The organism is Legionella nautarum (assembly GCF_001467895.1).
Classification (GTDB): Bacteria; Pseudomonadota; Gammaproteobacteria; order Legionellales; family Legionellaceae; genus Tatlockia; species Tatlockia nautarum.
In genome coordinates, this window is record NZ_LNYO01000013.1 from 892,477 (window position 1) to 1,007,819 (window position 115,343).

Below are 115,343 nucleotides of genomic sequence, written 5' to 3' on the forward strand. Positions count from 1 at the left end.
ACTTCGAGACAGCGCTGCGCGCTTCCTCAGTGCGAACGGGATAAACAAAAAGATCAATCAACTAAACAGTATAGTTAATTTCGTGGGAATACCTCAGTTCGAGCTGAGATCTCCCCACGAGATGAAGATTTAAGGAATTTGTATTTATTTTATTCCGTTCAGCCTGAGGAGCACGCATGGCGTGCGTCTCGAAGGCTTGGCTCTCGAAGGCCAGTCCTGAGGCTCTCAATGAGATTTTTTGCGACACTTCGAGACAGCGCTGCGCGCTTCCTGAGTGCTAACGGGATAAACAAAAAGATCAGACAAAAACTAAATAGGATAGTTAATTTCGTGAGTATACCTCTGATCCCTCGTTACGCTCGTTATGATGGAGGGAGTTACTCTTATAGCTTATTAAAAATATAGCAACTAAATATTGGCTAAAAACTAAATAACAAACCCTATCACCATATATAAAAGTGATTAGCAAGGACTGTCTACTGGCCGGTTGGTATAAGTCTTCGAAGCACAGGAAGTGCTTCGAGAGCGTCATGGATGGTAATGTCTGCTTACAACAGCCGGCCAGTAGATAGATAGGCCTGCGACTGCATCAATTTAGAAGGGCAAAAGAAACTACCATGAAATGCAACCAATCCCAACCACCAGAGCCAGAATAGTTTTAATTGACAGGTCTCTATCTCAGCGATTAGAATGGCCTGATTTTTGACAATATCACGGTGGTTTAATGGGAACTGGCTCAATAAATATTGCCTTATCAGATATTGCCGCTGCCACAAAGCGTTATTCACTTTTAGGAATATTGGGATGGCAGGATATCCGTCAGCGCTACAGGCGTTCGGCCTTAGGACCTTTCTGGTTAACTATCAGTATGGGTATCATGATCGGCACCATTGGTGTCGTATTTGGTCAAATTTTTAATTCCTCTCTCAAAGAGTTTTTACCTTTTTTATCGATTGGTATTATCCTTTGGGGATTTTTTTCTTCGATTATTACCGAAGGCTGTACTGGATTTATTACAGCAGAAGGAATTATTAAACAACTTCCGCTTCCCTTATTTGTCCATATCCTCCGTATGATTTGGCGAAACGTGCTGATTTTAGGACATAATATCCTTATTTTTCCCTTAGTCCTTTTAGTCGTAGGAAAACCCTTACACTTAGTTGCACTATTAAGTATTCCCGGATTTTTGTTGGCTCTGACAAATCTTATTTGGGTAGCTCTTCTTTTAGCGACCATTTGCACTAGGTACCGTGATTTTTCCCAAATAATTTCGAGTATGCTACAAGTCATATTCTATTTAACACCAATTATGTGGATGCCAAATCTTTTGCCTCCAGGTAAGAGTTATTATTTTTTAGAATTTAACCCTGTATATCATTTATTTGAAATTATTCGTGCTCCTTTACTCGGTCAGGCTCCTGCCCTAACGAACTGGATCGTATCAATAATTTTAGCGTTAGTCGGATGGTCTGTGACTCTAGTCATCTATAGTCGATATAAGCGCCGCATCGCCTACTGGTTATAAGAAAGAAAAGCTATGGCTTCTATTGAATTTAATAATGTTTCTGTTGATTTCCCTATCTACAATACCAATAGCCGATCGCTGAAAAAGCGATTGATGCAGGTTGCAACGGGCGGACAATTGGGTGCAACTGAACAAGGTGTCGTTGTTGTTCGTGCCTTAGAAGGTTTAAATTTTACTTTAAATGATGGCGATCGAGTTGGACTAATGGGACATAACGGTGCTGGAAAAAGCACTTTACTCCGCCTGCTTGGCGGGGTTTATGAACCCTCGAGTGGAAGTATTAAGACTAAAGGTGAAATTGGTTCTCTAATTGATATTTCTCTGGGCATAGATCATGAGTCAACTGGAAGAGAAAATATCTACGTTCGCGGCGGCCTTCTGGGAATGACTAGAGCGCAGATAAATAATCATCTTAATGATATAATTGAATTTTCCGAGTTAGGCAATTTCATCGATGTGCCAGTGCGTACCTATTCTACTGGGATGCATCTTCGCTTAGCTTTTGCGGTATCAACAATCCTTCGTCCAGAAATTTTGGTGATGGATGAATGGCTTTCAGTCGGAGATGAAAATTTTAAACGCAAAGCAGAAAAAAGAATGGCAGAAGTTGTTCAAGCCACAAATATTCTTGTAATTGCAAGCCACTCCCGTGAGCTGATATTAAATTTATGCAATAGAGTAATTTGGCTTGAACATGGAAAAGTTAAAATGGATACTGATCCTCAATCAGCTGTGGAAGCTTATTTTGGCGCATAATCGTAATAATTTTTACATGGATAATAATGAACAAAGCATACAGAAAAAGGACTGCTATTAGCGTTGCGTTTTCATCAGGTCTAAACTGCTTACATAGCGACTTGATAGCTATTAACCAAGAGCAACTAAATCCAATATTTGATGACTCGCATAGAGGGTTGAAAAAATTACTGCGACCAATCGCTCGGTTAGTATACCAAAACCTGAAGCAAATCCTTGGACCTCTTTTATTTAGAATACGTTCTTATTTTACAGCAGAATTAAGTCAAAAAAGTAAGAATCTAGAGAGTATGACAATTACCCTCCAGGAGTCGCTCGAGCTGATGCAGCGGGAACTCCATCAGCTATCAACTTTAATCTATAGACAAGATAAGCAAATAAAAGGAAAGAATGAGCCGAGGTCACTAAATTGTACAATTGAAACAGAGATAGAAAGTTTTAGGGCTATTCTCAGCAATAATCCCAATGTTTCACTCATTATTGAGTTTGATCAATCAAAGCTTAAGCGCATTAATCATAGTACTAAACAGTGGCTTAAAGCATTTGAAGATTTGAATTTATGTTATAAAGTCATTAACGAAGAAACAAAGGCCCTTGAGGATTGCTCAATTGAGCAATTAGAAAATATGGAGTTAGCAAATCTTTTCTTTGCCCGTAAAAATTCAACTGCTTGGGAGAAACTAGCAGTATGAAAAAAGGTATTATTATCATCGGCGCTGGTGGGCATGCTAAAGTGTGCATTGAGTTACTGCGTGCGATGGGGGAAGAGGTTAGTTTTTGCATTGGGAGTGAGGGGGCAGCCGATTTATGTTTAGATATAACTGTTTTACAGGGGGACAGACATCTAAGCATGCTACGCCAAGAAGGCTATTCACGAATATTTATTGCAATTGGTTCAAACTCTTTAAGAGAACGGTTGGCAACGATGGCAATAAATGAAGGATATGCACTAGTTAATGCCATTAGTCCTCAAGCTATTATTTCACCCAGTGCTCGTCTTGGCTCAGGTATAGCCATCATGGCTGGCGTGGTGATAAACGCAGAAGCGACCATTGCAGATTTAGCAATTATTAATACAGGGGCAACGGTTGATCATGATTGCCAAATCGCTAGGGCGGTACATCTAGCTCCGCAGTGTGCTTTGGCAGGCAATGTCAAAGTGGGAAGCCAAAGTTTTCTCGGGATAGGCTCTAAGGTAATTCCCGATATTGAAATCGGCGAAAAAGTTATTCTTGGGGCTGGGACTGTAGTTATTTCAAATATAATAAGTGACGCGACGGTTGTTGGAGTCCCTGCGCGTATTCTTAATAAATCAGTAGTAGGAAAGGAATGTCATGCAACGAATATCTGTCGCACAGCCTAAATTAGCGGGGAATGAACGTAAGTACGTACTTGATTGTTTAGATTCAAATTGGATTTCATCGAATGGAAAATACATTACTGCTTTTGAAGAGTCGTTTGCTAAGTTTTGTAATGTAAAACATGCGATAGCTACCAACAATGGTACAACAGCCTTACATCTAGCTTTAGTCGCACTCAATTTGCAACCTGGCGATGAGGTGATTATCCCAACAGTTACCTACATCGCTACAGCAAATGCTGTTCGCTACTGTGGGGCTACTCCCGTCTTGGTTGATGTTTGTGAAGACACAATGAATATCAAACCAGATGAAGTCGAGAAAAAAATTACTGCAAAAACCCGGGGTATCATTCCAGTCCATCTCTATGGCCACCCTGCTGATATGGAAGCAATTAATAAACTGGCAGATCAATATGGTTTATGGGTTGTTGAAGATGCAGCAGAAGCTCATGGTGCCGAAATATTGGGTAACAAAGTCGGTGGATTAGCGACTTGTGCAACCTTCAGTTTTTTTGGTAATAAAATTATTACAACCGGCGAAGGGGGCATGGTTACCACTAATGACGACGAACTTGCTGATAAACTGAGGCTATTTCGTGGACAAGGAATGGATCCTAATCGCCGTTATTGGTTTCCGGTTGTTGGTTACAATTACCGTATGACCAACATACAAGCCGCACTCGGTTTAGCACAAATGGAAACCATTGAGCAGGCTCTATCGGGTAGAGCTATTCTTGCTGATTGGTATAATGACGCGTTGCAGAAGCTTAGCGACCAACTTGTGTTACCAATAGAACTACCTTGGGCTAAGCATGTTTTTTGGATGTATACCATTTTCTTGAAAAAGGGCGGAGAGTACGAACGGGAGCGATTAAGGCAACATATGGATGAAATGGGCATTGAAACGAGGCCGGTGTTTTATCCCATGCATATGCTTCCTCCTTATGCAGAAGATACAGCATATCCAGTAGCTGACCTTTGGTCACTTCGAGGTCTTAACTTACCAATGCATTTAGATTTAACGGAAAAGGATGTACAGCGTATTGTTAATACCCTTGAAACTGCATTGAGATAAAATAATGAAAATTGCATTGTGTTCTTCATTTGTTCCTTTTATTCATGGAGGAGCGCGGAATATTGTTGATTGGCTTGAACCCGTGCTTAGAGAGGCAGGGCATCAAGTCGAACGCATTTACCTTCCTCAAGTTGATGCACCTGACCTACTCTTCCAACAAAAAATGGCTTACCGCTGGCTAGATCTAAGTTCTGCCGATCGAATTATTTGTTTTCGACCTCCTGCTCATTTTATTCCACATCCCAACAAAATATTATGGTTCATCCATCATATTCGCGCTTTCTATGATTTATGGGACAGTCCCTACCGAGGCTGCCCCAATAATAGTAAGTACAGAGGGGTACGAGACGCATTACATCAGGTGGATACTACCGTACTTAAAGAGGCAAATAAAATTTTCACTAACTCGAAAGTGGTTTCCAATCGATTAAAAGCTTTCAATCAAATGGACAGCGAAGTGTTATACCCGCCAATATTCCAGCCAGAACGATTTTATTGCAAAGACTATAATTCAGAAATTGTTTATTTTAGCCGCTTAGAACATCACAAACGACAGCATTTACTCATAGAGGCAATGCAATATACTGAAACCGCTGCTCGTTTGCGTTTATGCGGTGTTAGCTCGAATCCTGATTACCTGGAGAAGTTAATTGAATTAATTGAGGATCTGGACTTGCAAGATCGTGTCATAATGGAAAATCGTTGGATTTCAGAAGAAGAAAAAATAAAAATTTTGTCAACCTGCTTGGCAACAGCTTATTTACCTGTCGATGAAGATTCCTACGGTTATCCAAGTTTGGAGTCTAGTCTCGCTTCAAAACCAATTCTTACGACCTCCGATTCAGGGGGGGTACTCGAACTTATAAAAGATGGGTTTAATGGTTATATTACAGAACCCTCACCTAAAGCTATAGCTGAGGCTATAGATAAATTCTATTTAGATCGGGATCATTCTAAGAAACTAGGAAATAATGCGCGAATTCGCTTAGATGAACTTAATATTTCTTGGTCTCATGTAGTAGAAAGGTTGCTAGCATGAAAGTACTTATTGTCAATAATATGGCTCCCTTCATCTGGGGAGGAGCTGAAGAATTAGCAGTTCATTTACAAAAAAATTTAATTATAGCTGGGCATGAAGCAGAAATATTACGAATTCCTTTTCAATGGGAGCCGGCAGAACGAATTCCATCACAAATGCTGATGACTAGAGCATTTGAGTTATGGAATGTGGATCATGTGATTGCTTTAAAGTTTCCTGCCTACTTTATTCGTCATCCTCAAAAAACGATCTGGTTATTGCACCAATATCGCCAAGCTTATGATCTTTATGATGCAGGGCAAAGCAATATTCCAGCCAACAAGGCAGGGAATGAATTAAGAGCATTAATTAAAGCAGCTGATGAAGAAACTTTCGCCGAAAGCAGAAATATTTTCACCAACTCCGAAGTAACAAGGGAGCGCCTATTCCATTACAATGGTTTTAATGCAAAAGTACTCCATCCCCCGGTTAATGATCCAGAGATATTTACCAACAATGAAATGGGTGACTATATCTTTGCTGGAGGAAGAGTCAATAACATGAAGCGACAACATTTACTAGTTGAGGCTATGAGTCACACGGATAAAGCGGTGAAATTACTGGTTGCTGGTCCACCTGATTCACCTACAGACGCGGAACGACTTAAAGAAATGGTTGCCAGGCTAGGTTTAGAGGATAGGGTAAAGCTTGATTTGCGTTTTTTACCTCGGGAAACTTATGCAAAATATGTTAATGAGTCGATGGCTGTCGCTTATTTACCGTTCGATGAAGATTCTTTGGGATATGTTGCTATGGAAGCTGCAATTGCGGGTAAGGCTTTGATCACTACTACAGATAGTGGTGGTGTTTTAGGTTTGGCTAAGCATGAGGAAACAGGATGGGTCACAGAGGCAAAGCCAACGTCTTTAGCCGAAGCCATGAGTACCGTAGGGAAAAATATTCAACGTACTCGACGACTTGGTATGACAGCGAAAGAACTATGGTTGAGTCTTGGAATTAATTGGCCTCAAACAGTGGAGGCTCTGTTGCAATGAAATTAATACTCTTTACACCAGTCCTTAAATCTTCGGCGATTGGACGCATGGCTAGTTTAATTTCACGTAAATTAATTTCCTTTGGTCACCAAGTCATTGTAGTTCGCACAGAAGATCTAAGTTTTTATAATCATCCGATACATGATTTTGGTTCAGAACCCATTTCTTGGTGTGATAATCATCAAATCAATTTAATGTATAAATCCGCTGATGCCGTTATTTATCAGATAGGAGATAACTATGCTTTCCATCAAGGTTGTTTGACTTGGCTGCCGTATTTACCTGGAGTTGTCTGTCTTCATGATTTCTTTCTAGGAAATCTATTTAATGCCTGGGCTCAGCACCATCGAGCAGAGGCAAAAAATATACTTAAAATTTGGTATGGGTCGGCTGCTAGTGATGAGTATTTCCGACATAAGGATATTAATTCATTTATCGAGGGAACAAGAAATAGCTATCCTATGACAGAATGGCTCTGCTCAATGGCGCGAGCTGTGATTACGCATAGCAGTTGGCAAATTGGTCGTGTCTTAGATTCTTGTCCTGGGCCAGTTCACGTCGTGCCTCTCGCCTATGATGCCCCTAACCTGAGCATTGAACAGATTGAAGCTGCTGAAGAAAAAAGCAAAAAATTTTCTATATTAACTGTTGGAAATGTCAATAAGAATAAACGAGCGGCGAGTATAATTCAGGCAATAGGTGCAAATCGGGTGCTTCGAAAAAAAATAATTTATCAACTCGTGGGTGATATATCCTCGGCAACAAAAAGGGAACTAACGCGTTTAGCCAAAAAACAAAAGGTTGAGCTTGTTATTTCAGGTGAAGTTGATGACGCGGCCTTAGCCCAAGCTATCTACAAAGCGGATCTCGTCACTTGTTTACGCTGGCCTGCACTAGAAGCGGCTTCAGCTTCTACAATTGAAGCTTTGTTGTATGGTAAAGCAACGATTGTAACCGACACCGGTTTTTATAGAGAAATCCCTAAAGACTGCACTATAAAAATTAACCCCAACAATGAAATTGCTGAAATCGCGGCTGTATTAGAGAAACTTGAAAAAAATCCAGAGCTTTTGAAAGAATTAGGCTTGCAAGCAAAAAAATGGGCAATGAAAACCTTTACAGCTGATAATTATGCACTGAAACTAATCGAAACAATAGTTACCACATCGAGAACTAATGTAGTGACTAATGCAGTCAATTATTTTACCAAAGTAATGTACGATTGGGGTGCAAAAAATGAATTATTAGGCAAAGAATACATATTGCCGCCGCTAGCAATTTTTGATGAAATCACGTGAATCCCTACTATTTGTAACCCGATGAATCATGTAAAAAAAGCCTGATTAGTGGTATACTGTTTTATTTGGTTAGCCACTAGGCAAAGAGGACTCTCATGAGCGTAGACGCTAGTTATGATTCGTCGAATATCAAAGTTTTAAAAGGCTTAGATGCAGTTAGAAAGCGTCCTGGAATGTATATTGGTGATACGGATGACGGCACCGGTTTGCATCATATGGTCTTTGAAGTAGTAGATAACTCTATTGATGAAGCGCTTGCTGGATACTGCCATGAAATTAAAGTCATTATTCATAGCGATGAATCCATAACGGTCAAAGATGATGGTCGGGGGATACCTGTCGACATTCATAAAGAAGAAGGCCGCTCGGCTGCAGAAGTCATTATGACTATTTTACATGCAGGGGGGAAATTTGATGACAATTCTTATAAGGTTTCCGGCGGTTTACATGGTGTAGGTGTGTCAGTGGTGAATGCCCTCTCTGAAGAGTTGCATTTATCCATCCGTCGTAATGGCAAAATTCACGAGCAACATTACCGCAATGGTGTTCCTGATGCGCCCTTGACGATCACCGGTGATGCAACTAGCACCGGAACTCAGGTTTGGTTTAAGCCAAGTGCCAATACTTTTACTAACATTGAATTTCACTATGACATTCTTGCAAAACGGTTACGCGAGCTTTCTTTCTTAAACTCAGGCGTTTGCATTCATTTATATGATGAGCGTAGCCAAAAACAAGATACTTTCCGCTATGAGGGAGGTATACAGGCCTTTGTTGAGCATTTAAATCGCAACAAAACACCCATCATGCCCATTGTTTTTTCATTGAATGGTGAAAAAGATAATATTACGGTGGATTTGTCTATGCAATGGAATGATTCGTTTCAAGAGACGATCTTTTGTTTCACCAATAATATTCCTCAACGAGATGGAGGTACCCACTTAGCTGGTTTTAGAGCTGCATTAACGCGTACGCTTAATACTTACATCGAAAACGAAGGCTATGCGAAAAAGGCTAAAATTACCACGACGGGTGACGACGCTCGAGAAGGTTTAACCGCGGTATTATCTGTTAAAGTACCGGATCCAAAATTCTCTTCTCAAACGAAAGATAAACTTGTTTCTTCCGAAGTGAAAGCGGCTGTTGAATCGTTAGTTGCTGAAAAATTAAATGATTTCTTATTGGAGAATCCCTCGATTGCTAAATCAATTGTAGGGAAAATTATTGATGCCGCGCGTGCGAGAGAAGCAGCTCGCAAAGCGAGGGAAATGACGCGACGGAAGGGCGCGCTAGATATAGCGGGTTTACCCGGAAAGTTGGCTGACTGCCAAGAGAAAGATCCGGCGCTTTCTGAACTCTATATCGTAGAGGGTGATTCTGCGGGGGGTTCGGCAAAACAAGGCCGCGATCGAAAATTCCAGGCTATTTTGCCCTTAAAAGGTAAAATTCTGAATGTGGAAAAAGCACGGTTTGATAAGATGCTTTCTTCACAAGAAGTCGCTACCTTAATTACTGCTTTGGGTTGCGGAATTGGGCCTGATGAATACGATCCGGATAAAATACGTTATCACCGTATCATCATCATGACCGATGCGGATGTGGATGGTTCGCATATTCGCACCCTATTACTTACTTTTTTCTATCGACAAACGCCGGAATTGATTGAGCGTGGTTATATCTATATTGCTCAGCCGCCACTTTATAAAGTTAAACGTGGCAAACAAGAGCAGTACGTTAAAGATGATGAAGCCCTTTATGAGTATTTAACCCAAAGTGCAATGGAAGGTGCCGAATTTTTCCCAACGAAAGATGCACCAGCAATTTCTGCTGTCGCTTTGGAAGAGTTAGTACTACATTATCGACGTGTTGAGAAGATAATTAAGCGTCATGCTAGACGTTATAATAGTGAAGTTCTTCGACGCATCAGCTACTTACCTCAATTGCAAGGCGAAGATTTTAAAAGCCAAGACCTCGTGCACAACTGGGCGAAGCAGTTGCATCAGAGTCTTCAGCAATTAAGCGGTAAAAATCTATATTACCAAGTAGATGTTACTTATAATGATGAAAATGAGAGTTATCAGCCACGCGTATTGATAAGACAACATGGTTCTGAGCATTCAATTTTGCTCAATATGGAATTTTTCCTTTCTAAAGATTACAGAGAGCTAATCAATTTAGGCAGCAAATTATCGGCTCTTCTGGATGAAGGGGCGGTGGTTAAGCGAGGCGAGAAAACTCAGGCTGTTGAGTCTTTTGAGCAAGCCCTTGAATGGCTGATGGACGAGGCAAAACGTGGCCAAACTATTCAACGGTATAAAGGTCTTGGAGAGATGAATCCAGAGCAATTGTGGGAAACTACAATGGATCCAGAAGTTAGAAGGATGCTACAAGTGAGTATTGAGGATGCAGTAGCTGCGGATGAAATATTTACTACTCTCATGGGCGATAATGTTGAACCACGAAGAGACTTTATTGAGAGCAATGCTTTGGAAGCCGAAAATATTGATGTTTAACTAAAGTATGTTGAGCTCTACCTCATTGCCGTCAGACTATAAGCATTTTATCTGCTCTGATCAGGCTCTGAGGTATCCCCACAAAATGAGTATCTAAGCAATTTGTATTCATTTTATCCCGTTCAACTTCAGGAGCACGCATGGCGTGCGTCCCGAAGGCTTGTATTTCGATGGAGCCTTTTGCGACACTTCGAGACAGCGCTATGCGCTTCCTCAGTGCGAACGGTACAACAAAAAATAAGTATCTAATGAATTTTGGATTAATTTTATTCCGTTCAGCCTGAGGAGCACGCATGGCGTGCGTCTCGAAGGCTTGTCTCTCGATGGAGCCTTTTGCGATACTTCGAGACAGCGCTGCGCGCTTTCTCAGTGCGAACGGGATAAACAAAACGATCAATGAACTAAACAGTCTATTTAATGTCGTGGGAATATCTCAGTTCCGGCTGGGTCCTTCGAGAGCCTCATACACGGAGCCGTTAGGTTGTGTCGAAGCCTTGCTAGTCCTGATGGGAGGCTTCGGAGACGACGCAAGCAGCTCCTCTGCCCGAAGCGATTGTTGTTAGCCTAAAAGATAGTTTTGAGAATGAGCAACAGAATTCAATTTCAAAAAGAAAAAACCTCAAGACAGCTGTTCCTGTCTATAGGTTTCGTTTCTGAGTATGATGACCAAATGGGCCGCGTCCTTGCGGCGGAGCACATCCTTTGTGCTTGTCCCTTAGTATGACGTCCTGTCAGACAATCCTTGTCATCCTTTATGTTATAAGTATATCTGGTTTCTGCTAATTGTCATTGCAGGATCAGATGTGCAATATGTAAGAGATTTCTCAAATAAATAGAGGTATTGTCTCTATATTAGGCATATTTTGCTTGGCAAGCTTAGCTTAGCCTTGGTGAGGCTTGCTGACATAACTTCCATAAAGTTCTTTTGCGCTTTCAACTGGATTATCAAAAAAACGACGAATTGAAGATTGATAAGGGGCCGTGGCCGAATTTGGTCTCGGCGCATCATGGGTCTCCTGATGAATTTGATGTGCAGGTATGGGTATATAAGTAATTTCGCTGTCCGTTCTGTTGTTACTCTCTTCGCCTGCAAAGAAGGAAATCACTTGCTTAGCTCCTACATAAGAGAAAAAACCAGCCAAGAGAACAAATAATAATGGGGCAATAACTGCCACAATCAGTCCTACAACAATCAAAGAAAGAGGCAACAAAGGAATGCTGACGAGGGCACAAATTGCAATCCGTTTAATTGCATCTAGAGTAAAGGCTGTAAATCCTTCAAATTTTAATGAGGGCTTTTGAAACGTCTCTGCAAGTTTGTTGACCGCAAGTGATGCAACATAGAAAGCAAGCCAAACAACAAGAATGGGAGAGACTATTGTAAAGGCAGTGAGCAGGAAACCCATAGTGACTGCGCTAGTGATAGTTCCCAAAGGTAAGAATGCAATAGTTAACGCACCAGTTACTAATTTTCTAGACATAGTCGACAAAGTTGTTCACAGGGTTTGCGCGACATGGTATCACAATGTTATGCGTTTGTTGATAATTAAAGGAAAGATTAAAGATAATTTGCAATCCGTTGATATTTTTGAATTATTAATACACAAATAGACTTTAAAATTAAATTTTTGTTTAAATATTTTATCTAAAGTGTAAAGTTTTTCATTTTACAGACGATTACATTAATGAAGCAGTTGCCTGAATAAAATAATAATAAGGAGTAGGCAATGACTAAAAATCATTTATTGCAAGATCCCTTTCTGAACGAATTGCGCAAAGAAAAAATTCCCGTCTCAGTGTTTTTGGTTAATGGAATCAAATTACACGGCGTGGTCGATTCTTTCGATCAATACGTAGTGATGCTAAAAAACTCTGTCACACAAATGGTTTATAAGCATGCTATCTCCACCGTAGTTCCTTCACGCATGGTTAAGTTGCCTACTGGTGAGGAGGAGGGAAATGTGGCAGACTAGCTACATTTCTGGTTGAGGGAAACGTCGTCTTGTTTGAACGTCCACAAAGTGGCGAGCGCGCTATTCTAGTACAATTGGCGCTTCCGGGTGTCGATGCTGAAAAAGCATTAGCTGAGTTTAAGGAGTTAGCCCTTTCCGCACAAGCAGAAGTTCTTGCTTGTGTAGTGGGTGCTCGTGCCACTCCAGAGGCGAAATATTATGTGGGTCTAGGCAAAGCCGAAGAAATTCAGCAGCTTGTTGAAGAGCATGATGCGGAACTTGTTTTAGTCAATCACGAGTTATCCCCTTCCCAAGAACGAAATTTAGAACGGTTACTTCAATGTCGTGTCATCGATCGCAGCGGGCTGATTCTTGATATTTTTGCGCAGAGAGCAAGAACTTTTGAGGGAAAATTACAAGTTGAATTAGCGCAATTACAACATATATCAACTCGATTAATTCGCGGATGGACCCATTTAGAGCGTCAAAAAGGGGGAATTGGTCTCAGAGGTCCTGGTGAAACGCAGCTTGAGACCGATCGTCGTTTACTCCGGGAACGCATTAAATCGATTAACAAACGCTTAGAAAAAGTAAGACGAAGCCGTGATCAAAACCGTCGTGCTAGACAAAAAGCAGCAATGCCTACTGTATCACTGGTGGGGTATACCAACGCAGGCAAATCAACTTTATTTAACGCCTTAACAGGTGAGCATATTTATGTGGCGGATCAATTATTTGCTACCTTAGACCCGACAATGCGTAAAGTAGAGCTACCCGGTGCCGGTGCCATTATTTTAGCTGATACTGTTGGCTTTATTCGCGACTTGCCCCATCAATTAGTCGAGGCATTTCGAGCCACGCTTGAAGAAACGGCAGAAGCTGATTTATTACTGCAGGTTATTGATATTTCTGATCCTAATTGGCGGGAAATGGTTTTTTCGGTGCAACAGGTGTTAGCCGAAATTGGTGTGTCTGAGATTCCTACCATTCAAGTTTTTAACAAGATAGATGCGCAGGAAAATTGGCTCCCAAAAATGGATCAACAAGAAGATGGAGCTAAGGTGTGGTTATCAGCTAAAAGCGGTGCTGGCCTTGACTTACTTAGTGAAGCAATTGCTACTCAATTACATGGAAAAATTAGCGAAGAAACCCTGTCCCTTAAACCGTCGGAAGCTAAATTGCGCGCAAAACTTTATCAATTAGATGCCGTCCTTCAAGAAGTGCCCTCCGATGAAGGCGGCTGGCATCTAAAAGTTAAATTGACACAAGCCCAAAAAAAGCGACTATTTCCTTTAGAAAATAAGAGCGCTGAATAGAGACGGTTAAAAGAAATAATTCACTGCAAGGGTAGAAGTTACAAATTTAGCAGCATGGGGCCCAGTGACCGAAAACCAAACCCCACCAATAATTCCTAAATTGGGGTTAAAGTTAAATTCAAGCGCGGGTGCTAATGAGGCTGAATCAGAACCTGGCCCACCGATACTTAAGATGGCTCCCCCAGGGGTAAATCCTGGATTCCCTGAAAATGCTGTTCCATCGCTGTGTGCGTATAAAACTTCAAAAACAGGCACCCAATTCTGAGTGAGTTGGTATTCACAGGCTAGGTCGACTGCATAACTGTTTCCAATATGCACCGATCCTTCTGTTACTTCACTGCCACCAAAGGCATTAACACCATTAACACTGGAGCTTCCTGGAAATGCACCAACTACGCTTAAACGTGAGCGCAAATAATGACCATTGTGAAATTGCCACAGCTTTTGGAAATTTAAACTCAATGCAGTGATATAGGCGCCTAATCCTGTTTGATCGGTTCCTAATTTTCTAGGATCTAAATTTTCAAAGCGTCCTGTAGGAAAAACTTCTTGAACAACTAGGCGTAGATCCGGAAGCCATCCATCCTCTTTTTGCTTAAGTACTTGGATTCCAACACCTAAACTATAGTCGGCAATATCTGTTGAATGTCGGCTTTGGCTGATCCAGCTGTAATCGTAAGGTAAGGCCATTTGCAAGTCTAAAAAATCAGTGATACCTGCGGTTAAGATGGGGGTAATTTCAATATTCTTAAAATTCTGGGGATAAGTCGTATAAAAGGCGTAAGGTTCAAAATTAAAATGACCAGAGGGAATAGTCTTGCCCGCTGGGGCGAGTAATGGGCCTGTCCACCATGGGCCTGCTATTGCCACCTTAGCAAAGAATAACAAAAAGAAGACTCGCCAATACATAAATGAAGCCATTTAAAATTGAAAAATAGCATTTTAAACTTTTTTTATATTTATGGAATCGATTTTGCAGCAATTTGCATTAAATTTTTCCCAAGCTAATATTTATTGTTACCGGCTTGATTTTTTGAGGAATATTTTCTATCAACCCGGCCAAAATATTAATTATTTAAGGGTCTTAACCTGTGGTTGCCTTATTCAAGCTCTTTAGCGTTTGCTCCCCATATAAGGTCCCTTTATATTGGCCATTTGGATTAAAAACAAAGGTTGCAGGTACCCCGCGGATATCTCCTAATTTTAGGTCGCGGGCAGGACTAGATCGCAGGCTAGGGTAGCTAATATTATGTTTTCTAATAAGGGCGATTTGATGCGCTAGGGGAAGTGAATCATAGTTCACCGCAAATAAAGCGACCCTATCCTTGTTCTTTTTATAAAAGCGGTTCAATTCCCCAATTTCATCGAGACAAGGTTGGCACCAGCTAGCCCAATAGTTGATAAGTACCCATTTGCCTTTTAAGCTATCGAAGGGAATACTTTGTCCTCTTATATCTTTTAAAACAGCATTTGCACTATAACCATTCGTTGTTATTAGTAAGCAAACTAATATAGAAAAAATTAATTTTAAGCGCTGCATAGCACCTCCTGTTGAACAAGTTGCAGGCATTCTAGCATAGTTTTGGTCTGTCCTTTTAATGTAGTTAGGCAAAATGCCTATTTTAATCTATCCTTGGATTATTCTTTCCTAATAGGTTCATCTCTGATGAAAGAAATTCATGTTGAAAAACAAGTCATTGGCACTTTAGTTCGTGAGGGTGCGGGAGTAAGAATTCAACGATACATAGGGGCAGAAAAGAACAATCCCTTTGAGCCCATTTTGTTATTCGACTTTTTTGATAGTAAAAATGAGCTGGATTATATTGCTGGTTTTCCTAACCATCCTCACCGTGGTTTTGAGACTATCACTTATCTTTTAGCAGGAGAGATTGCTCACCAAGATAATCAGGGACATCAAGGGATAATCGGTCCTGGTGATGTACAATGGATGACTGCCGGGCGAGGAATTGTTCATTCAGAAATGCCACAAAAAAGGGATGAAGGCATAACCGGTCTGCAGTTATGGCTAAATTTGCCTGCAGTCAAGAAGATGACTGCCCCTCATTATCAAGAATATACGGCTAAAGAATTACCTATTGAACAGCAAGCTTCTGGGGTGCAGATAAAAGTAATTGCTGGGAAAACGGACAAAGGAACTCAATCGCCTATAACGGGTATAGCAACTAACCCGCTTTTCTTCGATATCCGCTTGCCCGAGCAGCAAATAATGCAACAGCAGCTTCCTTGCGGTCATCAAGCACTCGTTTTTGTTCTCTCTGGTGAGCTAAAGATTCAAGAAGAAACTGTTAAACGGCATCATTTAGCTATTTTAAGTTCGGGCGAACTGCTGACTTTGCAAGCGCTCACTGAAAAAACCCATTGCTTATTAATTGCTGCCAAGAAACTCAGGGAGCCTATTGCACGTTTAGGGCCTTTTGTGATGAATTCTGAAGAAGAAATAAAACAAGCTTTAGATGATTTTCGTAATAATCGTTTTTAATTTCAGGAGAACTCGATGATCAAGGTGTTAGTACTGTACTATTCCAGTTATGGGCATGTAGAAATAATGGCGGAAGAAGTTGTTAAAGGCGCTTCTGAAGTAGAGGGTGTGGCAGTAACCTTAAAACGTGTACCTGAAACGATGCCAGAAGAGATTGCCAAGAAGGCCGGAGTGAAATTAAATCAAAAAGCAGAAATTGCGACGCCGAAGGAACTTAGCGACTACGATGCCATTATTTTTGGAACACCGACCCGCTTTGGTAATATGGCAGCCCAAATGCGTAATTTCCTCGACCAAACAGGCGGTATGTGGGTAAATGGCGAGTTAATTGGTAAAGTGGCGAGTGTATTTGTTTCTACAGGGACTGGAGGCGGTAATGAATCCACTATTTTATCGTTTTGGAATACGCTGATACACCATGGAATGATTTTGGTTGGCGTGCCTTATTCAGAAAAGGGATTAACCAACCTTACTGAGTTACATGGCGGCTCCCCTTATGGTGCTGGCACCATTGCTGGTGCAGATGGTAGTCGTATGCCGAGCGCTCTTGAACGTCAAATAGCGCGCTTCCAGGGAAAGCATGTGGCAGAAATAACAAAACGCTGTTGTAAGTGATTTTCGTAAGGTTTTGTAGATGAGCTTTGAAGAGTTTTTAGTTTTTTAACCGTTCGGTTCTGTTTTATCCCCACGACATTAAATAGACTGTTTAGTTCATTAATGTTTTTGTTTATACCGTTCGCACTGAGGAAGCGCGCAGCGCTGTCTCGAAGTGTTGCAAAAGGCTCCCCTCTCAGAGCCTCAGGACAAGCCTTCGAGACGCACGCCATGCGTGCACCTCAGACTGAACGGAATAAAATTAATACAAATTCCTTAGATACGCATTTCATGGCGATACCTCAAAGCACGAACGGGAAATGCGAGTCGATATGACATTTTTTTATCTAAACTCGCGAAATTTCGTCTACGCAGTAACGTCGGATAAATCATAGGAATTCATCAGTTGTATCAGCGATCATCGTTTTGTGTCAAATTAAAACACACTGTTGTTTGCTGGGCAAAGCAAATGCTGTATAATCGATAAGACCTTTTTTTACCCTAAGTCAAATGGAATAGATTAGCGTTGGTCTCAAGGATAAAAAATATGTTACTCAAGCTACTTCGCAAGGCTTAGCGGCGCCCACATGATGAGAATCTAATGACAATTAATTTAATCATTTCTGGAATAGTAATTCTGAGTTTAATTTGTGTTGCTGCTATGGTTTATCGATTGAGGCAACAGCCGTCTGTGCCCTTATCTCCTTTAGATTATCTAAAACTCGGTGTGAGCGGTATTCTGGCTTTTATTGCTGATACGCTTGGAGTAGGAAGTTTTGCCGTGAATATTGCTTTGGCAAAGCTGCTTGGCACTTTTCCTGATGATGAACTCCCTGCAGTAAACAATGGCGCACAAGTTATTCCGGGTGTTTTTGAATCCTTTTTTTTCATGCAGTTAATTGATGTTGACTTAATCACTTTAATTACCTTGGTGGCTGGAACCTGCGTGGGTGGGTTAATGGGTGGCGCTGTAGTCAGCCGCTTAAGTAAACAAGCCATTCGTTTAGCAATGATCTGCTGTTTTGCGGCAATTATTGTCTTATTAATCTGTCATCAATTGCACGTAGTACCTATTGGTGGCGATCTCGTCGAATTGCATTCGTGGAAATTAGTTATTGGCTTTTTCGCCATGATAGTTTGTGGTGGCTTAACTTCCGTCGGTATTGGTTTGTTCGTCATGGTGCAGGCCGTATTATTTTTAATGAATGTGTCACCCTTGGTGGCTTTTCCTATCATGACCACAGCCGGTGCGATGCAGCAACCGCTGACTACTTTAGTTTTTGTGCAACAAAATAAAATTCCTCTGAAAAAAACCTTAATTCTAAGTCTCTTCGGCTGTGTCGGTGTTTTTATTACTGTACAATTATTTACACAAATCACGGTAACTTGGTTGCATTCTTTATTGCTCCTTATTTTAATCTACAATTTTATCGCGATTAGCCGTGCTTATTTTCGTACGAAAGCCAAGGCCAAGGACTATGCGCTTCCTCCAATAGCTGCTGTTGATTAATATGATCTGGTGAAATGCTAGAATTAAAAGTACTGTGTTTTTTTATGGATTGCGGTTAAGGTAGCAATCTTTTTGAAAGGCTAATTCGATGGAAGAGATGGAAGAGTTAAAAAGTAAATCACAAAAAAAACGCGATGCAGAGGCTCTAAAGAAAATAGGCGTTGAGTTGATTGCATTGAGCGAAACAAAGCTGGATACCTTACCTCTGTCCCCACCTTTGCGACAAGCCATTATTGATGCAAAATCGATCAAAAGCCATGGCGCGACTAGGCGTCAAGCTCAACTCATTGGAAAATTGATGCGCTCAGCAGATACAGAGGCTATTTTGCAGGCTTATGATGCACTTTTGGCAGAAGATAGTGCAAAAACGGTGGTCTTTCATGAGTTAGAACAATGGCGTGAAAAGTTAATTCAGGGGGGGAAAGACGCGCTGACTGAATTTATTGCTGAATATCAACCTGAAGAGGTACAGCAGCTGCGGCAATTAGTCAAAAAAGCGATAGAGGAACGGAACAGCGGAAAAAACTTAGGCGCTAGTAAAGCACTTTTTCGCTTTTTGCGGAGTTGTGTATCATGAATCACTCTCTTCATTCCCTCTTCATTAGCTGCCCCAAAGGGCTTGAATACCTTTTAGAAGAAGAGGTGAAAGCCATCGGTTTACAGGTGACTCGAGTAAGCCCACAAGGGGTCTATGGCGAGGCTGATTTGGTCGTGATTTATAATCTTTGCTTATGGACCCGTTTAGCCAATCGCATTCAACTTATCTTGTTTAGCGGGAATGCTCATAATGAGCAAACTCTTTATCAATTATGTAATCAATTTCCTTGGCAAACCGTTTTTACGGCTGAGAAAACACTTGCTATCGAATTTCATGGTTCTTCAACTCATATTCGCAACTCAATGTTTGGTGCTCAGGTTGTCAAAGATGGAATTGTGGATCATTTTCGCCAATTTAAAGGAACGCGCCCCACCGTCGATCGTGGAAAACCGGATATTCGCTTACATGCTCATCTAAAAGATGAGGTTGTTACAGTGAGTCTTGATTTGACTGGCTATAGTCTACATCAACGAGGCTACCGTACTCAGGCCGGTGAGGCACCCTTAAAAGAAAACATAGCTGCCGCCATGTTATTGCGGGCTAAATGGCCACAACTGGCGGCAGCCGATTATGCCTTTCATGATCCTTTTTGTGGGGCAGGGACTTTAGTGATCGAAGCGGCAATGATGGCAGGGCATATTGCTCCGGGATTATTGCGCCATGATCAAGCACTTGTTCATTGGACGCAACATCAGCCTTCTTTATGGGAAAAAGTGAGAGCCCATGCTCTCCAGCAAGTGAAACCTACTTCGGTAAAACTGCGTGGGACAGATAGTAATCCAAAGCTCATTAATATTGCGCGAGAGAATGCTGAGCGCGCAGGGGTCTTACCTTTAGTGGAGTTTTCTGCCTTGCCAGTCAAAGACTGCAGACCGAATCACAATAAAGGATTAGTCGTATCTAACCCGCCCTATGGTGAGCGTTTAGGCGATGCAACTCAACTTGTTCCTCTTTATCAGCAATTAGGAGCAACACTACATAGTTATTATCAAGGTTGGCAGGCAGCCGTTTTAACCTCTAATCCAATGCTCGCAAAAGCTTTGGGTTTACGAGCGAGTAAACAATACACCCTATTCAATGGTGCTATAGAATGTAAATTATATTGCATGACCCTGAGTGCGGAGAATCAGTTGAAGGGCCAGGAGTTAGGGACTTTATCTCCCGGTGCAGAAATGCTCGTTAATCGCTTGCATAAAAATTTTGCTCATCTACAAAAATGGGCAAAACGAAATCAGATTCATTGTTATCGAGTTTATGATGCCGACTTGCCTGAATATGCTTATGCTGTCGATATTTATAATGATTATGCGGTCCTTCAAGAATATGTAGCGCCGGCGGATATTCCCCTCCATAAAACGCAAAAACGTAGTTTAGAAGTGATTCAAGCCGTGCCAAAAGCCTTAGGCATTGCACCAGAAAAATTAGTAGTTAAGCAGCGCAAGCAGCAAAAAGGCTCTAATCAATATCAAAAAATGAATCAAACCAAACATACGATGACAGTGGTTGAAGGCCGAGCAAAATTTAAAGTTAATTTGTATGACTATCTTGATACTGGCTTGTTTTTAGATCATCGGCCGCTAAGAATGCGTTTTGAGCAACTAGCAGCAGGTACTCGCTTTCTCAATTGCTTTTGTTACACGGCCACTGCCAGCGTGCATGCGGCTCTGGCAGGTGCGATAACAACCAGCGTTGATTTATCAAGGACCTATTTAGATTGGGCCGAAGATAATTTCAGATTGAATCATCTGGATTTATCGAAACATCAATTCGTGCAATTTGATTGCCTCGAGTGGTTGAAAATTACCCGTGATCGCTTTGATGTCATTTTTCTTGACCCGCCAAGTTTTTCAAACTCAAAACGAATGACCCAAACTCTCGATATTCAGCGTGATCATGAGACCTTAATTGAGCTCGCGATGCGCATTTTGAATCCAAAAGGCATTCTATACTTTTCAACTAATTTTAGACAATTCAAATTATCGCCGCAGGTTAATGAGCAATATCAGGTCAAAGATATAAGTGCGGAAACAGTTGATTTGGATTTCAAACGTAATCAACGGATTCATCATTGTTATATGATTGTTTGTAAATAACTGAGAAAGAGATGCCTCAAAGCAAAGCTTCTGATTAACAAGGCTCCCTCAAAAAATGAATATTTCGCCTATTAATATTGCCTTAATTAATCATCTTTAAAATACAGATCGCTTATTTACATTTCAAAAGGTGATTTAATGACAATTTATTATTATTCAGTGGATGTTGACGGTCTTGTATTTAATAAGAAATACAACGCGGGGCCCCAATCACCAACAAAACATTCCAGTGAGCTTGTCATTACTGCCAATCAAGGTTACTACGATTCAATAAGAGCGGAAGCTGAAAGCATGGGAGCCACAAAAAGGGTTTTGATGATTGGAACAAATCGGCAAGACCAGCAGCATGATGCAGAAAACGCCCTAATGCGTGATGGCTGTTCTTCAGCCTTTCCCGCATTGAAAAAGGTAAGTGAGTATCTGGGTTTTGAACTGGATACTTTTCTAATGGCCGATGCAAAAGCGGGACTTGAAAGTGGTGCTTCTTACGACCAAATAATGAAAGAATTGGAAATTAATCCCGACGCTGACGATTGGCAATTTCCTAAGCTCAAACACGAAACATATATCTTTGATCCAGTAAAAAGACCACTCCTTATTGCTCAGCTACAGAAGGCAGTGCTAGATAACCCAGGAGACGAAAAGATAGTCTTTACTTTTGCTGATGATTCAGTGGAAATTTTAGAGTCGTTAAAGAGGTTTTTTACAAAATATGAGTATTTGATTTCCGAGAGAATTAGCTTTCGTCTACATTTTTATGATAAAGGAGAAATCAAAGAATACGCAGTGTTTACAGGTAAGGGCAAGTCTTATGAAAATTACCGGGATATAGCTAAAACACCTATGGGTCCTTTCCTTGATAGGGATATGGATCATTATCTCCATACTCTCTTCCCCCCTGAACAACCTGAAGTTAATGAAAATAAAGCAGTAGAAAAAGAAAAATCTGAAGTAGAGATCGTTGAAATTGAAGAGCAGGAAAAGACTATTCTTAATAACGCAGCGAATGAGGGTGAAAAAGAAGAGCCTATTGTACAAACTACATCCGCGAAGGCGGCTAGCAATCCCCTTGATCTCGAGTATGAGAAAGTGGGCGGGTACTCTGTTGCAAAATTATATCTGAGAATTAATAAAAATAACTTGAGTGAAGAGGAAGTTCGGAGCTGGTTTAAAGGCTATCTACCGCCAGCTATTAGCCTTGAAGGTGAGCAATATGTTCTTGAAATGAATGCTAGCAATGTTATGGAGAATATCTTCCATGGCCGCCAGCTTCAAGAAGAACCTAGTCTCAAGCAAGCTATCGAGATTCTATACAGACAGGGTTTTCGAATGACTGATGCCTCGATAGAGAGATTAAAATCAGATTTAGCAACAGCTAAGTGCGTATTTGAGGAAGCCCAAGTGCTGGCTACTACAATGGATGAAGGAATAAATCCTCTAGAATTACTTGAGTCTGTGCAGATGGCTTTTATTGATATGTTGGATGATAGCTACCCGGATCTACTTGCGGCGCGCCGTATAGCTGAACAAGATCTGCCTCAGGAAGCGGTGGTACCCGTTGGGCGCAATCCATACCACAGCTTTGCAAATCGGCAAAATAGAGATGCTCAAAGAGGACAGGAGCATCAGCCAGAGCGTTGTACTATCTCTTAACTCTAATTAAAACCTGCTGTATTTACAGCAGGTTTTAATTATTCCAACTTAGATTTATCAATCTCATTATCTAAGGAACTTTCTTCATGGATAGGCTCTTCTTTCTCCTCGATACCCTGAATTTGCTCTTGTAAATTTTGCATCCGCCCGCCTAAGAAAAAGAGTTCAGCAGTTAAAAACATTGGCGCAATGAGGGCTTGCCAAATATTATCGAGGAAAGCTGGACGATTGCCTTCAAAAAAATGACCAATCAATTGCAGTGCCCAGCCCAAGATAAAAGTAATTAAAAAAATCCATAGCGCTGAGCGAGTCGGGCCATAGTAGCTTACAAGATTTGCAAGCCAAAGTAAGATAATAAAGACGGCAGTGAGGACTAGGGCTAAGCGCCAATTAAGAAAATAGTAGTAAATAAGTAAAGCAAAGGTGGCGATGCTTGCCAGAGTAATATCCATGACACCGGGAATAACCAAATGAAGAAAACCAAAAAGGACCATTAATGAGAAAATAATTAATGGAACACCCGCAAAATGGGTGTAGCGAGTGATTGGTTTTCGGTGATAAGCCCCATACATTCGCGCTTGTTCAATAAAAGATTTCATCATAATCATCCCCAAAAGGTTCAATTAAAAAGTAGCATAATTTTCTTGAAACTAGCAATTTAGGCCTATTTAAGGAGGTGTTGCAACCCGAACCAAGTTGCCATGCCTGCTATTGTCATTAACATTGAACCCATTAAATGAGAAACAATTTCTCCCAAAAACATCCCGTATTGCTCTTCCTGTAATAAGGCGACTATCTCTGCCGAAAAGGTGGAAAACGTCGTTAATCCCCCGCAAAAACCAGTAATGATAAATAAACGCCATTCCGAAGCAATGCTCGGCATAGAACTAAAATATGCAATCGCTAAGCCAATGATATAAGCACCGATAAGATTTGCGACCAGCGTTCCTGGCGGTATCGAGGGAAAGAGGTGGTTGAGTTTAAGACTAAGCAACCAACGAAGAATGGCACCTATAGCTGCGCCTAGGGCAATAGAAATAAGGGATTTCCACATAGTGATCCTTGATTGGAATAAGGAATAGCTTATTGAGAATATAAACAATATTAAGAAGAATTACTAAGAGAAAAATAACCTCCTCCTACCGCTTCATGCCTTTAGCTCGGTATGATGCTCTTTCAGATCTCGAAGTACATTATTGATTCTTTTTGTATAAATTGTTATCATATGCAGTCCTTTGTTAGTAGGATGAGCTATGAAGTTTTTTAAATTGTTAATTTTAACTGGCGCTCTATTGACCATGGGGCAAACCCTGGCGACAGAATCTCTAAGCCTAAGAGATAAAATTGGTCAAATGCTTATTATAGGCTTTGATGGTAAGCAAGTAGATAATAATTCCCCTATTATCAAAGCAATTAATCACGACAATATCGGTGGCGTTATTTTATTTGATTATAACTATCGTACAGATAGCTTCGATAAAAATATTGAAAGTCCAGCCCAGGTTAAAAAGCTGAATGACCAATTGCAACAGGCCAATGAACGTGCCAATCAAAAATACCATCGCCCTCAATTGCCTTTATTAATTTCGGTTGATTACGAAGGCGGTGCTGTTAATCGCTTAGGCAAGGAATATGGATTTCCTGAGACTCTTCCCGCTGCAGAGGTTGCCAAAATGAAAAAGGAAGAGGTTGCTGGTTTAGCCGATAGTATGGGCAGAACCTTGCAAGATGGTGGGTTTAATTTAAATTTTGCGCCTGATATCGATGTCAATGTGAATCCAGAAAATCCCATCATCGGTCAGTTAGGTCGTAGTTTTTCTGCTGATCCTGCAGAAGTAGCCAGCTTCGCAACCATTTTTTCGCGTTATTTTTTACAGCATAAATCCCAATGTGCTTATAAACATTTTCCAGGCCATGGGAGTTCTAATTCGGATTCACATTTAGGTTTTGTGGATGTGAGTGAGAGTTGGCAAGAATCTGAATTACAGCCGTATAAACAGCTTTTGGGCGGAAATGAGGGCTGTAATATGGTGATGACTGCGCATATTGTTAATCGAAAACTCGATGAATCCGGCTTGCCTGCTACTTTATCACGTAAGATCTTGACCGGCATTTTGCGTGAGCAATTACAATTTAATGGAGTGATTGTTACCGACGACATGCAAATGAAAGCGATTAGCGATCATTATGGTTTAGAAAAAGCAGTGACCTTGGCCGTGAATGCAGGCGCTGATATGTTTATTTTTGGCAACCAATTATCTAAGACTCCTCAGGATCCCAAAGAAGTTATTGATATTATCGAAGCAAAAGTAAAATCAGGCGAGATTAGCCAAGCTCGCATTGAAGATGCTTATCGTCATATTCGCTCGTTTAAGGATAGTCTTCAGGCTTGATCTGTACAGGCTGTGGAAGGCCTGTCCTGAGGCTCTCGAAAGGGGGCTATTTGCGACACTTCGAGACAGCGCTGCGCGCTTCCTCAGTGCGAACGGGATATACAAAACGATCAATGAACTAAACAGTCTATTTAATGTCGTGGGGATATCTCAGAGCCCGAACGGGACAACGCCGCAATTTTCAAACTCAAAACTCCACCACAAAATACCGCGGATCATAACGATAGCAGTACCATAAAAATTTTTTATTGTTTTGCGCGATAGTAATCCGTAATAAATCGAGGGATTTAAGTGACGGTTGTGCATTAATAAAACAAACTCGATTATCCCCGCTGACATTAACAAAATGATAATTATGGCTAGATACATAAGCGCTAGGAAAACTATAATAATTCATCGTGGGAAATAAGACGACAGGTCTTCCGGTTAGGAGAATTTTATCTGCGAAAACTGAAGGACTAAAAACGATTAAAATAAACAAGCTAAGCCTAGCAATCATTCTTTGCATCAGACGCTCCAATCGTATTAATGTCTAAATTATAGACATTAACTCAATTGCTGGTGACGAAAACAGGAAATAAGATGATCATTAACAATTCCTATCGATTGCATAAAAGCGTAGCAAGTAGTTGGCCCCATAAAACTAAAGCCATCTTTTTTTAATTGCTTAGCCATGGCAGTGGATTCGGGGGTGACCGCAGGAATTTGCTGTAATGATTCAAGCTGAGGTTGCAGGGTTTTTCCGCCAGTAAACTGCCAGAAATAATCGATAATATTTTCGCGCTCAGCGACAGCTAAAAAACGTTGCGCATTGGTTTTTACCGATTTTATTTTTAAACGATTACGAATAATCGCGCTGTTGGTCAACAAATTTTCTATCTTTTCGTCAGAGAGCTGAGCTAATCTTTCCGGAGAAAAATCTAAAAAAGCCTCGCGCATGGCTTCTCGTTTTTTTAAAACAGTGAACCAACTTAACCCCGCTTGCATGCTTTCTAACACAATCATCTCGAATATTTTTTGAGGGTTTTTAACCGGAACCCCCCATTCTTCATCGTGATAGGCCACATAAAGAGGATCTTGAGTACACCATGCGCATCGTTGCATCTTTGTTATTCCCAATTCTATCAATTTTTCAATTAAGGTAATTTTTGAAAAAACTGTTTTATGATAGGCAAAGGATTTTTTAGATCAGCATAAATTGCCACTGCGGCAAGGTTGTCGCCTATGTCGTAATCGCAAAGCCAATAACCTTCTTCGTTAAGTAACGGTTTTGGGTTACCTGTTAAACTAGAGAGAGACTTCTTTCCTTCAGTAATGGCGTCAGCCTCTTTTTCTTGCTTAAAAAACCCGACAGCAAAGAACCAGTTATGGGGCGTGCCATAATCGCTAAATTGGTAAGTAAGAAACATTCTAGGAAATAACTCAAGAGCCATTGATACCCCTTCCGCTTGGATTGCGCTAACATTGGGGCAGGCTTTGGGTGATAGGTTTCCAAAAGAAGCGAAAGCGGAGCTTGTCATAACCAGAGCGCCTATTAAAGAGAGTAGTTTTGCGTTTAACTTCATGTAACAATTTCCTTTTATCACTTTTTCCGAGAGGCATACTAACATGGACTTGTTGCGCAAAAAAGCGGTAAATGATCCTCTTGAACCAGAAACTCGATTGGCGCAGTGTTTGTCTGCTTTTGATTTGACCCTTCTCGGTGTGGGTGCCATTGTCGGAGCAGGAATTTTTGTGCTAACAGGCATTGTTGCAGCAACACAATCAGGTCCCGCCATTATCTTGTCTTATATAATTGCTGGCTTTGCCTGCGCATTTGCTGCCTTGTCTTATGCAGAATTAGCATCCAGCGTCGGTGGTTGTGGGAGTGCTTATGGCTATGCCTATGCAGGTTTTGGCGAGTTAATTGCCTGGATTGTCGGCTGGGATCTGCTGCTTGAATATTCGATTTCTGTTTCTGCGGTGGCTGTGGGTTGGAGTGGTTACTTCAATGATTTTTTACAAGCGCTCAAATTGAAACTACATCCTGGTTGGCGTCATGGCTTGGGAGATGGAGGGATCTTTAATTTTTCAGCCTTTGCAATCATTATTTTTTTAGCCATCTTGCTAATCTATGGCGTGAAATCGAGCTCGCGGTTTAATAACTTTATAGTGCTGGTGAAGCTCATTGTTATTTTTATTTTTATTGGCATCGCAGTCACTGAAGTGCAGGAACAATATTGGTTTCCTTTTATGCCTTTTGGCTGGAAGGGAGTTATTGAGGGGGCTTCGTTAATCTTTTTTTCTTATATTGGCTTTGATGCGGTTTCAACCGCTGCTGAAGAAGCAATAAAACCTTCGCGTGATGTGCCAATAGGGATTATCGGTTCTTTGCTTATTTGTACTACTTTATACATCATTGTGGCTGGCTTACTGACTGGAATAGTTCCTTACTACAGCTTAAATGTTGCGTCTCCGATTTCTCATGTTTTACTCCATTTGGGATATAAACTAGCGGCGGCCTTAGTCGGTGTGGGGGCAATCGCAGGCTTAACGACAGTGATGCTTGTCCTCTTTTATGGTTTAAGTCGAGTTTTTCTAGCCATGGCGCGTGATGGTTTATTACCTGGGTATTTTGCTGTAGTTAACTTGCGAACACGGACACCGATTCGAATTATTGTCATCAGCGGTTTAATCATAGGTTTGCTAGCGGCCTTAATACCCATGCATGACTTGGCTGAGCTTGTTAATATAGGGACTCTTTTCGCTTTTATTATGGTTTGTGGCGGAGTCATTATCTTGCGTTATCTGCAGCCGGATTTACCCCGTCCTTTTAAAACACCATTCATGCCGGCCATTCCGATTTTAGGTATTCTGAGTTGTGCTTATCTTATTTTTCACCTCCCATGGATTACGATGCTGCGCTTTATCATTTGGATGATAACAGGTATAGTTATTTACTGGTTTTATGGTCGCTTTAATAGCGAGTTGAATAGAAAAGAACAAAAAGTTGACTAAACATACTGGAATTGCAGCTTTATTTAAGCAGTTGCTAAAAAAACATGAACAAGACGCTTCTATCACTTATGAGGAGTTAGTCCGTTCAATTGGACCTCAAGCTTATGGTTTAATTATTATTCTGTTTGCCTTACCTAGTGCTTTACCTATTTCGGTAGTGCCGGGCATCTCCTTTATCTTTGGCTTACCCATCGTTTTTATCGCTCTTCATATTATAATTGCCAAACCCAATTTATGGTTACCCACCCGATTGGCAAATCGTAAAATCGAGACTAAGAAACTAGCGACGGTGATTAATAAAACACTTCCTTATTTAGTATCCATCGAACATTTATTGAAGCCGCGCTGGCTATTTTTCACTTCATCGGCAATGGAGCGCTTACATGGGGTGGTTTTATTAGGTTTGAGTTTCTTGCTGTTACTGCCTATTCCGTTTAGTAATTTTATTTTCGCCTCCATAATCATTTTATTTGGCTTAGGTATTTCTGAAGAAGACGGACTGGTAATCGTTTTGGCCTATCTTGGCTCCTTTGCTTATGCTTTATTTTTAACTAAATTAACCCGTGAAGTATTTCGTTGGTTTGGTGCCTAATCGGCGTTTTTGCATGGTTGAACTCTCTCCCAACGTCCCGTGGCTTGTTCGCGGGATCCAGAGATCTCAATATGAGAAAGGATCGCCTGCTTAACCACAAGTCAACATGATGGCAGCGGCAATAATCCCCGCCGCTGGAATAGTGAGAAGCCATGAGAGAAAAATACGCCTTAAAACAGGCCAATGCGCTCCTTTAAGGCCGTTATTAAGACCGACGCCGGCAATGGCTCCCGTGACGGTGTGAGTTGTTGAAACAGGAATACCGCATTCCGTTGCCGCAAAAATCATGATTGCTGCACCAGACTCAGCCGCACAGCCGCGCATGGTATTAAGTTCAGTAATTTTAGTTCCCATGGTATGCACAATTCGCCATCCCCCCGCTAAAGTGCCTAAACTAATAACCGTCTGGCAAGAAATAATGACCCAAAAGGGAACATAAAAGGTATCGCCGAGTAACGAAGAGGAAAATAAGAGAACGGCAATAATCCCCATGGTTTTTTGAGCATCGTTACCGCCATGCGTTAGGCTTAATAATGCTGAGGAAGCAAGTTGAAAACCCTTAAATACTCTATTGAGTACTTCTTCAGGATATTTATTTAAGAGAAGACCCATTGAGAACGCAAGCAGAAATCCAAAGGCTAAGCCCACAGCGGGAGCTACAAAGATACCGATAGCTACTTTGATAAATCCTGCAGGCTTAAGCGCCGCTATCCCGCCCTTTGCAATGGCAGCCCCAGCGAGTCCGCCAATCAAAGCATGGGAGGAACTGGAGGGTAAGCCATAATACCAAGTGGCCAAATTCCAAAAAATTGCCCCTATCAGAGCGGCAAAAATGAGGTGGGCATTCACAATGTTAGTATCAATCAGTCCATTACCAATGGTTTTTGCCACCATCAGGCTAAAAACCATAAACGCGATAAAATTAAAAAACGCAGCCCAGATAACTGCTTGACGTGGGGTTAAAACCCCCGTGGTGACTATGGTGGCTATGGAATTTGCGGCGTCATGAAAACCATTAATAAACTCAAAAATAAAAGCAATCATGATAACGAACACGATAAATGAAGTGCCTGTTCCCATAGTTTGCATCCTTTGCCGCATGAGTTGAGTTGTTTAAGGGTTAGGGATAATTCTTACTTGTCTGATTCGTGCTCCTTGAATATGTTCAATAGTAGCAGAAAAATCAGGAAAGCTAATTATTTCCCCTTCTTTAGGCACCGAGCCATGTTGATGCAAAATTAAACCGGCAACAGTGGTTATGTCTTCTTCCTCATCAATAGGTAAAGTTAACTCACGTTGTAAGGCACGTTCAAGGGTATAAAGCGAACAATCGCCTTTTACGGTTAAACTACCATCCTTATTGGCTACCCAAGCTTCTTGGGTTTGATGGAATTCATCTTGAATAACTCCGATGACTAAGTACAATAAATTATCTAAAGTGACAAAACCTACAATCGCATTTTGCCGTCCGTAAACTAAAGCAAAATGGGGCATACCCTCCTGGAATTGACGTAATAAGGCTAAAACCGGGAGTCTATAGGAAATTTTGGGAACAGGTCTTAAGATTCCCTCAAGAACCAGTTCGTCATTTTCTTGAGTTTCTAGCAAAATAGGATGCAAATCTTTGACATGGAGAATGCCAATAATCTGTTTTTTTGCTTTGTCATACACCGGATAGCGGCTGTAATGATAGTGATTCAATGTTTCCATTAACACCTTACTGACAATGCGATTATCGAGCATCACCATGTCGTCATAAGAGCGCATAATGTCACTGACATTCAAATCAGCCAGATCAAGTGTATGAGAGAGAATGCTCGTTTCCTGTTGGCTTAATTCGCCATGCAATTGACTAGAGCGCAGGATAAGCTTGATTTCTTCGCTGGAGTGAAACTGCTCTCCGGGGTGCATAACATCTAGGCTTAAACTTCTTAATAAAAGATTAGAGCAAGAGTTGAGCAGCCAAATTACCGGATACATAAGCCAATAAAAAAAGTAGAGAGGGACTGCTGTCCATAAGGAAATTTGTTCACTTTGACGAATTGCCAACGATTTTGGCATGAGTTCGCCAACAACGATGTGTAAGAACGAGAGGAGAGAAAAAGCAAAGATAAAGCTGAGCGCTGCAAGCAGCTTGGGTTGAACAAATCCTATCCACGAAAAAATAGGATGAAGTATACGGGCCACAGTGGGTTCGCCAATCCAACCTAATCCCAGGGAGGCGAGAGTAATCCCAAGTTGGCAGGCCGATAAATAAGCATCAAGATTATGATGTACTTTGGCTAAAATACTTCCCCGCCAAGGGTATTCTTCTCTAATAATAGCCACTCGGGTATGTCTTAATTTTACCATGCCAAATTCGGCAGCGACAAAAAATGCATTGAGCAACACTAATGCAAAAGCTGCAAGAATGAGAATGAAGTTAGTCATAAATGATAACTTGAATGGGTCATCAATTTGGAAACAGCCTGCATTAATTTTTTGATGACTAAGGGGAGTTCAGCCGCACCGGCTTCTTTAGCGACTTCGGCATGATGGGCCTCATCTTCTTCCATTTGCTCTAAGATAAGTTTTGATTTTTCATCTTGAGGAGGTAATTTTTGTAAATGGTTTTGCAAATGCTGAGTGACTTGCCGCTCTGTTTCTGCAACAAAACCAAGACTCCAACGATCGCCTGCCATACCTGCCAAAGAACCCAGCATAAAAGAGCCTAAATACCAAATTGGATTCAATACGCTGGGTTGGCTGCCTAATTCCAATAAGCGTTGTTCACACCAGGCTAAATGATCAATTTCTTCGGCTGCCGCTTCATCCATTTGCGCTTTAACTCGAGCAAGTTGCGCTGTGAGGGCTTGTCCTTGGTAGAGTGCTTGAGCACAGACTTCACCGGCATGGTTGACTCGCATTAATCCTGCTATATGGCGTTTTTCCTGTGAGCTCAAAGGCGATTCATGCAAGCCCTCTGCAGGCGAATGCCGTTGCACCACCCTTTGAGCAGGCGGAGCCAGGGTGCGTAGGGCTGTATCGATTTCACAAATTATATTTTCAAAAAGACTTAGACTACGCATAGAGTTCTCAAGATAAATGATTAATAGTAATGGCAGCTTGTTGGTTCATCCTTGCTTGGATGAACCAATTCTCTCATTTTACCTAGATCTAAACCTTTTTTTCAAAGCTGTAAAATTATTTATTCTTGAAACTCCCAGGTCATCTAACTGTCAAGCCTGGAATGCGAAATCTCTGATCTAATCATGTAAATTTTGATCATATTCATGTATAATAAAAGATCATCGCAACTGCAAAACGGAGAGTAATTCATGGGTTTAAGCATACGAGTATTTACTCTTAACTGCGGTAATGGTTCTTTAGGCGAGACTGCCGCAGATAAAATAGTTCAACAATTTGAAGAGACGAATGCTGATTTATTTATCCTTAATTGCCAAGAAGTTAACTTTGATAAGGCATTAAGCGAATTAGCGAACCGTAAGCGAAATGCCGTTGTTTTAGCCGGCCCTCCAATGGTTACTCATACCAAACTTTCTACCCAACTACATCATAACACCGGCATGATGACCATAATTATTCATAAACGGGATCTTCAAGTAGCCGTAGCAAATAATCAACCAGCAAGAAGAGCAGCGAACCGTTTCGGTGGTAGTGGCTACAATAAGGGTGGCGCATTGACCCGTATTGTTGCGTCTAGAGAGGGCGAGAGCTTCACTATTGATGATATCAATGCCCACCTCGATGCATTTTCTGACGCAACAAGAGCGCAAGATTGGGCAAATATTCATCGCTTGCAAAAATATCCTGTCTCAGATTGGGAAGGGTTGTGTGCTGCAATGCCTGATCTGAGTTGTAGTGGCTTTGATGCTAATACACGCAATAAGTTTTCTTCGAGTGAGATGCAAGCTTATCTAGGTGCCTGGGAAAATCCAATTGACTGGGATATGCAAAGTTTAGTGCTGGCACCTTTAGGAAATGTTCGCGAATCTCAAGCTTCAACGTACAAAAGCCATCAACCAGGGATCTTGGAGGTAGCTGATCCTAAAAGGCCAAATCGCACACGAGGCGGTATGGTCGATTTAGTAGCTTATACCGACGTTGGGGCGGCGAAAAAGCAATTACAATCGCGAGATTCGGTTTTAGTTAAAACCTCTGCTATATCCGTTCCTCCGCAAGAGAATGAGAGCCGAGACCATGCCGTAATTGGCAGTGATGAAATTATTATTACCAAAAAGACTAAGTTTGATCGCGTTCGTGAAGCAATTGCTTGCTCCTTGGTTGAGGCAGCGCCCCAGTTGGCAGCTCATCTATTAAGTGATGATTTTGAAAAAAACAAGGCGAATAAAACCTACCTGCTTGAAGTGTATAAGCGATATTTAGGGCCCGAAGGCTTATTACAAAAGCATCTGCAATTGCATGCGGAGCGTTTGCGGATTTTAGAACAATCTCAACACGAGAACCCGGAAGCAGAAGAGCAATTTAAACAGCAACTGTTTCTCGGTTCACAACCTTGGTTCATTATAGATAAAGATGAAAGCTTAGAGCAAAACGCTGATTATCATCATAGTGTATTCATGTTGCTGAATTTACACAGTCAGTGTTTAGCTGAGGCGGCTTCAAAAGAAGAACGTGAATCTCTACAACTGATTGTGGAGAAGGCTTTAGCTATGCCTAAGAATTTGCCTCTTACTGAACAGCAAAAATGGATTAAGCAAACCAATCAATTGTTCTCTATCAACAAGCTTTTGTACAGCTATGATCGACATCTACGACAAGAAACGGAAAAAAATTTACTAACTACACCAGAGCAACCCAATATACTATTAAAGATTAAAGTTGATATGATGACTAGCCTCAAAGAAAGGCTTAAAGCTGACAAAAATCCGGAAGAAATGCTCTCTGAGATAGATACAGAACTTGATAATGAGGTTAAGTCTATTCTTACACTACATCGTCATGATGACTTTTTAACACATTTTTATCATAAGCTCAGAAAGCTGATAACTGGTACGGATCTAAGTTATGGTGGCTTCTTTGTTGCTGAAACGACGAAGATACTTAAAGAAGAAGCAACTCCAGGTGTTGCTCCTAACTCTGATTAATCTGTTTAAGAATCCTCGAATAATGAGAATTTCCAGGATTATAATCGCGGCGTTGTGTAAATGGGAGCGTATCCATGGAGAGATTTTCGATTTTGTCTAATCTAAAATTTCTCCATTGTGGAAGACCGCCGCTGCGACTACCGTTACCGATTTGATAGCAATGAAGTTGTTTGCAGTCGTGCAAAAATCTATAGTGGTTGAGGTTCAATTTTACGAGCATGACCTTCAATAGTTAAACCTCATTTTTCTTTGCTCAATTGCTTCACCAATGAGCTTTTCAATGTGGTTCATTTATTGCCTATGGAGCCTATTTTTTTAGCAAAAGAAAAAAATTTTCGGCTCGTTGCCTAATCTCATTGATTAGGAGTTACGATATTAAACCAGAAATCAAAATTATCTATGAAACTTAGCAATTGCCGTAATGACTCTGGATTACCTTCGATTCTTAACTCGTTGTTGGCCACTGTACTGGCAATCGTTTTCTGCTTAAGAATAATTTGGTTTAATATTTCCCTATTGATAGTGATAGTTGCATCTGCTTTATCCGATTGATAACCCTTAATATGATGTAAACTACCATTATTAAGTTCTACGAGATATTTTTCATTAATATCAGGAAAAACAAAATTTAATGTAAGTACAGTATTGGCCGCTTTTTCACCATTCAATTTGACCCCTAGATAATCAAAAAATAAATCTGTACTCATAGCGCGAATCGTATCTGGACTAGCGGTATCGGGTGTAGCCGTTTTTTCTACTCCCTCACGTAATTCTTTAGCACCACTAAGGTAAAAATTGCGCCATGGTCCTGATTCAGCTTGATACCCCAGTTGTTCTAAGGCATCGGCTTCAAGATTACGTGCCTCCTGATTATTGGGATAAGCAAAGACTACATGATTCATTACTTCGGCTACCCAACGATAATTTCCTTGTTCATAATCTTTTTTGGCTTGATTCATAATTTTGGCAGCACCGCCCATATAATCGACGTATTTTTTACTGGCCTCTACAGGAACCAAAGGATGTAGGGTAGCAGGGTTGCCACTGAACCAGCCTAAATATTTTACATAAGTGGCTTTGGTATTATGATTCATCGTTCCATAATAACCACGGTTTGACCAATAATGACTTAAGGTCTCAGGAAGCTTCACTTTTTCTGCTATTTCATCCATGGTAAACCCTTGGTTTGCATAATGCAGGGTTTGGTCATTAATAAACCGATACATATCTCGCTGTAATTTTAAATGCTTTTCAATATTGTCTTTATCCCAAACTGGCCAGTGGTGAGGGGCAAACAATACTTGGGCATCATTTCCCCAAAGGTAAAGTACTTCATTTAAATATTTTGACCAGGCTAAGGGATCTCTAATTTTTGCTCCTCTTAGTGAATAAGTGTTATGAAGTGTGTGTGTTGCATCTTCTGCAGTACAGAGAGCATGATATTCTGGTATGTAAAAGAACATTTCAGACGGTGCTTCAGAGTCTGGCGCCATATAAAAAACAAAGTCCAATCCCGCTAAACTTAACTGTTGCTGGTTGTCTTTGACTAGATCGGTAGGGGGAATAAGCGATACTGTTCCTGAGGAAGTAGTCATCCCTAAACCAGCTCCTACTTGGCCAGTGGGTGACATAGGCAATAAGTTACCATACATATAACTCGCTCTGCGGCTCATCGCATTGCCTGCCATCACATTTTCCGCCACTGCACTTTCGATAAAACCAACGGGCGCTACAATTTTTACTTTACCCGCACGAACATCTTCTTCTGTAACGACACCTTTGACTCCACCATAATGATCAACGTGGCTATGGGTATAAATGACTGCAACAATGGGTTTTTTAGGTCGATGTTTAAAATATAAATCAAGAGCAGCGGTTGCTGTTTCTGTGGAGATTAAGGGGTCGACAATGACTATCCCGTGTGGTCCTTCAATAAAGGTAATATTGGAAAGATCTGCAGTACGCACTTGATAGATATGTTCACTAACCTGGAATAATCCATCCATTTTTACGAGTTGAGATTGGCGCCATAAACTGGGATTGACTGTATCAGGGGAGGGACTATCTTTTTTGATAAATGAAAAATTACTCAAATCCCAGATAATATTTCCATTAGCATTTTTAATCACACCATTATCCGGCAGAGGTGCAATAAAGCCTTTAGATGCATTATTAAACGATTCCTTATCATTGAAAAGTAGTTCTTTTAGCAGTGTATTATTTGAATTCTTAGTGATTGAAGACGCTTCTTTTGGGGATTCAGCGGCGTGGGAGATATTTAAAAAAAATACTGATAGTACTGCTAAAATACTAAAAACCCATTGTGTTATTTTCATATCAGTCCTTTGATTTTTACAGTAATAGTCTTTAATAAATCTAACTGTGATCTACTCTTTTGAGTAAACGAATGGGCTAAGCCAACCTATTTATTGGGAAGATCTTCTCCCAAGATCTCAACGAACTCTTCGCTCCTAAACATCATGCGTAGCTCCGAAAGGGCAGATTCGAAGTTGGCCGTATTGAAACATTTTAAATCCTCAAGAATATTTTTCTTGTCGCTCATATTGAGCGGTGGAAAGAGCTGTTTAATCATTTCTACTATGTCGCCGCTACTCATGCCCTGATAAATTGGTTTGTCGATAGCCCTAATTTCCTCATCGGTTGCTCTTGCTTGCAATAGGCTTAAAAAACTAGTTTCTTCCTCATAAAAATGAACAAGATTGGAGGCATAGAATTTTCTAAAATCCAAATAGATCTGTTTGCCTTTGCCAATCCTCGTTTGAGGGGGCAACTCTAAAAGCAACTTAAGTCCGGTAATGATTTCTTTTCCTTTACTCTCAAGCTCAGAATGATCGTCAAAAAGCGAAAAAACTTCGTCCTGAGTAAAGAATTTATTAAAAATAAACTCTTCTTCCCAGCGGGCGTGGTGTTCTAACATTATTAAATAATCTTCAAGTTGTTTGTGAAGAAGCTCAGTTTTCTTGATGTCGCGAAAGTCAACTTTGGCCAAACGAGTCAAGATTTGGCTTCCAGTTTCTTCAAAGAATTTATGGCCGGCAAATAGCTGCGCTTCTCTTTTCATGGTTAGATTGCTTCGATTGAATGCGCCCAGTATATTACGAACTTGTAAACAGGGGGAAGTGATATATTGAGAGGTGATTATAAATGGGTTATAAATCTCTAGTATTATCTGTAATTTTCTTTAGCTTGGCATCGACAAGCCTCGTAGCGGCAGCTAATAAGCTCAATAATGCTTGCCAAGTCCTGCACAGGGCCCAACAGGTAAAAAAAATATTAGCGCATAGCTCGCAAATTGTGGTTGTTAAATCCTTGGGAGGCATGAAGGCCAATATAACTTTATGTCAAAAGCAAGGAACAATCTGGCAATCTATGTTTAGTTCGCCCTTTAACGCTGTTATTGGCAAAAATGGGCTAGCCTCACCTGGAAAAAAGAAAGAAGGCGACTTAAAGACGCCAGCAGGTTTATATCCTATCGGAGAGGCATTTGGAACGCAGCCATTGGCACTTAAAATGGATTATAAATACATTACTGCAGACGACAAATTCATCGATGATGTGAACAATAAACAGTACAACAGTTGGGTCAATGGTTCAACCAATGCGAAAAGTTACGAATCGATGTTAATCGAACCTTATACCTTTGGCGCGGTTGTCAACTACAATATGAATCCAACAATAGCCGGAGCAGGTAGCGCCATTTTCATACATTTGTGGCGTTCACCAAATTCATCAACTAATGGATGTATCGCTTTAGATAAAAAACAACTACTAATGATGCTTCATTGGCTCGATAAGACACAGCATCCCTATATTTTTATCTATTAATGTCGGGTAGTAACTCCTCATTGCTGAGGAGCAGCCCACTAAGAACGGTGCCGGCTAGTTTAGCAGCATACCCCTCAAACCTTCACAGGGCTATTTTGTTTCAGCCCGGTAGCGGCGGTAGGAGATAATTACTTTTCTATTTCTTATCTTTTCGTATGAAAGATCTGTCAAAAAAGAATGATTATTAAAAAGATAATATTTATTCTTTACTATATCCCAGTTGAAGAAATATTTTGTTTCTCTTTCTCCTTTTCCTCAGTAATTTCTGGTTTTGGTTGTTTTTTATTTTCGATAATATGCTCCATTGCCCTACTATAGCGGAAATGGCTTGCAAAAATGTTATACAAATTTGAAATGTCTTGATCAAATCCATTCCCACATGTACTCGCAGAAAGAGATTCTAGATCGGCTACAAAATTTTTGCCTCTATGCATTGCATACTCGCTAAGGTCACCTTTAAATGAAGTTAAGTTGGCGCTTTAATCTAAACTCAAAGGGAGGGTCATACGATTAATGGCTCCAATTTGATCAGCTGCCAAATTGATCCTATATATCAATTCAATAAGGAAATAATCAATTTAATAAGGAAGTAAAAAAAATGTGGCAAAAACAATTTTATCTTATTTCTCTATTTGTTGTTCTTATCTTGTTATGTACTTCTATAATTTGGTCTAAGAGCCTTTATTTTTTTATCCTGGTGATTCCTATCATTTTATTAGGGATCAGTGATACTTTTTCTAAAAATAACGTGCTTTATAATTTTCCCGTTATTGGCCATATTCGGTTTTTAATGGAATTTATAAGTCCTGAAATACGCCAATATTTTTTTGAAAATGATAAAAGTGGTCGTCCTTATAATCGTGAACAACGCGATTTAATAAAGAGTCGCGCTCATGGTGCTAGTGGAACGCATCCATTTGGTACTGAAAGGGATATTAAGAAGGAAGGTTTTAATTTCACATTACATTCTATCAATGTGAAGAAAGTCCCGTTAGAGGCTGCTCGAATTATGGTTGGCGGCCCGCAGTGCAAGCAACCCTATAATAGTTCTCGCTTAAATATTTCGGCAATGAGTTTTGGTGCCTTGAGTTCTCAAGCCGTCCTTGCGATGAACAAAGGCGCTAAATTAGGTGGATTCTCCCAAGATACCGGTGAAGGCGGCCTGACTAAGTATCATCTACGCTATGAAGCGGATGTAGTATGGGAAATTGCCTCAGCTTATTTTGGTTGTCGTACTAAGGAAGGCCTTTTTGATGATGAAGAGTTTCGTAAAAAAGCGAATCAAAAATCTATTAAAATGATTGCCATAAAATTATCGCAAGGAGCAAAACCAGGCGATGGAGGGCTTCTTCCTGGAGCGAAAGTAACCAAAGAAATTGCTCAGTATAGAGACATTCCTGAAGGACAGGATTGTCAATCTCCAGCTAATCATCCTGAATTTAGTACTCCGCGAGGACTATTAGAATTTGTGGTTCGTTTAAGACAATTATGTGGCGGCAAGCCAGTGGGATTTAAATTATGTATTGGCAGGCGCAGTGATTTTCTAGGTATATGTAAAGCGATGCTTGAAACAGGTATTCTTCCAGATTTTATTACCATTGATGGTGCTGAGGGAGGAACAGGGGCTGCGCCTAGTGAGTTTTCAGATTATGTAGGACTTGCGCTAGATGAGGCAATTCCTTTCGTCCATTCAAGCTTGGTAGGATGTAATCTTCGTGAGCATATTAAGCTTTTGGTAAGTGGTAAAATAGTAGATGGTTTTGATATGTTGCAAAAAATAGCTTTAGGCGCTGATTTTTGTAATGTAGCACGTCCAATGATGTTTGCTGTAGGGTGTATTCAAGCGCTGCGTTGCGACACAGGTCATTGCCCTACGGGAGTAACGACTCAAGATCCCAAACGTGCTAAGGCAATTGATATCGATACAAAAGCAGTGCATGTTAAAAACTATCATAATGAAACAATTACTAGCTTTCTCCAACTAGTCGGCGCTTTAGGAGTGGACCATCCCGATAAACTGCACCCTAGTATGATTTGGCATCGATTAGGAAATCAAAAGGCAAAAAATTATGCTCAGCTCTATAATTACTTACAGCCAGGAGCCTTATTAAATGGTTCAATCCCAGAGGATTTTGCGGAAGATTGGCATGAAGCCAACGCTAATTATTATTACTGTCCTGTACCCAAAAATTCTATTGGACAGTGATTTAAAATATTAAGGAAGAATGAAATGGCATTAACTACTGCAGAGCAAATGGTTGAACTACTTAAGTCAGCAGGAATTCGCCGAATCTATGGGGTGACAGGCGACAGTTTAAATTTTTTAAATGATGCATTACGTCGGGATGGAACAATTGAATGGATTCATGTGCGTCATGAAGAAGCCGGAGCTTTTGCTGCAATGGCAGAAGGTGTTCTGGGTGGTTTAGGGTGTTGTGCTGGCAGTTCAGGACCGGGTCATGTGCACTTGTTAAATGGTTTTTACGATGCACACCGTTGGGGTGCTCCGGTATTAGCCTTAGCTTCTACAATAATTTCTCAAGATTACGGCAGTGAAAGTTTTCAATCCACTGATTTAAGTATGTTTGATGGATGTAGCTATTATAACGAAATCGCTCAAACGCCGAAACAATTGCCGCGAATGGTACAACAGGCAATGCAGTATGCTTGGAATAGGAAGGGAGTAGGTGTATGCGCTTTCCCAGGGGATTTAATGATGCAACAGGCTTACGAAGGGATACCTTTAGCGACCTTATATCGTCCCGACGCTGTAACTTGTCCTTCTGAGAGAGAATTAAACGACTTAGCTGCTCTTATTAATAATACAGAAAAAGTAAGCATTTATGCCGGTATAGGCTGCACTAATGCACGTGCTGAAGTGCTTAAATTAGCAGAAAAACTAAAGGCGCCTATTGCCTATACGCTTAAGGCTAAAATGGTAATGGAGCATGAAAACCCTTTTGTAGTAGGAATGACTGGGCTCTTAGGGAGTAGCGCTGGAGCTCGAGCGATTACTGAATGTAAAGTGTTATTAATGCTCGGCAGCGATTTTCCTTGGCGGGAATTTCTGGATGGAGAAGTCAAAATTGTTCAAATTGATACAAAACCAGAGCGACTTGGACGAAGGGTTGCATTGCATAGAGGATTAACAGGCGATATCAATTCGACCTTAAAGGCATTATTACCGTTGGTTCAAATAAAAAATGACGATACTTTTTTAAAAGATTGCTTAAAAGACTATGATGCGGTGCAAAAGCTCCAACATCATCATGCAGAAGAGGCTGGCCAAGAAAATTTAATTAAACCTGAGTTTTTAGCGACTAAAATCGATGAATTAGCAGATAAGGATGCAATTTTTACAGCGGATACTGGAATGTGCACCGTTTGGGCTGCGCGTTATATTCGTAGTACAGGAAAACGTTCATTAATGGGTAGTTTTTCACACGGTTCTATGGCAAATGCAATGCCGCAAGCCATTGGCGCAGCACTGCACTCGCCCTCTCGCCAAGTCGTGGCCTTTTGTGGTGACGGGGGTATTTCTATGCTGCTTGGCGATTTAATGACAATAGCTCAATATAAATTACCTATAAAATTAATTGTATTCAATAATCGAACTTTAGGAATGGTGGAGCTAGAAATGCAAGTGGCGGGTTTACCTAATTGGCAAACTAAAATGGTAAATCCTAATTTTGCGCAACTGGCTGAAGCATGTGGAATTCGAGGCTATAGCATTAAAAATCCTGAGGAATTAGAACCAACACTTAGAGAGGCTTTTTCTTATGAAGCAGCGGTTTTGGTGGAAGTATTTACCAATCCTGACGTACCTGTTTTACCACCCCATACCTCAATAGGTGTTATAACGCGGTATGTAGAGTCTGAGGTTAAGCTTACTAAAGCAGGAAGATTTAAAGAGGCGTGGTTATCCTTAAAAACGTCAATAAAATATGTGCGTGATCTCTGGTAGCTCTATGCCACCCGGAGAATAAATTTAAATTTTTAGTTTTTAAGCGTACTCTATACACTATATTTTTGATTGATGTGGTGAATGGATGTCTAAGAGCAATTCTTTTTATAATTTAGAAACTTTAGGTGGAATTTTATTATTTATAGCAGCTGTTATTGCGATTATAGTTGCGAATTCACCTTATCGTTTCGCATACAACCATTTCCTAGAGATCAAGGGGGTTGTGGGCATTGGTTCATTAGTGATAAAAAAACCAATTTTGCTGTGGATTAATGATGGTTTAATGGCCATTTACTTTATGTTAATTGGACTTGAAATAAAAAGGGAAATGCGTCACGGCTTGTTAAGCCATAAAAAAAAATTAATTGTTCCCCTAGTTACAGCCTTATGTGGTTTAGTCTTTCCTGCTTTAATATTTTGGGGGTTTAATGCTAATAATCCAGTTTATATCCAGGGCTGGGCTATTCCTACTGCAACTGACATCGCTTTTACTCTTGGAATAGTTTCATTACTAGGCTCACGAGTACCCCTTTCTTTAAAAATATTACTTACAGCAATAGCGATTTTTGATGACATTGCTGCAATTATTATCATCGCAGTTTTTTACACGAAAGAGTTATCCCTGCTTTCATGCTCGCTCGCTCTTTTATTCACCCTGATTTTAATTGCCTTAAACTATTTTAAATGTCGTCACCTTTCCTTATTCATGGTTGTTGGTGCAGCTTTATGGATTGCTGTCTTAAAATCAGGGGTACATGCCACCTTAGCCGGTATCGTTATCGCCATGGCTATTCCAGATGAGAAAAAATCCATGCTTGCCCGACTTGAGGAGGGTTTGCATCCTTGGATAGTATTTTTAATTCTTCCTGTATTTGCCTTTGCTAATGCAGGGATTACGTTTATAGGATTTGATACCTCCATGTTTTTCCATCCAATTGTTTTAGGGATAGGGCTAGGATTATTTTTTGGAAAACAAACGGGGATATTCTTATCGCTCAGCTATTTTGTCACTTTTAAAAAATTTCTTAAGGCAGAACATATTACTTTTAGGCAAATATATGGTATCGCTTTAATTTGTGGCGTAGGATTTACTATGAGTTTATTTATTGGTTCTTTAGCCTATCAGCACAATGGGGCCAATTTGATGCCTTTGGTAAAAGTAGGTGTTGTATTGGGTTCCTTGACTTCTGGCATGTTAGGGTTTTTAGTTTTAAGAAAAACTACAAGTTACCGCAATTAGTTGATGATGAAATAATTTTAGTTTGCCCTAAAAGGAAAAATGAGTGAAATCAAAACTATTAAATTTTTTTTCAGAACTGAGGTCTAGTTATTGGTATATCCCGCTTCTCATGTCTATAGCGGCTTTATTACTTGCAATTTTAACCCTTCGTATTGATCATTTATTTGTTTGGCGTTGGCTTCAATCAATAGGTTGGTTTTATGGAAGCAATCCTGATGGAGCAAGAGCTCTTTTATCCACTATTGCTAACTCCATGATTACTGTGGCTGGTGTGACTTTTTCTATGACTATTGTTGCGGTCGCTTTTGCCGCAGCACAAGTAGGCCCTAGACTTACTTCAAATTTTATGAGGGATAGAGCCAATCAAATCACGTTAGGCACTTTTATTGCGACGTTTTTGTATTGTTTGTTTATTTTGCTGGCGCTATTTAATGCCAATAAAGATGGAATTTCTCAAATAGAAGGCCTCTTTGTTCCTCAGATATCGTTATTGGTTGCTCTATTATTAGCTATTAGTAGCATTATTGTTTTAATTTATTTTTTTCATCATATTCCTGAAAGCATTAATATGTCTAATCTCATTGCGCAGATTGGCGATGAACTGAATTGTCAGTTGGATTGTCTATTTCCCACTAATGTTGGAAAAGAACATTCTAAAAAGGCTTCCTGTCCTGAGAGTTACTCACAAAGCACCTCGGTAATTGCAAACAAACGAGGCTATATTCGTATTATAGATGGGGTATCTTTGATTAATATTGCTAAAAAAAATGACCTAATTATTAAATTAGAAACGAAATACAGCGATTTTATCACTGAAAACTCAGTGTTACTGACGATTTACTCTAAAGAAAAAATAGATGCTCCTGTTTATAAACAATGTAGAGAGGCTTTTGCTTTGGGTTATAACCGTAATCAAGAGAGTGACATTCTATTTCTTGTTGATGAGCTGGTAGAAATTATTGCGCGTGCTTTATCGCCAGGAATTAATGATCCATTTACTGCGATGACTTGTTTAGATTGGCTCCAATCAAGTCTGCAAAAATTATCAAAAATAAACCTTCCCTCTTCCTATCGTTATGACGCCGATAATAAATTACGATTAATTGCCCAACCTATTACCTTTAATGAATTTTGTGAGCTTATTTTTTGTAGAGTGCAGCCCTATGTATGTAGGGACAGGAACGCCGCCATACATATGATGGCCATGATTATCTCTATCCATAAAGCTAGCCAGGAGAATGAGCATAAAATTATCTTGGCAACGCATGCTAATTCCCTTAATAATGCTGCAAAAGAATGTTTGTTACCGGAAGACTTCAAAAAAATTCAAAGCTTATATAAGTCATACTTTACCTAAAATAGCTAAGAAATAGTTTAGTAACGAATCCTTAAATAACCATTCCTTCTAATAAACTCACTCTCTCTTCCATCGGATTAATCTCTGCTAAGCAGCTATAAGGTATCACCCACATTGGATCGGAGTGACCAAAATCCATATTAACTACTACAGAAACTGGGGGTAATTGATATTCTTCAAATACGTCTAAAATGGCTTTTCCATAGTCTTTAAATTGCGGGGCTAAGATATGTTGACCACCTGGCTTACTAAATAAAATACCCCTTATTTTAGCCATTATTCCTTGGGCCGCTAAATTTCGTAAGAAACGTTTTAAAAATAATGGGGCTACACCTTCTTCTGAAGTTTCTAAGAAAAGAATACACCCATCCCAAACATCTAATGCAGGCCAAATTTCGGTGGCATTGATAAACTGTAATACTTCAACACAGCCACCTAATAAACGTCCTTGAACTACTTTATCAGTACATCCTATAAACTCCCATTTCATTTCGGGTTCAAGTTTTCTTTGGATTATTTGATTAGAAGGTTTTTGCCAATCTAAATATTCCTTAGTCCACCCTTCATTTGCTCGGGGAATAGCACCTATTTTATCCGTTGAAAAAAAGCTTTGTTTTATCGCACTGATTGTGTATTCATGCATGGTTACATTTTCTGCAAAACCCGTCATTACAGAAGTACCATAAAAGCTTGCTATACCTGCTTTCAAACACATAAAATGCAAAACAGTGCTGTCTGAATAGCCTAAAACTATTTTTGGATTTTTGCGGATGATTTCAAAGTCAATGTAAGGTAATAACCTTATGGCATCATCACCTCCAATCGTTGAAAAAATTCCTTTAATAGAAGGGTCTAAAAAAGCTTGCATTAAGTCTTCTGCGCGGGCTTTAGGGTTTCGGTATACCCAATCAGCCTCTTTTAATGCATGCGGCATTTCAACCACTTCCAATCCGAAAACAGATTCTAGTCGTTGTTTACCCGCTTCATAACGATAAGGAAAAGTACCAGGACCGCCCCATGAAGCACTGATCACTGCAATTTTGTCTCCAGGGCTGAGTTTTTTAGAGCGGATTAATTGTTGTATGGCTTTATCCTCTAGGAAGTTAACTTTTCGTTGTAGAGCCCAGGGAAATTAGGAAATTACCCCTCGGCAAGCAAAAACTTTGCTAGGAACATTAAAAGACTATTGTAGCTCCAAAGCAATCATCGACCCAATCAAAAAATGACTAAATTATTAGAAGGGAGAAACGTTTGATAAATTACTAACCAGAGCTTAAGCAAAGTGCTTTTCAACATCTTAGAACCTTAGGAAATACATTATTTAAATGGAGAGAGGAAGTCGTTAGAATGCTTCGTTTTACCAAAAACAACGGAATAACTGAAGGATTTCATCGAAAAATGAAATTGATTCAATGAAGAGCTTATGGATTTAGAAATTTTGAAAATTATAGACTGAGAGTTAGAGTACTATGTGGCTAAGCAGGTGCCCCCGTAATTGCACATCATTACCCATAAGTTATCTCTCCGAGAATTTGTTGTGCTAAAAGAAAGTCCTTGAGGCGCTGCAAACCAATCCAAAGTGTAGTAGGTCCTGGCTCTGGGTCATTTTTTCTATTCATGTATCCTCCCATAGAAGCAATTATTTTGATCATTCCTTTTAATGGCGTCGGTTCGGCAGGAGGTGCTTCTTTTTTAACGATGAGATGAGCCATTTTCCACTCTTCGGTCGAGAAGATTAACTCACAACTTATATCAGGACATTCTCGCCCCAATATAGTTAAATAGAGAAGCCTATCCGAATAGTCGGTTGATTTATTGTTGCGATATCCCTTCTGACGGTGAAGCAGTGACTTCTGAAGATAATGCTTTGCAAGCTATTGCGTTAGTTGGTGGATGTCTCTGTTTACCTGATTTCTCCAATATTCCTGAAACATTACGGCCAGAAATTAAAAGAAGTGATTACAATGATCTGCTTGTACTATTAATGGAACTTGGTAAAAGCAGAGTGGAGGCGCTTAACATCCTGAAAAATCAATTAGTGGCTAAACCAAAATTACACAATCAAATATTATCCGAGCTGATCAAAAAGATTAAGCCAGTAAACTTTAGACTATTAGCTGAAGTTGATGATGAAAAGGAACTCAGAAATAGTCATTTTCAGATTATTACGATTGAGCAAGTTTTGGCTATTGCTAAATCAAACCGGTGGGGCATCTGTAAGAATCATGATTTTGTTTATATCTATAATGGAGAGTACTGGGGGTTAATTGATACAGATGAATTAAAGTCTTTTTTGGGGGAGGCCTGTGAAGCGATGGGAGTTGATAAATTCGCTGCGCGCTACTTCAATTTCCGAGAGCAGCTCTATAAACAGTTTATTGCCTTGGCTAATTTACCCACTCCAACGCCAAAAAACGATGCTGTTCTCATTAATCTTAAAAATGGTAAGCAGATTACGAATTGCAAACGAATATTAAGTCAGTTCATTGATAATAAATTTTGAGAGAATGAGGGTGTAAAATTGAATAATCAGTTTAGTGATTATATTGTCTATGTTGATGAAAGTGGCGATCACAGTTTAGAGTCTATTGATATAAATTATCCCGTTTTTGTCCTGGCTTTTTGTATCTTTAATAAACAAGATTATATAGAGCAAGTCAGTCCTGCCATTAAGAAATTCAAATTCGACCAGTTCGGCCATGATATGGTTTTATTGCATGAAAGCGATATTCGCAAAGCTAGAAACGAATTTGTTATATTGATTAATGAGCAACGACGGCACGCTTTTATGGGCTCGCTTAATCAGCTTACCAGTGAATCTGCTTTTACAGTCGTTAGTGTGGTGATTAGAAAAGAACGACTGAAAAGCCACTATGCTGATCCTTCAAATCCGTATCATTTAGCTTTAGCCTATGGATTAGAGCGTATTTACAGTTTTCTTAGAGAACAACAAACTCAAAAGCGAACTCATATTATTTTTGAATGCCGAGGCAAGAAAGAAGATAAGGATTTAGAGCTTGAGTTTAGGCGTGTTTGTGATGGTGCAAATCAATGGGGTGTATTGCCTTTTGATATAATTTTGGCAGATAAAAAATCCAACTCATGTGGTTTGCAGTTAGCTGATTTGATTGCCCGACCTATAGGACGATATGTACTTGATCCTCAACAAGAAAACCGCGCTTATTCAATTATTGAGAAGAAGATTTACTGTGATAAACATGGGAAAAAAGAAGGTTGGGGCATTAAATGCTTCCCCTAGAAAGCGAAAAGCCCCGATATTCACCGAGGCCTAGACGCCGACTGGGATTCCCCAATCCACTTAATTAAAGCTTACTAAATTAAGGCAGAAAAGTCAATTTTTAAAAAGCAGCGATAGTAAGCTCCTTGATCTTGTTTGGTTTGCTCGTTTAGGTCATAACATGGTAAATGCGGGGTGCTCCTAAATAATGAGGATGTAAAAAATGACAATTCAATCAGTGGCATATAATAACAATCCTAATGATAAAACTATCCAATGGGCTTGCAATTATCTGACATCTCACGGATATGAATTAAAAACTAAGGTGCCTGAAATGGTCCAAGACGCCCCTTGGTCTTACGTGATTCGTTTTGCAACATCAGAAGGGCTCATTTATTTAAAACAAACGCCAGAGCAGTTGGCATTGGAAGCTCCCATTATTCAAATTTTGCATGACCAATTTCACGCGTCTGTGCCTATCGTTATTGCACATAATGCTGAATTAAATTGTTTTTTAATGAAAGATTCGGGCAAATCGTTGAGAAGTATTTTGAAGCAAAATTTCGATGAAGCACTGCTTTGCAAAGCAATTGATCAATTTACCTCTCTTCAAATAGAAGTTGCAGAGCATGCGGATGTGTTTTTTGATTTAGGTGTTCCTGATTGGCGATTGCATAAGTTCCCTAAGTTGTATCAGCAGTTACTTACACAAAAAGATGTATTGATTGCCGACGGATTGTCGGAAATGGAACTGGATGAATTGGAAAAACTAAGTCCAATAGTATTCGACTTGTGTGAAAAATTGTCTAGTTATTCCATCAAGCCAACTCTTGTTCAACCAGATTTTAATGATAACAATACACTTATCGATAATGTAGCTCAGAAAATCACCATCATCGATTTAGGTGAAATTTCCATTTCACATCCATTTTTTTCGCTACTTAATTGTTTGTATGTCATTAAAAAACATCATGCACTAACAGATGAAGATGTTAGATATTTGCGGATTAAGGATGCCTGCCTTAAAAATTATATGAATTTTGAATCTAAGAAACGCTTACTGGAAGCCCTTGAAGTTGCTCTTTTATTATTTCCCATTTATGGGGTTTTCGCTGGTTACCGAATGGTATTTGCCTGTGATCAATCAAAATTTACAGAGCCTTTTCAAAGGCATGCTCGACCTGGCTTATTATTGCGAGAATTTATCAATGAACACAAATGAACATGAAAAAGCATTACAATGGGCTGAGCATGTGCTGGCCTCCAACATAGTCGCTCACCAAATCGTTGTAGAAACGCCTTGGTCTGTCGTTTACAAAATAGAGACCACTCAATGTGTGGTGTACTTGAAGCAAGTTCCCAAGGCCTTGTTTCTTGAGCCAGATATACTGGCGTTTCTTCATCATCATGGTTGTAAAAATATTCCCGAACTCATTGCAATCGATCCGGAGCTACATTGCTTTTTGACGAAGTCTTGTGGCAATGTAGCATTACGTGATTTGTTCAAGCGAAAAGTGGACTTCCCTCTCTTGAAAATAGGGATTCATTCTTATACAACGATTCAACGCCAGTTAGAAAATAAAATGCAGCTCACATCAGCACTGGGTATTCCCGATTGGCGTCTGAATAAATTTACTTCACTTTATTCTGAACTTATAAGCCAAGATAAATTATTACTGGATGATGGTTTAGCAGAGGAAGAAATTAATCAATTGCATCTGTTGCATCCAACGTGCCAGCAATTGTGCGACATCTTATCCAATCATGATATTCCTGAAACGTTCAGTCACAGCGATTTTCAGGAAAATAATATGCTACTCGATGAGAAAACCGGAAGCATTAACATTATTGATTGGGGTGAAGCCGTTATTGCACATCCTTTTTTTTCATTAAATGGGTGCCTGTGGAACCTTACTTATTTTAATGAGCTGAAACCAACGGATTCAATGTATAGACAGATTCAATCAGAATGCATTGTACCTTGGTTGAATCTGTATGATGAGAAAACATTACTCGAACTTCTCAATATTGCCAATCAGTTGCTTGGCATTTATGCCGGATTAGAATATGAACGACTTTATGTTGCAACTCAAAACAATCCGACAAGAACAATACGACAAGAAAAACGTGGATCAATTGCTGGGTGTTTGAGATCGTTTTTGAATTATCAGAGATAAAATCAAAAATCGCCAATTATTTTTACATATTATTCAATAAAGAATTTCATGCCTTCATGTGTTGCAGTAAAGCCAAGTCGTTCATAAAATTGCTGAGCTCTCGGTCGTTTCTTATTAGTGGTTAATTGAATCATAGAAACATGGTTTGCTCTAGCCCATTCAAGCGCCGAGTTCATCATCCATTCACCAATTTTTTGACCTCGATAACGTGATGATACTCTAACAGCTTCGATTTGCATGCGAGTTGATCCGATAAATGTAAGAGATGGCATAATCGTCAAATGGCATGTAGCGATAATTTGTTGTTCTAGGTTTACTACCACCAGAAGGTATTGGTTTGAGTCAGCATCTATACGTTGGAATGCATTAATATAACGTTGATCAATTACATCGCTAGCTTTTTCTCGTGTTTGACCTAATTCATCCTCGATAAGTAAATTAATAATGGCTGGTAAGTCACTGAGAGTCGCTTTTCTGGCAGTTAATGTATGCATTTGTTCCACTCTTCACGATACTTATTGTTTAACCCACATAGGGGGATGATAGGTAAATTCAACTTTTATTCCATCTGGATCAAACACGCTAAATGAATGCGTGCCAATACCAAATGTTTTAGGCGGATGCGCTATATTGAATCCATGTTTTTTTAAATTATGAAATAATTGATCCACTCCTTGGATTGAGTCTAATGCAAATCCAATATGTTCTAAGCGTTGAGTTGCTTCAAATGTGGCGTGAAGTTTATGCAAGGAAATATTATCGCCGTTTCCAGTTAAATAAGCATAATCGTCAGTTTTAAGTTCCGTATGCATTCCAAGCAAATTATAAAATTGCTCGCAGTCATCAAGTTTATGAACAGCCAATGCCACATGTCGTAAACACGCATTTTTAGGTAGCATTTTTTAACTCCTTATTTTACTGGTGTACCTTGATGAAAAACCATGCGCCATTTACCGCCTGTCAATCGCCAAACTGAAGACCGCATAGCTTGCTTACTTTCAACAAGAGGTGTGTCTTTGATGCTGCTCACATAAGTCAGTAAAATAATGTTTTCAGATAGAGGATGGGCCTTAAATGAGGCCGATACGTTCAGATTGGTCATCGCTTGCAAGCCATCGTATTACTTCATCTTTATCGTAAATAACAGCACTGCTACCAATTTCTATAAACTCATTATCGATAAGCTCAGCAAGTGCATCTAGTGAATCAATTTTATCAAGTAGTTGCACTTCTTGTTTAATAATCTGATTAACAACTGCATCTTCCATTATTTTTACTCATACGGGTTCTTATCATTCCGTAATAATAACACGTCAATCTTTTCTTAAAAGTGACGTTAGTGATGAAAGTGACACTTCAAAAAACATTTTTATTTGATCAGAAGTTTTAGTATCAAATACCCGATTGATTAATCACTTGCAATAAATTTTCAGAAAAAAGAATAACATCTTGATCTGAGCGTAATTCAATCAATTTTACATTGGGGTAGTTAGTTTTTAATTGGCTTAAAATCGGTCTCATGCGCTTTTCATAACCCCACATATATTCCAGCAACGACCAGCGCACTGTTTCGTGGCACCCTGGCGCACGATCGTCAATTGCAGGGTGCTTATGAAACAATCGCTTAATTGTTCGGTAATAACACAGATATCTAGGGAAATTAAAATAGAGGCAAATATCTGCTCGGCTGTTACGTAACTCAAGAGACTTACTGGAATTACCGTCAATAATCCAAGATGATTGGCTTACAAAATATTGCTGCTGATTCAAAAAATCTTGATAATTGCGTTGCACCCAGTTTGCTTCAAAAAAATGCTTATCTAAGTGATACAGAGAGATATTTAGCATGGATTGTAGTTTTTAGACAAAGTTGATTTTCCACTTCCAGGACGTCCCATTATCATAATGCGTTGGGGAATTGAGTAATTCAACGCATTAAGAAAATTATCATCGTTTTCTAATTTCATCGATTACTCTGGTCAATACCATAGATGCCCATTGTTTTAAATGGCCTCTATTTTGCTCACAAGTGTAAGGTAGAAAACTCATGTGATGGCAAAAAGCATGAAACAACAAGAGATTGATTGTTTCATTATCTACATTACCATAAGCATTCAAAAATGTTTGAAATGCTTCTTCTGTAAAAATCATACCTACAGCTAAATCAATTCCAGGATGACCAATATGAGTATCTCCCCAATCAATTAATCCAGAAGGAGCCAATGTTGAAGGATTCATAACAACATGCCTACTATACAAATCTGCATGTAAGTAAGATTTTTTGTTTTCTTTGAACGTTAAATACGGTAGAGACGCTATAACTTCAAGCAGTATTTCCTTATCAAAACCTAATTCTAAGAAATAATGCTCATAGCTTTTAAGATTTTCCTTACAACGCAACAACCTATGATTAACATCATATCGCCAGCCTTGTTCACCTTTAATCAATGACGCATAGTATTTTGTGATAGGGATAGCGTGTAATTCAGAAAGCCATGATGCGAGTGTTATAGCAAAATTAGTATCGGCAATTAATGGCTGAGCCACATCTGAAACCGGTTTGCCTGAAATCATCGGATAACCTGCAAAGGGGTAGGGGTATAAATCTGACGGCTTTCCAATCCACTGTGGTGCTGAGAGTGGGAACGATACCTGGCTGGCAATATAAGGTAGCAAGGCTATTTCGTTTTCCATACAAGTTAATCCAAGCTCTCTTCTGGGAAATCGAAAAATATGAGCTTCATTGACCAGATAAACTAAATTATCCCAACCCTCATCCAATAAATGGATTGTTTTAACAATAAGGCGGTTTTGTGACTCAATAAGCTGTTTTGCTTTCTGCTCATTGATATTAATAGATTGATTCCAAGCATGGGTCATAACTACCTACCTTAATTGAGGACTGGCGATATTATACAGTAAAACTTCTCTGACGAATTGCATCCAGGAACGTTTGGAGGAACGTTTTTTTAAATAGGGCGGTAAATTTTTTAGGCTAAAACACGTAACTACTTGATTTAATTGGCTCCCCGGACAAGACTCGAACTTGTGACCTAATGATTAACAGTCATTTTTTGATCAGTATCAAGTTAAATCATCTTTTATCAAAAATTCAATATAATCCTTGATACATAAAGGTCTAGCTTATATTATCACATCCAACCAATAACATGTCGTACCAAGAAAGAACACTTTTAAGTGTACCCCAAGGTGTACCCAGTTTTAATATAAGGTGATTATGGGCATTTTCACAGATACATACATTAAAGGTCTTAAGCCTAAAGCAAATCGTTATGAAGAATATGAAGGTGGGGGCTTTGGTATTCGCGTCACCCCCAAGGGTGTGAAAAGTTGGATTTACCGTTATAAGATAGCTGACAAAACCGACAAAATTACCTTGGGACATTATCCCACCATGAGCTTGGCTAATGCTAAAAAAAGGTTCTTGGAGCTGAGTGGCTTACGTCAGGAGAAAATAAATCCCAAAGAGCGGCTCGAGCAGCAAAAAAAGGAGTTACAAAAAAGACAGAGCAATACTGTGGAAAAGCTGGCTGAGAAGTGGTTTAAAGAATACGTTACAACTCAAAGAAAACGCCCTACCGTTATAAGAAAGCAAATCGACCGAGATATTATCCCCTTGCTAGGCAAGCTAGAAATTGATGCGATTCAAACTTTAGATATTTCAGAGGCGTTAAGTAAGGTTGTAGCACGTGGAGCCCCTATTCATGCCAATCGCGTACTTAGCTCTTTAAAACAACTATTTAATTACGCCATGAGCCAAGGGCATATGAATCATAATCCTGCCGCTGTAATTCGACCTAAAAATATCGGTGGCCAAGAGCACCCCCGTGAGCGATACCTCTCCCTTGAAGAAATCAGAACCCTGTGGCTTTTTCTGGATAGCCCGCAAAATCAGATGTCACTCCAAACCAAAAGTGCTATTAAGCTTATTTTGCTTACTGGCGTTAGAACCGCTGAATTAAGGTTGGCGCAATGGGGTGAATTTAATTTTGAACAATCCTTGTGGACAATACCAGCCAAACACTCTAAAACAGGTATTGTTACCAAGATCCATTTAAGTTCACAGACCAAAGCTATTCTTCATGAGCTTAAAGAAAATAGTACCTCGCCTTTTGTGTTGTCTGGTGCGGATAAACAAACCCCTCTTACCGAAAATGCGCTCCCAAGAGCAATTAAGCGAATTCAAGAACGCGTCGGTGTCTCTGACTGGACAGCGCATGATTTACGACGAACATTTGCCACACAGCTTGGTGAATCCCTTCATGTTGATCCAGTCGTGATTGAAAAGTGTTTAGGCCACAAAATGCCAAAAATTATGGCAACCTACAATAAAAATGAAATGCTGCTTCAACGAAAAGAAGCATTAAACCTGTGGGCGCAATACATCGAAAATTTACTTAAAGACAACGTCGTGCCTCTTCAAATAAAAAGAGCATAATTTAAAGGAGTTATCATGGATAGTAATCCTGCAATTTTTGAACAGTATAAAATTCGTCGCTTGTATGATGAGGAAAATGAACAATGGTATTTTTCTGTTGTTGATATTATTCAGGTATTACTTGAGCAGCCGGATTTTCAAGCAGCTAGAAATTATTGGAAGGTCTTAAAAAGCCGTCTAAAGAAGGAAGGCAGTGAGTCGGTTACAAAATGTAACCGACTGAAATTGGAAGCCGCTGATGGTAAAAAATACCTAACAGATGTTGCTACCGCCGAGGTTATATTGCGTCTAGTTCAATCAGTACCAAGCCCTAAAGCTGAACCCATCAAGCTATGGCTTTCTAAAGTAGGCTATGAGCGAATGCAAGAAATGGTAGATCCATCCAAATCCATCGATAGAGCCAGGGAAACGTGGCAAAAACATGGTTATACTGAAAAATGGATACAGCAACGCATGATGGGACAGGAGACCCGCAATAAGCTCACGGACTATTGGAAAGAGCATGGCATTAATGAGCCAAAAGAGTTTGCTATTTTAACCAATATCATTCATCAAGAGTGGTCAGATATTAGCGTTAAAGATCACAAAAAAGCAAAGGGGCTCAAATCTCAAAATTTGCGCGATCATATGAGTGAAGCCGAGCTTATTTTTACGGCTTTGGCGGAACTATCCACCCGTCAAATAGCCGAAACCACTAACGCTACTGGCATGAAGGAAAACAAAAAGGCCAGTAAACAAGGTGGTGGCATTGCTAAGAAGGCTCGCAAAGAGTTAGAAGAGAAAACCGGACAAAAGGTTGTGACTTCAGATAATTTTCTTAAGCCGAAAAAGGCGTTAACAAAGGATGATAAAGATGACAAATAGCTGATTAAACAACTGCTCTAATCAAATAAAACTCGTATAATCACCTAGCCAAGCTATCCCGACGGGGAGAATGAAGGGCTACATCATCCCTTTGCTTGGCACACCTCCGTGATGATATTACTTTGATGGAGTAGTAATGACTATAATTAACGAATCCCAAGCTGATTATCACAAGAAAATAGGATCTTGCTTACAACAATGCGCACCTGATCAGCGCACAATGAATATTCCTGAAATAATAAAACTGAAGTCTCTTAGCATAAGAGATTTAGCATGGATGATCGCTATTTTAGAAAAACCCTATCAATATGTTGCAATTCCTTGGAGAGATCCATTGCTAAGAAAACGAGTTGATGTACTTCACAACTGCTTCTTAACAAAAATTGAAAGAGACGCAGCAGAGCATGCTGAAAAAGATGAGTTTAAATCTTTGCCTTATGACGTGAGGCTAACGGCGATCCACCAATTTATGGGTGTTACTTGGGAAATGGCACATGACTATAAAGGAAAAGCGATTACAACTTACATGATGAACTTTGATACAGAGCAGGATAGTTTTAATACAACACTCATAGGCGTGATTACAGCATCTGGTGCTAAAAAATCGGATACAGAGGAAAATTATATTCCAATTGGACTTCCAGCTACTTCCTCATCAATATCTAAGGAACAAAGAAAAATATGGGAAGCGATGCAATTACCAATGATGCCTTGGAATATTCAACACAACAAAGTAGTGAGAACCGAGCAGATAATGCAATTGCTGCGAGATATATGTGTTGAAAAACCCTTACGTATTGATCTTGATAAGTTAGTAAAGCTAGAGACAATCAATTCATATAACTTGGCATTTGTTATTGCAATATGTTTAAAGGGATATGAGACAAGAATTAAAGTAAATTTTTCAGATTTAACTATTGGCTCGGAAGTACTCAGTATTCACAGTGAAATGTGGAATATCTTGGATGAGGAAATACATCGCCCTGAAAATAAATTTAAATATACCGATGATGTAGATATGCGTAGGGATCAGACCTTTAAACTATTGTCTGTCAGTTTACTACCAGAGCAAGCCAGATTATGGATTGAAAAGAAATATCTTGATGCTACAGCTAGCCCACTACATCAGCGGGCGCAATTGCCGGAAGATTTACCGGAAAAATATACTGATACTGCTGTTAATGTCGCAGTGGTTCAAACCATATTGCCGAAGAAACTGCCCGATAAAAATAGTAAACTGAATAAGGATAAAAAACGAGCATTAGGATGGGAGTGCTTTCTAGGGCTAAAAGAAACCCTACAAGCTAATGGTTGCAAAATAATAAATAGTCTAACGGAAGTTGTGAAAAAAACGGAGGCTTCTCTAAGTTTTATTGATGAGTTCGACGAAGAGATACACATAACATACGACAGCTTTAGGCACACTTTTAAGATACTATTATCAGCATACCTTTATGATTTACCCATAGATAAAAAACGCTTTTAAAAATACTTTAAACGGCAAGAAGATTCATAACTTAATGGATTCCATTTGGAATCCATCACACAAAGGTTTTGAGCGCCATTATTCTACCTCTGTCCGATTTAAACGATCAAACGGAGGTAAACAATGGACAAACGATTTGATACAAATGAAGCCGCAGCCTATCTAGGCGTAAGGCCTAAAACCTTATGGGAGTGGCGTAATCGCACCCCAATCCCTCTACCTTGCTACCGAATCAGCAAACGCAGATTCATGTACCTGAAATCCGATCTGGATAACTACCTTGCCCAATGCCGGATTGATATCCCCTGTACTTTGGAGGCTAGCAATGACTGATTTGCAAGAGCCTCAAATTTATTACATGAAGGATGTCAAACAGCTAACAAGGCGCAGCCCTCTAACGCTAAGGCGGTGGTGGGAAAAAGGAAAATTTCCTAAACCAACTAAATTACATAGCTCTGTCTTAGCTTGGAACGCCGCGACCATTCATCGCTGGCTTGATGAAAATGTACCGGAGACAAATCATGACGAATGATACAAAAACAAAAGCCACAAAATGCCTACAAGCTTTATTAAATGGTGGTGTTCTTCATAGGAAGAAACTGGGTGACATGGGCATTGCTGATACCAATGACTCATTGCATTCATATGCGTCATACCTGCGTAATCAGCGATTTATACCTGTACAAAGCAGGAAGAACCCAGATGGAACATGTGATTACTTTATGTCGCGTAAAGAAATTGCTCGCTATAAAGATCCCATCCTTAGAGCGCAACAAAGAGATGAGATGCGTGCGGCGGTTGAACGTGAACGGCAGGAAAAACTGGTTGATGAATTTCTTCGCTTTTTAACTCGATTGGCTGAGTTTCCAGTTTTATGGAGTTTTTGGTGCGAATTGCCATTTAAGTTAGGTGAAGTTTCAACAGAGATTAACGCTCTGCTCGACCAAGAAGAAAGCGTTAATCAATGAAACCGGGATTTATAGGGGGTGAGCGCCCCCGTTTATTAAGGATTTAACATGAAGAATTTTATCTCAATTTTAGAAAATACTAAAGTCGCGTCAACGCAGGCAGGTATTGCTGTTACCGATCAATTTCAAAATATTGGTGGGAAGGAATTTCTGGAGCAGCTTAAACAATTACCTAATGGACATAAGGACGGCAGCCATTTTTTAAGAACAACACTGAATACAGAAAATGCTAAATGTATGCCACGCAATGACGCTAACACACATAGCTTGGCTAATTTGATAATACTTGATTGCGATAAACACATTGATGCGCAAGGTTGTGAATTTGAGGGTGCTCCAGATCCATTAGTCGTTCATAACACATTAAAAAGCATGGAAATAGGGCATGTCCTTTATGGTTCACACTCTCATTATGCGGGCGGGAAGGGAAATCGATACAGAATTATTCTTGCAACTGGAAAATCCTACAGCAGAGCGCAATTAGCACCTACCGTTGAACAATTGATTTTATTGCTAAATCAAAATATTAGCGGGCATTTATTAGCTTATGCCAAAGAAAATAATGTGTTTGCTCAGGGCTGGTATTATCCAAGAAAACCAATGGATTGTTATGCGCCACCTTTGTATTATGAGCATCTTGATGGTTTTCCTATTCAAGTTATTGAACCAAAAAACTTGCCGCCAACCAGCCATAATCAATTACGAAATCAGCAATGGACAGGAGGCCAAACTTCACCGATACAGGCTTTTAATGAGCAATACCGACTAACAGAGCTTTTGAGTCAATATGGCTATAAGCAAAAGCTTGTTACTAGCACACATGAAAAATGGCTATCGCCAGATTCTTCTTCTGGTATTGCTGGTATAACAGTTAGGGATAATAAGTTTTTTAGTCATCATAGCGATCAATTCAACAATGGCTATTGGCATGATGCTTTTGATTTAATGTGTATTAGGGAAGGGTTATCACAAAAAGATGCCCTTATTAAAGCTGCGCAAGTAACGACAGCACCCGATGGCAGAACAATAGATGAATACAATAAAACATCAGCAAAACAGAAATCGGTTAATATGCCACCTAGGCCATTACCAGAGGCAAGGCCATCTGTTTTACCATTCCAAGCTCAAATGCTCCCTGACGCTATTAGAGATTATATTTACGATGTGGCAAATCGCCAGCAAAGCTTGCCAGATTTTGTAGCAGTGGCAGCGATTGTTGGCCTGTCAGGGCTTTTAGGCAGGAAAGCATTGATATGTCCTAAACAACTTGATGACTGGGCTGTAACGCCTAATCAGTGGGGAGCAATAATCGGTCGTCCTTCTGCTATGAAGAGTCCAAGTATGAAAGAGGCTCTTCGCCCATTAAGGCAGTTTGATATTGATGCTGCTAAACAGTTTGAAGAGGATATGAAAGCCTATGAAGAAGAATGTCAATTAATCATATTGGAAAAAGCTGCGGCAAAAACCAAAGCGAAGACTGCATTAAAAAGAGATGATAGAGAGGCAGCCCGAGAAGCGTTGAAAATATCAGAAGACGTTATTTTGCCATTTCGTAAACGATTGGTGGTCAACGATGCCACAATAGAAAAATTAGGTGAATTATTAAAAGAAAATCCAAACGGTTTGATACTCGTTCGTGATGAACTGTCAGGCTGGCTAGCTAAATTAAATAAGGAAGAATATCAAACCGACCGTGCGTTTTACCTTGAGTGTTTTGATGGTAATGGGTACTACTCATATGACCGCATTGGTCGAGGCACAATTGTAATACAAAATTGTACTCTCTCAATTATTGGGGGAATTCAACCGAGTAAAATAGCAACGCTTGTTCGTGATGCGATGAGGGGAACGGCCGATGATGGCTTGATTCAACGTTTTCAACTAGCTGTATGGCCAGATGATATAGGTAGTTGGGAATGGATCGACCGCGCACCAAACCAACAGGCAAAGGCAAAATATAACGCCGTTTTTCAAACTCTATACAACCTCAATTTTAACTCTATTGATGGCGAACCGTGCCTTTTCCGATTTACCAATGAAGCACAACAATTATTCATTACTTGGATGAAAGAAATTCAAGATGCTGCTCGCAGTTCGGAAATTCATCCAGCCCTAGAAAGTCATATGCTTAAAATGCCACAGACCATAGCGGGATTGGCATTACTATTTGAAATCATTGATGGTGGCTATGATGCCGTTGGAATAAAAGCAACAGCTAGAGCATTAGAGTGGGCAGATTACTTACTCAGCCATGCTAAACGCCTCTACAGTTTAGCAATAAACCATAGCTTGGATGGCGCACGACTGATTCTTGAGCGTAAATCAAAGCTAGATGATCCTTTAACAGCGCGAACAATACAACGCAAAGGCTGGTCAGGACTTAACAGTATTGATGATGTGAATGATGCTTTAAATTGGCTCAGTGATTATGGGCATATTGTAGCTACGACGCTTAGCTCATCTGACACCAACGGAAGACCAAAAATTGTCTACCAGTGGATCTCTTCACAAAAATTGACGGAGAATTGACATGGGACGGTGGTTGAAAATGTTAGAAGATACTCCACAAAGAAAGCTGACGAAACTGACACAACAACCTTCTGTCGGTTTTGTCAGTACCAATTCAGAGGTTTATCATAAAAATAATGCTAAAAAAATAGATCTGATTAGCTTTGTCAGGGGGTGCTTATACAGTTTTTCAATTGATGCGCAGCAAGTTGTCGATGGCTTCCTGTCTTTGGAAGATGAACAAGATATAATCAATGGTAATGTGCCTGCCGAGTCATTGCGGTTACATATTGAGCTCTGGCTGCAAGCGGGTAAACCACACTACTCAGGCAAGTGATCCATAGGGATAAAAACAAACAGAATATAGCGAGGTTATATGCCAAATCTTGAAAAGAAAGAGAAAAAACAACATCAACTCAGCGATAGCATGCTTGAAGCAAAAGAGAAATTTAACAGACATATCATTGATGAAAATGCTATTGCAACTAACAATATCAGGGCTGAAAAATTCGACATGGATAAAGCCAAACAGAAAAGCAGTGATGCTTTGATAGCTCTTGATGTAAATGGTGGCTTGCAATCAATGCTCGCCGCCCAAATGTTATCCATCCATGAATTCCAACAGCGAACGATGACCTATGCTAACGCCATTGATAGTTTGGAGTTAAAGAAATACTACACTAATACGGCAGTAAAATTAGCTAATTGCTTTGTACAACAGGCTAATATACTTGCAAAACTACAGGGCGTTGGGGGGCAAAAAATAATTGTTGAGCGCGTTGATGTCCATCAAGGAGGCCAAGCTGTTGTTGGCAATATCCAAGGGGGCATGGGTAAAAAGGAAAAAACATGAAAACAACCTCAAGAACCGAGAAAAAGGGCTACGCATTCGAATTGGCTCCACGCTGTGGCGCACGAACAAAAGGTAATAATGGTGAGCCTTGTCGCTGCCCTGCTGTTAAAGGAAAAGCCCGCTGTCGCGTACATGGTGGTGCGAGAGGCTCTGGCGCGCCACGCTATAACCTCAATGCTTTAAAGCATGGCGAAACTACAAGTGAGGCTAAGGCATTCAGAACAGAGATTAGACAAGCAATTCAGCACAACAAGAGCCTTATCAAAGAGCTCGGCTAAGTAAATCGAATTTCAATTTTCAATTATTTATTAGAGGTTGGAGGGGGTAGCGGGGTTTTGGACTGAGTCGAGTCATCCGGTGGCACGCAACTTTCCCAGCTTCTTTGCCAGTTGACCCTCGCAATCAATAAAAATGTCCATAATGTCGTTTTTCCTCTAATCGATGAATGAGTCGAGAATCGCTCTCCTTTAAAGAACACTGATGGGAATGTTTCGTCTGATGACAAAATAACAACCGTTTTGAAGCATGTTTCCGAGGTGATTTTTACTTTGGTGCGACAACAATAGAGATCGTAACCCATTATGTAATTTGACAATATTATTACCAGAATATAGAATCCACATGATTAAAAAAACACCATATGTCATTTAGCAATATGGATGTTATAAAATAATAAACGTTTTGCGAAAATTCAGTCTCTAAAACAACAATAATAATCAAGATGTGATATTCGTTTTAATTAATAACGAAGAAAGGTTATTGTATGAAAAAAGTTTTAGTAGCTGCTCCCCTTTTCATTTTGTTATCTGCTTGTGCTACTGGCTACCACTCCCTGGGCTTATCGGGTGGTTTTGACGAATTCAAGTTATCAAATGATTCTTACATAGTTAGATTTTCGGGTAATGGTTTCACTAGTGGGGATCGTGCCTATAAATATGCTATTAGACGTTCTGCTGAGCTGACCAAGGAGAAGGGATATAAGTATTTTAAAATCATAAAATCTTCATCTGCTGTAGATAGAAGTACTTATGTAACCCCCTTAAGGGCAAACACTCAATCAAATTATAATGGTTACGGTGGCTATGGATATGGCAGTGTTACTGGGAACAGTACTACAACCATCACTGGGGGAGATGTAATCACAACAGAAAGACCATCCACTTCGTTTGCTATAAAAATGTACAAAAACCAAGTAAGCGGCTCCCTGAATGCTGATATTGTTTTAAGTAATTTTGATAAAAAATAATCTAATAAATATCTAAGCCACTGGAAGCAACAATGATCATTAAAACAATATCATCCGTATTAATTTCTGCCTTATTTCTTTTTTCAGCACTTCATGCTTCTATATTAGGAAAATCAGAACACTCAAAATGCAATAAACTTTTTCTATCCTCCGATAAAAATGCTTTTAAAATATGCTCTAAAGAGGCTGACCACGGTGATGCTGATGCCCAATCTAATTTAGCAGATCTTTATGTAACAGGAACTCTTGAAGTTCCAAAAAATTATGAACGTGCGTTGTTTTGGTATAAAAAGTCGGCTGAGCAAAATAATATGTATGGTCAATCAGGGTTGGCTTTTATGTATTTACAAGGTTTGGGCACGGATAAAGATTACCAAAAAGCATTTTATTGGTACGATAAAGCAGCAAATCAAGGAAACCCTACAGCAAAATTTCATCTTGGCGTAATGTACAGTTATGGCATAGGTTGTTCTACTGACGAAAAGAAAGGTTTTGATCTAATTCAAACATCTGCGGAGCAGGGAAATGCGGATGCGCAATGTTTCCTGGGATTGATCTATCAAGGCTCTGGGAGTATTCACAATGATAAGTTAGCATATTATTGGCTCAATAAATCTGCTGAGCAAGGTATATTGGAAGCTGAGTATGCCGTAGCCTTGATGTACCTTAATGGACAAGGTATAACTCAAGATAGCACCCGCGCTTTTTATTGGATACAAAAATCTGCGGAGCAAGGTGTTGCTTATGCGGAATATAGTTTAGCCGTTATGTACTTTGAGGGTCTAGGTACATTAAGAGATCATTCACAAGCTTTGAAGTGGTTCAAAAAAGCAGCGACCAATAACAACAGTTATGCGTCGAGTTTTCTTGGGTACATGTACTTTAATGGACTTGGTACACTCAAAGATAATGACAAAGCACTTTATTGGTATAAAAAAGCTGTGGCAGTAGGTATGCCCACGGACTTAGATATTTATGCTGCCAATACTTTATCTACGGTATCTCCTGCTACTAAGATGACCTCTGAGAAGGGTTATATTCAAAATTCGTTGGGATATATGTATCAAAATGGTTTTGGTGTAAAAAAAGATTTTAAACAAGCATTTTACTGGTATAAACAAGGGGCAGAGAAAGGGCATAGTTTTGCGCTGGCTAATTTAGGACAGCTGTATTTTAATGGCCAAGGTACATTAAAAAACTACAATGAAGCCTTCAAATTGTTTCAAAAAGCAGCTGACAAAGGTAATACTTATTCGCACTTAAGGCTCGCGATTATGTATTACATGGGAGTTGGTACATTAAAAGATTACAAGCAAGCAGCTCATTGGTGTAGGTTGGCATATAACGACAACATAAAAGGAGCAGAATTATTATGGAACATGGGAGAGCTTTGGAAATATGAATAATTGTTGTTGTCAGATAAATATCGCGTATTTATCTATCGCCAACCCGCCTTTTTTTAATTCTAACTCAGAGGAATATTGTAAGTATCCATAATACACTTTTCTTTAAGTGTACCCCCAAGTGTACCCAGAGAGGCGGTGAAGAAATTTGAATTTTACTAGAAGCCACGCGTGGTGTGGCTCCCCGGACAAGACTCGAACTTGTGACCTAATGATTAACAGTCATCCGCTCTACCGACTGAGCTACCGGGGAATGAGGCGGAATCTTAAATGGATTCCGCGGGTGGGTCAAGAGGAATTAAAAATAAATTTTTCTTTTTCCCCTAAGGATAATTTTTTATCCAGTATTATTTGCAAAAGCGCTGTAAACGAGCCATTGCGTCTTGCAGAATTTCCATGCTTGTCGCAAAGGAGAGGCGGATGCAGCCTTCGTTGCCAAACGCAGAACCTGGTACTAAAGCGACGCCGACTTCTTGTAAAAGTCTTTCTGCAAACTCCATGTCGTTGGCAAAGCCACGTCTTTCAATGATGGGTTGTACATTAGGGAAAAGATAAAAAGTACCATCGGCAGGGATGACTTCGATGCCTGGCATGTCATTTAAACGCTCAACAATATAATCATGGCGTTGATGGAAGGCATCGACCATCATTTCTACTGATTCTAAGCCACCATTCAAGGCTGCAACAGCCGCTTTTTGGGCAATTGAGCAGGGGTTTGAGGTCGATTGGGATTGTACAGTTTTCATGGCGTCAATTAATTTCGCAGGACCTGCTGCATAACCAATGCGCCAGCCAGTCATGGCGTAGGCTTTAGAAACACCGTTCAAAACAATCGTTTGTGGGTAGAGATCAGGACAAGCATTTAAAATATTAGCAAAAGGCATGGTCCAAAGAATATGCTCATACATGTCATCAGTAGCAATTAATACATTTGGATGTTGTTTTAACACTTCAGCAAGGCCTTGCAATTCTTCAAAAGTATAAGCAACACCAGAGGGATTAGATGGGCTATTGAGCACGAGCAGCTTAGTCTTCGGCGTAATTGCTTTAGCGAGTTGCGCGGGTGATATTTTGTAGCGGGTCGCTGGTGTTGAAGGGATAATAACTGGTTTACCGCCAGCTAATAAAACCATATCAGGGTAAGATACCCAATAAGGCGCAGGAATTAACACTTCATCGCCATCATTAATGTAGGCTTGGCAGAGATTGTAGAAACTCTGTTTGCCGCCCACTGAAACTAAGATTTGATTTAACTGGTAATCCAAATCGTTTTCACGTTTGAATTTATCTTTAATCGCTTGTTTTAGTTCGGGAATGCCGTCGACCGCTGTATATTTGGTAAATCCAGCATCAATAGCCGCGATAGCCGCTTGTTTAATGTGGTTAGGGGTATCAAAATCAGGCTCACCTGTGCCAAGTCCGATGATGTCCAAACCTTCTGCGCGCATTTTTGCAGCTTTGGCTGCTACGGCAAGGGTTGGGGATGGTTTAACTTGGTGTATTCGCTCTGCCAACGCGATATCCATTTTTAAGCTCCTATGCTATTTTTTTGATCAATTAATGCTGCGAAAGCTATCATAACACCTTATTGATCGGTTATAGTTTATATTATGAAAAACGTATTTAAAGTTTACTCTAATTATCAACCTGCCGGTGATCAGCCAACTGCAATAGCTTCGCTAATTGACGGCCTGGAGTCCGGGTTAGCGCGTCAAATCCTTTTAGGCGTTACCGGTTCGGGTAAAACTTACACCATTGCGCATGTCATTCAGGCGATGAAAAGGCCAACCCTTATTATGGCCCCCAATAAAACGTTGGCGGCCCAACTTTATGGCGAATTCAAGACCTATTTTCCAGACAATGCCGTGGAATATTTCGTCTCTTATTATGATTATTATCAACCTGAGGCTTATGTTCCGGCATCAGATACCTTCATCGAAAAAGACGCTTCCATTAATGAGCATATTGAACAAATGCGCTTATCAGCGACTAAAGCGCTGATTGAACGGCGAGACGCTATTATTGTAGCGACAGTCTCAGCTATTTATGGCTTGGGTGATCCCGATTCTTACCTCCGTATGTTATTACATCTTTCCCGCGGAGAACAATCAGATCAGCGTAAAATTTTAAGGCGTCTTGCCGAAATGCAATACATCCGTAGTCAGCAATCATTAGAACGAGGGCAATTTCGTGTGCATGGCGATGTGATTGATATTTTCCCCGCCGACTCAGAAAAAGAGGCCATCCGTATCGAACTTTTTGATGATGAAGTCGAAAATATTGCCCGATTTGATCCACTAACGGGAGAGGTAATACAACGATTACCGCGGGTAACGATTTTCCCCAAAACGCATTATGTGACGCCACGCGAACGCATTTTACAAAATATCGATTTGGTTAAGGTAGAATTGCAAGAAAGGTTGACCGAACTAACCGCAGAAAATAAATTACTCGAAGTTCAACGGTTACAACAACGCACCTGTTTTGATATCGAAATGATGTTGGAGTTGGGCTATTGCTCAGGAATTGAAAATTATTCTCGCTATTTATCGGGACGAAATAGCGGCGAGCCACCGCCTACTTTGTTTGATTATTTACCTCCAGATGCCTTACTGGTTATTGATGAGTCACATGTGACTGTGCCGCAAATTGGAGGAATGTACCGCGGTGATAGAGCGCGCAAAGAAACCTTGGTGCAGTATGGTTTTCGCCTTCCCTCCGCTTTGGATAATCGTCCGTTGCGTTTTGAAGAGTTTGCTGAGCGTTCCCCGCAAACGATTTATGTTTCTGCTACCCCAGGACCTTATGAGCTTGAGAACAGTGATAATGTAGCCGAGCAGGTGGTGCGTCCTACGGGATTAATTGATCCGCAGGTTTTAATCAGACCTGTCAAAAACCAAGTCGATGATCTTATGTCGGAGATTCGTCAGGTGACTGCACAGGGTGAACGGGTGTTGATTACAACGCTTACTAAACGGATGGCAGAGGATTTAACCGATTATTTGCGAGAACATGGGATCAAAGTCCGCTATTTGCACGCAGATATCGATACGGTTGAGCGTGTCGAAATTATCAGAGATTTGCGCTTGGGAGAATTTGACGTTTTAGTGGGGATTAACTTATTGCGCGAAGGTTTGGATATGCCAGAGGTCGCTTTGGTTGCCATTCTTGATGCTGATAAAGAAGGATTTTTACGCTCGGATCGCTCGTTAATCCAAACGATTGGTAGAGCGGCGCGTAATGTCAATGGACGTGCAATTCTTTATGCCGATCGGATTACTGGTTCGATGCAGCGCGCTATCGATGAAACGGAGCGGCGTCGTAATAAACAAAATGAATTTAACGAAAAACATGGGATTACCCCTAAGGGAATTAAAAAATCAATTACAGACATTATGGAAGGTGCTTACAGTACACGACGTGGTAAGTTACAAGTCGCGGAGCGATCGGCGATTTATCAAGCAATCCCGCCTGATCAATTAATTAAACAAATAAAAATTTTAGAAAAACGAATGCACGAGCATGCGAAAAATATGGAATTTGAGCAGGCTGCAAAAGTGCGTGATGAATTCCTAATGCTAAAAGAACAACTTAAATTAGGCGAAGCGCTTTAATCGAGGGCTCAAGACCAGCTATCTAAACCCACACTAATGATCTTCCTTCTACGGTTCATCCCGCCTACAAGGCTATCGGTAAAATCACCAAATCTAAAACAAAGAGCTAGATCATAAGTTTTCATGATCAAAATTTGAACCAAATAATTTGCCGTGGTAAGTTATTTGTTCTAATCATGGACATGGAGAAAAGAGATGAAGATAGGCGAGTTAAAAAAAGTTGTGGCTAAATTGGGAGAAAAAGTTGCACAGACGTCGCCTGAATTACTGGATTTAGTTGGGAGATTAGAAAGCTTATTAACCGGGCTCAATGATAATGATGAGGTATCTACTCAATTACGAGAGCCGTTGATTCTTATTTTGGATGAATTTTGGACTTGGGTGATTAAAAATTTACCTTATGAAAAATGGCAAGCAGGCCTCGAAGTTGAACCATGGCTTGAGCTGCAACGTGATTTATCAAAGATTCCTGATATGGAAACACTGAAACCGGTTGAAGATTTACAAAATAAATTATTAGTAGATGAATTGCTTTTGGACAAATTACGTTTCCAGCTTGAGCAATCCGAAAATGAAGACCTGATGCAAGGGAGAAGCAAATTAGCTAAACATTGTACTGACTCCATTCTAAGCGCTCAGAGTGAATTTGAGGCAAGGCTTGGCAAAATCAAGACATTGCAGCAAGAGATAAAACGAGTCGAGGAAGGGCAAAAACAAAAATCGCGAGAGATTAATAAGTTAATTAGGAGGAATTTTTTAGCCGCAAATTACCACCATCCCAGGTTATTTGCAGTGATTGAGGAAAAGTATAAAACGTTGAGTTCGCGAGCTATCGATGCGAACCAGCTTTTGGTTCTCTTAAAGCAATGTGGTCGAGTAATCAAATATGCTGAGACAACGAATCTTAGCGATTATCCCATCAGTTCCTTACCTGAAAAACCTTTACCGCAACAGCAGCATAGATTGAAAGAAAGCGTCGTTTTATTAGCGTCTATTTATTATTTAATTTTTCACTACTGCAGCGTTGAGCAATTAAAATTATTACCTCATCTCATCTATTTCCGCTTAGAAACTACCGATGAAGAAAGACGTTCTGAACAGGCTATTTTTAATTATTTATCCACACGTATTTTAGATAGCCAGTTATTTTTTAAAAAACAAAGGGCTTTTGATTCAAGAGCAATAAAAGAGCTTGGTTTAGAGCAAATAAAAGAGTTGCCGACCTCTTCACCTCCAGCACTGTTCCATGCTGTGAAAGAGCAGCGCTGGATCTATGCTTTTGTTCATCATATCCGCTATCGGAATAGTAATTTGCAGGCTACGCCAGAGAATATTAGTCTGACTTTAGAGCTCTTGGAGACTGATTTTGCCAGCTCTGGTAACCAATCCTACACCGCGGCTCTAAACTTTGCTGAGGGGGTGATTAGACAGCTTTTTTGTTTAAGTGAAGAAGAGCAAAAAATAGTGAGTTCGGCAATTTATTTATTTTGTTTAGATAACTATGTACGAGAACATCAAAAATTGGATGAGCGAACTTCAGAAAACTCAGCCGATGATTGCCAAACCGAAAATGTCGAAAAACGCCTAATACTGGATTTTCGGCAAAAATTTCAATTTATTGCAATTCCTGATAATGAATGGCTACTTGTTTTCCGCCAACGAAGCAGCGCACTTCTGAATAAGGATGATACCCAACTTCTGCGTTATGCTGAACAGCTTTTCACTATTCAATTCAGTACTCAAGAGGATAAATCGTATTCAGCGGCACTCAAATTCTTCGAAGAAATAGAGAGGCAATATCCTCAGCTGAGTGAGAAAGAGAGTATGCTAGTGCACGATGCGCTTCACGGTTTTTGTTTAAAGCAATACGCCCTTGATCGCCGTAGTGATAAGGAGGAAAAGCACTCTAAACTTTCCTTTTCAGCCGATACCAAATGCAATGGTGCTTTAAAAAAGCGAAGCTCGATACTAGGTTATGCTCATCAAGGTATGGGATTTTTTGAACGGATGGCTTTAAACCAAGGACGATTAAAAATTTTAGAAGATACATTTGAATCTAAAAAAGAAGCCCGACAGACTAGATTTTGAACCCTTTTGGTTCAGGTGGGGGGCAGAGTGTCGGTTCAGGCTTCCCACCTAAAGTGGGCTTGCGCAACGCCGGCTACAGGACGCTCCCCTGTGTGTGAGTATTGGTTCACAAATTACTCGCTGTCGGGTTAATTGCAGTATATCATTTTGGCTTTTAAGTGAAACTAGCAAAAGGTTAATTTACGTTTTTTTTTCATTAGCCTAATGAGTGTGAGAAAGAATGAGAGTCTTATCTATTCCTGCGAAGGAGGGCTTTTAGCGGCACTTCGAGACAGCGCTGCGCGCTCCCTCGGTGCGAGCGGTATAAACAAAACGATCAACGAACGAAACGGTCTTAAATCCCGCAGACAAGTTTTGTTACCTAGTGCTGGAGCTCAACCATGCACAGCGCCTCGCTGTGATGCCGCCAACTCGCGACTCAATCCGTTTGTGGATCCTGATCAAGATTCCCATGGACTGCTTGATGAATTTTGTTTTCTAGCGAGCTAATAAATTTACTCACTTGAATACGTTGTTGCTCCTGTTGCTTTTGGCAAGTAATCAGTTCGTGGCTGATATTAAGCGCCGCTAAAAGCAAAGTTTGAAATTCATCCAGCTGCTTGAATTTTTTTGTTTGCTTTAATTGCTCGTTTAGCTTTTCAGCAGCTTGTTCGAGATTGATTTGCTCATTTTCAGGACATTTAATTTCATATGTTTTATTCAATAATTTGATAGAACAAGTTTTTGCGGTTGTCATGTTATATGGCCTATACAATGTGACGTACTATTCAAATAGTAGCAACTTTGGAATGACCGAGCAAATCAGTTATCATTAACAATTTGCATCAATGAGTTGATTATGTCGCTAGAAACTACTTCTATCAATTTGCCGGATTACCTTGATTTTAGCAATATTATTTCGGTTTTAGACTTACCTTTTTCCGGTAGTGAGTTGCACGGAATGATGTGTGGTTATTTGTGTGCCGGCGCTGCTTATGAAGGCGAAGCCTATTTACATACCTTAACCCCAAATAAAAAAGATACCTCAACCCGTGCTGCCGCGTTGGCTATCTTTGAAGTTTATACTATTAGCCAACATCAGTTGGGTCATTTTGATTTTGGCTTTGAAATGTTGCTGCCTGGAGAACATGAATCATTAATTGAACGCGCACAAGCGTTCAGCGAATGGTGCGAGGGCTTTACCCAAAGTATGAACATTACCGGAATCAACGCTTCCCGTTTTCAAGAAGACGAGTCTAAGGAAGCCCTGCAGCATCTGCAGGAATTTGCTCAATTAGACTATGAATCCTTACATGTGGATGAAGAAGATGAAAGAGCTTTGGTCGAAGTCAGTGAGTATGCGCGATTGGCTGTTCTGCGCTTATATAGCGATTTAAAAGAAAACAATGCTGAACATGATAGTAAAAAAACAACCCATTAACGTTTGAAGAAAAAAAGCTAACTCTGATCAGTGAGGGATGTGGTAGATGATTACACAACAAGAATATCAAACCAGACGACGTGCCTTGGCTGCAAAATTACCACCAGGAGCGATTGCAATTATTCCTGCTGCGAAAGAAGTGTTGCGTAATGGCGATGCTCATTATCGCTTTCGTCAGGATAGTGATTTTTATTATTTAACGGGGTTTAACGAGCCAGATGCCATCCTTGTTATCACTGCCGGTCAATCCTCCAAAGCTTATTTATTTAATCGCCCTCGCGATCCAGCGCAGGAACAGTGGGTTGGAAAGCGCTTGGGGCAGGAGGATGCTTGTGAAGTGCTGAAGGTCGATGAGGCTTATCCTATTGATAACTTTTCCACTTATTTACCGGAATTATTCGCGAACAAAACGGCGGTTTATTTTTCGATAGGTCGTCATCCTCGGATTGAAAAACAAATTTTTTCAGCTTTGAAACGAGTCAAAACGCTGGTGAGGAAAGGAGTTAAAGCTCCCCAATCCTTTTCTGATCTCGAGCCTTTGTTGAGTGAAATGCGACTCTTTAAATCAAAGGCTGAGCTTGATTTGATGCGTCGCGCTGCTGCAATTTCGGTGGCCGCTCACAAGCGGGCGATGCAAGCCTGTCGTCGCGCGGAAAATGAAGGTCAATTAGAAGCAGAGCTACTGTATGAATTTAGTTACAATGGTTGCCGAGCTGTTGCTTATGATCCGATTGTTGGCAGTGGCGCGAATACTTGTATTCTTCACTACACAGACAATAACCAACCGCTGCGTAGCGGTGATTTAGTTTTAATTGATGCCGGGGGCGAGTTTGAAAATTATGCGGCGGATATTACTCGCACTTTTCCAATTAATGGTCATTTTAGCAAAGAGCAACGAGCGATTTATGAATTGGTGCTTAAATCTCAGAAAGCAGGCATTGCCTGCATTAAACCCGGTATATTTTGGCAGGAAGTACAGCAGACAATAGTAGAAATTTTAACCGCTGGTTTGTGCGAACTAGGCTTACTTAAGGGCGCAGTAGATCAATTAGTAGCTGCCGAAGCCTATAAACCTTTTTATATGCATAATTCAGGTCATTGGTTAGGTTTAGATGTTCATGATGCGGGCCATTACAAAATTGATGGACAATGGCGTCAACTAGAACCAGGCATGGTCCTGACTGTGGAACCTGGTTTGTATATTTCGGCTGGAATGCAAGGAGTCGATAAACGTTGGTGGAATATTGGTGTGCGCATTGAAGATGATATTTTAGTCACTGCTGATGGACACGAAAATTTAAGCGCTGCTTTGCCAGTGGAAATCGATGAGATTGAGGCATTATTACGTGGCTGATCGACAGGTAGACATACTCATTGTGGGGGGCGGATTGACTGGTGCTATCTTGATGCTAGCCCTCGCTAATTCTGGCTATGAGGTTTTGCTGGTGGATACTAATCCGCTGAATGCTAAGGTCAGTCCTGATTTTGATGCACGTACTCTCGCCCTGTCACCCGCAAGTATCCGTATTCTGGGAATGCTGAATATTTGGCCGCTATTAGAAGCAGAGGCGACAGCCATTAAAACCATTCATGTCTCTGAGCAAGGTCGCTTCGGCTCGGCGAACCTGGGCAATGAAGCCAATCAACCCTTAGGGTTTGTTGTGGAAATGCAGCATATTAATCAGGCGTTGCATCAACTGCTCAATCAGCAGCAGATTTTAGCACCAGCTCGAGTGACTGCTCTCGATAAAGAGCAAGGCTTGGTGACCATCTCATCAGATAAAAAGGATTCTGTGCTGCAAGCAAAATTGATCGTTGCGGCTGATGGCACTGATTCCACCATCAGACACTTAAGTGGACTGGTTCCAAAAGTAAAAGATTATCGCCAACAAGCGATTGTGGCGAATATCGGTTTAGCACGCGCTCACCATAATCAAGCCTATGAACGATTTACCTCTTCCGGGCCGCTGGCACTCCTTCCAATGACCAAAAACCGTGCGTCGCTGGTTTGGGCCTTGCCCCCCGAAGAAGCAGCACGTCTAATGGCTTTAGAAGAAGAAAAATTTTTAAGTAGTTTACAGAAAAACTTTGGTTATCGCCTCGGTTGTTTTGTCCGGGTGGGTAAGCGCGTGATTTTTCCACTTAAGCAAGTGACGATGCCGAAAAAAATTGCTTGGCCTTTAGTGTTTGTGGGTAATGCGGCGCACACACTTCATCCTGTAGCGGGACAGGGATTTAATTTAGGTTTGCGTGATGTCGCTAGTTTGGCTCAATGCATTATTCAACAGGGATTAACTGCGGAAATGTTACAAAATTATCAGCAAATGCGGCAGCATGATGAAACTGCAATCACTCGCTTTGCAGATGGTTTAATAGAAATTTTTACCAGTCGTCTACCCGGCATGGCTTTCTCACGCAATTTAGGGTTAATTGCCGTCGATCAATTTAAAATTTTAAAACAAGGCTTAACGCATTACACTCGCGGTTTTGCAGGGGTCACACCGGATTTAGTTTGTGGTATCGCTCTTCATAAAAAGGAATCTCAATGAGTCAGCAATTTGATGTGGTTGTAATTGGTGGCGGAGTCGTTGGCTTAACTGCTGCATTAGCCATGCAGTCGCGTGGTTTTTCGGTGGCCATCATTGATGCTGGTAATCTGACTGCCAATACGACAATTCCTGACCCACGAGTTTATGCAATCAATCAAGCGTCTCAAGATTTATTACAAGAACTAGGTGTTTGGGCGCATTTAGATTCTGAGCGCCTCTCCCCTTATCGTCAAATGTATGTCTGGGATGCTGCGAGTAACGCCCATATACAATTTGATGCCCGCATGATTGCGAGCGACCATTTAGGCACTATCATGGAAGAATCGGTTCTCAAGCAGGCGCTTTTGCGGTTGCTAAACGAGAAAGTGGTATTTTTTGCGAATCATAGAGTAAGCGGCCTAGAGTCCTATAAAGATTTCATTCAAATCTCCACTGGAGAGACGAGTTGGCAAGCGCAGTTGCTAATGATTGCTGATGGGGCTACTTCGCCCTGCCGCGAATTGCTTCGAGTGCCATTAACAACCTGGCCTTATCATCAACAGGCAGTGGTTGCTTCTGTTCAGACTGAAAAATCACATCAACAAACAGCCTATCAAGTGTTCAATGCCGATGGTCCTCTTGCGTTCCTACCGCTTACTCAGGAACAGCAATGTTCGATTGTCTGGTCCACTAGTACCGCCCATGCACAGCGAGTTATGGCACTTTCGGATGAAGACTTTAATCAAGAGTTAGAAGCTGCTTTTGCGAGTCGTTTAGGAAAAGTTAAAGTGATGGGAAAACGTTATCAGTTTCCACTCATCATGCGCCATGCAAAGCAGTATAGTGGGGAGCGGTGGCTCTTGTTAGGCGATGCGGCACACACCATTCATCCGCTGGCTGGACTTGGACTCAATGTAGGATTAGCGGATGTTGCTACCTGGCTAGCCTGCAGTGAAAAACTCACTACGCTTAGTGCAGTAAAAAAAATATTGGGCTCTTACCAACGTCAGCGAAAATACGCTGTGTGGCAGGTCATTGCTATGATGGATGGATTCAAATCCTTATTTACCAATCCTTTAGCGCCCGTTATTGCGTTACGTGGTTTGGGGCTGCGTATTTGTAATGGTTTAACGCCTCTTAAACGAATTTTTATTGAGCAGGCAGCGGGGAAGTAGGTTTAGAGCTAAGATCTCAAAATGGTCTGTTGGGCCAAGGCACATAGCCGTCAGGCCGTCTCGAAGCCTTGCAAATCCTGATGTGAGACTTCGAGATGACCTTCCGCGCATCCTGAGGCTCTCGAAGGGCTCAGTCCGAACTGAGGTATCCCCACGAAATTAAATAGACCGTTTAGTTCATTGCTCGTTTTGTTTATACCGTTCGCACTGAGGAAGCGCCGCGCTGTCTCGTAAGTTATGGGATCTTTTCATGCTAGAAAAAATTTTCCGAATAGGGTATAACTCATTGAGTTTTTGAAATCGATACTGGGATGTGGAATGACAATAAAAAAACTGCTGATGGGCTTACTAGGTTGTGTTTTAGCAACTGGGGTTTTCGCGGGAAGCATGTCAAATTCGAATTATTATAACGATAGAAATGGTTGGCCAGTCGTTGCCACTCTCAGTGTCGGTCCAGCCTGGGCAAGACCAGGAGAGGGACAGGTTCTTACCCTGCAGCCTTATGTCACCAAATCCTATATTCCCTTCCCAATGAGTCGTTCAATCCGATTAATTTCAACGTCTAGAGGGACTAATACCTTATTTACCGGTGAATTCTTTTTAGGCTTATATGGAAATATCAACTCCGCTGTGATTGGCCAAATCGGTTTGACAGTCGGTGCCTCTTCTCAAGTGAGAACAAAAGGTCTAGTTTATGAAGACTCGAATATTGACTTTGGCAATTTTACTTATTCTTATGGCGTACGAAATGTACGTGGTGCAGTAAAAGCAAAGATGATATACGACCCCGAGTTCTATGATGTTTTTCTCTACCTCAGTGGTAGCGCGGGAGCAGGATATAACCATTCTTCGGGTTTTACGATTAATTCTCTATTAGCTCAAGAAATTGCTGCTCCTTCATTTAGCGATAAAAGCAGGTCGGCCTTTAGCTATACCTTGGGTACCGGTTTAGAAACACTACTCGATGATAACTGGCGCGTGTCTTTGGGTTATGAGTTTGCCGATTGGGGAAGGTCTAATTTGGGGCCTGCGATTGGGCAAACACTGGGTAATGGACCGCATATCAATAGCTTGCGTACCCATGAATTACAGATCGGCATTACTTACATGTCTTAAGTAAAGACGAGTTCTTCAAGGATTGGTATATATGAAGAAGGCTTCATTTTTTTGGCAAGGGATGGTTGCGGTTTTTTTGCTGATCATTACTGCAGTTGTACAAGCGAGCGAAGTTAAATTCAGTATCATACCTATCATAAGGGCGCCGAGTTCCTTGCCAGCCAATGGTGTCGCGTTCATTCAATATTTTGTGATTAACAACACAGGGATCACACGTGAATTAACGACCGTTCCCATAAGAGGCGTTCACCCTATCGTTACCGGTGCTCCCGGTGGTTGCAAATCTCCGTTCTTATTAACGCCGGGTCAAGCTTGCATTTTGACCTTGAAATTAGTTGGTCCTGAAATGGTCGTAGGCATAAATTCCGGCCCTGAAGTGTGCAAAACCATGGGGCCGGGAGATATCCGCCCCGATCCTTTTCTCTGTTCGCAACCGGCTCCCAGCGATGTGATTCAGGTCAGCTTAGGTCCGGCTATACCTGTTACAATTACTGCAGTTCCTACTTCTGTAGCATTTAGAATTGGAAATTTGGGAAAATTGACTTTAACGAATACGAGTAATATTGGTTTTGCTCAGAATATTAATGCCCAATTTCTCACAAACACTGGAATTTCTGTAGTTGCTAGCAGCTGTCCGGTCAATATACCGCCATCCACCTCTTGTGATATTTATTTTAGTTCACAAGTCATTGACATGACTACGATGTCCATTATGGGCTCAAATACCAATCAACTACTGATTCCTATATCCTCGTTAGGAATACCGATACAAATAACCCCAAGTTCCGTGCGCCTCTACGTTAATGGTGGAACAAAATCAGTAATAGTGACCAATCTGTCTTCTACCGCAACTGCTTCGAATGTTACTGTAACTCCTCCATCTGGAGTAAATATTGCCGAAAGCAATAATTGTGGTACGCTTCCACCTCTTAGCTCTTGTACAATAACTTTTACCGCTGGGGGGACTTTATATCCTAATGGAGCCAATTTTAAGGTTCAGGGATCTAATACAACTGCTGCGTTTGTGAAGGTTTATGTACAGCAAGCGACTATTTCGGTAAGCCCCTCAACTTTAACGATGACCACCAATAGTAGTGGCACGCTCACCATCACCAATACGTCGCAATTTTCGCTTCCAGCGCTGGGAGTCACTGCTGCTTCTTTTCCAAACTATATAACAATACCACCTGGTGGCAATACCTGTCCGGCAAGTTTAGCGCCGGGCGCAAGTTGTACAATAACGTTTAACTCAAACAGCACAACATCGCAGCTTGGGGCATCAATTTTTATCCGTGGAACCAATACAAATACGGTCTTAGTTCCACTTAGCATTTCAGAAGTGATTCTCTCTCTGTCGCCCACGACTCTCAATTTTGAGGTCGGTGGACCTGGTGCAACAACAACAGTGACCAATAATTCAACAACAGCAACTGCACAGAACATTCAACCCAATCCGACTACGCTTTATAATTCAGGTGTAGGCACTTGTGGTGCTGCTCCTTTTAGCCTTGGTGCTGGACTTTCTTGTACAATGGGATTTGATGCTGCAGCAAGTCCTGGTACTGAGAATGTGGTTATTAGTGGAACTAATACCAATGCCCCTGTTTTACAAATTAATACCACAGCGTTACCTGTTTTATCTGTGAGTCCGACGGTTGCGACTATCACTGCAGGCGGAATAATCAACACCCAATTTACTATTACCAATGTTGCAGTTACTGGAGCACAGAATGCGACGAACGTTCGTATACGCTACCCTAACTCTTGGTTGACGGTTCAACAAGTGATTGATGTAAATTGTAATAGCCTCGCGCCAGGACAAAGTTGTTTAATCGACCTGAGGTCAGTAGACCCTTATGTGGGGCAAGGTGGAATAGTTGTCAGTGGGGATAATACTTCGACAACCTCTCCTACGGTGGCTATTGCTTTCCTCTACAATGACGGGTTGGTTTTTGACACTAATGGCGGAGTATCAGTTGCAAACTTGGTGGATCAAAGTACCAATGCAGCCTGGCAGGTATTGGCTGCTAATACTACTGCAACAAGTTTAACGGATGGTGCTAGCAACACCCAAGCTATGCTTACTCAAAGTCCTCTATTTGCTTCACCAGCTGCACTGGCTTGCCAAAATTTAGGTGCAGGTTGGTTTTTACCTGCTACGGCTCAGTTAACGGCTATACAGCAATTAGCGGATCTCGGCTTTGGCAATTTTACTTCAACCCTTTACTGGAGTTCTACCCAGGCTGATGCAAGCACGGCTACATGGGCTAGTTTCGATCCCTCTGTACCCGTCACAGGCACTGATCAGAAGACTGTAGGCTTATACGTGCGCTGCGCGATTACTTATTAGATGCGGAACAAAACACGCGATTCTCTGACTTTTCAATGAAGAGAGTGTAAAACACTTCTGTATTGGCTTAAAATATGATTTAATTTTAAACACGAAGATTTATAGGATTATGGGTAGTGGCTTTTTTAAAAAATTGGCAGAGCTTGTTGCTTGGCTATTGCCTTGCCCTAAATAATTCATCGTTTGCCGCGAACCCCGCTCCTGTGAAGCCGCCAGAACCAACGACTTTATATCGTTGGGTGGATAAGCCTAGCGATGAGGCCGCCCATGTTTCCGAAGCGGAAGAGCGCTTGCAAAAGGCAATAAGCAACCCTGAATTCATGCTGGGTAATTGGGTGGATTTACCCACCTCTCCTGATGTGCGTCATAAAAAAGCCCAGCGTTTAAGTTTGCGTGAAGCGATTTTGCTTGCTCTTCGCTACAACCCTAATATCCAAAATGCGGAATTGGATCGGATAATTCAACGCTATCAATTGCGTCTAGCCCATAATGAGTTTGAGCTGCAGTATGCTTTAGCCGGGTCTGCCGCCATTGAAAAAAGCCGCTATAGCGGGGTGGGTAATACGACTAATAAAAGTTATATTGCTACTCCTGAATTGAATTTAAAAACCAAATTAGGAACCCAGCTTGGTTTGAATATCGATAATAATGTTTCCAATTACAATAGCTATTCGCCGGTGCTCAATTTTTCGATTAACCAACCTTTATTGCGGGGCTTTGGTAGAGCCGCTAATGAGGCCAGTTTATTGGATGCGATGGATGCTGAGTGGTTAAATAAATTAAATTTGCAGCAATCGGTTATTGATCAAGTCACGCAAGTGATCGTTGCTTACCGTGCACTCATCTTGAGTGCTAATAATTTAGAGAATCAAAAATTACAATTACAAGAAGCGCGTAAGACCTATGAAATTAATGAGAAAAAGATTGCGGCAGGGCAATTGGAGCCGACGGGCAATATTCAACAATCTTATCAAATCGAATCCTTAAGTTTGATGGTGGAGCAGGCTGAGAATGATTTTAAAACGGGCGCTCAAGATTTACTGCAAACCATTGGACTTGATCCTAAAATGCGCTTATCCGTGCCGAGTAATGTGGCTGTAGAACAAATCAGCGTGCCAAACTTGAAAAAATCCATTGATTGGGCGCTAGCGCATAACACTCAATATTTAGCTCAAACAATGGCGTTGCGTGCGGATGAAAGGGCCTATGCGCAGGCGAAAAATCAGCAGCTTTGGCAACTCGATGTGGGTGCTAATTTGCAGACGGGCCGTATCAATCAAGTTGATGGACAACGCGGCTTTCCATCGATTTATAATGGCCAAAATATGAATCAAACGGCTAGAGTCACGTTAACGGTTCCCTTGCACGATATTAACCGCCGGAGTCAACTCATTTCTGCAAAGGTGCGCCTCGAAAAAGATCGCCTAAATCTTATCGCGATGAAACGGGCTTTAGAAACAACCATTACCAATACTATAAACTCCATTCAGAGTTTAGCTAAACGTTATCAGCTTGCCGAAAAACAAGTGGCTTTAGCAGAAAAATCCTATCAATTAGAAAAGAAAAAGCAACAGGCTGGTATTGCCAGTGCTCTCGATGTGAATAATACGCAAAATCAATTAATTCAAGCGCAAATGGGCTTAATTGCTGCGAAAATCGCGTATCTTAATCAATTATCTACTTTGGATCGCATTTTGGGAAAAACCTTAGATCATTGGCAAATTAAACTTAGGTATGGCGGATGAAATACGCATTGACACTAGTCATTCTTGCTGTAGTGGGTTTATTGCAAAGCTGCGGCAGCGAGGTCGAGCAAAAAAAGCATGGCACTCAAACCTATGTGGTGCAGCCTGAGGCGGTCCATAAATCCTTGTTTTTTACGGGGACTATACAGCCTCTGCGAGAAAGCGCGCTCACAAGCCCCATGGATGCGGTTGTTGAAACCATGCATTATCATTATGGTCAGCAAGTGAAAAAAGGGGATGTGGTTATCACTTTAAATTCCAACGAATTGCAGAAACAATACAATGATACGCTCACTGAATACCTCAAAGCCAAAGATAATTTTACGGTCACCCAAGCAAAATTTAATGGTACGCAAGACTTGTGGGATGCCGGACTTTTATCAAAAAATAATTATCTCAGCGAAAAATCGAGTTTGGCGACGGCCAAGGTCAGTTTAATACAGGCAACCCGCAAACTCACCGAAATGTTGGAAAAAATGGATGATGGTAATACTCAGCGTCTCTCCGAATTGACTATTGCGCAATTTGATAAAGTTAGGCAAGCATTGACCGGTCAACATAATTTAATACATTTAAAAGCACCTTCGGATGGTGTTTTGCTTTACCCGCCAAAAACAGCAGATGATAAATCGGGGAAATTGACCGTGGGTTCGACGGTCAAATCCGGTCAGGTGATTGCTCTGGTAGGCGATTTAACCGGCGTCAGCGTGGAGATAGATATCCCGGAAATCGATATTGATAAAGTGCGCGCAGGTATGCAGGCTAAGGTAACCGGTGTCGCTTTAGGTCGACAGGTGTTAAAGGGAGAACTCATTGCTGTTAATGCGCAAGCCTCTTCGGCTGCGGGCGGCACCTTGCCTTCCTTTAGTGCTGTTGTTGAAGTCAAAGAAATGGATGAAACTCAGCGGGCTCGGGTTAAAGTGGGTATGAGTGCTGCCATCGAAATTGCAATGAATAATGATGAGCAATTATTAGTACCCATTGCGGCGGTGAAGCAAGAAAAGGGAAGGTCGATTGTCAAATTACAAGCTGAAAACGGCAGAAGCGAAACCCGCGTTGTGACAACCGGTGCCGCCCTGGCCGATAAAGTCGTTGTTGCTTCTGGGCTTAAGGCAGGTGATGTGGTGGCCTATGATTAGTCAGTCGTTAATTACGCTGGATAAAATCGTAAAAACCTATGAAATTGGCGGTGTGAGCTCAACGGTTTTAAAAGAAGTTTCTTTGACCGTGGGGGAAGGTGAGCTAGTTGCTATTGTGGGTGCTTCAGGTTCGGGGAAGTCAACCTTGATGAATATCATTGGTTTGCTGGATAAGCCTGATGACGGTAATTATTTACTGCAAGGCAATAATATTGCGGGCTTGGATGAGGATGCTTTAGCGGCTTTACGTAATCAAACCATCGGTTTCGTATTTCAACAATTTAATTTGCTACCCCGTTTTAATGCTCAACAAAATGTTGCCCTACCTTTAACTTATCGTCAGATCCTCCCTGCAGAAATGAAAGAACGTGTGAGCTCTGCATTGGCACGTGTGGGCATGAAAGCCTTTGCCGAACATCGGCCGACGCAATTATCCGGAGGACAGCAGCAGCGCGTTGCTATAGCACGTGCCTTAGTCGGTGAGCCGAGAGTTATTTTAGCGGATGAACCGACAGGTGCTTTGGATTCGCGTACAGGCACCGAAGTCATGAATTTATTTTTGGCGTTGCATAAAGAAGGCCGGACCATTATTTTAGTGACGCATGATGAGCAAGTTGCAGCCCAATGTGCAAGGCGCATCACTATCGCTGATGGGCAAATTATTGCTGAGAGTCGGCAATGACCCTGCTTAGTCATTTTCAACAAGCTGTAGTGAATTTGGCTGCTGCGAAATTAAGATCCTTTCTTGCGGTGTTAGGAATTTTAGTGGGCACGGCTGCCGTGGTTGCTTTGATTAGCTGCGGGCAATTAGCGACTGAAAAAGCATTGGCACAATTTAAAGCACTGGGTACCGATTTACTCGCTATTTCGGCCTATCAAAAAACGGCAAATCAATCAAATAATGGTGATAATGAAATTCCGCTGTCAGTGTGGCGGCAAATACCGGAGCGCGTTCCCGCCGTTTTACAAATTGCCCCCTACAGCACGGGCTATCAGCCCATCAGTTTTGGCGGAAAAATTATTCAGGGAGCCATTATTGGCGCGGATGAATCCTTAAAAGAGATCATCCATGTGAAACTGGCTCGCGGCCATTTTGTTTCCTTCCTCGAATCATTTGAGCACTATTGCGTGATTGGTGATGGCTTAGCTCATCAATTGCAGGAAGTTAGTTTTGAAGATCCCATTGGCAAACAATTGCAAATTGGTCGGTCATTGTACACCATCATTGGTATTGCTGAGCCTTGGAAGGAAAATGGTTTTTTTAATGAAGACATTAATCAATCGGTGATTATTCCTATAGCTGGAATGGCTTTAGTGAGTAAAGACAATAAAATAAATAATGCAGTGTTATTATTAAAACCCGACAGCCCCATCGATGAAGTGATTGAGCAGGTCAAACAAATTCTCAGTTCACAAGCGCCTAAGTTAAATCTTTTCCCACGAAGTGCTAAACAAATTATTGAGAGCATGGAAAGCCAGGGGCATATTTTTACACTTTTACTAGCCGTTATTGGCAGTATTTCACTCTTAGTCGGTGGGATTGGCGTGATGAATGTCATGTTAGTGTCGGTCAGTGAACGTAAAAAGGAAATCGGAATACGCAAAGCAGTGGGGGCGAAGAACAAAGAAATTCAAGCTCTTTTTTTAGTAGAATCCGTGATGCTTTCCCTTTTAGGCGGCATTTTAGGGGTCCTCTTAGGATTGATTTTTACTCGAGTGGTAGCCTATTTTAGTGATTGGCTTTTTACGATCTATTTTATACCCCCTTTGGCTGGATTTGCTGTTTCCGTGGCGACAGGTATTTTCTTTGGTTTTTATCCCGCAAGACGCGCTGCCAAATTGGAGCCAATGGCTTCTTTGCGCAGCGAGTGATAAGTAGTTGCTAACCTCTGTATGTCTCGTGCGGGAGAGCTAGACAAATTAATTTTGCTATGACAGTATCAGTCGCACTATCTTTGGTTGTGAATTTCACTGGTTAGAAAGCTCAATATCAGAGATAGACCCCCAAGTTTTAGGATGTATTAATCTATAAGGAGATGTAATGAAAATAAGATTGGATAGTTTCCAGTTTAAGTTACTTGTTACACCAGTATTATTCGGTATTTTAAGTACACAAGCCTATGCATTAGCAGATGCACCAGGCGTAGCGACCCATCCGATTCATTATAAACCACACACTTCTCATCTAATGCCTACCGGACTTACCCCAAACCAAGTTCGTAATGCCTATGGTTTTAATACCATTCCAGCAAAAGGTAAGGGGCAGGTTATTGCGATTGTCGATGCGTTTGATGACCCGCGTATCGAAGCCGACTTAGGCGTCTTCACCAAACATTTTGGCTTAGCTTCTTGTACAACCAAGAATGGCTGTTTCAAGAAAATTTATGCCAGTGGTAAAAGACCAAGAACTGATGCGGGTTGGTCAGGAGAAATTGCACTGGATGTTGAATGGGCTTATGCCATGGCCCCCCAAGCAAAGATTATGCTGGTTGAAGCAGCAAGTGATAGTTTAGAAGATTTATTTAAAGCCATCCAAGTTGCTGTGGACAAAGGGGCAACTGTGGTTTCTATGAGTTGGGGCGGCGGTGAATTTGCTCAACAAACTACTTATGATCAGATTTTCAACAATCCTAATGTAACTTTCGTTGCGTCTTCGGGAGATAATGGGGCGGGAACCATGTATCCTGCATCTTCACCTTATGTGCTGGGTGTTGGTGGAACCACTTTAACAATCGACTCTCATGGAAACTACCATGGTGAAACAGCTTGGTCTGGCAGCGGTGGTGGCTTAAGTACTATAGAAGCTTGGCCAGCAAGTCAAAGTGGCTTACCAATCCCGCAGGCTAATAATATGCGTGGTGTACCGGATGTTGCTTATAATGCGGATCCTCAAACTGGATTTGCTGTTTACAACTCCGTACCAAGCGATGAAGGTACAGGTTGGCAAGTTGTCGGTGGAACCAGCGCTGGCGCACCTCAGTGGGCTGCTATTGCAGCGGTTGCAAATTCATCGATAGGTAGCAATTTAGGTGGGAACTTTAGTAACCTATTGTATGCAATAGCAAATTCTAATACGGGCAGTTACATTTACAATTTTAACGATGTCAGTGGCGGTGCCAATGGAGATTGTGACTATTTCTGTTCTGCCCAAGAAGGTTATGATTATGTGACCGGCTTAGGGACGCCAGAGCTTGGCACTTTAATTCCAGATTTGGGAACCCAATATGCATCACTGTTGTTGCCAATAAGGCCAATTGATCAGAAAGCCAAGCAGTCTTAAAACTTTCTGCCAAGCCATGAGGGTAGGCCTAGGTCGGCTTGCTGTCCGACCTAGCTATGCTCCATCAATGAAGCGGGTATATTTTTAGCCGAGAAAAGATGAATTCTCGTAGTGGTCATCGTCGGAATGATACTCCTCGGCTGCAATTCTATTTTTTTGTGTTTGAGAAATATAATTCTCTAAAGAAGTTTCAGCTTTTATTTCCCATTTTTTAATGATGGGCTCAAGCTCTCCTTCATTTAACAATTCTAAGCCTTCGATCGCATCGGTTGACATTGAGTTTAGGAATTCAATTAGTTTTATAATCACTGGAATTTGTTTAGCAAGTAGGCTGCTTTCTTGTGAAGCTTCCTTCGCTTCGACAACCAATTCGGAAGAAGGCTCTAATTCTTTCTCTTTCTCCTTTCCCTCGGAGGTGTTGTAGATAGATAAAGCACGAAGCGATTCCCCCAACTGACTCATTGAATCTTCTTTCCGCAATGTCTTTAATTTTTCTTGGGCATATACAAGGTAGCAGTTAAGATAATTAGCTAATTCTATTCCTGGACCAAGTTGGCGTTTATCTTTCACATAGAAGTCAGGCCTTGTTCCATCGACGTGATAACAATAAAGAAAATTTAAAAGATAAGCCTGAGTATAGCATCTCTCGGTGTCATCGTAATAATGGTATTCGGAGCTAGGTATGGCTTCTTTAAGGGATGTCAGCATCAGATTTTTGCCATTACGCCAGATAAAATCTCTATTTTTCTCATAATTGTCTAGCCGAGGAGTTGCAACAATAAAGGGCTGGGGACAACCTTTGAAATAAAATTTAGTGAATTGATGATGGTCGAAGAGCTCAATCTCTGGTTCAGCGGTTTGAAGGTCTTGTTCCGTTAACCCTAAAAGTGGCAAGAAATAAGACAAAACATACTTAGGATCTTGATGAAAGGTCGCTACTGCCGAAAATCGATTGCCTTCGTGAACAACTTGCCCCTTGAGGCCTGATTTAGTGTTGTCTTCTGGTGCATAAGCACTCGGGCTTTTAGCAGTATGTTTTTCAGCAATTGTTAGGTCAAAATCATAAATATCGACAATAGTATAAGACTGGCGCATTAGCAAAGAGTTCCTCAATTGGATTGGTTAATTAACATTCAAATATTCGAATATATTTTCTAGTTGAATGTTATATGAGCAGAAGTGTTTTTGTCAAATACTTTATTCATTTTGGGTAAAATTAAACAACATGTATTTATTTTGCACCAACATGGCTTGGGCTAAACTATAGTAATTGGCACAGATCAGGAGAGCAGAGAAATGGATTTACATTTTGATATCGTCGTTTTAGGGGGCGGTAAAGGTGGGAAAACCCTTGCCATGGATTTAGCAAAATCGGGTCATCGCGTAGCAATGATTGAAGATAATCAGATTGGCGGTACTTGCATTAATGTGGCCTGCATACCAACGAAAACACTGGTTCAGGCAGCCAAAATTGCTCATTACTGCCGAAAAGCGAAGGACTATGGCTTAGATGCGACTTTAGGTCCGATTGATTTTAAAGCAGTCCGCGCACGTAAAGAGGCTGTAGTTAACGGGATGCGTGAGGCTAACTTAAAACAATTTTTGGATTCAGGCATGGATCTGATATTAGGACGCGGCCGTTTTGTTGGCCCCAAAATGATTGAAGTTGCCCTTTCTGCACCACGTGATGGACAAAAAAAGCTAAATGTCATCGCTGATAAAATTATTATTAATACAGGGGCCCTACCCTTTATTCCTCCAATCCCTGGACTCGATAAAATAAATTACCTCACTAATGACAGTTTAATGAAGGTCGACAAGGTACCGAAGCATTTGCTAATTATTGGTTGTGGTTATATTGGTTTAGAATTTGCGCAAATGTTTCGCCGTTTCGGTGCGGAAGTGAGTATGATTGAAGCCAGCGGCGAATTTCTTGGCCGGGAAGATAAAGATATTGCCGAGGAAGTTCTTCAGGTACTAACCAATGAAGGCATACGAATTGCCATTGATACCAAGATTCAAACGATTCACCAAGAAAAAACTAAAGTCATTATTGAAGCGGGTCGGCAAGGTAAAACAGAGCTTTTCCAAGGCACAGCAGTTTTAGTGGCGGTAGGCCGTAAGGCTAATACAGCAGGATTGAATTTAGATAAAACCGGGGTTGAGCTCGATGAGCGAGGTTTCATCAAAGTGAACGAGTACCTAGAAACTACTGCCCCGGGGATTTGGGCTTTGGGCGATGTCAAAGGTGGCGCACAGTTTACCCATTTATCCCTCGATGATTATCGTCTGTTGCAACATAATTTACGTAATCCTCAAGAAAAGCATTCTGCTAAAAATAGACTTATTCCCTATACCGTTTTTCTTGATCCCGAGTTAGCACGCATTGGTCTAACCGAGGCTCAAGCTCAAGCAGCGGGGCACGCAATTAAAATTGCCAAAATTCCATCGGCTGTTATCCCACGTGCTAAGACTCAAGGTGAAACAGCGGGCGTATTAAAGGCCGTCATTGATGCTAAAACCGATATGATTTTAGGCGTTTCAATTTTTTGTGCGGAAGCGGGCGAGATTTTAGCGGTTATTCAGTTAGCAATGGAATTAGGCATTAGCTATCAAAAATTGCGAGACCTGATGTTTGCCCATCCAACTATGGTTGAAGGGATTAATTTGTGGTTTGCGCAGGTTAAATAGGAGGGCAAGGGAAAAAATTGTGGGGAATTTTCGTGTAACAATTGTGCAATGATTTGCAAAAAAAGCTTTACATTGGACTCTCTTCTTGTATATATTTGCTCCAATTTGTTTTGTCATTATTCCATATTGGAGGGAAAATGCAAGCTAAATGTGAATATAAACGCGTTAGCATAGAAGAAGCAAAAGCAAACCCAGCGTATTGGGAAGTTACTCAAAATATGTTCAGTCAGCAGACTTCTTCTGTTATTAAAGAGCCTTTAGGTGATAAATACCAAGAACATGCTAAGCGTATTAAGCGGGGTGATTGGCTTAAGCTTAATTTTCGAGATCCTGAATTTAAGCGCAATATTTTTAAGGCATTCAGACTTGGCAAAATTAACAAGGATCAAATGGCGACAACCTTTCTTCTTTTTGATGCCCTCAATGACTTTGGTGCCGTGGGTCCTCATAGACTAAGACAATTTAGCTTTGATGACCCAAAAGGGCCTTATCAAATTGATTCAATCAGTTATCTTATTGAGGATAATGAAGCAAATTTCGAACAGGAGCTAGATAAAGTACCTGCTTCTGAGCGAGGTTATTTTAGTATCGATATGTCACGCCAATTTGCAGTTGCCTTTTTGTTTGATGGCTTACATAAAATTAATCCTAATTTTTTTGATCGCTATCCCCAGTTTATCGGTCTTTTAAAGGCTTATGTAAATAGCTTGCCTATAAGCCTCAAAGGCCAAGCTACGTTACTTAGCCAAATCCAAAATCTTCAGAATCCATTCTTGCGAAATGACGCCGGTTACGCTCTCACTGGATTTATTCTGGATTATGAGAAGCCTTTAGCACCTTATTTGAAGAAACGTTATTTTAAGTCAAAAAAGGGACAAGTCGCTGCAGAACGAAATAGCTCGATGTTCCTGGTTGACTTAATGATCACTGGAGAACAAATTCCATTTATTGTTTCATCACCCAATTTTAATGTTAATAAAAGGAATAGCCCCCTATTATCAATGATTCTCCCAACAATGCCTGCTTTTACTGCTCTTATGAATGCAATGCATGGCCAAGATGTGACCCTACCTTATTATACTGTGGGAACAGTGTCGCCCTCCTTTATTCGTTATGCGGATGAGGAGCCGGAGCTGTATGGGTCTGAAACCGCCTTGCGACCTGTTGAACTTGATCATCCTGATGTAAGTGGCAATGAGACTCCGCACGAAACTTTAACGACTTCATTTCCAAAAGAATGGCATGATTTATTTCATGCCTGGCGCAATGCTAATCCACTAAAGCCTTTGATGCGCCATCTAAGACAAGTTCTTACCAAAGGCAAAGGCTTCGATATGTCTAAATCAATCTGGGCAATCTCCGACATGGATTTCAGCGCCGGTCGTCTTCATCGGGAAGCACAGTTAGAAAATCCGCGTGCTGAGATAACTAGGGATCATTATTATGCGATTTTCTTACGTTTATCATCAGAGTTTTGGAGTAATTTAGAACAGCATGATGATAATCTGCTTTTAATTGCGGATATGATAATCCACCGTGAACAGTGGAAAGAATTAATGGGTGACTATCCTGAAAACATCCTTGCGTACGTACCTCAAGAAGATAATCCTAACAATGCACAATTTAAAGATGTATTTCACAGGATGAAAGGCATTATCGATGCGGATGAAAAAAGGGATTCACGAGAGTCTGCCATGTATTATGTTTTATCTTATCGATTAAGAAATAATCGACATGGCATTGAGCTGTGTAATATTTTAGATAAGTTAGGACTTGAAACTCTATTTTATTGGAATCGTAATAGCGGTCTTTATATTGATAAAAATTTAAGCGCTTTACCTATCAGGGCGATTGAGCAGCTTGATTCAGATGTCCTCTATGAGGAGTTAATCGGAATTGTTCATGGGCTTGGGCTTGATGAGTCCTTAGCTGCAGATCTAGCAAAACTGCATGCAAGGGAAAAATTATCAAGCTGGGAGTTATTTAGACAAGATCACCCTATTATTGATGACCTCATTTATTATGGAGCATCCTTTGTCCAAGCTACAGCCATTACCTATCTTTCTACGCTACTATTTTCCACCGGCGAGGAAGATCAACAGCAATCTTATTTTAAAATGCAATAGTCTTAACAAGGTTGGGTCAAGGCCCAACAAATTGATTAGCGTACGGGCAAAGTTAAAAGCGGTGAATTTTGAGCAGGGCTGTTATCTCTTCCTGCGGTCAAGATGAGTAATCGCGAGGCTAAAGTAAAGGTTCTTTTAGAAGCAAGATCAGAATTAGAGATATAAAACCAATAACCATTGAATTTGGTTCTCACAAAGGCATTTCTAGGTAGTTCTCGACTACTATAGATTGTCATGAGGCCTTTCATAACTTTCCTCCAATCATAAGGGGTGCCATCTTCATAAGTGGTTATATAGGAGCGACATTTTTTAAGATCAGCAGCAGGAACTTGGACAGAATTAGAAAGAAAGGTCAAGACGCCATACACTGAGCGGAAATTGACGAAAGCAATATTTCTTTCAGTCCGTGGAGATATTGCAACTTCACCTTGACGATCAGCAGCATTGGCAGCAAATCCTTCATTGAACAAGGCAATATCCGATGATTTCGATTTAAGGTGTAATAATTTTTTTAACTTGGCGCTTCCTGGAGAATTCCCGTTATAAAAATGCAGAAGCAGTCCAAGTTCTTTTTGATAATTGATGGGAGTGATACTTAATTCTTTATTCTTAATTAATTGATGCATCGTTTTAATGAAAAGGAGGTATTGGTTAAATTGCGCATCATAACTACGCGAAACCCTGAGGTAGCCAGCACTGGTGGAAAATGAAATATTATCAAATCGACCCACCTGATCAAAAACCAGCCTAAAAATTAAACGAGAATCGTGAATACCTCCATGAAAAAGTAAAATAACATCTCGAAAACTGATGGGCTTTAATAAAGCGCCTATAAATTCAGCATCGTCGAGTGGTGAATAACTAATTGTTGGAGAATCTGAATAAGAAAGAGTAGGCGTCACACCCATTGCCCAGGTGGTTATACTAGAACGAGTGCCCCCATTGACTCCACCCGTCCAAGACCCGTTGGGATCTGAAGTGACTGTAGAATTTAAGGTATAAGATGAAGTGACCCCTGTGACTTTCAAGAAATAAGTCGGTTCAACATAACGTAAGCGAACAATATTTTTTAAGAATTGCGTTTCATCAGTTTCTCGGACGATATCATTGTAACGTCCTCGATCCAAACTAATTTGTCTCGGCCCGATAGAATGGCAACCTACCAGTAAGACGAAGATCGAAAAAAGTATTATTTTTCGGAGATTTAAAAAATGCATCCAGTTCATTCGCTGATTACACTTCCTATTGTAAACTTAGATTTGCTTAAATTATTTCAATAATCGAGTTAAGTTACAGGATTTTTCATCGTTTAAACAGAGGTCTGAGAAATTAATCTTTATAAAATCGATTGCTGTGAGTTTTCCTGCACCAGCTCTAAGTTTTGAGCATCGCTTGGCTTCTCCCTTTTCGCGGAGGGTGACAAAATATTGCAATAACGCGATTCGTCACGCTCTGCCAAAGCTGAGTTCTAAAAAGGTTGGGCCGTGCCTCAACACTAAATGCTTACTGAACCAGAATAGTTGGTGGTTCATGAAACAGGCAGGTTTCTTCCTTCTCGTCCAGCTGAGCACTGTTTTGCATCAAATTTTGTAGATCTGTCTGTCTATCCGTTTTTGCACCGCTAAAAAGGGGATGAGTATTGCTGCAATAGCGGGCAAGCATAAATACTGCGCCTAATCCGGCGAACAATATTCCAACGAGCATCATTGCATCAGCTAATGCGCGTATGAACCAATCCCGATGACTAAATTTGGTTTCAGCCGCATTGATTATTTGCATCGCTTGCTCTTTTATTGGCGCTGCGGACAATCTGATCGTTAAGGATTCTTGATAAAACGCATCAATTTCTCGAACATAGGTTTCCTCTTTGGGATTTGCTTTAACATGGTTATCGCGAAATTTCTTTAATATTAGCAGATCGTTAGCAATTTCGGTCGATAAAAGTTTTTTTTCAGCCGTGGCAATCGCTTGCCATAAAATGCTATCTGAAATGGCAGCGGCTCTTAGTTGCACAGCGACTTTCTCATTTGTATCGATTAAGTTTAATACCCGCTCAATCTCTTCAATTGAAGTTTCTGGTTTTACAGTTTCATTAGTTTTCAGTTTGAGGTAAGTGTTTTCGTAATCCAATTTGGCTATATCGAATGAAGATTGAAATTTTTCCTTTTTATTGACAGATAAATTCTCAAAGGCTTGGAGAAGCTCGTTAAAGCTGATTAGCTTAGCCTCTAAGGTTGTTGCTTTATCATAAACATCACGAGCTTGCCGATAGCGTCCTTTTCTACCAAGCTCATCAACTAACCTATCATAGTCCGCCTCCAAACGCTCGAGATCCTCTTGATGGGCTTCCTGTAAGGGCTTGGGCAGGGAGTTAAAGGCGTCTATTACAAGTTGACAGGCATTCTGTTTCTCTTTCAGTTTAGTTGATAAAGAAGTGTCATATTCGAACAGCTTTGCTTGAAAAGTTTCATTCGCCTCTTGCCATAGAAGTAAAACGGAGCTAGCTTCTTCAAACTCTTGTTTAAGCCTTGCTTGTAAATGGAGAGGAAGTTGATCAAGTCCTTTCTCAATTTCAGCAAAAGCGTTTTCTTTTTCTGGCAAAGTTGGGATTTCATGAAAACATTCAATTTTAGCGCGACACTCTACAAAGTTATCGCGTAGCCTAGTTAAGGCGTCCATTTTTTTATCATCTTTATTGTCTAAGCGATTTTTGAAGGTTGATTCAGGATAAACCTCTAACATTCTTGCCCAAAGCTTATCTTCTGTGATTATTCTTGCTGCTAAAGGGCTGAATTCAAGCAATTCTGGTTGTATAGAATGCAGTTCTTCAAAGCAAATGGTCAGCAGCTGATCACCACTCATTTCAGATAGCTCTGAGTCCTTAATCGGATAGAAAAATAAACTCTCTTGATTAATAGGTCCTAGATCAGTGTGTGAAGCAAATAACTCATTAATTTGCTTAGAGGCTTCAAGATAGCCGCTTAAGTACTTATTAAGAGTTTCTCGAAAGAATAGAATGTCTTCTTCACCCAAAGAAGCGTCTTTATCCGCTGCTCGTTGTAATTGTCTGAGCACGGTTAAGAGACCTTGGACATGATCTAAGGCGTCTGTTATTTTCTGCCATGCTGAGCCCTTAGCGGCCTCAGTCTTGCGAAATTCGCCACACAGTTTGTCATAGCTAGTGAAACGGCTAAAGCCATGCTGCTCAACGCTTTGGAACGCATACAAATGGTGTAAGATTCGGCTTTCACGATATTGGGGAACAAAAGCATAGCCATGTTCGGCCTTATCTGACATTTTATCAGAAGGAACTAAGAAGTTGTGTGTGGAACTTGGGTCGTGTCCCCATACATTATAGAGATCACCTTGATGCGCAAGAATATCTACATAGTGGGTAAATTGTTGGGTAAGTAATCCATACTCAATCTGAGTAAAATCGATTGGTTTACTCAAATCTTTAAAATGTTCCAACCAACTTTCCATACGTGTTGGAAATAAAATTCTTTCTTTCATATCCAAAGCGGCGGTCAGTGGGATTCCTTGTTCTTCAACGGTAGTTGGGCTTGAGGGATCAGAAAAGAGGATGCTTTGATATACAGTTGCGCTGGAATCTGCCACAAGGTGGGGGGCTTCTTGCAAATGGCAGAGTTTAGCTAAACGTTTATTTAAAGTATCCACATAGGCTGTGTGAACCGCCTGAAAATTACCCTCTTTTCCAAAGGTGGCTGTTTCAAATCCTCTAATGTGCATATATTTGGCTAAAGATTGCCGAGTCTCTTTATCCTCCGGCTTTAGCAAATCAGCAGGAAGTTCTTGAAAAATCTCAGTCATAAGATCAGCAAATAAGGTGGATCCAAATTGTTTTTCTAGTTTTTCCCTGAGTTTCTCGGCATGCTTTTGCATGCTGGGGCGTAAGTTTTTGATATATTGATAATTTGCTATATAACCTTTTGTGAACCAGGCGGTGTTTGTTGTTCCTATATACTCTCGTGGAATAAGGATATTGTCTCCGTTATTGTCAGGGTGGGCAAAGTCACGGTTGGCAGCACCATTGTCAATACCAGCGAATTGCTTCACCTTTCCTTTTTCGGTCTCATAATCGTCTTTCAAAACAACAATGTTGCCACTGTGGACACTGTAGTTTCCGACAAGGATTGCTAACATGAGAACGGAAGAGAGACCGAAGTACGCACCCAGCTTAGTTAGTCCTGGATAAAGCCCGGTACCATAAAACATTTCATAAATGGGATCTCTATCTGAACCATCTTTGTAACCTGTACCAATCAGCTTAAATAGTTCATCAAAATTTTCGCAGGGTTGAATGAGGGCGTATTGGCCATCTTCGCATTGAATGAAGTCAGCACAAATAAAAGAACGATGATATTCTTTTTCAATTAATCCTCTTTCTTTGAGCTTAGTAAATAATCTTCCGATTAAGCCTTCAATGAACAATTCTCTTTGGTCGGCTGGTTTTTTTATAAAGTACTTTTTCTTGGGTTCGTCTTCAGTTTCATAAAAACCATCAACAGGACTTTTGTTCTTACCTGCAGTTTTATCTTTAAATTTAATTAAGGTTTGCCCATTATAGACGAATTTAGTAGGCATATAGACCCCGGTTTCGCAAACAAAAATAGAGTCTATAATAACAAATAAATCCTTAAGGAATACTTAAGGATTGTGTAGAAAAGATTAATGTCCCCTCTTAACTAATTTAATATTTTCTTTTCCTTTCCATGGACTTCGTAGAACTCTTTCCATTCAAAGTCTATGTAATTTTCGATAAGTCGTTTGATTTCAGCGACTACGCCTTTTTTTGTCCTGTGTTCTGTATGAAATTTTCTTGCTAAAACGGGATTTTTTTTATCGAGAGAATTAACGATATACCCATCTGCTCTGTATAATTTTGTTGATTTTTTATCTAATTCAATATCGTAATGGACCTGAAAATTTTTATAGTTATATTCGATCATTTTTTCTCCCTGGCTCTAAAAATCTCTATTACAAGTACTTAGTGTAAAAAATAGACGAAAATCGCAAATCATGCAAAAAAATCCAGCTAAATTGCGCTTATAAAAACCTAGTTCAACTATACTTATAGTATGGATAACTTACTCAGAATATTGGGGAATTGCCATGGAACTTACGATTTTCTTAGCAAAGCTAATCGGCTGGTATTTTGTGATTTTAGGGTTTTTTTTAGTGGTACGCCGACAAACCTTAAAAACAGCAATTACTGATCTTATCTCTGATAGCGCGCTCATGATGCTTATTGCCTCTGTAACTCTTATTTTGGGGTTATTGTTGGTGCTTAGTCATAATGTTTGGGTCATGGGATGGCCTGTTATTGTGACAATAATTGCTTGGTTAGTGCTGTTAGGCGGCCTATTGCGTTTGTTTGCCCCTGAAGTGGGTATTAAAATTGCAAAAGGATGGCTTAAGAATCCAACTTATGTCATTGTCGCAGCATTAATTTACATTCTGGTCGGTTTGTATTTGCTTTTTAGGGCTTATTTACATTAATCGGTCTGCGAAACGGAGGCAGCGATTGATTATTCTCCTCATGAAGGCTTGAAGGCTTTAGTTTACTCATGCCATAATGATTTATTTTTATACATGACCTTCAATGCCTTTCAGCGATAACAAAATTGTTTGGATAGTTTTTGCGCATGTGACTATTATCGCCCTTAGCAATACCTTGGTGCAATTTCCTTTTATCTGTTTCGGATATCGCACGACTTATGGTGCCTTTAGTTATCCATTAATCTTTATTTTAACTGATTTGAGTACGCGTTTGCTGGGGCAGGATAGGGCCAGAAAAATCGTTCTATTGGCTATGCTGCCTGGCCTTATTTGTTCTTTTTTTATTTCAAATTACTACAGCCAAGGCGAGTTTTTTGTTTTCAATACTGTTTCCATGCGCGTGGCTTTAGCGAGTTTGGCAGCTTATGTACTAGGGCAATTATTGGATATCACTATTTTTCAAAAATTACGCCAACAACAGCCATGGTGGATTGCTCCAAGTGTTTCAAACGTGTTTGGTAATCTATTCGATACTTTCTGTTTCTTTTTTATAGCGTTTTACCACTCCAACAATCTGTTTATGAGTGCGCATTGGTTTGAAATTGCGTCGGTGGATTTGTTATTTAAAATAACCATTAGTTTACTTACTTTTGTCCCACTTTATGGAATTACTCTGCAGTGGATTTTACGCAATCAAGCTGAGGCAATGGAACTGGTTAGTTGAGCTTAGAATTTTCGTTGTTTTTCAATGACCCAAATGATTTATATATACCCATAGTTAAAATAAATTGACCTAATTTGTTTTTTGATTTACAATTTGGATTTTTTTTATCTATCTTATAAGGATGTATTATGAAAGGAAGAAAAGAGCAAACTCCCTCACAAAAAAAAGATCAGCGTAATTCCGAAGCAGAAAACAATTCTCCAAGAAGTAGGAGCAATCCCTCTACTCCAAGAACTAAGAGTAATCCAAGAGAAATGCTCACTGGATTAGGAAGAGCATTCTCTTCTGTACCCAGTTTTTTCCCCAGGAGCTCTTCAGGCGGAATCTCACCACGTAAAAAAGATAAAGGGGTCACAGGGGAAACTAATGCGGTTATTCTTCCTAGCTCAAGCAAGCTAGATGAAGAGTCTTTGCTTTTCAAGTCGCGAGAAAAGAGTAAAGGTAAAAAGAAAGAAAAAGAAAAAGAAAAAGAAAAAGAAAAGGAGAAAGAGACAGAGAAAAAAGGAGATTTTTTTTATACTGAAAGTGATGGTGAGCAACAAATTCCTCCAGGCTGCGAAACCGATGGCGATGAGTCCATCGTAGAACCTAAGAAAAATCTTATTATTAGAAGTGATGCAGCAAATAACACTGAAACCGAAACCGATGACAGCGTAGACGCATTGATTTTTCCCTTAGAAGAACCTGAGTCGCCACAATCTGCAAAAAGATGGTCTATAACGCCTGCTTCTAATAATCTCAAATTAAATTCTCTTTTCATCGAAGGAATTAGCGATAGCCATGAAAAAGGCGAAGAGGAGGAACTTCATTTATCCTGGCATACTAAAGAAAGCTTGGAAGAATTAATTTGGAAACAAAATTTACAAGAAATAGAAAAACAAGAAATTGAGTTATTGGAAAAAATTTGTGCCGATCTTGATGTGATTTATCAGAAATTTGCAAAACATATCGAGAGTGATGATAAAGAAGGCCAAAGACAGCTTGGAGCATTTTGGCATTATCTAAAAGCTAGCATTAAATTTATTATGACGAACTCAACTGAAATCAATAATGTTTCAGAGCTTACGCTGATTTTTAAGCTAATCATGGAAAAATATCTTCCAGGCCAGATACAGTTCAATTCAGAAAAAGTAGGGTTAAGGTTAAAAAATACGCTCCGAGTACAACTTTTACGTATTAATGAGATGCAAAAAATCGGACCGCCTTTTGATAGGATTATGCCATTCATGGCTCAAAACCTTAACATTAAAATGTATAATGTACAGCTTAATGAATTAATAGAATTAGCTATATCAAAAGAAGAGTACCTATTGTCTAATGTCAAATTAGCAGAGTTACATGAAAGGTTGGTACGCAAAGTAGTCCCCGAAGGCTATATTAGTTTGGCTAAGCTACTGCCACAAAAAGGGAATTTAGCGAATATGGTGATTCGGCGATTAGCAAAAGAGTTAAGCGCAGAAAGGAATGCTAGTTTTCCTGATTGCCAATCCGATGAGGATGATTTTTATATTCTCAAAGGGAGCCCATTACACGAGGCCCTAACGAACCGTGTTGATGAATTTTTGAGGGATCATAAGAGATTATATGAAAAAGAAAGTTCATCGGGCTCAAGTTTTATAGGTATTCTGTCTGTGAAGCTCGCAAGCCAAGTAAAAGAAGAATTAATTTCTCATAAATATATGACTCATTCTGCCATCTCTTTTACTGCTGGATGATTCACAGGTTGGTTGGGTCTTGGCCCAATGGCGTTTGATAAAAACCCCTTCTGCCGGGATCCCGCGACTTGTTCGCCGGATCCAGGGATCTCAATATGAAAAAACATCGAGAGGATGCCATGGACAAGCCGTGGCAGGTAGGGATGGGTTAAATGTAGTCAAAAATCCTTAAGCCGCATCATTATGCCTTGGTTCAACCCACAGCTTAATCCCTCTTTTTAACAAACATGTCTATCACCGCCTTATTCCATTGTTCTGGCTGTTCTAAACTGGATAAATGCCCTGCGTCCGAGATCACGATAAGTTTACTATTTCTTGCTAAAGCGTGCATGTTCGCAGTTTGTTGTGGTGCGACAATTGTATCTTTATCGCTGGTTATCAGTAAAACGGGAACCTGGGTGTTCGCTAAGGTATTTGCTGTATCCTCTCGCATAGCCATACCAAATAAAGCAGAAGCGATGGCTGTTGGAGTTTGTACCATCACCATATTTTGCAAAAATAAACGAGTTTGCTCGGAAGCGGAATTTGATAATGCTTTGGCAGTAAAATTATTGATTAACTGTTCTGTGCCTTCAGAAAGTACTTTATTACCAGTTTTTTCTCGTTCCCTTTTTAGACGAGAAGAGTCAGCTGCTACCTGCGTGTTGGAAAGAATTAAACCACTCACCCTTTCCGGATATTTTTGTAAAAACGCAAGCGCAACATAACCGCCCATCGATTCTCCGCCAATGATCGCCTTCTTAATATAAAGTTGATCAAGTAATTGTGCGATTTGATCGGCATATTCAGTCATGGTGATTGTATAGCCGAAAGTGCCTTCAGAGTGACCAAATCCCCATAAATCCAAGGTGATTAAACGAAAATGTTGTTTTAATTTTTGTTGCTGTGGTAACCAAAGTGATTTATCGGTTGGAAACGCATGAATGAGGACAAGGGCCTCGCCCTCGCCGATCTCGGAATAAGAAATGTATTTACTGTTCAAAGGAGGAAGGGCAAAAACCTTGGTCATGCTAATAAAAAAGGTGCAGAGACCAAATAAAAAAAACAGAAAACTTGCAGGTGAGAAGCCGTTAAATATTTTTTTATTATTCAATTTATTAACCTTTTTTTGGTTATACGAAAGAGTTCTGCTGAAGCTTAGGTAAATTAATTCTAAAGGCAAGGCAAGATAATGGCAAATAACAGTTGTTACTGTTTGCTTAGCATGCACCTATATTGCTGCAAATGTTGTACAATGTGCGGCTTAAAAAGCAGCGCTACGCTCTTCCTCGTTTTTCTTATGGGCACGATTCCTGCTTGCATAATTTTTCAACGAAGTTGATACAAATAAATAAAAATGGCTGTAAAACAGAGAATAACTATAAGGGGAACTGCTCATGAAAAAGTTGGGGGTTAATATTGCAGCATGGTCTATGTTGATATTTTCGCCATTTGCCTTTGCGGAACAACAACAAAGTTGGGGCAGTTGGGTCGCAGGGGTAAGAGAGCAAGCGATTTCGGAAGGTATTTCTCCTGCTTTATTCGATAAGGCATTCGCTGGTATTCATGAACCGAGCCGTACAGTAAAAGGTTTAGCCCGTTCTCAGCCGGAACATCGCTTAACTTTTAGCAAGTATCTGCATTCGCGCGCCGATAATTATCGCATTATCATGGGGCGAAAAAATTATTTAAAAAACAAAGAATTACTGGAAAATATAGGACGTGATTTTGGTGTGGATCCTTGTTTTATTGTGGCATTTTGGGGGATGGAAAGTAGCTACGGTACTTATATGGGTAATTTCCCAGTTATTAGATCACTTGCTACCCTAGCCTATGATTCCAAACGCCAAGATTTCTTCCGTAAAGAATTATTTCTAGCCCTTCACATTCTGAATGATGGCCATGTGACCTTGGATCATTTCAAAGGGGAGTGGGCCGGGGCTTCAGGTCAGCCACAATTCCTACCTTCCAGTTGGTTAAAATTTGCAGTCGACTATGACAAAGATGGTAGAAAAGATATTTGGGAAAGCAAAGCGGATGTGTTTGCCTCGATTGCTAATTACATGAAGTTAAATGGTTGGCAAACAGGTGAACCCTGGGCTATTCAAGTCAAATTACCCGCTAATTTCGATATGAAATTAGAAGGTAAGACGACTGTTAAACCGGTGAGTGAATGGAATGCGATGGGGGTGCGTACTGAAACGGGGCAGCCGTTACCTAATCAAGATTTGAAAGCGAGTATCGTGCAGCCTTTTGGTGGTCCAGCTTTCTTAGCTTATCCCAACTATAAGATGATTTTGCGCTACAATAATTCTATATACTACGCAGGAGCTATTGGCTACATGGCTGATAGAATTTGTAATCGCACAAACAATTAATAGTTCGCGGCAGCAGGGGGGATTCTGATGGAAACTTATCTCGACAAAACAGCTAGTTTAACTCCAGCTGCCAGGCGTATTATTTGTGACAAAGCAACAGAATATCCCCATACAGGCGAATACAATACTGTCGCAAAAAAAGGCTCTTACCTTTGTCGACGCTGCGGATTAGCTTTGTTTCGCGCAGCAAGCCAATTTCATTCCGGTTGTGGTTGGCCGAGTTTTGATGACGATATAGTTCAAGCGGTTAAACAAGTACCTGATCGCGACGGCCAACGCACTGAAATTCTTTGTGAACGTTGCGACGCCCATTTAGGACATGTTTTTATTGGCGAATTTTTTACCCATAAAAATCTACGTCATTGCGTTAATTCAGCTTCAATTGATTTTGTTGCCGATTCGGAAGTCCTTGATACCCAGGAAGCAATTGTTGCCGGTGGTTGTTTTTGGGGCGTCGATCATTTTCTGCGCCTCATCCCTGGAGTACTTAAGGTAGAAGTGGGTTATACAGGAGGTATTACGTTTAATCCTACCTATGAGCAAATTTGCCGTGGCGATACCGGTCATTATGAAGCTGCGCGCGTCGTTTATGATGTGGGAAAAACGGATTACCATGCGGTATTAAAGCGTTTTTTTGAAATTCACGATCCAACCCAACGCACAGGCCAGGGGCCAGATCTTGGACAACAATATAAAAGTGCAGTTTTTTACTACAATGATGAGCAGCTTGCTGAAGCTCAGGATTTAATTCAAATGCTACGCAATCGTGGCTATGATGTAGTGACACGCTTGCTTGAAGTACAGCCTTTTTGGCCTGCAGAAGGTTACCATCAAGATTATTATGGCAAACATAATAAAGCCCCCTACTGCCATAGACCTGAACCTCGTTTTGGTTAGCAGCCTTGATTGGCTTTCGCTGTATCAAGGCTGTTTAATTCTTACACCGGTGGTGGTGGACCGCGTCGGCCGAGCAAACTCATAACGAGCAAGACCACGAAAATAATAAGGAATATAAAGAATAAGATTTTTGCAATGCCTGCAGCAGCGGCGGCAATTCCACCAAACCCAAACGCTGCAGCTATCAGCGCAATGACTAAAAAAACCAGTGCCCAACCTAACATAATGCTCTCCTTGGCATAGGTGTTCATTATTTAGTTAAGCCAAGATCAGTCAAGGTTTCAAGTAATATTTGATAATTTTGAGCGAATCTCTACGGGATTCGGGCTTCCTCAAGAGAGGGAACTCCGTTGCTGCACTAGATTAGCTGCTTAATTTATGATTTATTAATTTATTTTACAGGGAATATTATGCCATTTAATATTGAATTGCGTCAGAGCAATAACAAGGTGATTGTTAAACTTCAGGTCGTAAGAAAAGTAATTAATGTCTACTTTACGGGAAAAGTTGAGGATATAGTAAAGGAGAGAAAACGCTGGATCCATCTAGAAAAACATTTTGTGAGCTCAATTCCTGAAGTGGGTCCTGAAGCGGGGGTTAGCTATACTACTGATGCTTATCATCATAAAAAAGAACATACTAACAACAAAGAATATACGGAGACCGATGAGCAACAAACCTATCATTTACATCGTCAATTTAAGGTTGAAGTAACGCCAGCTTTACTATCTACCTATCTGCATGAATTTTGGCACCAACAAACTATTCATGGTGGCAAATTTAGATTTTTAACAAATTCAAACGAAGTTGGCTCAATAATAAAAACCTTTTCTGTTTATTACGAAAGCTATAAGAACAGTTCTCTAGAGCTTGAGTATGAAAAAGACAATGAATTGACAGGGAAAGAGCTTAATGAGTTTATAGAAAAAGCCAAAGAGGTAAGATTAAGTAGGTTGTTTGCTTCTCAAAATTCGCCCGTTTTTGCATCTCAGCCTCTTGCAGTGAGTTACCCAGAAGACAAAGCATCAAAGAATAGTCCTCAACAGGGGTGGAACTAATCGTTCTGCGGCTCAGTTTTTTTATACCTAGCATCGGCCTGCTCAGCTTTGCGTGTATTTTCTTTTAATTGAATTTCGCTTAGCTGAGTTTCCCAGAAGCTTGTTGCTTGTTGTTTAAATTGATTGAGAAGGCGGAATAATTTACCAAGGTGTTCAGCCAACATAGGTAGTTTATTGGGACCAAACACAATGAGCGCAATCAGAAAGCAAAGAAAAAGCTCAGCACTACTCATAATTTTTTCTCTTCATCCTCATTCAAGGCGCGGCGGAAATTTTTGATGGCATTACCTAAATCAGTACCGAGGTTTTTTAACTTATTGGTACCAAATAGGGCAACTATAATAAGCAAGATTAATAGTAAAGATAAAGGCTTGATACCTGCTAATCCCATACTAGCTCCTAGTTGTTCGATTAATAAGACTGATAAATCCCCCCGCTACAGCTACTAACAAGGCGGTGGGTGCTAATTTATCATAATTTAGTACATTAAGGTAACTAAGCAGGCTAACTGTTATCATTGTGGTGAAAATTCCAACACCAAGTCCTTTGTACCAATTCTTTTGGGATCTAAAAGAATGATCTCTAATCTTATGTTGCTCAAGGGCACGAATTTTTTGTTCCTTCGTTAACTCCAATACCTCATGTATTAATCGTGGCATATGAGGAAGTTGTTCGGTCAGAAAAGGTAAATTTTCACGTAATTGCCGGAAAAATGCTTTAGGTCCTATTTGTTCCTTTAGCCATTTTTCTAAGAAGGGTTTCGCGGTGGCCCAGAGATCAAGTTCAGGATAGAGTTGGCGACCTAAGCCTTCTATTGCAAGCAGCGTTTTTTGCAGCAACACGAGCTGAGGTTGAACTTCCATTTGAAAGCGCCGCGCGACTTGAAAGAGGCGTAAGACGACTTGAGCGAAAGAAATATCTTTCAATGGCTTTTCAAAAATAGGTTCACAGACGGTACGGATAGCGCTCTCGAATTCTTCGACACGAGTATCACGTGCTACCCAGCCAGATTCAACATGCAGTTGTGCGACACGGCGATAGTCGCGATTAAAAAACGCATACAAATTTTCAGCTAAATAGCGTTTATCGCTGTCATTCAATGTGCCAATAATGCCAAAATCAATACAAATGTATTGCGGATTGTCCGGGAATTCCGGCGACACAAAAATATTACCTGGATGCATGTCGGCATGGAAAAAACAATCTCTAAAAACCTGGGTAAAAAAGATTTCGACGCCGCGCTCAGCGAGTTTTTTAATATTAATATTATTTGCTTGTAGAGTCGCTAGATCGGAAACCGGAATGCCATGGATTCTCTCCATGACCATCACGTTTTCGCGCGTATAATCCCAATAGATTTCAGGGATGTAAAGCAAGGGCGAATTATGAAAATTGCGCCTTAATTGACCAGCATTTGCCGCTTCGCGCTGCAAATCGAGTTCATCAAAAAGATTATGCTCAAATTCGCGAACAATTTCCTTGGGCTTCAGCCGCTTACTTTCAGCCCAATAACGATCCGCTAAATTGGCTATGGTGTACATAATGCTTAAATCTTTTTCGATGATTTTACGCATGTTGGGACGCAATATTTTTACGACCACTTCTTCGCCACTATGTAAGATTGCCGTATGCACTTGCGCCATGGAGGCCGAAGCAAGGGGGTGGGGATCAAATTGGGCAAAAACATCATACGCAGAGCGGCCAAAAGCAGATTCCACAATCTTAAGCGCAATATCACTAGGAAAGGGCGGCACTTTATCTTGTAGTTTACATAATTCTTGCGCAATATCCGGCGGTAAAATATCAGGTCGAGTCGATAAGGCTTGGCCAAATTTAATAAAAATAGGCCCTAATTCTTCCAAGGTTTTGCGTAAGGCTTCGCCGCGCGTTAGTTTTTCTTTGCGCAGCCAATTCCAGGGATTCAAATACACAATAAAGCGGAAGGGCGAAAAAAGGCGAATACTGACAACGACCTGATCCAAACCATTGCGGGCCAAAATCGTATTGATATGCAGAAGTCTCAGTAACTGCTTAATCGATTTCATAATGAGCCATCAATTGGTTAATGTGAGCCTGCAAGCGTTCAACATCTAAAGCCAATTTATCGATGTCGTTAAAAAAATCATCAATCTCTTCTCGCGGAGGAAAAAGGCGTAATTCTTCGTGTAAATAATCACTGAGATTGTGGCGTAGAGAATCACTAAGTTGCTTTTTAAAGGCTATACCCTGACGGAATAGCGAACCAATCTGATGGGCTACGACATCACCAGTAAAATGAGCTAAATGCCCTTCCCAATCGATATCAAGTTCATCGAAAAGTTTTTTGACTTGTTGTCCAAGCTCCACGTCCCCTGATATGCGAATTTTGTCATTAAAAAGAGAGCGTGCTTGTGATGCAGGGAGAAAACTTAAACGGATTAAGCCAAGTGGGCTACTGTGAATAATGGTGTCGGGGCGCCCGTCATAGTGGTGCAGCAGTTGTAGTTCCCCATGTTGAAAAGCAATATAGAAGTTCGCTCCAAGCGGGGCAACGATGATTTCCAGCACTTTGCCATCCAGCGCAGCAATTTTAGCTGGCATGGATTCATCAAGGGCTAAAGCATGATTAATTGCTTGTTGCAAAGCTTTTAAGGAATATTTTTTAATCATAAAGTTCTCAATATTTGTAGGCAATATGGAGGGCAACAATGCCGCCACTTAAATTATGATAATGGCAATCTTCAAATCCTGCTCGTTCTATCATCGTTTTCAATTCTTCTTGGGCGGGGTGCATGCGAATTGATTCTGCAAGATATTGATAACTCGCTGCATCATTGGCGAATAATTTACCCAGTTGAGGCAAAATATTAAACGAATACCAATCATAAATCGGTTTCAGACCGGGAAGGGTTGGCGTGGAAAATTCTAAGATCATTAGCTTCCCTCCAGGTTTGCAGACCCGAAACATCGAGCGCAAGGCTTCCTCTTTATCGGTGACATTGCGCAGACCAAAGCCCATGGTGATACACTGAAAATGACTCGTGGTAAAAGGCAAAGTTTGGGCATTCGCTTGTACGAAATGAATATTGCGGTAAAAGCCTTGATCCAATAATTTATCTCGACCCACAGCCAACATCGCCGCATTAATATCGGCCAAGATAACCGTGCCGGAAGGCCCTACCTTTTTGGACAATAAACGAGTTAAATCACCACTTCCACCTGCTAAATCAAGCACGTTATCACCTGCACGAACCTGACTAAGCTCGACGGTAAAACGTTTCCAGAAATGATGGACCCCCATAGACATCAGGTCATTCATCAGATCATAATTCTTAGCAACCGATTGAAAGACGGCGCCAACTTTCTTTTCCTTTTCATCCCAGGTTATGGTTTCAAAGCCAAAATGAGTATTTTTTCTATGGTCGGTCATTAGGTTAGGTGTCGAGGCAGCAAAAGATGACTTATCTTAACCGATTCCAAGGCGGATACCCAATAAAATGATGATAATATGTCCGACAAAATCTAACAGAATATTGGCTGAGGAGGCCGGAGCATGAGCTACAATCTCGGACTGCTGTCTAATTTTGTGGGGATTCTGGGCGTTATTTTAGTTCTACTGGCTTATTTTTTATCGCAAACAGCAAAGCTCTCTGTTGATTCTTTTAAATACTTAGGCAGCAATTTGCTCGGCTCTTCTTTAATTACCATTTCCCTACTTTTTCATTGGAATTTATCATCGTTTTTAATTGAACTGGCCTGGAGCGCAATCAGTATTATGGGAATGGTGCGGATTGTTTTACAGAATAGACTAGCGAGAAAAATGGATAAAGCCGGGTCGGTATAACAGACCCAGCTTAAGTACATTAAGAAGCAGTGTCATCATCATCAGAAGAGGAGTTTGAACTGTTTGTATCACCACTAGAATTGGTAGAAGAGCTACCACTCGTCGAGCTACCAGCACTATTTTGATCACCAGATTGTGGGGTGGTGGCGGTAGTTGATTGTTGAGTATTATCAGAACTTGCTGGAGTAGTATCAGCATGAGCCAATACAGATACAGAAGTGCCAAACAACATTACAAGTAAAGCTACTACTTTCTTCATTGGATCTCTCCTAGAGTTAGTCAAACACAATCCTCTCGTAATCCAAATTGAGACTTTAAAAAAAATTTACCCCCCTTAAAACTTTGTTAAGAGTAAAAAGTGAATAAAAAGTCCTAATTTGGATTACGAGAGTTATCTAAGCATATAGCTAAATTTTTTTAAAATTAACCATTTAAAGAAAAAAATCCTAAAAAAGGGCAAATTTTACTTTATTTTGATATTTTATGGTCTTGTTGTTGGTATTTTGTGTCGCCGGGCTTTGTTGTTGTTTTGCTGGACCAGCCAAGCCCACCATCATAGACCTAAGTCAGTAGCTGATTCAGAGCGGCGAGATATTGGTTTTCATCTGGAGGACATTGATCTCGTTGTGCTTTCCAAAGACACTCTGCCAAAGAATCCATCATCAGATGCTCTACTATTAAAGAATCAGAATATTTTTGTAATAGGTTTTTATAAACTTGTGCGATTCCTGTGGGTCTATCAGTACTCACCTGTTCGCGAATTGCAAGATGCAGGCCCATATGTAAAAAAGGATTGGTTTGTCCAAGCTCAGGAAAATAAGCTTGATCCAGTGGCTTATTTGAGGTTTCGAGCAGAGCCTGATATTCTGGATGGTCAATGATGACTGCCACAAGTTGCTGTTCTAAGGGTTGTAAAGGAAGTTTCTGTTTGTATTTTTGCCAGCTAGAAAAAAACAGTTGCCGAGTATCTTGGACATTATCACCATAAAACATAAATAATCCTGAGCTCACTTTAAGCGTTCGTAAGGCAAGTCTAACTCAGTGTTAATCGAACGCAAAGATTTACTCCCACCCTTCTTCGCTAAAAGAGAAATAAGCGTATTTGTTGACAAGGCTGCTCAAGTTATGAGATATTCCTTTTTGCGAGGTTGGACTTGCTATGTGTCATTCCACTGGGTCAATTGGCGACACACTGATTGACCCTTTCTATTTTCATTCCGTACAAAATTCTATAAATCTTGCTATTTTTTCTTCAGTACGATAAAAACGTTGCTGCAATCGTCATATTCAACGGATGGAGTAATTTGCAATGACTGGATTTTTTAAATACAAAATATCAACCCGCCGTATCGCCATACCTAGAGATTCTGAAGGAAAAATGGAAGCTTTTGATGCAGATAATGAACAGCATCTCGCAGTGATTAATTCGGGAGTAGCACGTTTTAAAGAAGCACTACCTCAGATGCGCAAACTTGATAGAGAGATTCTTTTGGGTGCGAGTATAGCCACTATAGCTATTGGTTTGAATATGGCTTCTACGTTTCCTTTTTTTCCTTATGTTTATTTTAGCTTTACAGCAGCAATTGTTGGCACAGCTATTGTCTGCCACGGTTTCACTGCTCGCTCAATGTTTGTTGATAAATATCTGAAAATATTCAATGAGTTAAAAGAAATTCATCAATGGGTTTCAGAATCTAGAGAAACCAAGCATTGGAATGGGATTGAATATTGGTATGCAATTCGCAAAAAACCAGTACAAGATATGATTCTGACCTTAGGTCCCTGGGTACCTAAAGAATTCATTAAGACTTGGAATGAAGAGGATTTGATACCTAGTAATGTTCCGCAAATGATTAGAAAGCGTACCCCGGGCAGGCAAGTAATAGAATTAACCCCCGAATTCATTGAAAAATTGGCTGAATTGGCTTCCGGCCAGGTTCAGGCTGTAAATAGCGAATACCGATATTATGGTGATAATAATGTGCGAGATTACGCTATTATCGCGGAGGAATATTGGCAAAGATCGAAGATAGTGGCAGCGAGACTGGCAGATGGGGCAACAAATATAGCCTCAAAAGGTGGGGAGTTGATGGTTGCTTTAGCAGCAACTCCTAAGCCTCATAATAGTTAATTGAGCTCTAACCCTATTCCGCGACTTGTTCGACATTGTTGCAGATTTTACTTTTGTGCCTACCTACCGCGGCTTGTCCGCGGTATCCATGCGATTTTTTTTCATATTGAGATCTCTGCATCCTGCGAACAAGTCGCGGGACGTAGTGATGGAGCTCAACTATACACAACGGCCAAGCCACGTGAATTCGCCAGTTATTTAACCCTTTAAAATTGACTACTAGCAAGTTTCAAACTTAAAAATAACATCAGCAGCCCACTTGAAAACTCAATACGTCGCCAAACGCTGATGCGCGATAAAATATCTGAAAAATAATGGGTAGTAACGGTTAGGGATGTAAACCACAAAAAACTAGCGGAGATCACCCCTAATAGAAAAGCTTGTGGATGCTCAGGAAATTGACGGCTGCCGCTGCCAATAATTACTAAGCTATCAATAATCGCATGAGGATTAAGCAAACTAAATCCTAAAGCAAGTAGGACGATTTGCAGGCGATTGGAATTTTTCTGTTGGCGGACAGCTTGTTCCGTGTGCTTGCTGAATGCTTGTTTAAAAGCTTTGGTACCATAGTAGAGAAGAAAAGCGACACCAAACCAAGTCACCCAAATTTGCAAAGTGGGATGTAGTTTTAGCAGTTGGTGCAGGCCTGCAACGCTTGCAACGACAAGAATAATATCGCAAAAAAAACAAATGACCGCGGAGAGTACCGCATGTTTTCGGAGTGCACCCTGGCGAATGAGGAAAACATTTTGTGGGCCTAAAGCCATGATAAGCGATAAACCTAATAATAAGCCATTGAGATAGACGAATGTCATGATGCACCTTTAGAACAACAGGGCTAGCAATTATCCATCATTTTTCTCTATAATTAAAATTAATAATTATTATTATCAATAAATTTTACTTATGAGAATCGAGCAGCGAGAATTACAAGCTTTAGATGCCGTTATTCAAACGCAGAGTTTTGCCGAAGCTGCAAAGCGCTTATTTATTACCCAGCCTGCAGTGAGCCTGCGCATTAAACAATTGGAAGCTCAATTTGGCCAACCTCTACTTATCAGGACCTTGCCTTACAAAGCGACGGCTCTAGGTGAAAAATTATTAAGCCTGCTGCGGCGTACACGCTTACTCGAAGAGCATTTATTGCAAGAAATTCAATATGATACCTCAGCGCGTCTTTCGGTTGCTTTAAATCGTGATAGCTTAGAAACTTGGTTTATCCGTTTGCTCGACGAATTGGAGTTGCTGGAGAAAATTAATATCGACATCATCACCGATGACCAGGAAGTGACTATCGACTATTTTCGCCAAGGATCCGTTTCTTCCTGTGTAACTAGTTTTGATAAGGCTTTACCCGGTTGTGAATGTACTTTATTGGGTCATATGGACTATTTGTTGGTAGCATCACAAGCGTTTATTACTCGTCATTTCAAAGCTACAAAAACAGTTGAAGACAATTTAGCTGCTGCGCCGGTTATTATTTTCAATGATCGCGATCGCTTGCCAGAACAGTATTTCCAACATTTTTTTAATAAACCACTGATTCTCGGCCATCACCACAAAGTACCTTCAGTCCAGGGGCATAAGCTTTTTGCTTTGCATGGTTATGGTTATGGATTAATTCCTCGACTCGATATAGAGAAAGAATTGGCGAACGGTGATTTAGTGGAAATCTGTCCTGATAAACCTTGGTTAATGCCGCTTTACTGGCATTATTGGCAATTACCGGCGCGACAATATCAGCGTTTTATTGAGAAAATAGCTAAAGAAGCCAAGCGTTTTCTCATTTAATTTGATAAACAAAGGGAAGAGTTAATATGGGATCTGGAATTAGAATGGCTGAGGTTTCTTGGCCTGTAATAGAGCAAGCATTTGCAGCGAATTTACCTCTTATTATTCCCTTAGGCGCGGGCTGTAAAGAGCATGGTTTACATTTACCGATGAACACCGATTTAATTCTTGCCGAATATTTAGCGGCTTGGGCAATCCAACACTATCCTGTGTTAATTGCCCCAACCGTGCAATATAGTTTTTTTCCTAGCTTTAGTGAGTATCCCGGATCAGCAACGCTTTCTTACGAGGTCGCGGTTAATTTTTTTGTGGATATATGTACCTCTTGGCATCAGCAAGGAGCGAAGCAATTTTATGTTTTAAATACGGGCATAAGTACAAATCAAGTGTTGTTTGAGGCAGCCAAGCGACTTGAGAATAAGGCTATTTCTTTTAATTATTGTGATTTTTCTGAGGTGCATAACCATCCTGAGATTAAAGGTATAACAAAACAAAAAATAGGTACCCATGCGGATGAACTAGAAACATCGCTAATCTTATATATCAAGCCTGAAATGGTTGATCTGATGAAGGCTAAACCTGAGGAAAATGCAGCTTTTCCCGGCCCGTTAACCAGGAATATTGAGGCTAATGATAAGACAATTTCCGTAACAGGAGCTTGGGGGAACCCTACGCTTGCGACCCGCGAAAAAGGAAAAATCGTAATGAAGCTGTTGCTAGAAATGCTAAAAAAGGATTTTAGCCGTTATTTTAGATTGTGACTTTGGTTGATCTCAACTCCTGCTATGAATGTCCCTACAAACACATTGCGGGTGTAGAGCTATTAATGACAGCCTTTTGCCCAAGCGCTTGCAAAACTCCCCCTCCTCATTGACCATCAATGAACAAGCTATTAGGATCAAGTAATATTCACGCATTTATTCGCAACTTAAGCGCTCCCAAAATGGCTGCAGAGTTGCCGATTTTGCCATCACTGAGCTGCTATGGAACAACTAGAACAATTAAATGTAGGCTTATTTCATGCAATTAATGCAAATGCCAATGTGCAGGGTATTGGTCTATGGTTAGCAATTTTTTCTGCAAAATATTTCATTTATGTCGCTGAATTCGGATTGATTGGCCTTTGGATTTGGGGAGATATAAAAACCCGTAAGACAGTAGTCTTTGCGTTTCTTTGTAGCGCATTAGGCATATCGATCGATTGGCTCATTGGAACGGTATATTTCCATCCTCGGCCCTTCGAGCTTGGTTTAGGCCATACTTTGATGTACCACGCTGCCGACAGCTCCTTTCCCAGCGATCACACGACCAGTCTCGCTACGCTGAGTTTTATGTTTTTATGGCGAGAATCAGGCCGCAGTATAATTGGCCTATTGTTGCTGTTTGTGACGCTTTTGGTGGGATGGGCTCGTGTTTATGTTGGTATTCATTTTCCCTTTGATATTTTAGGCAGCCTTGTAGTTTCCTTTATCGCGACAATCATTATTAGTTATCTAACGCCATGGATTGATAGATATCTAATACCTATCCCAGAGTATATTCATTATCTTTTATTTAACTCGACACGCAAAATAGCGAATAGGTTTGGTTTTAAAAAATAAATTATCGCTTGCCAAGATCAGGAAGGATTATTTTAATAAAGTAGGCTTGCATTTCGAGCAACCTTTTTGTTCATATTTTGTACTATAATGTTAAAGCTTCACTAGCAAGCCAACCAATCAGGGAGAAATTGTTATGGACAACTCAATTTTTAGCGAAATCCTTAATTTCATTCAAAATCATTCAGATGGCCAGAAAATGGTTGAACAAAGCAACGTGTCTACTTCTCAAATGCATAAAGTTGCTCAAGAAGTTATGCCCAAAATCACTGAGCAAGTAAAAAATGATCCGCAAACCTTAGGCGATATATTTAAAATTATTGCGCAAAATAAAGATGACCCCCAGTCATTACTTAATTCAAAGCCTGGTTTTGATCAACAACAAGTACAAAATGAGGGAAGTCAGATTCTAGAAGCCATATTCGGGGGCGGCAATCAAACTTCTAAACTAGCGAACGATGTCTCTCAAAAAACTGGCATTAGCGTCGTAGATATTAACGAAATGCTGCCAATGATTGCAGCGATGGCGACAAAACTACTCAGCAATAAAGTAGATACGATGGGTGGCCAAGAGGGTTCTGCGGGCCAGCAAAAAACGCTCAACGAACTTCTGGGATTCCTGGATATAAACAAAGATGGTTCTATTAGTGATGATTTAGGCCGTATTGGTCAAAAAATCATGAGCAATCTGTTCGGTAACCAAAATAAGCAAGCCTAATAAACAGGCAGGTCAATGTTTATTTTTGACCTGCCTGATTTTCTAAAACAAAACTTGCCGTTTGTGTTAGATTCGAGTTGGCTGTTATTTGAGTAGTCCGCGTAAATTATTCTTCATTGGTTGTTATAATCAGCAAATCCATGAATTAATCGCTCAAGATAGTTGATATAAGACTAAAAGATGGCTATAACTATCAATGCATTTGAAACTAGCAATAATAGGCATGCTTTTTGCATTTAAAACCGACTTTTTCATGATCTTTATTATTATGAGAAAGTGGCTAAAGGATTTAGCTTTTTAGGTTTTTTAACAATTGATAAGACGTACTGATTTGTAAAAAGAAGTCCGTTTTCTACCATTAAGAGAGGGAATTTAAGATGAGTAGTATTATCGATGTTGCTATTAAGCGTTTATCGGATAGCAGTTGTAGCGAACATGAATTACGCTTGTTTCTAGAGAATGAATTTTCCACTTTGCCAAATCGTGAGTCCCGCATTGATGCGACTTTTAAGCGTTTAAAAGAATTGCAATTAATCAATGACCTAAGATTGGCAATGAATTTAGCGCAACATTATGCGCATAAAGGAAATCGCTTTATCTCTCAAATGTTAGAACAAAAAGGGATATCTGAAGAAATAATTACCAGAGTATTGTTGTCTCTTGAAAATGAAAATGTTCGAGCGCTGGATGAAGCACGTAAAAAACTTGGCGGCAAATGGGATAGCTCTGAAAATGCCACGACACTTCTCCACCGATTTTTAAGTGGTCGTAGTTTTTCTTATGCTGCCATCAAAACTGTAATTGGGCAACTGGAACAAAGTGCTGCATGATCAACGGATGATCAGTTTGACTTATTAAGTTGCTTTACTATAGTTTAGATGTAAACAAAAGGTCGGCACTCTGGCCGTACGAAGTTTACACAAAAGCCACTTGAGAGTGGCTTTTGTTATTTACGGGCTAGCTTAACTCCTTGAGATTTCAAAAGTTTCTTGTAAAACAATGCAAAAATATCAAAGTCCTTAATAAGCATTGAAGTTGCCTGACTACGGGTATAAAATGCCGAGATTAATTTTCCTGCCAGTGTCTACCGTAGGTACACAAATTTAAAGGAGGGAGCGTGGGCTCTTTGTTGAAAAAAAACGCTATCTTAGTGCCTTTTTTAGCAATACTTTTAATGTTGACAGACATTTTGTACGCTGCTGAAAATAGCAATAGCAAGAAAAATACAGATGCAAATAGCAAGAATGTGCCCGCCGGTACTCCTACGAATGCAGCTACTACTAACGCTAATGCGCCGGCTAATCCACCTGCAAATAGCCAAGTTCCAGCAAAACTGAATGCACCAGTTGAGCCACTTATTAACGGCTATTACCCCGCTTACCCACCCACTACACCAGCAACAGGTGAGCAAGCTGAACTGATTAAAAAAGGGGAATATTTGGCGAGAATGGGTGACTGCATCGCTTGTCATACTGACGTAAAAGGGAAAACGCCCTCGTTTGCCGGCGGGTTACCTATTAATACTCCTTTTGGTACCTTTTATAGCCCTAATATTACACCTGATAAAGAAACAGGTATTGGTAATTGGACTGAAGAAGATTTTATCCGCGCATTGAAACATGGTCGGGATCCGCAAGGTAGAAACTATTTCCCCGTCTTCCCATATATCTATTTCTCTAAAATGACGGACGATGATGCTCGTGCACTCTATGCTTATTTTATGAGTATTCCTGCTGTTAACCTGAAAAATAAAGAGTTACCTTTCCCGTTCAATGTTCCTGGAGCACGTTTCAGTTTGTGGGGGTGGAATTTATTATTTTTCTATCCCGAAGATAATCCTATCGTCAATGATCCCACTAAATCGGCAGCATGGAACCGAGGTAGATATATTGTAGATAGTCTTGGCCACTGCAGCATGTGCCATACGCCTTTAAACATCTTTGGTGCCCCTAAAAATCGCTTCTACCTGACCGGTAGCTTTATTGATGGTTATTGGGCTCCCAATATCACTAAATACGGCCTAGAGTCAGCAACTCATAATGAGGTTTCAGACGTTTTTTCTCGAGGTGAACTCATTAATAATGCTGGCCCAGTAGCGGGGCCAATGGCCGAGGTTGTACATAATAGTCTAATGCATTTAACCGAAGAAGATCGCTTGGCCATGGCCACTTACCTAAAGACAGTCGTTAGTGAAGAGCCTTTAGGTGTTGCCGGTTCTGAGAATCAGCCCTCCTTAAAGCGAGGCAGGCAAGTCTATGTTAATGCCTGTATTATTTGTCATCAAAATGGCGAAATGAGCGCGCCGGTAATTGGAAATGCATCTAACTGGTATTTCCGTTTACAAAATAGCGGATTGACCGGCCTATATCGCCATGCAATTGAGGGATACAACAGCATGCCAGTTAAAGGTGCCTGTGTGACCTGTTCTGATAATGATATCATCGCTGCTGTTGATTATATTTTGAATAACTCGCTTACTCGTTCGCAATGGAGTGATTTATCCACTGGTGGTCCAGCTAAATTCCCATCAAATGGTCAGGAAATTTATGAAGAAAACTGTGGCATGTGCCACAATCAGGGACTACAAGGTGCCCCCAAAATTGGTGATAAAGCAGTCTGGGAGCCTTTAATTGCGCAAAATATGGATGTTCTGATTGAGAAAACCATACGAGGGGATGATCATCCGAAAAAAGGTGGTTGCAAACACTGCACTACTGGCGAGGTGATTGAGGCAATCAAATATATGGTGAGTCAATCAAAAACAGAAGGTAATTACTCGCTGTGGTAGTTATCCTGCACAGACTCAGGGTTCTAAATAAAATTTAAATATCAGTTGGGATAGAGTAAGAGGTCTTTTAAGCGCCAAGCACTTGCAAGACGAATTTTTAAGATCCTAACTAATTGAAGAGGTGAGAACGGGGATGCTAAATAGGTCTAAGCTAAGCAAGGTGATTGCCGCCTTAATTGGATTGATAGCTGGCCAGCCAGCAATGGCTGAGGCGGATAAGTGGCAATTAAATATGTACAAAGGGGTTACCCCTTTAAGTCATGACATGTATAACTTGCATATGATTGCTATAGTTATCTGCGCGATGATTGGTGTTTTGGTATTTGGAGTGATGATTTATTCGCTCATCCATCACCGCAAATCGAAAGGATATACTCCAGCGACCTTCCATGATAATTTCCGTTTAGAAATAGTCTGGTCAATCATTCCTTTTTTAATCTTGGTTGGCCTTGCCATCCCTGCGACCAAAGTGTTAATTCATCAAGAAGACAATAGTGATTCTGATGTAACGATTAAAATAGTTGGCTATCAATGGAAATGGCAATATCAATATTTAGATCAAGGTATTAGTTATTTTTCTAATTTATCGACTCCCTTTGCGCAAATTCATAATCAAGCGAAAAAGGGTGAATGGTATCTCTTAGAAGTTGATAAACCTCTAGTCTTACCGGTTCACAAGAAAATTCGGTTTTTAGTGACTTCTAACGACGTGGTTCACTCTTGGTGGGTGCCTGAGCTTGGTGTTAAACGTGATGCGATTCCTGGATTTATGCATGAGGCTTGGGCAAGAATTGAAAAACCAGGTACTTATCGCGGTCAATGCGCAGAATTATGTGGGATCAACCATGGTTTCATGCCCATCGTTGTGGAAGCTGTCAACGAAGATCAATTTAATCAATGGGTTGCTAAGCAAGTTAAAGTGAAAGATCAATATGCAGAAACAGTTAACCAGCCTGGGGCGCAAGCCAATTTGACGCGAGATGAATTAATGAGTTTAGGTAAGCAAAAATATGATCAAATCTGTGCAGCCTGCCATAGAGTAGATGGTAAAGGCTTGCCGCCAATGTATCCCGCCCTTAAAGGCAGTTCAGTAGCAGTTGGAAAACCAATTTCGCGTCATATCGCAATGATTCTAAATGGTGTTCCTGGTTCTGCAATGCAGCCCTATAAAGAGCAATTGACCGATAAAGATATCGCTGCAATTGTTACTTACGAGCGTAATGCTTGGGAAAATAATACAGATGACGTTGTCCAACCTGCTGATGTTGCGAAAGTACGTCAAGGCGAAATAAAACAACCTAAAATGGTAGAAAAAGCGAAGGTCGGAGGTTTACGATGAATCAAGAATTAGCACATGATGCAGACCATGAAGAGCATGGTCCAGAACAAGGTAAAGGATTCATTGGCTTTGCAAAGCGATGGCTATTTACCACTAA

General features: G+C 40.5%; 110 protein-coding genes, 1 tRNA gene, 1 other RNA gene and 1 pseudogene (1 of these 113 running past the window's edge). 73 read left to right on the forward strand and 40 right to left on the reverse strand.

From position 1 onward, the window contains the following. Nucleotides 1-724 precede the first annotated feature (724 nt). From Lnau_RS07310 to gyrB, 9 genes are all read left to right on the forward strand, one after another. Nucleotides 725-1,525: an ABC transporter permease gene (locus Lnau_RS07310; RefSeq protein WP_058504466.1), complete on the forward strand. Its 801-nt coding sequence runs from the start codon at nucleotides 725-727 to the stop codon at nucleotides 1,523-1,525. Between the two features lie 12 nt (nucleotides 1,526-1,537). Then, a complete protein-coding gene (locus Lnau_RS07315; protein ID WP_058504467.1) occupies nucleotides 1,538-2,281 on the forward strand; it encodes an ABC transporter ATP-binding protein in 744 nt (247 codons plus the stop codon). Nucleotides 2,282-2,307: 26 nt separating this feature from the next. After that, nucleotides 2,308-2,973, forward strand: a complete 666-nt coding sequence (locus Lnau_RS07320; protein ID WP_058504468.1) for a hypothetical protein — start codon at nucleotides 2,308-2,310, stop codon at nucleotides 2,971-2,973. Continuing rightward, a complete protein-coding gene (locus tag Lnau_RS07325; RefSeq protein WP_058504469.1) occupies nucleotides 2,970-3,644 on the forward strand; it encodes an acetyltransferase in 675 nt (224 codons plus the stop codon). Before Lnau_RS07320 ends, Lnau_RS07325 begins: the two co-directional genes overlap by 4 nt. Beyond that, on the forward strand, nucleotides 3,616-4,716 hold the full coding sequence (locus Lnau_RS07330; RefSeq protein WP_058504470.1) for a DegT/DnrJ/EryC1/StrS family aminotransferase: 1,101 nt from the start codon (nucleotides 3,616-3,618) through the stop codon (nucleotides 4,714-4,716). Before Lnau_RS07325 ends, Lnau_RS07330 begins: the two co-directional genes overlap by 29 nt. Nucleotides 4,717-4,720: 4 nt before the next feature. Further along, complete coding sequence (locus Lnau_RS07335; RefSeq protein WP_058504471.1) at nucleotides 4,721-5,755, forward strand: glycosyltransferase family 4 protein; 1,035 nt, start codon at nucleotides 4,721-4,723, stop codon at nucleotides 5,753-5,755. Next, nucleotides 5,752-6,789, forward strand: coding sequence for a glycosyltransferase family 4 protein (locus Lnau_RS07340; RefSeq protein WP_058504472.1), 1,038 nt, complete (start codon nucleotides 5,752-5,754; stop codon nucleotides 6,787-6,789). Before Lnau_RS07335 ends, Lnau_RS07340 begins: the two co-directional genes overlap by 4 nt. Further along, entirely contained in the window at nucleotides 6,786-8,087 is a 1,302-nt protein-coding gene (locus Lnau_RS07345; RefSeq protein ID WP_058504473.1) for a glycosyltransferase family 4 protein, read from the forward strand. The genes Lnau_RS07340 and Lnau_RS07345 overlap by 4 nt, the downstream gene beginning before the upstream one ends. Before the next feature lie 95 nt (nucleotides 8,088-8,182). Next, nucleotides 8,183-10,600: a DNA topoisomerase (ATP-hydrolyzing) subunit B gene (gyrB, locus tag Lnau_RS07350; protein ID WP_058504474.1), complete on the forward strand. Its 2,418-nt coding sequence runs from the start codon at nucleotides 8,183-8,185 to the stop codon at nucleotides 10,598-10,600. 881 nt (nucleotides 10,601-11,481) lie between these two features. Here gyrB and Lnau_RS07365 read toward each other — a convergent pair. Next, a complete protein-coding gene (locus Lnau_RS07365; protein ID WP_133134923.1) occupies nucleotides 11,482-12,081 on the reverse strand; it encodes an EI24 domain-containing protein in 600 nt (199 codons plus the stop codon). Between the two features lie 246 nt (nucleotides 12,082-12,327). On the opposite strand from Lnau_RS07365, the gene hfq reads away from it, so the two are divergent. Together hfq and hflX are read left to right on the forward strand one after the other, a co-directional pair. Beyond that, on the forward strand, nucleotides 12,328-12,573 hold the full coding sequence (gene hfq, locus Lnau_RS07375) for an RNA chaperone Hfq (protein ID WP_058497160.1): 246 nt from the start codon (nucleotides 12,328-12,330) through the stop codon (nucleotides 12,571-12,573). Nucleotides 12,574-12,602: 29 nt separating this feature from the next. Next, a complete protein-coding gene (gene hflX / locus Lnau_RS07380) occupies nucleotides 12,603-13,868 on the forward strand; it encodes a ribosome rescue GTPase HflX (RefSeq protein WP_058504479.1) in 1,266 nt (421 codons plus the stop codon). Between the two features lie 6 nt (nucleotides 13,869-13,874). On the opposite strand, the gene Lnau_RS07385 is transcribed toward hflX, so the two are convergent. Both Lnau_RS07385 and Lnau_RS07390 read right to left on the reverse strand, forming a co-directional pair. Further along, nucleotides 13,875-14,777 carry a hypothetical protein gene (locus tag Lnau_RS07385; protein ID WP_058504480.1) on the reverse strand — a complete coding sequence of 301 codons (903 nt, stop codon included), beginning with the start codon at nucleotides 14,775-14,777 and terminating at the stop codon, nucleotides 13,875-13,877. A 175-nt stretch (nucleotides 14,778-14,952) separates the two neighbouring features. Continuing rightward, complete coding sequence (locus tag Lnau_RS07390; protein ID WP_058504481.1) at nucleotides 14,953-15,408, reverse strand: TlpA disulfide reductase family protein; 456 nt, start codon at nucleotides 15,406-15,408, stop codon at nucleotides 14,953-14,955. A gap of 126 nt (nucleotides 15,409-15,534) precedes the next feature. Here Lnau_RS07390 and Lnau_RS07395 point away from each other — a divergent pair, with 126 nt between their 5' ends. The 6 genes from Lnau_RS07395 to Lnau_RS07420 all read left to right on the forward strand — a co-directional run bounded on the left by Lnau_RS07395 (nucleotide 15,535) and on the right by Lnau_RS07420 (nucleotide 22,816). Then, nucleotides 15,535-16,368 carry a pirin family protein gene (locus Lnau_RS07395; protein ID WP_058504482.1) on the forward strand — a complete coding sequence of 278 codons (834 nt, stop codon included), beginning with the start codon at nucleotides 15,535-15,537 and terminating at the stop codon, nucleotides 16,366-16,368. Between the two features lie 15 nt (nucleotides 16,369-16,383). Then, nucleotides 16,384-16,983 carry an NAD(P)H:quinone oxidoreductase gene (gene wrbA / locus Lnau_RS07400; RefSeq protein ID WP_058504483.1) on the forward strand — a complete coding sequence of 200 codons (600 nt, stop codon included), beginning with the start codon at nucleotides 16,384-16,386 and terminating at the stop codon, nucleotides 16,981-16,983. A 580-nt stretch (nucleotides 16,984-17,563) separates the two neighbouring features. Then, nucleotides 17,564-18,472 carry a sulfite exporter TauE/SafE family protein gene (locus Lnau_RS07405; protein ID WP_058504484.1) on the forward strand — a complete coding sequence of 303 codons (909 nt, stop codon included), beginning with the start codon at nucleotides 17,564-17,566 and terminating at the stop codon, nucleotides 18,470-18,472. Nucleotides 18,473-18,569: 97 nt separating this feature from the next. Next, a complete protein-coding gene (gene yjgA, locus Lnau_RS07410) occupies nucleotides 18,570-19,049 on the forward strand; it encodes a ribosome biogenesis factor YjgA (RefSeq protein ID WP_058504849.1) in 480 nt (159 codons plus the stop codon). Continuing rightward, nucleotides 19,046-21,163, forward strand: coding sequence for a bifunctional 23S rRNA (guanine(2069)-N(7))-methyltransferase RlmK/23S rRNA (guanine(2445)-N(2))-methyltransferase RlmL (gene rlmKL, locus Lnau_RS07415; protein WP_058504485.1), 2,118 nt, complete (start codon nucleotides 19,046-19,048; stop codon nucleotides 21,161-21,163). The genes yjgA and rlmKL overlap by 4 nt, the downstream gene beginning before the upstream one ends. A 138-nt stretch (nucleotides 21,164-21,301) precedes the next feature. After that, nucleotides 21,302-22,816, forward strand: coding sequence for a hypothetical protein (locus tag Lnau_RS07420; RefSeq protein ID WP_058504486.1), 1,515 nt, complete (start codon nucleotides 21,302-21,304; stop codon nucleotides 22,814-22,816). A gap of 38 nt (nucleotides 22,817-22,854) precedes the next feature. On the opposite strand, the gene Lnau_RS07425 is transcribed toward Lnau_RS07420, so the two are convergent. Both Lnau_RS07425 and crcB read right to left on the reverse strand, forming a co-directional pair. Next, nucleotides 22,855-23,415, reverse strand: a complete 561-nt coding sequence (locus Lnau_RS07425) for an Mpo1 family 2-hydroxy fatty acid dioxygenase (RefSeq protein WP_058504850.1) — start codon at nucleotides 23,413-23,415, stop codon at nucleotides 22,855-22,857. 65 nt (nucleotides 23,416-23,480) lie between these two features. Next, nucleotides 23,481-23,870 carry a fluoride efflux transporter CrcB gene (crcB, locus tag Lnau_RS07430; RefSeq protein ID WP_058504487.1) on the reverse strand — a complete coding sequence of 130 codons (390 nt, stop codon included), beginning with the start codon at nucleotides 23,868-23,870 and terminating at the stop codon, nucleotides 23,481-23,483. Between the two features lie 199 nt (nucleotides 23,871-24,069). On the opposite strand from crcB, the gene Lnau_RS07435 reads away from it, so the two are divergent. Continuing rightward, entirely contained in the window at nucleotides 24,070-25,209 is a 1,140-nt protein-coding gene (locus tag Lnau_RS07435; RefSeq protein WP_058504488.1) for a glycoside hydrolase family 3 protein, read from the forward strand. Nucleotides 25,210-25,396: 187 nt separating this feature from the next. On the opposite strand, the gene Lnau_RS07440 is transcribed toward Lnau_RS07435, so the two are convergent. From Lnau_RS07440 to Lnau_RS07450, 3 genes are read right to left on the reverse strand one after another with little or no spacing between them, the layout of a single operon-like run. Next, nucleotides 25,397-25,717, reverse strand: a complete 321-nt coding sequence (locus Lnau_RS07440) for a hypothetical protein (protein WP_058504489.1) — start codon at nucleotides 25,715-25,717, stop codon at nucleotides 25,397-25,399. Between the two features lie 38 nt (nucleotides 25,718-25,755). Beyond that, nucleotides 25,756-26,313: a DNA-3-methyladenine glycosylase I gene (locus Lnau_RS07445; protein WP_058504490.1), complete on the reverse strand. Its 558-nt coding sequence runs from the start codon at nucleotides 26,311-26,313 to the stop codon at nucleotides 25,756-25,758. A 32-nt stretch (nucleotides 26,314-26,345) separates the two neighbouring features. Continuing rightward, nucleotides 26,346-26,774: a DUF4949 domain-containing protein gene (locus tag Lnau_RS07450; protein WP_058504491.1), complete on the reverse strand. Its 429-nt coding sequence runs from the start codon at nucleotides 26,772-26,774 to the stop codon at nucleotides 26,346-26,348. A gap of 43 nt (nucleotides 26,775-26,817) precedes the next feature. On the opposite strand from Lnau_RS07450, the gene Lnau_RS07455 reads away from it, so the two are divergent. Both Lnau_RS07455 and Lnau_RS07460 read left to right on the forward strand, forming a co-directional pair. Further along, nucleotides 26,818-28,206, forward strand: a complete 1,389-nt coding sequence (locus Lnau_RS07455) for an amino acid permease (protein ID WP_058504492.1) — start codon at nucleotides 26,818-26,820, stop codon at nucleotides 28,204-28,206. After that, complete coding sequence (locus Lnau_RS07460; protein ID WP_058504493.1) at nucleotides 28,199-28,798, forward strand: exopolysaccharide biosynthesis protein; 600 nt, start codon at nucleotides 28,199-28,201, stop codon at nucleotides 28,796-28,798. The genes Lnau_RS07455 and Lnau_RS07460 overlap by 8 nt, the downstream gene beginning before the upstream one ends. Before the next feature lie 90 nt (nucleotides 28,799-28,888). Here the strand turns inward: Lnau_RS07460 and Lnau_RS07465 are convergent, their stop codons facing one another. The 3 genes from Lnau_RS07465 to coq7 are packed head-to-tail and all read right to left on the reverse strand — an operon-like array spanning nucleotide 28,889 to nucleotide 31,866. After that, a complete protein-coding gene (locus Lnau_RS07465; protein WP_058504494.1) occupies nucleotides 28,889-29,878 on the reverse strand; it encodes an inorganic phosphate transporter in 990 nt (329 codons plus the stop codon). Nucleotides 29,879-29,911: 33 nt separating this feature from the next. After that, nucleotides 29,912-31,228, reverse strand: coding sequence for a hemolysin family protein (locus tag Lnau_RS07470; protein ID WP_058504495.1), 1,317 nt, complete (start codon nucleotides 31,226-31,228; stop codon nucleotides 29,912-29,914). Beyond that, nucleotides 31,225-31,866 (reverse strand): 2-polyprenyl-3-methyl-6-methoxy-1,4-benzoquinone monooxygenase, encoded by a 642-nt coding sequence (gene coq7, locus Lnau_RS07475; RefSeq protein ID WP_058504496.1) that lies wholly within the window; start codon nucleotides 31,864-31,866, stop codon nucleotides 31,225-31,227. Before coq7 ends, Lnau_RS07470 begins: the two co-directional genes overlap by 4 nt. Nucleotides 31,867-32,115: 249 nt before the next feature. Here coq7 and Lnau_RS07480 point away from each other — a divergent pair, with 249 nt between their 5' ends. After that, nucleotides 32,116-33,906: a hypothetical protein gene (locus Lnau_RS07480; RefSeq protein ID WP_058504497.1), complete on the forward strand. Its 1,791-nt coding sequence runs from the start codon at nucleotides 32,116-32,118 to the stop codon at nucleotides 33,904-33,906. A gap of 353 nt (nucleotides 33,907-34,259) precedes the next feature. On the opposite strand, the gene Lnau_RS07485 is transcribed toward Lnau_RS07480, so the two are convergent. Both Lnau_RS07485 and Lnau_RS07490 read right to left on the reverse strand, forming a co-directional pair. Continuing rightward, nucleotides 34,260-36,242, reverse strand: a complete 1,983-nt coding sequence (locus Lnau_RS07485) for an alkyl/aryl-sulfatase (protein ID WP_058504498.1) — start codon at nucleotides 36,240-36,242, stop codon at nucleotides 34,260-34,262. Between the two features lie 86 nt (nucleotides 36,243-36,328). Beyond that, complete coding sequence (locus Lnau_RS07490) at nucleotides 36,329-36,988, reverse strand: hemerythrin domain-containing protein (RefSeq protein ID WP_058504499.1); 660 nt, start codon at nucleotides 36,986-36,988, stop codon at nucleotides 36,329-36,331. Between the two features lie 83 nt (nucleotides 36,989-37,071). On the opposite strand from Lnau_RS07490, the gene Lnau_RS07495 reads away from it, so the two are divergent. Then, nucleotides 37,072-37,752: a L,D-transpeptidase family protein gene (locus tag Lnau_RS07495; RefSeq protein ID WP_058504500.1), complete on the forward strand. Its 681-nt coding sequence runs from the start codon at nucleotides 37,072-37,074 to the stop codon at nucleotides 37,750-37,752. 209 nt (nucleotides 37,753-37,961) lie between these two features. Here the strand turns inward: Lnau_RS07495 and Lnau_RS07500 are convergent, their stop codons facing one another. Beyond that, nucleotides 37,962-38,186 carry a hypothetical protein gene (locus tag Lnau_RS07500; protein ID WP_058504501.1) on the reverse strand — a complete coding sequence of 75 codons (225 nt, stop codon included), beginning with the start codon at nucleotides 38,184-38,186 and terminating at the stop codon, nucleotides 37,962-37,964. A gap of 164 nt (nucleotides 38,187-38,350) precedes the next feature. On the opposite strand from Lnau_RS07500, the gene Lnau_RS07505 reads away from it, so the two are divergent. The 4 genes from Lnau_RS07505 to Lnau_RS07520 all read left to right on the forward strand — a co-directional run bounded on the left by Lnau_RS07505 (nucleotide 38,351) and on the right by Lnau_RS07520 (nucleotide 44,313). Further along, nucleotides 38,351-39,958, forward strand: coding sequence for an FMN-binding glutamate synthase family protein (locus Lnau_RS07505; RefSeq protein WP_058504502.1), 1,608 nt, complete (start codon nucleotides 38,351-38,353; stop codon nucleotides 39,956-39,958). A 24-nt stretch (nucleotides 39,959-39,982) separates the two neighbouring features. Beyond that, entirely contained in the window at nucleotides 39,983-41,716 is a 1,734-nt protein-coding gene (locus Lnau_RS07510; RefSeq protein WP_058504503.1) for a thiamine pyrophosphate-dependent enzyme, read from the forward strand. 85 nt (nucleotides 41,717-41,801) lie between these two features. After that, a complete protein-coding gene (gene nhaA / locus Lnau_RS07515; RefSeq protein ID WP_058504504.1) occupies nucleotides 41,802-42,956 on the forward strand; it encodes a Na+/H+ antiporter NhaA in 1,155 nt (384 codons plus the stop codon). Nucleotides 42,957-42,999: 43 nt separating this feature from the next. Then, nucleotides 43,000-44,313, forward strand: coding sequence for a DUF2254 domain-containing protein (locus Lnau_RS07520; RefSeq protein ID WP_058504505.1), 1,314 nt, complete (start codon nucleotides 43,000-43,002; stop codon nucleotides 44,311-44,313). A 31-nt stretch (nucleotides 44,314-44,344) separates the two neighbouring features. On the opposite strand, the gene Lnau_RS07525 is transcribed toward Lnau_RS07520, so the two are convergent. Next, nucleotides 44,345-45,346: a S66 family peptidase gene (locus Lnau_RS07525; RefSeq protein WP_238585929.1), complete on the reverse strand. Its 1,002-nt coding sequence runs from the start codon at nucleotides 45,344-45,346 to the stop codon at nucleotides 44,345-44,347. A gap of 239 nt (nucleotides 45,347-45,585) precedes the next feature. Between Lnau_RS07525 and Lnau_RS16115 the strand changes: the two are divergent. Beyond that, nucleotides 45,586-45,792 (forward strand): annotated as a pseudogene (locus tag Lnau_RS16115) (transposase); the annotation flags it as partial. A gap of 26 nt (nucleotides 45,793-45,818) precedes the next feature. Here the strand turns inward: Lnau_RS16115 and Lnau_RS16120 are convergent. Next, a complete protein-coding gene (locus tag Lnau_RS16120; RefSeq protein ID WP_083503787.1) occupies nucleotides 45,819-46,160 on the reverse strand; it encodes an IS4 family transposase in 342 nt (113 codons plus the stop codon). On the opposite strand from Lnau_RS16120, the gene Lnau_RS16655 reads away from it, so the two are divergent. The 4 genes from Lnau_RS16655 (at nucleotide 46,160) to Lnau_RS07550 (ending at nucleotide 49,728) form a co-directional block, all read left to right on the forward strand. Beyond that, nucleotides 46,160-46,816 carry a hypothetical protein gene (locus Lnau_RS16655; protein WP_193786802.1) on the forward strand — a complete coding sequence of 219 codons (657 nt, stop codon included), beginning with the start codon at nucleotides 46,160-46,162 and terminating at the stop codon, nucleotides 46,814-46,816. The genes Lnau_RS16120 and Lnau_RS16655 overlap by 1 nt on opposite strands. Before the next feature lie 18 nt (nucleotides 46,817-46,834). Further along, nucleotides 46,835-47,572, forward strand: coding sequence for a DUF3800 domain-containing protein (locus tag Lnau_RS07540; RefSeq protein ID WP_058504509.1), 738 nt, complete (start codon nucleotides 46,835-46,837; stop codon nucleotides 47,570-47,572). A gap of 202 nt (nucleotides 47,573-47,774) precedes the next feature. Next, nucleotides 47,775-48,773, forward strand: coding sequence for an aminoglycoside phosphotransferase family protein (locus tag Lnau_RS07545; protein WP_058504510.1), 999 nt, complete (start codon nucleotides 47,775-47,777; stop codon nucleotides 48,771-48,773). Then, nucleotides 48,760-49,728, forward strand: coding sequence for a phosphotransferase (locus Lnau_RS07550; protein ID WP_058504511.1), 969 nt, complete (start codon nucleotides 48,760-48,762; stop codon nucleotides 49,726-49,728). Before Lnau_RS07545 ends, Lnau_RS07550 begins: the two co-directional genes overlap by 14 nt. Before the next feature lie 29 nt (nucleotides 49,729-49,757). Here Lnau_RS07550 and Lnau_RS07555 read toward each other — a convergent pair whose 3' ends face one another. The 6 genes from Lnau_RS07555 to Lnau_RS07575 form a co-directional block, all read right to left on the reverse strand. Next, nucleotides 49,758-50,222 carry a GNAT family N-acetyltransferase gene (locus Lnau_RS07555; protein WP_058504512.1) on the reverse strand — a complete coding sequence of 155 codons (465 nt, stop codon included), beginning with the start codon at nucleotides 50,220-50,222 and terminating at the stop codon, nucleotides 49,758-49,760. Between the two features lie 21 nt (nucleotides 50,223-50,243). After that, the gene (locus Lnau_RS07560) at nucleotides 50,244-50,627 is read right to left on the reverse strand and encodes a VOC family protein (RefSeq protein ID WP_058504513.1); all 384 of its coding nucleotides are present in this window, start codon (nucleotides 50,625-50,627) and stop codon (nucleotides 50,244-50,246) included. 11 nt (nucleotides 50,628-50,638) lie between these two features. After that, entirely contained in the window at nucleotides 50,639-50,830 is a 192-nt protein-coding gene (locus Lnau_RS16380; protein WP_133134913.1) for a hypothetical protein, read from the reverse strand. Next, entirely contained in the window at nucleotides 50,799-50,996 is a 198-nt protein-coding gene (locus tag Lnau_RS07565; protein WP_058504514.1) for a hypothetical protein, read from the reverse strand. Before Lnau_RS07565 ends, Lnau_RS16380 begins: the two co-directional genes overlap by 32 nt. A 124-nt stretch (nucleotides 50,997-51,120) precedes the next feature. Continuing rightward, complete coding sequence (locus tag Lnau_RS07570; RefSeq protein ID WP_238585930.1) at nucleotides 51,121-51,576, reverse strand: P-loop NTPase family protein; 456 nt, start codon at nucleotides 51,574-51,576, stop codon at nucleotides 51,121-51,123. Nucleotides 51,577-51,675: 99 nt separating this feature from the next. After that, complete coding sequence (locus tag Lnau_RS07575) at nucleotides 51,676-52,608, reverse strand: phosphotransferase (protein ID WP_058504515.1); 933 nt, start codon at nucleotides 52,606-52,608, stop codon at nucleotides 51,676-51,678. Nucleotides 52,609-52,966: 358 nt separating this feature from the next. On the opposite strand from Lnau_RS07575, the gene Lnau_RS07580 reads away from it, so the two are divergent. The 12 genes from Lnau_RS07580 to Lnau_RS07635 all read left to right on the forward strand — a co-directional run bounded on the left by Lnau_RS07580 (nucleotide 52,967) and on the right by Lnau_RS07635 (nucleotide 63,518). Further along, nucleotides 52,967-54,187 carry a tyrosine-type recombinase/integrase gene (locus Lnau_RS07580; RefSeq protein WP_058504516.1) on the forward strand — a complete coding sequence of 407 codons (1,221 nt, stop codon included), beginning with the start codon at nucleotides 52,967-52,969 and terminating at the stop codon, nucleotides 54,185-54,187. A gap of 15 nt (nucleotides 54,188-54,202) precedes the next feature. Then, nucleotides 54,203-55,051, forward strand: a complete 849-nt coding sequence (locus Lnau_RS07585; RefSeq protein WP_058504517.1) for a BRO family protein — start codon at nucleotides 54,203-54,205, stop codon at nucleotides 55,049-55,051. A gap of 136 nt (nucleotides 55,052-55,187) precedes the next feature. Beyond that, the gene (locus Lnau_RS07590; RefSeq protein WP_058504518.1) at nucleotides 55,188-56,537 is read left to right on the forward strand and encodes a hypothetical protein; all 1,350 of its coding nucleotides are present in this window, start codon (nucleotides 55,188-55,190) and stop codon (nucleotides 56,535-56,537) included. A 123-nt stretch (nucleotides 56,538-56,660) separates the two neighbouring features. After that, complete coding sequence (locus Lnau_RS07595; protein WP_058504519.1) at nucleotides 56,661-56,870, forward strand: helix-turn-helix domain-containing protein; 210 nt, start codon at nucleotides 56,661-56,663, stop codon at nucleotides 56,868-56,870. Then, nucleotides 56,863-57,069, forward strand: a complete 207-nt coding sequence (locus tag Lnau_RS07600) for a helix-turn-helix transcriptional regulator (RefSeq protein WP_058504520.1) — start codon at nucleotides 56,863-56,865, stop codon at nucleotides 57,067-57,069. The genes Lnau_RS07595 and Lnau_RS07600 overlap by 8 nt, the downstream gene beginning before the upstream one ends. Further along, nucleotides 57,059-57,505: a hypothetical protein gene (locus tag Lnau_RS07605; RefSeq protein WP_058504521.1), complete on the forward strand. Its 447-nt coding sequence runs from the start codon at nucleotides 57,059-57,061 to the stop codon at nucleotides 57,503-57,505. The genes Lnau_RS07600 and Lnau_RS07605 overlap by 11 nt, the downstream gene beginning before the upstream one ends. Before the next feature lie 48 nt (nucleotides 57,506-57,553). Continuing rightward, complete coding sequence (locus Lnau_RS07610) at nucleotides 57,554-60,034, forward strand: YfjI family protein (RefSeq protein ID WP_058504522.1); 2,481 nt, start codon at nucleotides 57,554-57,556, stop codon at nucleotides 60,032-60,034. A gap of 1 nt (nucleotide 60,035) precedes the next feature. Beyond that, nucleotides 60,036-60,350: a hypothetical protein gene (locus Lnau_RS07615; protein ID WP_058504523.1), complete on the forward strand. Its 315-nt coding sequence runs from the start codon at nucleotides 60,036-60,038 to the stop codon at nucleotides 60,348-60,350. A 39-nt stretch (nucleotides 60,351-60,389) separates the two neighbouring features. Beyond that, nucleotides 60,390-60,866 (forward strand): hypothetical protein, encoded by a 477-nt coding sequence (locus Lnau_RS07620; RefSeq protein WP_238585931.1) that lies wholly within the window; start codon nucleotides 60,390-60,392, stop codon nucleotides 60,864-60,866. Next, nucleotides 60,863-61,144: an HGGxSTG domain-containing protein gene (locus tag Lnau_RS07625; RefSeq protein WP_058504524.1), complete on the forward strand. Its 282-nt coding sequence runs from the start codon at nucleotides 60,863-60,865 to the stop codon at nucleotides 61,142-61,144. The genes Lnau_RS07620 and Lnau_RS07625 overlap by 4 nt, the downstream gene beginning before the upstream one ends. Before the next feature lie 485 nt (nucleotides 61,145-61,629). Then, on the forward strand, nucleotides 61,630-62,112 hold the full coding sequence (locus Lnau_RS07630; protein WP_058504525.1) for a CC0125/CC1285 family lipoprotein: 483 nt from the start codon (nucleotides 61,630-61,632) through the stop codon (nucleotides 62,110-62,112). 32 nt (nucleotides 62,113-62,144) lie between these two features. Beyond that, nucleotides 62,145-63,518 (forward strand): tetratricopeptide repeat protein, encoded by a 1,374-nt coding sequence (locus Lnau_RS07635; protein WP_058504526.1) that lies wholly within the window; start codon nucleotides 62,145-62,147, stop codon nucleotides 63,516-63,518. A 174-nt stretch (nucleotides 63,519-63,692) separates the two neighbouring features. On the opposite strand, the gene Lnau_RS07640 is transcribed toward Lnau_RS07635, so the two are convergent. Further along, a tRNA-Asn gene (locus Lnau_RS07640) sits at nucleotides 63,693-63,768 on the reverse strand. 94 nt (nucleotides 63,769-63,862) lie between these two features. Next, nucleotides 63,863-65,041: a pyridoxal phosphate-dependent aminotransferase gene (locus Lnau_RS07645; protein ID WP_058504527.1), complete on the reverse strand. Its 1,179-nt coding sequence runs from the start codon at nucleotides 65,039-65,041 to the stop codon at nucleotides 63,863-63,865. A gap of 84 nt (nucleotides 65,042-65,125) precedes the next feature. Between Lnau_RS07645 and uvrB the strand changes: the two genes are divergently transcribed. Next, nucleotides 65,126-67,129, forward strand: coding sequence for an excinuclease ABC subunit UvrB (uvrB, locus tag Lnau_RS07650; RefSeq protein WP_058504528.1), 2,004 nt, complete (start codon nucleotides 65,126-65,128; stop codon nucleotides 67,127-67,129). Between the two features lie 2,062 nt (nucleotides 67,130-69,191). Here the strand turns inward: uvrB and ssrS are convergent. Then, nucleotides 69,192-69,350: non-coding RNA, 6S RNA (gene ssrS, locus Lnau_RS15990), on the reverse strand. A gap of 285 nt (nucleotides 69,351-69,635) precedes the next feature. After that, a complete protein-coding gene (locus Lnau_RS07660; protein ID WP_058504530.1) occupies nucleotides 69,636-69,953 on the reverse strand; it encodes a cell division protein ZapA in 318 nt (105 codons plus the stop codon). 102 nt (nucleotides 69,954-70,055) lie between these two features. Here Lnau_RS07660 and Lnau_RS07665 point away from each other — a divergent pair, with 102 nt between their 5' ends. From Lnau_RS07665 to Lnau_RS07715, 11 genes are all read left to right on the forward strand, one after another. Next, a complete protein-coding gene (locus Lnau_RS07665; RefSeq protein ID WP_058504531.1) occupies nucleotides 70,056-70,637 on the forward strand; it encodes a UPF0149 family protein in 582 nt (193 codons plus the stop codon). Nucleotides 70,638-70,683: 46 nt separating this feature from the next. After that, nucleotides 70,684-71,991: a Xaa-Pro aminopeptidase gene (gene pepP, locus Lnau_RS07670; RefSeq protein ID WP_058504532.1), complete on the forward strand. Its 1,308-nt coding sequence runs from the start codon at nucleotides 70,684-70,686 to the stop codon at nucleotides 71,989-71,991. Continuing rightward, nucleotides 71,984-73,186: a 2-octaprenyl-6-methoxyphenyl hydroxylase gene (gene ubiH / locus Lnau_RS07675; RefSeq protein WP_058504533.1), complete on the forward strand. Its 1,203-nt coding sequence runs from the start codon at nucleotides 71,984-71,986 to the stop codon at nucleotides 73,184-73,186. Before pepP ends, ubiH begins: the two co-directional genes overlap by 8 nt. Beyond that, nucleotides 73,183-74,340 (forward strand): FAD-dependent oxidoreductase, encoded by a 1,158-nt coding sequence (locus Lnau_RS07680; RefSeq protein ID WP_058504534.1) that lies wholly within the window; start codon nucleotides 73,183-73,185, stop codon nucleotides 74,338-74,340. Before ubiH ends, Lnau_RS07680 begins: the two co-directional genes overlap by 4 nt. Nucleotides 74,341-74,658: 318 nt before the next feature. After that, nucleotides 74,659-75,456, forward strand: coding sequence for an outer membrane protein (locus Lnau_RS07685; protein ID WP_058504535.1), 798 nt, complete (start codon nucleotides 74,659-74,661; stop codon nucleotides 75,454-75,456). A 31-nt stretch (nucleotides 75,457-75,487) separates the two neighbouring features. Beyond that, nucleotides 75,488-77,806, forward strand: coding sequence for a hypothetical protein (locus Lnau_RS07690; protein WP_058504536.1), 2,319 nt, complete (start codon nucleotides 75,488-75,490; stop codon nucleotides 77,804-77,806). Nucleotides 77,807-77,922: 116 nt separating this feature from the next. Next, entirely contained in the window at nucleotides 77,923-79,551 is a 1,629-nt protein-coding gene (locus tag Lnau_RS07695; RefSeq protein ID WP_058504537.1) for a TolC family protein, read from the forward strand. Beyond that, a complete protein-coding gene (locus Lnau_RS07700) occupies nucleotides 79,548-80,690 on the forward strand; it encodes an efflux RND transporter periplasmic adaptor subunit (RefSeq protein WP_058504538.1) in 1,143 nt (380 codons plus the stop codon). Before Lnau_RS07695 ends, Lnau_RS07700 begins: the two co-directional genes overlap by 4 nt. Continuing rightward, entirely contained in the window at nucleotides 80,683-81,372 is a 690-nt protein-coding gene (locus Lnau_RS07705; protein WP_083503788.1) for an ABC transporter ATP-binding protein, read from the forward strand. Before Lnau_RS07700 ends, Lnau_RS07705 begins: the two co-directional genes overlap by 8 nt. Beyond that, the gene (locus Lnau_RS07710) at nucleotides 81,369-82,562 is read left to right on the forward strand and encodes an ABC transporter permease (protein WP_058504539.1); all 1,194 of its coding nucleotides are present in this window, start codon (nucleotides 81,369-81,371) and stop codon (nucleotides 82,560-82,562) included. Before Lnau_RS07705 ends, Lnau_RS07710 begins: the two co-directional genes overlap by 4 nt. A gap of 169 nt (nucleotides 82,563-82,731) precedes the next feature. Next, entirely contained in the window at nucleotides 82,732-83,970 is a 1,239-nt protein-coding gene (locus Lnau_RS07715; RefSeq protein WP_058504540.1) for a S53 family peptidase, read from the forward strand. 84 nt (nucleotides 83,971-84,054) lie between these two features. Here Lnau_RS07715 and Lnau_RS07720 read toward each other — a convergent pair whose 3' ends face one another. Beyond that, nucleotides 84,055-85,065 (reverse strand): hypothetical protein, encoded by a 1,011-nt coding sequence (locus tag Lnau_RS07720; RefSeq protein WP_058504541.1) that lies wholly within the window; start codon nucleotides 85,063-85,065, stop codon nucleotides 84,055-84,057. A gap of 201 nt (nucleotides 85,066-85,266) precedes the next feature. Here Lnau_RS07720 and Lnau_RS07725 point away from each other — a divergent pair, with 201 nt between their 5' ends. Together Lnau_RS07725 and Lnau_RS07730 are read left to right on the forward strand one after the other, a co-directional pair. Beyond that, nucleotides 85,267-86,661 (forward strand): dihydrolipoyl dehydrogenase family protein, encoded by a 1,395-nt coding sequence (locus Lnau_RS07725; protein ID WP_058504542.1) that lies wholly within the window; start codon nucleotides 85,267-85,269, stop codon nucleotides 86,659-86,661. A gap of 137 nt (nucleotides 86,662-86,798) precedes the next feature. Continuing rightward, a complete protein-coding gene (locus Lnau_RS07730) occupies nucleotides 86,799-88,787 on the forward strand; it encodes a hypothetical protein (protein ID WP_058504543.1) in 1,989 nt (662 codons plus the stop codon). A 35-nt stretch (nucleotides 88,788-88,822) separates the two neighbouring features. Here Lnau_RS07730 and Lnau_RS07735 read toward each other — a convergent pair whose 3' ends face one another. The 3 genes from Lnau_RS07735 to Lnau_RS07745 all read right to left on the reverse strand — a co-directional run bounded on the left by Lnau_RS07735 (nucleotide 88,823) and on the right by Lnau_RS07745 (nucleotide 93,757). After that, entirely contained in the window at nucleotides 88,823-90,004 is a 1,182-nt protein-coding gene (locus tag Lnau_RS07735) for a hypothetical protein (RefSeq protein ID WP_157070639.1), read from the reverse strand. 286 nt (nucleotides 90,005-90,290) lie between these two features. Next, entirely contained in the window at nucleotides 90,291-93,392 is a 3,102-nt protein-coding gene (locus Lnau_RS07740) for a LepB GTPase-activating domain-containing protein (protein WP_058504545.1), read from the reverse strand. 101 nt (nucleotides 93,393-93,493) lie between these two features. Beyond that, nucleotides 93,494-93,757: a hypothetical protein gene (locus Lnau_RS07745; protein ID WP_058504546.1), complete on the reverse strand. Its 264-nt coding sequence runs from the start codon at nucleotides 93,755-93,757 to the stop codon at nucleotides 93,494-93,496. Nucleotides 93,758-93,920: 163 nt separating this feature from the next. Between Lnau_RS07745 and Lnau_RS07750 the strand changes: the two genes are divergently transcribed. The 3 genes from Lnau_RS07750 to Lnau_RS07760 all read left to right on the forward strand — a co-directional run bounded on the left by Lnau_RS07750 (nucleotide 93,921) and on the right by Lnau_RS07760 (nucleotide 96,746). Continuing rightward, a complete protein-coding gene (locus Lnau_RS07750) occupies nucleotides 93,921-94,307 on the forward strand; it encodes a hypothetical protein (RefSeq protein ID WP_058504547.1) in 387 nt (128 codons plus the stop codon). A 103-nt stretch (nucleotides 94,308-94,410) separates the two neighbouring features. Further along, nucleotides 94,411-95,031: a 7-cyano-7-deazaguanine/7-aminomethyl-7-deazaguanine transporter gene (locus Lnau_RS07755; protein ID WP_058504548.1), complete on the forward strand. Its 621-nt coding sequence runs from the start codon at nucleotides 94,411-94,413 to the stop codon at nucleotides 95,029-95,031. Nucleotides 95,032-95,159: 128 nt separating this feature from the next. Continuing rightward, nucleotides 95,160-96,746 (forward strand): hypothetical protein, encoded by a 1,587-nt coding sequence (locus Lnau_RS07760; RefSeq protein ID WP_058504549.1) that lies wholly within the window; start codon nucleotides 95,160-95,162, stop codon nucleotides 96,744-96,746. 205 nt (nucleotides 96,747-96,951) lie between these two features. Here Lnau_RS07760 and Lnau_RS07765 read toward each other — a convergent pair whose 3' ends face one another. Next, nucleotides 96,952-97,839 carry an alpha/beta fold hydrolase gene (locus Lnau_RS07765; protein ID WP_133134914.1) on the reverse strand — a complete coding sequence of 296 codons (888 nt, stop codon included), beginning with the start codon at nucleotides 97,837-97,839 and terminating at the stop codon, nucleotides 96,952-96,954. Between the two features lie 283 nt (nucleotides 97,840-98,122). Here Lnau_RS07765 and Lnau_RS07770 point away from each other — a divergent pair, with 283 nt between their 5' ends. Continuing rightward, a complete protein-coding gene (locus Lnau_RS07770) occupies nucleotides 98,123-99,103 on the forward strand; it encodes a lytic murein transglycosylase (protein WP_058504551.1) in 981 nt (326 codons plus the stop codon). Between the two features lie 27 nt (nucleotides 99,104-99,130). Beyond that, complete coding sequence (locus Lnau_RS07775) at nucleotides 99,131-100,000, forward strand: bifunctional methionine sulfoxide reductase B/A protein (protein ID WP_058504552.1); 870 nt, start codon at nucleotides 99,131-99,133, stop codon at nucleotides 99,998-100,000. A gap of 41 nt (nucleotides 100,001-100,041) precedes the next feature. On the opposite strand, the gene Lnau_RS07780 is transcribed toward Lnau_RS07775, so the two are convergent. Next, on the reverse strand, nucleotides 100,042-100,224 hold the full coding sequence (locus Lnau_RS07780) for a DUF1328 family protein (RefSeq protein ID WP_058504553.1): 183 nt from the start codon (nucleotides 100,222-100,224) through the stop codon (nucleotides 100,042-100,044). Nucleotides 100,225-100,410: 186 nt separating this feature from the next. Here Lnau_RS07780 and Lnau_RS07785 point away from each other — a divergent pair, with 186 nt between their 5' ends. Next, the gene (locus Lnau_RS07785) at nucleotides 100,411-101,058 is read left to right on the forward strand and encodes a hypothetical protein (protein WP_058504554.1); all 648 of its coding nucleotides are present in this window, start codon (nucleotides 100,411-100,413) and stop codon (nucleotides 101,056-101,058) included. Here the strand turns inward: Lnau_RS07785 and Lnau_RS07790 are convergent. Genes Lnau_RS07790 through ubiE form a run of 5 tightly spaced genes read right to left on the reverse strand, consistent with a single transcriptional unit; the run spans nucleotide 101,055 to nucleotide 104,467 of the window. Further along, nucleotides 101,055-101,291 carry a twin-arginine translocase TatA/TatE family subunit gene (locus Lnau_RS07790; protein ID WP_058504555.1) on the reverse strand — a complete coding sequence of 79 codons (237 nt, stop codon included), beginning with the start codon at nucleotides 101,289-101,291 and terminating at the stop codon, nucleotides 101,055-101,057. The two genes, Lnau_RS07785 and Lnau_RS07790, sit on opposite strands and share 4 nt — an antisense overlap. After that, entirely contained in the window at nucleotides 101,288-101,449 is a 162-nt protein-coding gene (gene tatA / locus Lnau_RS07795; protein WP_058504556.1) for a twin-arginine translocase TatA/TatE family subunit, read from the reverse strand. Before tatA ends, Lnau_RS07790 begins: the two co-directional genes overlap by 4 nt. 1 nt (nucleotide 101,450) lies before the next feature. Continuing rightward, nucleotides 101,451-103,103, reverse strand: a complete 1,653-nt coding sequence (gene ubiB, locus Lnau_RS07800; RefSeq protein ID WP_058504557.1) for a ubiquinone biosynthesis regulatory protein kinase UbiB — start codon at nucleotides 103,101-103,103, stop codon at nucleotides 101,451-101,453. After that, nucleotides 103,090-103,707, reverse strand: coding sequence for a ubiquinone biosynthesis accessory factor UbiJ (locus Lnau_RS07805; RefSeq protein WP_058504558.1), 618 nt, complete (start codon nucleotides 103,705-103,707; stop codon nucleotides 103,090-103,092). The genes ubiB and Lnau_RS07805 overlap by 14 nt, the downstream gene beginning before the upstream one ends. A 7-nt stretch (nucleotides 103,708-103,714) precedes the next feature. Next, nucleotides 103,715-104,467: a bifunctional demethylmenaquinone methyltransferase/2-methoxy-6-polyprenyl-1,4-benzoquinol methylase UbiE gene (ubiE, locus tag Lnau_RS07810; RefSeq protein ID WP_058504559.1), complete on the reverse strand. Its 753-nt coding sequence runs from the start codon at nucleotides 104,465-104,467 to the stop codon at nucleotides 103,715-103,717. Between the two features lie 123 nt (nucleotides 104,468-104,590). Between ubiE and Lnau_RS07815 the strand changes: the two genes are divergently transcribed. Next, nucleotides 104,591-104,881 (forward strand): CBU_0592 family membrane protein, encoded by a 291-nt coding sequence (locus tag Lnau_RS07815; RefSeq protein ID WP_058504560.1) that lies wholly within the window; start codon nucleotides 104,591-104,593, stop codon nucleotides 104,879-104,881. A gap of 19 nt (nucleotides 104,882-104,900) precedes the next feature. On the opposite strand, the gene Lnau_RS07820 is transcribed toward Lnau_RS07815, so the two are convergent. Next, on the reverse strand, nucleotides 104,901-105,140 hold the full coding sequence (locus tag Lnau_RS07820) for a hypothetical protein (protein WP_058504561.1): 240 nt from the start codon (nucleotides 105,138-105,140) through the stop codon (nucleotides 104,901-104,903). A 302-nt stretch (nucleotides 105,141-105,442) separates the two neighbouring features. Continuing rightward, complete coding sequence (locus Lnau_RS07825) at nucleotides 105,443-105,874, reverse strand: DUF1841 family protein (protein ID WP_058504562.1); 432 nt, start codon at nucleotides 105,872-105,874, stop codon at nucleotides 105,443-105,445. A gap of 316 nt (nucleotides 105,875-106,190) precedes the next feature. Here Lnau_RS07825 and Lnau_RS07830 point away from each other — a divergent pair, with 316 nt between their 5' ends. After that, nucleotides 106,191-107,012, forward strand: coding sequence for a hypothetical protein (locus Lnau_RS07830; RefSeq protein ID WP_058504563.1), 822 nt, complete (start codon nucleotides 106,191-106,193; stop codon nucleotides 107,010-107,012). Nucleotides 107,013-107,218: 206 nt separating this feature from the next. Here Lnau_RS07830 and Lnau_RS07835 read toward each other — a convergent pair whose 3' ends face one another. Continuing rightward, nucleotides 107,219-107,827, reverse strand: a complete 609-nt coding sequence (locus Lnau_RS07835) for a LysE/ArgO family amino acid transporter (protein ID WP_238585932.1) — start codon at nucleotides 107,825-107,827, stop codon at nucleotides 107,219-107,221. 91 nt (nucleotides 107,828-107,918) lie between these two features. Here Lnau_RS07835 and Lnau_RS07840 point away from each other — a divergent pair, with 91 nt between their 5' ends. From Lnau_RS07840 to ctaD, 8 genes are all read left to right on the forward strand, one after another. Further along, on the forward strand, nucleotides 107,919-108,803 hold the full coding sequence (locus Lnau_RS07840; RefSeq protein WP_058504564.1) for an ArgP/LysG family DNA-binding transcriptional regulator: 885 nt from the start codon (nucleotides 107,919-107,921) through the stop codon (nucleotides 108,801-108,803). A gap of 26 nt (nucleotides 108,804-108,829) precedes the next feature. Next, a complete protein-coding gene (locus Lnau_RS07845; protein ID WP_058504565.1) occupies nucleotides 108,830-109,564 on the forward strand; it encodes a creatininase family protein in 735 nt (244 codons plus the stop codon). Nucleotides 109,565-109,786: 222 nt separating this feature from the next. Then, a complete protein-coding gene (locus Lnau_RS07850; protein ID WP_058504566.1) occupies nucleotides 109,787-110,404 on the forward strand; it encodes an undecaprenyl-diphosphatase in 618 nt (205 codons plus the stop codon). Nucleotides 110,405-110,537: 133 nt separating this feature from the next. Then, on the forward strand, nucleotides 110,538-111,119 hold the full coding sequence (locus tag Lnau_RS07855; protein ID WP_058504567.1) for a DUF937 domain-containing protein: 582 nt from the start codon (nucleotides 110,538-110,540) through the stop codon (nucleotides 111,117-111,119). A gap of 377 nt (nucleotides 111,120-111,496) precedes the next feature. Beyond that, a complete protein-coding gene (locus Lnau_RS07860; protein WP_058504568.1) occupies nucleotides 111,497-111,949 on the forward strand; it encodes a regulatory protein RecX in 453 nt (150 codons plus the stop codon). A 287-nt stretch (nucleotides 111,950-112,236) separates the two neighbouring features. Beyond that, nucleotides 112,237-113,907, forward strand: a complete 1,671-nt coding sequence (locus tag Lnau_RS07865; protein ID WP_238585933.1) for a c-type cytochrome — start codon at nucleotides 112,237-112,239, stop codon at nucleotides 113,905-113,907. A gap of 133 nt (nucleotides 113,908-114,040) precedes the next feature. Continuing rightward, entirely contained in the window at nucleotides 114,041-115,246 is a 1,206-nt protein-coding gene (coxB, locus tag Lnau_RS07870; protein ID WP_058504569.1) for a cytochrome c oxidase subunit II, read from the forward strand. After that, on the forward strand, nucleotides 115,243-115,343 hold the start of the coding sequence (gene ctaD, locus Lnau_RS07875; protein ID WP_058504570.1) for a cytochrome c oxidase subunit I. 1,525 nt of this gene lie beyond the right edge of the window; only the first 101 of its 1,626 coding nucleotides appear in the window; it begins with the start codon at nucleotides 115,243-115,245; its stop codon lies beyond the right edge, outside the window. Before coxB ends, ctaD begins: the two co-directional genes overlap by 4 nt.

Excerpts from the sequence above, each read along its gene's own strand:
- Lnau_RS07310 (WP_058504466.1), top strand. The coding sequence starts at position 725 with ATGGGAACTGGCTCAATAAATATTGCCTTATCAGATATTGCCGCTGCC.
- Lnau_RS07315 (WP_058504467.1), top strand. The coding sequence starts at position 1,538 with ATGGCTTCTATTGAATTTAATAATGTTTCTGTTGATTTCCCTATCTAC.
- Lnau_RS07320 (WP_058504468.1), top strand. The coding sequence starts at position 2,308 with ATGAACAAAGCATACAGAAAAAGGACTGCTATTAGCGTTGCGTTTTCA.
- Lnau_RS07325 (WP_058504469.1), top strand. The coding sequence starts at position 2,970 with ATGAAAAAAGGTATTATTATCATCGGCGCTGGTGGGCATGCTAAAGTG.
- Lnau_RS07330 (WP_058504470.1), top strand. The coding sequence starts at position 3,616 with ATGCAACGAATATCTGTCGCACAGCCTAAATTAGCGGGGAATGAACGT.
- Lnau_RS07335 (WP_058504471.1), top strand. The coding sequence starts at position 4,721 with ATGAAAATTGCATTGTGTTCTTCATTTGTTCCTTTTATTCATGGAGGA.
- Lnau_RS07340 (WP_058504472.1), top strand. The coding sequence starts at position 5,752 with ATGAAAGTACTTATTGTCAATAATATGGCTCCCTTCATCTGGGGAGGA.
- Lnau_RS07345 (WP_058504473.1), top strand. The coding sequence starts at position 6,786 with ATGAAATTAATACTCTTTACACCAGTCCTTAAATCTTCGGCGATTGGA.
- gyrB (WP_058504474.1), top strand. The coding sequence starts at position 8,183 with ATGAGCGTAGACGCTAGTTATGATTCGTCGAATATCAAAGTTTTAAAA.
- Lnau_RS07365 (WP_133134923.1), bottom strand. The coding sequence starts at position 12,081 with ATGTCTAGAAAATTAGTAACTGGTGCGTTAACTATTGCATTCTTACCT.
- hfq (WP_058497160.1), top strand. The coding sequence starts at position 12,328 with ATGACTAAAAATCATTTATTGCAAGATCCCTTTCTGAACGAATTGCGC.
- Lnau_RS07385 (WP_058504480.1), bottom strand. The coding sequence starts at position 14,777 with ATGTATTGGCGAGTCTTCTTTTTGTTATTCTTTGCTAAGGTGGCAATA.
- Lnau_RS07390 (WP_058504481.1), bottom strand. The coding sequence starts at position 15,408 with ATGCAGCGCTTAAAATTAATTTTTTCTATATTAGTTTGCTTACTAATA.
- Lnau_RS07395 (WP_058504482.1), top strand. The coding sequence starts at position 15,535 with ATGAAAGAAATTCATGTTGAAAAACAAGTCATTGGCACTTTAGTTCGT.
- wrbA (WP_058504483.1), top strand. The coding sequence starts at position 16,384 with ATGATCAAGGTGTTAGTACTGTACTATTCCAGTTATGGGCATGTAGAA.
- Lnau_RS07405 (WP_058504484.1), top strand. The coding sequence starts at position 17,564 with ATGACAATTAATTTAATCATTTCTGGAATAGTAATTCTGAGTTTAATT.
- yjgA (WP_058504849.1), top strand. The coding sequence starts at position 18,570 with ATGGAAGAGTTAAAAAGTAAATCACAAAAAAAACGCGATGCAGAGGCT.
- rlmKL (WP_058504485.1), top strand. The coding sequence starts at position 19,046 with ATGAATCACTCTCTTCATTCCCTCTTCATTAGCTGCCCCAAAGGGCTT.
- Lnau_RS07420 (WP_058504486.1), top strand. The coding sequence starts at position 21,302 with ATGACAATTTATTATTATTCAGTGGATGTTGACGGTCTTGTATTTAAT.
- Lnau_RS07425 (WP_058504850.1), bottom strand. The coding sequence starts at position 23,415 with ATGAAATCTTTTATTGAACAAGCGCGAATGTATGGGGCTTATCACCGA.
- crcB (WP_058504487.1), bottom strand. The coding sequence starts at position 23,870 with ATGTGGAAATCCCTTATTTCTATTGCCCTAGGCGCAGCTATAGGTGCC.
- Lnau_RS07435 (WP_058504488.1), top strand. The coding sequence starts at position 24,070 with ATGAAGTTTTTTAAATTGTTAATTTTAACTGGCGCTCTATTGACCATG.
- Lnau_RS07440 (WP_058504489.1), bottom strand. The coding sequence starts at position 25,717 with ATGCAAAGAATGATTGCTAGGCTTAGCTTGTTTATTTTAATCGTTTTT.
- Lnau_RS07445 (WP_058504490.1), bottom strand. The coding sequence starts at position 26,313 with ATGCAACGATGCGCATGGTGTACTCAAGATCCTCTTTATGTGGCCTAT.
- Lnau_RS07450 (WP_058504491.1), bottom strand. The coding sequence starts at position 26,774 with ATGAAGTTAAACGCAAAACTACTCTCTTTAATAGGCGCTCTGGTTATG.
- Lnau_RS07455 (WP_058504492.1), top strand. The coding sequence starts at position 26,818 with ATGGACTTGTTGCGCAAAAAAGCGGTAAATGATCCTCTTGAACCAGAA.
- Lnau_RS07465 (WP_058504494.1), bottom strand. The coding sequence starts at position 29,878 with ATGGGAACAGGCACTTCATTTATCGTGTTCGTTATCATGATTGCTTTT.
- Lnau_RS07470 (WP_058504495.1), bottom strand. The coding sequence starts at position 31,228 with ATGACTAACTTCATTCTCATTCTTGCAGCTTTTGCATTAGTGTTGCTC.
- coq7 (WP_058504496.1), bottom strand. The coding sequence starts at position 31,866 with ATGCGTAGTCTAAGTCTTTTTGAAAATATAATTTGTGAAATCGATACA.
- Lnau_RS07480 (WP_058504497.1), top strand. The coding sequence starts at position 32,116 with ATGGGTTTAAGCATACGAGTATTTACTCTTAACTGCGGTAATGGTTCT.
- Lnau_RS07485 (WP_058504498.1), bottom strand. The coding sequence starts at position 36,242 with ATGAAAATAACACAATGGGTTTTTAGTATTTTAGCAGTACTATCAGTA.
- Lnau_RS07490 (WP_058504499.1), bottom strand. The coding sequence starts at position 36,988 with ATGAAAAGAGAAGCGCAGCTATTTGCCGGCCATAAATTCTTTGAAGAA.
- Lnau_RS07495 (WP_058504500.1), top strand. The coding sequence starts at position 37,072 with ATGGGTTATAAATCTCTAGTATTATCTGTAATTTTCTTTAGCTTGGCA.
- Lnau_RS07500 (WP_058504501.1), bottom strand. The coding sequence starts at position 38,186 with ATGCATAGAGGCAAAAATTTTGTAGCCGATCTAGAATCTCTTTCTGCG.
- Lnau_RS07505 (WP_058504502.1), top strand. The coding sequence starts at position 38,351 with ATGTGGCAAAAACAATTTTATCTTATTTCTCTATTTGTTGTTCTTATC.
- Lnau_RS07510 (WP_058504503.1), top strand. The coding sequence starts at position 39,983 with ATGGCATTAACTACTGCAGAGCAAATGGTTGAACTACTTAAGTCAGCA.
- nhaA (WP_058504504.1), top strand. The coding sequence starts at position 41,802 with ATGTCTAAGAGCAATTCTTTTTATAATTTAGAAACTTTAGGTGGAATT.
- Lnau_RS07545 (WP_058504510.1), top strand. The coding sequence starts at position 47,775 with ATGACAATTCAATCAGTGGCATATAATAACAATCCTAATGATAAAACT.
- Lnau_RS07550 (WP_058504511.1), top strand. The coding sequence starts at position 48,760 with ATGAACACAAATGAACATGAAAAAGCATTACAATGGGCTGAGCATGTG.
- Lnau_RS07555 (WP_058504512.1), bottom strand. The coding sequence starts at position 50,222 with ATGCATACATTAACTGCCAGAAAAGCGACTCTCAGTGACTTACCAGCC.
- Lnau_RS07560 (WP_058504513.1), bottom strand. The coding sequence starts at position 50,627 with ATGCTACCTAAAAATGCGTGTTTACGACATGTGGCATTGGCTGTTCAT.
- Lnau_RS16380 (WP_133134913.1), bottom strand. The coding sequence starts at position 50,830 with ATGACCAATCTGAACGTATCGGCCTCATTTAAGGCCCATCCTCTATCT.
- Lnau_RS07565 (WP_058504514.1), bottom strand. The coding sequence starts at position 50,996 with ATGGAAGATGCAGTTGTTAATCAGATTATTAAACAAGAAGTGCAACTA.
- Lnau_RS07570 (WP_238585930.1), bottom strand. The coding sequence starts at position 51,576 with ATGCTAAATATCTCTCTGTATCACTTAGATAAGCATTTTTTTGAAGCA.
- Lnau_RS07575 (WP_058504515.1), bottom strand. The coding sequence starts at position 52,608 with ATGACCCATGCTTGGAATCAATCTATTAATATCAATGAGCAGAAAGCA.
- Lnau_RS07580 (WP_058504516.1), top strand. The coding sequence starts at position 52,967 with ATGGGCATTTTCACAGATACATACATTAAAGGTCTTAAGCCTAAAGCA.
- Lnau_RS07585 (WP_058504517.1), top strand. The coding sequence starts at position 54,203 with ATGGATAGTAATCCTGCAATTTTTGAACAGTATAAAATTCGTCGCTTG.
- Lnau_RS07590 (WP_058504518.1), top strand. The coding sequence starts at position 55,188 with ATGACTATAATTAACGAATCCCAAGCTGATTATCACAAGAAAATAGGA.
- Lnau_RS07595 (WP_058504519.1), top strand. The coding sequence starts at position 56,661 with ATGGACAAACGATTTGATACAAATGAAGCCGCAGCCTATCTAGGCGTA.
- Lnau_RS07600 (WP_058504520.1), top strand. The coding sequence starts at position 56,863 with ATGACTGATTTGCAAGAGCCTCAAATTTATTACATGAAGGATGTCAAA.
- Lnau_RS07605 (WP_058504521.1), top strand. The coding sequence starts at position 57,059 with ATGACGAATGATACAAAAACAAAAGCCACAAAATGCCTACAAGCTTTA.
- Lnau_RS07610 (WP_058504522.1), top strand. The coding sequence starts at position 57,554 with ATGAAGAATTTTATCTCAATTTTAGAAAATACTAAAGTCGCGTCAACG.
- Lnau_RS07615 (WP_058504523.1), top strand. The coding sequence starts at position 60,036 with ATGGGACGGTGGTTGAAAATGTTAGAAGATACTCCACAAAGAAAGCTG.
- Lnau_RS07620 (WP_238585931.1), top strand. The coding sequence starts at position 60,390 with ATGCCAAATCTTGAAAAGAAAGAGAAAAAACAACATCAACTCAGCGAT.
- Lnau_RS07625 (WP_058504524.1), top strand. The coding sequence starts at position 60,863 with ATGAAAACAACCTCAAGAACCGAGAAAAAGGGCTACGCATTCGAATTG.
- Lnau_RS07630 (WP_058504525.1), top strand. The coding sequence starts at position 61,630 with ATGAAAAAAGTTTTAGTAGCTGCTCCCCTTTTCATTTTGTTATCTGCT.
- Lnau_RS07635 (WP_058504526.1), top strand. The coding sequence starts at position 62,145 with ATGATCATTAAAACAATATCATCCGTATTAATTTCTGCCTTATTTCTT.
- Lnau_RS07645 (WP_058504527.1), bottom strand. The coding sequence starts at position 65,041 with ATGGATATCGCGTTGGCAGAGCGAATACACCAAGTTAAACCATCCCCA.
- uvrB (WP_058504528.1), top strand. The coding sequence starts at position 65,126 with ATGAAAAACGTATTTAAAGTTTACTCTAATTATCAACCTGCCGGTGAT.
- Lnau_RS07660 (WP_058504530.1), bottom strand. The coding sequence starts at position 69,953 with ATGACAACCGCAAAAACTTGTTCTATCAAATTATTGAATAAAACATAT.
- Lnau_RS07665 (WP_058504531.1), top strand. The coding sequence starts at position 70,056 with ATGTCGCTAGAAACTACTTCTATCAATTTGCCGGATTACCTTGATTTT.
- pepP (WP_058504532.1), top strand. The coding sequence starts at position 70,684 with ATGATTACACAACAAGAATATCAAACCAGACGACGTGCCTTGGCTGCA.
- Lnau_RS07680 (WP_058504534.1), top strand. The coding sequence starts at position 73,183 with ATGAGTCAGCAATTTGATGTGGTTGTAATTGGTGGCGGAGTCGTTGGC.
- Lnau_RS07685 (WP_058504535.1), top strand. The coding sequence starts at position 74,659 with ATGACAATAAAAAAACTGCTGATGGGCTTACTAGGTTGTGTTTTAGCA.
- Lnau_RS07690 (WP_058504536.1), top strand. The coding sequence starts at position 75,488 with ATGAAGAAGGCTTCATTTTTTTGGCAAGGGATGGTTGCGGTTTTTTTG.
- Lnau_RS07700 (WP_058504538.1), top strand. The coding sequence starts at position 79,548 with ATGAAATACGCATTGACACTAGTCATTCTTGCTGTAGTGGGTTTATTG.
- Lnau_RS07705 (WP_083503788.1), top strand. The coding sequence starts at position 80,683 with ATGATTAGTCAGTCGTTAATTACGCTGGATAAAATCGTAAAAACCTAT.
- Lnau_RS07710 (WP_058504539.1), top strand. The coding sequence starts at position 81,369 with ATGACCCTGCTTAGTCATTTTCAACAAGCTGTAGTGAATTTGGCTGCT.
- Lnau_RS07715 (WP_058504540.1), top strand. The coding sequence starts at position 82,732 with ATGAAAATAAGATTGGATAGTTTCCAGTTTAAGTTACTTGTTACACCA.
- Lnau_RS07720 (WP_058504541.1), bottom strand. The coding sequence starts at position 85,065 with ATGCGCCAGTCTTATACTATTGTCGATATTTATGATTTTGACCTAACA.
- Lnau_RS07725 (WP_058504542.1), top strand. The coding sequence starts at position 85,267 with ATGGATTTACATTTTGATATCGTCGTTTTAGGGGGCGGTAAAGGTGGG.
- Lnau_RS07730 (WP_058504543.1), top strand. The coding sequence starts at position 86,799 with ATGCAAGCTAAATGTGAATATAAACGCGTTAGCATAGAAGAAGCAAAA.
- Lnau_RS07735 (WP_157070639.1), bottom strand. The coding sequence starts at position 90,004 with ATGCATTTTTTAAATCTCCGAAAAATAATACTTTTTTCGATCTTCGTC.
- Lnau_RS07740 (WP_058504545.1), bottom strand. The coding sequence starts at position 93,392 with ATGCCTACTAAATTCGTCTATAATGGGCAAACCTTAATTAAATTTAAA.
- Lnau_RS07745 (WP_058504546.1), bottom strand. The coding sequence starts at position 93,757 with ATGATCGAATATAACTATAAAAATTTTCAGGTCCATTACGATATTGAA.
- Lnau_RS07750 (WP_058504547.1), top strand. The coding sequence starts at position 93,921 with ATGGAACTTACGATTTTCTTAGCAAAGCTAATCGGCTGGTATTTTGTG.
- Lnau_RS07755 (WP_058504548.1), top strand. The coding sequence starts at position 94,411 with ATGCCTTTCAGCGATAACAAAATTGTTTGGATAGTTTTTGCGCATGTG.
- Lnau_RS07760 (WP_058504549.1), top strand. The coding sequence starts at position 95,160 with ATGAAAGGAAGAAAAGAGCAAACTCCCTCACAAAAAAAAGATCAGCGT.
- Lnau_RS07770 (WP_058504551.1), top strand. The coding sequence starts at position 98,123 with ATGAAAAAGTTGGGGGTTAATATTGCAGCATGGTCTATGTTGATATTT.
- Lnau_RS07775 (WP_058504552.1), top strand. The coding sequence starts at position 99,131 with ATGGAAACTTATCTCGACAAAACAGCTAGTTTAACTCCAGCTGCCAGG.
- Lnau_RS07780 (WP_058504553.1), bottom strand. The coding sequence starts at position 100,224 with ATGTTAGGTTGGGCACTGGTTTTTTTAGTCATTGCGCTGATAGCTGCA.
- Lnau_RS07785 (WP_058504554.1), top strand. The coding sequence starts at position 100,411 with ATGCCATTTAATATTGAATTGCGTCAGAGCAATAACAAGGTGATTGTT.
- Lnau_RS07790 (WP_058504555.1), bottom strand. The coding sequence starts at position 101,291 with ATGAGTAGTGCTGAGCTTTTTCTTTGCTTTCTGATTGCGCTCATTGTG.
- tatA (WP_058504556.1), bottom strand. The coding sequence starts at position 101,449 with ATGGGATTAGCAGGTATCAAGCCTTTATCTTTACTATTAATCTTGCTT.
- ubiB (WP_058504557.1), bottom strand. The coding sequence starts at position 103,103 with ATGAAATCGATTAAGCAGTTACTGAGACTTCTGCATATCAATACGATT.
- Lnau_RS07805 (WP_058504558.1), bottom strand. The coding sequence starts at position 103,707 with ATGATTAAAAAATATTCCTTAAAAGCTTTGCAACAAGCAATTAATCAT.
- ubiE (WP_058504559.1), bottom strand. The coding sequence starts at position 104,467 with ATGACCGACCATAGAAAAAATACTCATTTTGGCTTTGAAACCATAACC.
- Lnau_RS07815 (WP_058504560.1), top strand. The coding sequence starts at position 104,591 with ATGAGCTACAATCTCGGACTGCTGTCTAATTTTGTGGGGATTCTGGGC.
- Lnau_RS07820 (WP_058504561.1), bottom strand. The coding sequence starts at position 105,140 with ATGAAGAAAGTAGTAGCTTTACTTGTAATGTTGTTTGGCACTTCTGTA.
- Lnau_RS07825 (WP_058504562.1), bottom strand. The coding sequence starts at position 105,874 with ATGTTTTATGGTGATAATGTCCAAGATACTCGGCAACTGTTTTTTTCT.
- Lnau_RS07830 (WP_058504563.1), top strand. The coding sequence starts at position 106,191 with ATGACTGGATTTTTTAAATACAAAATATCAACCCGCCGTATCGCCATA.
- Lnau_RS07835 (WP_238585932.1), bottom strand. The coding sequence starts at position 107,827 with ATGACATTCGTCTATCTCAATGGCTTATTATTAGGTTTATCGCTTATC.
- Lnau_RS07840 (WP_058504564.1), top strand. The coding sequence starts at position 107,919 with ATGAGAATCGAGCAGCGAGAATTACAAGCTTTAGATGCCGTTATTCAA.
- Lnau_RS07845 (WP_058504565.1), top strand. The coding sequence starts at position 108,830 with ATGGGATCTGGAATTAGAATGGCTGAGGTTTCTTGGCCTGTAATAGAG.
- Lnau_RS07850 (WP_058504566.1), top strand. The coding sequence starts at position 109,787 with ATGGAACAACTAGAACAATTAAATGTAGGCTTATTTCATGCAATTAAT.
- Lnau_RS07855 (WP_058504567.1), top strand. The coding sequence starts at position 110,538 with ATGGACAACTCAATTTTTAGCGAAATCCTTAATTTCATTCAAAATCAT.
- Lnau_RS07860 (WP_058504568.1), top strand. The coding sequence starts at position 111,497 with ATGAGTAGTATTATCGATGTTGCTATTAAGCGTTTATCGGATAGCAGT.
- coxB (WP_058504569.1), top strand. The coding sequence starts at position 114,041 with ATGCTAAATAGGTCTAAGCTAAGCAAGGTGATTGCCGCCTTAATTGGA.